The organism is Streptomyces sp. NPDC019443, from assembly GCF_044389785.1.
Taxonomy (GTDB): domain Bacteria; phylum Actinomycetota; class Actinomycetes; order Streptomycetales; family Streptomycetaceae; genus Streptomyces.
Genome location: NZ_JBIRYJ010000015.1, coordinates 1 through 112,619 on the forward strand (window position 1 = coordinate 1; position 112,619 = coordinate 112,619).

General features: G+C 68.6%; 104 protein-coding genes and 4 pseudogenes (1 of these 108 running past the window's edge). 49 read left to right on the forward strand and 59 right to left on the reverse strand.

Annotated features, from left to right (window positions below; all coding sequences use genetic code 11):
* Positions 1-464: 464 nt before the first annotated feature.
* A complete protein-coding gene (locus ACH492_RS32095) occupies positions 465-743 on the reverse strand; it encodes a hypothetical protein (RefSeq protein WP_398991678.1) in 279 nt (92 codons plus the stop codon).
* 14 nt (positions 744-757) lie between these two features.
* Between ACH492_RS32095 and ACH492_RS32100 the strand changes: the two genes are divergently transcribed.
* Positions 758-1,177 (forward strand): CBS domain-containing protein, encoded by a 420-nt coding sequence (locus tag ACH492_RS32100; RefSeq protein WP_398991680.1) that lies wholly within the window; start codon positions 758-760, stop codon positions 1,175-1,177.
* 923 nt (positions 1,178-2,100) lie between these two features.
* On the opposite strand, the pseudogene ACH492_RS32105 reads toward ACH492_RS32100, so the two are convergent.
* The 10 genes and pseudogenes from ACH492_RS32105 to ACH492_RS32150 form a co-directional block, all read right to left on the reverse strand.
* A pseudogene (locus ACH492_RS32105) lies at positions 2,101-2,289 on the reverse strand (hemerythrin domain-containing protein); the annotation flags it as partial.
* Positions 2,290-3,200: 911 nt separating this feature from the next.
* Positions 3,201-3,563 carry a hypothetical protein gene (locus ACH492_RS32110; RefSeq protein WP_398991682.1) on the reverse strand — a complete coding sequence of 121 codons (363 nt, stop codon included), beginning with the start codon at positions 3,561-3,563 and terminating at the stop codon, positions 3,201-3,203.
* A 345-nt stretch (positions 3,564-3,908) separates the two neighbouring features.
* Positions 3,909-5,432: an aldehyde dehydrogenase family protein gene (locus ACH492_RS32115; RefSeq protein WP_398991683.1), complete on the reverse strand. Its 1,524-nt coding sequence runs from the start codon at positions 5,430-5,432 to the stop codon at positions 3,909-3,911.
* Positions 5,433-5,574: 142 nt separating this feature from the next.
* On the reverse strand, positions 5,575-7,137 hold the full coding sequence (locus tag ACH492_RS32120) for a GMC family oxidoreductase (protein ID WP_398991685.1): 1,563 nt from the start codon (positions 7,135-7,137) through the stop codon (positions 5,575-5,577).
* Positions 7,138-7,160: 23 nt separating this feature from the next.
* Complete coding sequence (locus tag ACH492_RS32125) at positions 7,161-8,756, reverse strand: APC family permease (protein ID WP_398991688.1); 1,596 nt, start codon at positions 8,754-8,756, stop codon at positions 7,161-7,163.
* The gene (locus tag ACH492_RS32130; RefSeq protein ID WP_398991690.1) at positions 8,753-10,222 is read right to left on the reverse strand and encodes an aldehyde dehydrogenase family protein; all 1,470 of its coding nucleotides are present in this window, start codon (positions 10,220-10,222) and stop codon (positions 8,753-8,755) included. Before ACH492_RS32130 ends, ACH492_RS32125 begins: the two co-directional genes overlap by 4 nt.
* Positions 10,223-10,408: 186 nt before the next feature.
* Positions 10,409-11,662 (reverse strand): GAF domain-containing protein, encoded by a 1,254-nt coding sequence (locus tag ACH492_RS32135; RefSeq protein ID WP_398991692.1) that lies wholly within the window; start codon positions 11,660-11,662, stop codon positions 10,409-10,411.
* A gap of 57 nt (positions 11,663-11,719) precedes the next feature.
* Positions 11,720-12,301 carry an N-acetylmuramoyl-L-alanine amidase gene (locus tag ACH492_RS32140; RefSeq protein ID WP_398991694.1) on the reverse strand — a complete coding sequence of 194 codons (582 nt, stop codon included), beginning with the start codon at positions 12,299-12,301 and terminating at the stop codon, positions 11,720-11,722.
* 176 nt (positions 12,302-12,477) lie between these two features.
* Positions 12,478-13,818 (reverse strand): SWF or SNF family helicase, encoded by a 1,341-nt coding sequence (locus tag ACH492_RS32145; RefSeq protein WP_398991696.1) that lies wholly within the window; start codon positions 13,816-13,818, stop codon positions 12,478-12,480.
* Positions 13,815-16,751, reverse strand: coding sequence for a DEAD/DEAH box helicase (locus ACH492_RS32150; protein WP_398991698.1), 2,937 nt, complete (start codon positions 16,749-16,751; stop codon positions 13,815-13,817). The genes ACH492_RS32145 and ACH492_RS32150 overlap by 4 nt, the downstream gene beginning before the upstream one ends.
* 281 nt (positions 16,752-17,032) lie before the next feature.
* On the opposite strand from ACH492_RS32150, the gene ACH492_RS32155 reads away from it, so the two are divergent.
* Positions 17,033-18,112 (forward strand): fatty acid desaturase family protein, encoded by a 1,080-nt coding sequence (locus tag ACH492_RS32155; protein WP_398991700.1) that lies wholly within the window; start codon positions 17,033-17,035, stop codon positions 18,110-18,112.
* A gap of 69 nt (positions 18,113-18,181) precedes the next feature.
* Positions 18,182-18,364: a hypothetical protein gene (locus ACH492_RS32160; RefSeq protein ID WP_398991701.1), complete on the forward strand. Its 183-nt coding sequence runs from the start codon at positions 18,182-18,184 to the stop codon at positions 18,362-18,364.
* 192 nt (positions 18,365-18,556) lie between these two features.
* Here the strand turns inward: ACH492_RS32160 and ACH492_RS32165 are convergent, their stop codons facing one another.
* The 3 genes from ACH492_RS32165 to ACH492_RS32175 all read right to left on the reverse strand — a co-directional run bounded on the left by ACH492_RS32165 (position 18,557) and on the right by ACH492_RS32175 (position 20,908).
* Positions 18,557-19,360, reverse strand: a complete 804-nt coding sequence (locus tag ACH492_RS32165; protein WP_398991703.1) for a hypothetical protein — start codon at positions 19,358-19,360, stop codon at positions 18,557-18,559.
* Between the two features lie 464 nt (positions 19,361-19,824).
* The gene (locus tag ACH492_RS32170; protein WP_398991705.1) at positions 19,825-20,130 is read right to left on the reverse strand and encodes a hypothetical protein; all 306 of its coding nucleotides are present in this window, start codon (positions 20,128-20,130) and stop codon (positions 19,825-19,827) included.
* A gap of 178 nt (positions 20,131-20,308) precedes the next feature.
* Entirely contained in the window at positions 20,309-20,908 is a 600-nt protein-coding gene (locus tag ACH492_RS32175; RefSeq protein WP_398991707.1) for a class I SAM-dependent methyltransferase, read from the reverse strand.
* Positions 20,909-21,058: 150 nt separating this feature from the next.
* On the opposite strand from ACH492_RS32175, the gene ACH492_RS32180 reads away from it, so the two are divergent.
* From ACH492_RS32180 to ACH492_RS32195, 4 genes are read left to right on the forward strand one after another with little or no spacing between them, the layout of a single operon-like run.
* The gene (locus ACH492_RS32180; protein WP_398991709.1) at positions 21,059-21,895 is read left to right on the forward strand and encodes an MHYT domain-containing protein; all 837 of its coding nucleotides are present in this window, start codon (positions 21,059-21,061) and stop codon (positions 21,893-21,895) included.
* 47 nt (positions 21,896-21,942) lie between these two features.
* Positions 21,943-24,564 (forward strand): nitrate- and nitrite sensing domain-containing protein, encoded by a 2,622-nt coding sequence (locus ACH492_RS32185; RefSeq protein WP_398991712.1) that lies wholly within the window; start codon positions 21,943-21,945, stop codon positions 24,562-24,564.
* Positions 24,561-24,983, forward strand: coding sequence for a roadblock/LC7 domain-containing protein (locus ACH492_RS32190; protein WP_398991714.1), 423 nt, complete (start codon positions 24,561-24,563; stop codon positions 24,981-24,983). Before ACH492_RS32185 ends, ACH492_RS32190 begins: the two co-directional genes overlap by 4 nt.
* 5 nt (positions 24,984-24,988) lie before the next feature.
* The gene (locus tag ACH492_RS32195) at positions 24,989-25,399 is read left to right on the forward strand and encodes a DUF742 domain-containing protein (protein ID WP_398991956.1); all 411 of its coding nucleotides are present in this window, start codon (positions 24,989-24,991) and stop codon (positions 25,397-25,399) included.
* Here ACH492_RS32195 and ACH492_RS32200 read toward each other — a convergent pair.
* Positions 25,396-25,956 (reverse strand): GNAT family N-acetyltransferase, encoded by a 561-nt coding sequence (locus ACH492_RS32200; RefSeq protein WP_398991716.1) that lies wholly within the window; start codon positions 25,954-25,956, stop codon positions 25,396-25,398. The genes ACH492_RS32195 and ACH492_RS32200 overlap by 4 nt on opposite strands.
* Positions 25,957-26,250: 294 nt before the next feature.
* On the opposite strand from ACH492_RS32200, the gene ACH492_RS32205 reads away from it, so the two are divergent.
* The 4 genes from ACH492_RS32205 to ACH492_RS32220 all read left to right on the forward strand — a co-directional run bounded on the left by ACH492_RS32205 (position 26,251) and on the right by ACH492_RS32220 (position 29,202).
* A complete protein-coding gene (locus tag ACH492_RS32205; RefSeq protein WP_398991718.1) occupies positions 26,251-26,856 on the forward strand; it encodes a GTP-binding protein in 606 nt (201 codons plus the stop codon).
* 85 nt (positions 26,857-26,941) lie between these two features.
* Entirely contained in the window at positions 26,942-27,346 is a 405-nt protein-coding gene (locus tag ACH492_RS32210; RefSeq protein WP_398991720.1) for a roadblock/LC7 domain-containing protein, read from the forward strand.
* 121 nt (positions 27,347-27,467) lie between these two features.
* Entirely contained in the window at positions 27,468-28,424 is a 957-nt protein-coding gene (locus ACH492_RS32215) for a DUF6397 family protein (protein ID WP_398991722.1), read from the forward strand.
* A gap of 271 nt (positions 28,425-28,695) precedes the next feature.
* Positions 28,696-29,202: a two-component system response regulator gene (locus ACH492_RS32220; protein WP_398991724.1), complete on the forward strand. Its 507-nt coding sequence runs from the start codon at positions 28,696-28,698 to the stop codon at positions 29,200-29,202.
* A gap of 249 nt (positions 29,203-29,451) precedes the next feature.
* On the opposite strand, the gene ACH492_RS32225 is transcribed toward ACH492_RS32220, so the two are convergent.
* Complete coding sequence (locus ACH492_RS32225) at positions 29,452-29,805, reverse strand: VOC family protein (protein ID WP_215016539.1); 354 nt, start codon at positions 29,803-29,805, stop codon at positions 29,452-29,454.
* Between the two features lie 582 nt (positions 29,806-30,387).
* Between ACH492_RS32225 and tdh the strand changes: the two genes are divergently transcribed.
* From tdh to ACH492_RS32240, 3 genes are read left to right on the forward strand one after another with little or no spacing between them, the layout of a single operon-like run.
* On the forward strand, positions 30,388-31,416 hold the full coding sequence (gene tdh / locus ACH492_RS32230) for an L-threonine 3-dehydrogenase (RefSeq protein WP_398991726.1): 1,029 nt from the start codon (positions 30,388-30,390) through the stop codon (positions 31,414-31,416).
* A gap of 23 nt (positions 31,417-31,439) precedes the next feature.
* Entirely contained in the window at positions 31,440-32,621 is a 1,182-nt protein-coding gene (locus tag ACH492_RS32235; RefSeq protein ID WP_398991728.1) for a glycine C-acetyltransferase, read from the forward strand.
* The gene (locus tag ACH492_RS32240; protein ID WP_398991729.1) at positions 32,618-33,532 is read left to right on the forward strand and encodes a LysR family transcriptional regulator; all 915 of its coding nucleotides are present in this window, start codon (positions 32,618-32,620) and stop codon (positions 33,530-33,532) included. Before ACH492_RS32235 ends, ACH492_RS32240 begins: the two co-directional genes overlap by 4 nt.
* A gap of 14 nt (positions 33,533-33,546) precedes the next feature.
* Here ACH492_RS32240 and ACH492_RS32245 read toward each other — a convergent pair whose 3' ends face one another.
* From ACH492_RS32245 to ACH492_RS32260, 4 genes are all read right to left on the reverse strand, one after another.
* Positions 33,547-34,059, reverse strand: a complete 513-nt coding sequence (locus ACH492_RS32245) for an SRPBCC family protein (RefSeq protein WP_398991731.1) — start codon at positions 34,057-34,059, stop codon at positions 33,547-33,549.
* A gap of 46 nt (positions 34,060-34,105) precedes the next feature.
* Positions 34,106-35,722, reverse strand: a complete 1,617-nt coding sequence (locus tag ACH492_RS32250; protein ID WP_398991733.1) for a cation acetate symporter — start codon at positions 35,720-35,722, stop codon at positions 34,106-34,108.
* On the reverse strand, positions 35,719-36,111 hold the full coding sequence (locus ACH492_RS32255) for a DUF485 domain-containing protein (RefSeq protein ID WP_398991735.1): 393 nt from the start codon (positions 36,109-36,111) through the stop codon (positions 35,719-35,721). Before ACH492_RS32255 ends, ACH492_RS32250 begins: the two co-directional genes overlap by 4 nt.
* Positions 36,112-36,318: 207 nt before the next feature.
* Positions 36,319-37,230, reverse strand: a complete 912-nt coding sequence (locus ACH492_RS32260) for a DMT family transporter (RefSeq protein WP_398991737.1) — start codon at positions 37,228-37,230, stop codon at positions 36,319-36,321.
* A 129-nt stretch (positions 37,231-37,359) separates the two neighbouring features.
* Between ACH492_RS32260 and ACH492_RS32265 the strand changes: the two genes are divergently transcribed.
* Complete coding sequence (locus ACH492_RS32265; protein ID WP_398991739.1) at positions 37,360-38,253, forward strand: LysR family transcriptional regulator; 894 nt, start codon at positions 37,360-37,362, stop codon at positions 38,251-38,253.
* A gap of 99 nt (positions 38,254-38,352) precedes the next feature.
* On the opposite strand, the gene ACH492_RS32270 is transcribed toward ACH492_RS32265, so the two are convergent.
* Complete coding sequence (locus tag ACH492_RS32270; protein WP_398991741.1) at positions 38,353-40,542, reverse strand: RICIN domain-containing protein; 2,190 nt, start codon at positions 40,540-40,542, stop codon at positions 38,353-38,355.
* Between the two features lie 325 nt (positions 40,543-40,867).
* Positions 40,868-42,127, reverse strand: a complete 1,260-nt coding sequence (locus ACH492_RS32275; RefSeq protein ID WP_398991742.1) for a ricin-type beta-trefoil lectin domain protein — start codon at positions 42,125-42,127, stop codon at positions 40,868-40,870.
* Positions 42,128-42,294: 167 nt separating this feature from the next.
* Between ACH492_RS32275 and ACH492_RS32280 the strand changes: the two are divergent.
* From ACH492_RS32280 to ACH492_RS32300, 5 genes and pseudogenes are all read left to right on the forward strand, one after another.
* Positions 42,295-42,692 (forward strand): annotated as a pseudogene (locus ACH492_RS32280) (heme-binding protein).
* A 69-nt stretch (positions 42,693-42,761) separates the two neighbouring features.
* A complete protein-coding gene (locus ACH492_RS32285) occupies positions 42,762-43,061 on the forward strand; it encodes a helix-turn-helix domain-containing protein (protein WP_398991744.1) in 300 nt (99 codons plus the stop codon).
* The gene (locus ACH492_RS32290; protein WP_398991746.1) at positions 43,058-44,590 is read left to right on the forward strand and encodes a helix-turn-helix domain-containing protein; all 1,533 of its coding nucleotides are present in this window, start codon (positions 43,058-43,060) and stop codon (positions 44,588-44,590) included. Before ACH492_RS32285 ends, ACH492_RS32290 begins: the two co-directional genes overlap by 4 nt.
* The gene (locus ACH492_RS32295; protein WP_398991747.1) at positions 44,591-45,160 is read left to right on the forward strand and encodes a transcriptional regulator; all 570 of its coding nucleotides are present in this window, start codon (positions 44,591-44,593) and stop codon (positions 45,158-45,160) included.
* 55 nt (positions 45,161-45,215) lie between these two features.
* Positions 45,216-45,983: a uracil-DNA glycosylase gene (locus tag ACH492_RS32300; RefSeq protein ID WP_398991750.1), complete on the forward strand. Its 768-nt coding sequence runs from the start codon at positions 45,216-45,218 to the stop codon at positions 45,981-45,983.
* 85 nt (positions 45,984-46,068) lie between these two features.
* Here the strand turns inward: ACH492_RS32300 and ACH492_RS32305 are convergent, their stop codons facing one another.
* The 4 genes from ACH492_RS32305 to ACH492_RS32320 form a co-directional block, all read right to left on the reverse strand.
* Complete coding sequence (locus tag ACH492_RS32305; RefSeq protein WP_398991752.1) at positions 46,069-47,991, reverse strand: transglycosylase domain-containing protein; 1,923 nt, start codon at positions 47,989-47,991, stop codon at positions 46,069-46,071.
* Between the two features lie 69 nt (positions 47,992-48,060).
* Positions 48,061-49,323 carry an ATP-binding protein gene (locus tag ACH492_RS32310; RefSeq protein WP_398991754.1) on the reverse strand — a complete coding sequence of 421 codons (1,263 nt, stop codon included), beginning with the start codon at positions 49,321-49,323 and terminating at the stop codon, positions 48,061-48,063.
* Positions 49,324-49,325: 2 nt separating this feature from the next.
* Positions 49,326-50,045, reverse strand: a complete 720-nt coding sequence (gene cseB, locus ACH492_RS32315; protein ID WP_398991756.1) for a two-component system response regulator CseB — start codon at positions 50,043-50,045, stop codon at positions 49,326-49,328.
* Positions 50,042-50,752, reverse strand: a complete 711-nt coding sequence (locus ACH492_RS32320; RefSeq protein WP_398991758.1) for a hypothetical protein — start codon at positions 50,750-50,752, stop codon at positions 50,042-50,044. Before ACH492_RS32320 ends, cseB begins: the two co-directional genes overlap by 4 nt.
* Positions 50,753-51,047: 295 nt before the next feature.
* On the opposite strand from ACH492_RS32320, the gene ACH492_RS32325 reads away from it, so the two are divergent.
* Positions 51,048-52,634, forward strand: coding sequence for an adenosine deaminase (locus ACH492_RS32325; protein ID WP_398991760.1), 1,587 nt, complete (start codon positions 51,048-51,050; stop codon positions 52,632-52,634).
* Positions 52,635-52,655: 21 nt separating this feature from the next.
* On the opposite strand, the gene ACH492_RS32330 is transcribed toward ACH492_RS32325, so the two are convergent.
* From ACH492_RS32330 to ACH492_RS32340, 3 genes are all read right to left on the reverse strand, one after another.
* Complete coding sequence (locus ACH492_RS32330; RefSeq protein ID WP_398991762.1) at positions 52,656-53,285, reverse strand: class F sortase; 630 nt, start codon at positions 53,283-53,285, stop codon at positions 52,656-52,658.
* Between the two features lie 176 nt (positions 53,286-53,461).
* Positions 53,462-53,950: a sortase gene (locus ACH492_RS32335; protein WP_398991764.1), complete on the reverse strand. Its 489-nt coding sequence runs from the start codon at positions 53,948-53,950 to the stop codon at positions 53,462-53,464.
* 300 nt (positions 53,951-54,250) lie between these two features.
* Entirely contained in the window at positions 54,251-55,198 is a 948-nt protein-coding gene (locus ACH492_RS32340; protein WP_398991766.1) for an AraC family transcriptional regulator, read from the reverse strand.
* A gap of 137 nt (positions 55,199-55,335) precedes the next feature.
* Between ACH492_RS32340 and ACH492_RS32345 the strand changes: the two genes are divergently transcribed.
* Positions 55,336-55,623 carry a DUF1330 domain-containing protein gene (locus ACH492_RS32345; RefSeq protein WP_398991768.1) on the forward strand — a complete coding sequence of 96 codons (288 nt, stop codon included), beginning with the start codon at positions 55,336-55,338 and terminating at the stop codon, positions 55,621-55,623.
* A gap of 57 nt (positions 55,624-55,680) precedes the next feature.
* Here the strand turns inward: ACH492_RS32345 and ACH492_RS32350 are convergent, their stop codons facing one another.
* The 6 genes from ACH492_RS32350 to ACH492_RS32375 all read right to left on the reverse strand — a co-directional run bounded on the left by ACH492_RS32350 (position 55,681) and on the right by ACH492_RS32375 (position 61,412).
* Positions 55,681-55,980 (reverse strand): hypothetical protein, encoded by a 300-nt coding sequence (locus ACH492_RS32350; RefSeq protein WP_398991770.1) that lies wholly within the window; start codon positions 55,978-55,980, stop codon positions 55,681-55,683.
* Between the two features lie 198 nt (positions 55,981-56,178).
* Positions 56,179-57,147, reverse strand: a complete 969-nt coding sequence (locus ACH492_RS32355; RefSeq protein WP_398991772.1) for a hypothetical protein — start codon at positions 57,145-57,147, stop codon at positions 56,179-56,181.
* Positions 57,148-57,162: 15 nt separating this feature from the next.
* Positions 57,163-58,113, reverse strand: a complete 951-nt coding sequence (locus ACH492_RS32360) for an ROK family protein (protein ID WP_398991774.1) — start codon at positions 58,111-58,113, stop codon at positions 57,163-57,165.
* Between the two features lie 88 nt (positions 58,114-58,201).
* Positions 58,202-59,878 carry a phosphoenolpyruvate--protein phosphotransferase gene (gene ptsP, locus ACH492_RS32365; RefSeq protein WP_398991776.1) on the reverse strand — a complete coding sequence of 559 codons (1,677 nt, stop codon included), beginning with the start codon at positions 59,876-59,878 and terminating at the stop codon, positions 58,202-58,204.
* Entirely contained in the window at positions 59,875-60,141 is a 267-nt protein-coding gene (locus ACH492_RS32370; RefSeq protein WP_398991778.1) for an HPr family phosphocarrier protein, read from the reverse strand. The genes ptsP and ACH492_RS32370 overlap by 4 nt, the downstream gene beginning before the upstream one ends.
* A 38-nt stretch (positions 60,142-60,179) precedes the next feature.
* Positions 60,180-61,412 carry a PTS transporter subunit EIIC gene (locus ACH492_RS32375; RefSeq protein ID WP_398991779.1) on the reverse strand — a complete coding sequence of 411 codons (1,233 nt, stop codon included), beginning with the start codon at positions 61,410-61,412 and terminating at the stop codon, positions 60,180-60,182.
* Positions 61,413-61,692: 280 nt separating this feature from the next.
* On the opposite strand from ACH492_RS32375, the gene ACH492_RS32380 reads away from it, so the two are divergent.
* From ACH492_RS32380 to ACH492_RS32410, 7 genes are all read left to right on the forward strand, one after another.
* Positions 61,693-62,424, forward strand: a complete 732-nt coding sequence (locus tag ACH492_RS32380; protein WP_398991781.1) for a GntR family transcriptional regulator — start codon at positions 61,693-61,695, stop codon at positions 62,422-62,424.
* Positions 62,425-62,637: 213 nt separating this feature from the next.
* Positions 62,638-62,868: a PTS transporter subunit EIIB gene (locus ACH492_RS32385; protein WP_398991783.1), complete on the forward strand. Its 231-nt coding sequence runs from the start codon at positions 62,638-62,640 to the stop codon at positions 62,866-62,868.
* Positions 62,865-63,329, forward strand: coding sequence for a PTS glucose transporter subunit IIA (locus ACH492_RS32390; RefSeq protein ID WP_398991785.1), 465 nt, complete (start codon positions 62,865-62,867; stop codon positions 63,327-63,329). The genes ACH492_RS32385 and ACH492_RS32390 overlap by 4 nt, the downstream gene beginning before the upstream one ends.
* The gene (locus tag ACH492_RS32395; RefSeq protein ID WP_398991787.1) at positions 63,326-64,069 is read left to right on the forward strand and encodes an HAD family hydrolase; all 744 of its coding nucleotides are present in this window, start codon (positions 63,326-63,328) and stop codon (positions 64,067-64,069) included. Before ACH492_RS32390 ends, ACH492_RS32395 begins: the two co-directional genes overlap by 4 nt.
* Complete coding sequence (locus ACH492_RS32400; RefSeq protein ID WP_398991789.1) at positions 64,066-65,085, forward strand: Gfo/Idh/MocA family protein; 1,020 nt, start codon at positions 64,066-64,068, stop codon at positions 65,083-65,085. Before ACH492_RS32395 ends, ACH492_RS32400 begins: the two co-directional genes overlap by 4 nt.
* Positions 65,082-66,113, forward strand: coding sequence for a Gfo/Idh/MocA family protein (locus ACH492_RS32405; protein WP_398991790.1), 1,032 nt, complete (start codon positions 65,082-65,084; stop codon positions 66,111-66,113). Before ACH492_RS32400 ends, ACH492_RS32405 begins: the two co-directional genes overlap by 4 nt.
* Positions 66,114-66,191: 78 nt before the next feature.
* On the forward strand, positions 66,192-67,247 hold the full coding sequence (locus ACH492_RS32410; RefSeq protein WP_398991792.1) for a hypothetical protein: 1,056 nt from the start codon (positions 66,192-66,194) through the stop codon (positions 67,245-67,247).
* On the opposite strand, the gene ACH492_RS32415 is transcribed toward ACH492_RS32410, so the two are convergent.
* On the reverse strand, positions 67,244-67,744 hold the full coding sequence (locus ACH492_RS32415; RefSeq protein WP_398991794.1) for an ATP-binding protein: 501 nt from the start codon (positions 67,742-67,744) through the stop codon (positions 67,244-67,246). The genes ACH492_RS32410 and ACH492_RS32415 overlap by 4 nt on opposite strands.
* A gap of 175 nt (positions 67,745-67,919) precedes the next feature.
* On the opposite strand from ACH492_RS32415, the gene ACH492_RS32420 reads away from it, so the two are divergent.
* From ACH492_RS32420 to ACH492_RS32430, 3 genes are read left to right on the forward strand one after another with little or no spacing between them, the layout of a single operon-like run.
* A complete protein-coding gene (locus ACH492_RS32420) occupies positions 67,920-69,185 on the forward strand; it encodes a hypothetical protein (protein ID WP_398991795.1) in 1,266 nt (421 codons plus the stop codon).
* A complete protein-coding gene (locus ACH492_RS32425) occupies positions 69,182-70,774 on the forward strand; it encodes a substrate-binding domain-containing protein (protein ID WP_398991797.1) in 1,593 nt (530 codons plus the stop codon). Before ACH492_RS32420 ends, ACH492_RS32425 begins: the two co-directional genes overlap by 4 nt.
* Positions 70,758-71,531, forward strand: a complete 774-nt coding sequence (locus ACH492_RS32430) for a hypothetical protein (RefSeq protein WP_398991799.1) — start codon at positions 70,758-70,760, stop codon at positions 71,529-71,531. The genes ACH492_RS32425 and ACH492_RS32430 overlap by 17 nt, the downstream gene beginning before the upstream one ends.
* A 35-nt stretch (positions 71,532-71,566) precedes the next feature.
* On the opposite strand, the gene ACH492_RS32435 is transcribed toward ACH492_RS32430, so the two are convergent.
* From ACH492_RS32435 to ACH492_RS32450, 4 genes are read right to left on the reverse strand one after another with little or no spacing between them, the layout of a single operon-like run.
* A complete protein-coding gene (locus tag ACH492_RS32435) occupies positions 71,567-72,631 on the reverse strand; it encodes a trypsin-like serine peptidase (protein WP_398991801.1) in 1,065 nt (354 codons plus the stop codon).
* 54 nt (positions 72,632-72,685) lie between these two features.
* Positions 72,686-73,810 (reverse strand): trypsin-like peptidase domain-containing protein, encoded by a 1,125-nt coding sequence (locus ACH492_RS32440; RefSeq protein WP_398991802.1) that lies wholly within the window; start codon positions 73,808-73,810, stop codon positions 72,686-72,688.
* Complete coding sequence (locus ACH492_RS32445; RefSeq protein ID WP_398991804.1) at positions 73,807-76,836, reverse strand: AAA family ATPase; 3,030 nt, start codon at positions 76,834-76,836, stop codon at positions 73,807-73,809. Before ACH492_RS32445 ends, ACH492_RS32440 begins: the two co-directional genes overlap by 4 nt.
* Positions 76,817-77,944 carry a hypothetical protein gene (locus ACH492_RS32450; protein WP_398991806.1) on the reverse strand — a complete coding sequence of 376 codons (1,128 nt, stop codon included), beginning with the start codon at positions 77,942-77,944 and terminating at the stop codon, positions 76,817-76,819. The genes ACH492_RS32445 and ACH492_RS32450 overlap by 20 nt, the downstream gene beginning before the upstream one ends.
* Positions 77,945-78,160: 216 nt before the next feature.
* Here ACH492_RS32450 and ACH492_RS32455 point away from each other — a divergent pair, with 216 nt between their 5' ends.
* On the forward strand, positions 78,161-79,012 hold the full coding sequence (locus tag ACH492_RS32455) for a caspase family protein (RefSeq protein WP_398991808.1): 852 nt from the start codon (positions 78,161-78,163) through the stop codon (positions 79,010-79,012).
* A 24-nt stretch (positions 79,013-79,036) separates the two neighbouring features.
* Here the strand turns inward: ACH492_RS32455 and ACH492_RS32460 are convergent, their stop codons facing one another.
* The 5 genes from ACH492_RS32460 to ACH492_RS32480 form a co-directional block, all read right to left on the reverse strand.
* On the reverse strand, positions 79,037-81,244 hold the full coding sequence (locus ACH492_RS32460) for an endonuclease (protein WP_398991810.1): 2,208 nt from the start codon (positions 81,242-81,244) through the stop codon (positions 79,037-79,039).
* A 702-nt stretch (positions 81,245-81,946) separates the two neighbouring features.
* Complete coding sequence (locus tag ACH492_RS32465) at positions 81,947-82,282, reverse strand: hypothetical protein (RefSeq protein ID WP_398991812.1); 336 nt, start codon at positions 82,280-82,282, stop codon at positions 81,947-81,949.
* Positions 82,283-82,713: 431 nt separating this feature from the next.
* The gene (locus ACH492_RS32470) at positions 82,714-83,250 is read right to left on the reverse strand and encodes a hypothetical protein (protein ID WP_398991814.1); all 537 of its coding nucleotides are present in this window, start codon (positions 83,248-83,250) and stop codon (positions 82,714-82,716) included.
* 19 nt (positions 83,251-83,269) lie between these two features.
* Positions 83,270-83,830, reverse strand: coding sequence for a hypothetical protein (locus ACH492_RS32475; protein WP_398991816.1), 561 nt, complete (start codon positions 83,828-83,830; stop codon positions 83,270-83,272).
* Positions 83,831-83,892: 62 nt separating this feature from the next.
* Complete coding sequence (locus ACH492_RS32480) at positions 83,893-84,063, reverse strand: hydrophobic protein (protein ID WP_398991958.1); 171 nt, start codon at positions 84,061-84,063, stop codon at positions 83,893-83,895.
* Between the two features lie 154 nt (positions 84,064-84,217).
* Between ACH492_RS32480 and ACH492_RS32485 the strand changes: the two genes are divergently transcribed.
* A complete protein-coding gene (locus ACH492_RS32485; RefSeq protein ID WP_398991818.1) occupies positions 84,218-84,700 on the forward strand; it encodes a hypothetical protein in 483 nt (160 codons plus the stop codon).
* A 36-nt stretch (positions 84,701-84,736) separates the two neighbouring features.
* Here ACH492_RS32485 and ACH492_RS32490 read toward each other — a convergent pair whose 3' ends face one another.
* Both ACH492_RS32490 and ctaD read right to left on the reverse strand, forming a co-directional pair.
* A complete protein-coding gene (locus ACH492_RS32490) occupies positions 84,737-85,129 on the reverse strand; it encodes a cytochrome c oxidase subunit 4 (protein ID WP_398991820.1) in 393 nt (130 codons plus the stop codon).
* Positions 85,126-86,835, reverse strand: coding sequence for a cytochrome c oxidase subunit I (gene ctaD / locus ACH492_RS32495; RefSeq protein WP_398991822.1), 1,710 nt, complete (start codon positions 86,833-86,835; stop codon positions 85,126-85,128). The genes ACH492_RS32490 and ctaD overlap by 4 nt, the downstream gene beginning before the upstream one ends.
* 221 nt (positions 86,836-87,056) lie before the next feature.
* Between ctaD and ACH492_RS32500 the strand changes: the two genes are divergently transcribed.
* A complete protein-coding gene (locus ACH492_RS32500; RefSeq protein ID WP_398991824.1) occupies positions 87,057-88,703 on the forward strand; it encodes a cytochrome bc complex cytochrome b subunit in 1,647 nt (548 codons plus the stop codon).
* Between the two features lie 97 nt (positions 88,704-88,800).
* Here the strand turns inward: ACH492_RS32500 and ACH492_RS32505 are convergent, their stop codons facing one another.
* The 6 genes from ACH492_RS32505 to ACH492_RS32530 all read right to left on the reverse strand — a co-directional run bounded on the left by ACH492_RS32505 (position 88,801) and on the right by ACH492_RS32530 (position 92,022).
* On the reverse strand, positions 88,801-89,124 hold the full coding sequence (locus tag ACH492_RS32505) for a plasmid stabilization protein (protein ID WP_398991827.1): 324 nt from the start codon (positions 89,122-89,124) through the stop codon (positions 88,801-88,803).
* Between the two features lie 302 nt (positions 89,125-89,426).
* A complete protein-coding gene (locus ACH492_RS32510; RefSeq protein ID WP_398991829.1) occupies positions 89,427-90,164 on the reverse strand; it encodes a metallophosphoesterase in 738 nt (245 codons plus the stop codon).
* Positions 90,161-90,415, reverse strand: coding sequence for a hypothetical protein (locus tag ACH492_RS32515; RefSeq protein WP_398991831.1), 255 nt, complete (start codon positions 90,413-90,415; stop codon positions 90,161-90,163). Before ACH492_RS32515 ends, ACH492_RS32510 begins: the two co-directional genes overlap by 4 nt.
* Positions 90,412-91,047, reverse strand: a complete 636-nt coding sequence (locus ACH492_RS32520) for a nucleotidyltransferase family protein (protein WP_398991833.1) — start codon at positions 91,045-91,047, stop codon at positions 90,412-90,414. Before ACH492_RS32520 ends, ACH492_RS32515 begins: the two co-directional genes overlap by 4 nt.
* A gap of 62 nt (positions 91,048-91,109) precedes the next feature.
* On the reverse strand, positions 91,110-91,343 hold the full coding sequence (locus ACH492_RS32525; RefSeq protein ID WP_398991834.1) for a DUF5133 domain-containing protein: 234 nt from the start codon (positions 91,341-91,343) through the stop codon (positions 91,110-91,112).
* A 382-nt stretch (positions 91,344-91,725) separates the two neighbouring features.
* Positions 91,726-92,022 (reverse strand): antibiotic biosynthesis monooxygenase, encoded by a 297-nt coding sequence (locus ACH492_RS32530; protein WP_398991836.1) that lies wholly within the window; start codon positions 92,020-92,022, stop codon positions 91,726-91,728.
* A 229-nt stretch (positions 92,023-92,251) separates the two neighbouring features.
* On the opposite strand from ACH492_RS32530, the gene ACH492_RS32535 reads away from it, so the two are divergent.
* The 4 genes from ACH492_RS32535 to ACH492_RS32550 all read left to right on the forward strand — a co-directional run bounded on the left by ACH492_RS32535 (position 92,252) and on the right by ACH492_RS32550 (position 99,077).
* A complete protein-coding gene (locus tag ACH492_RS32535) occupies positions 92,252-94,657 on the forward strand; it encodes a SpoIIE family protein phosphatase (protein ID WP_398991838.1) in 2,406 nt (801 codons plus the stop codon).
* A 471-nt stretch (positions 94,658-95,128) separates the two neighbouring features.
* Positions 95,129-95,815 carry a FadR/GntR family transcriptional regulator gene (locus tag ACH492_RS32540; protein ID WP_398991840.1) on the forward strand — a complete coding sequence of 229 codons (687 nt, stop codon included), beginning with the start codon at positions 95,129-95,131 and terminating at the stop codon, positions 95,813-95,815.
* Positions 95,812-97,227 (forward strand): hypothetical protein, encoded by a 1,416-nt coding sequence (locus tag ACH492_RS32545; RefSeq protein ID WP_398991842.1) that lies wholly within the window; start codon positions 95,812-95,814, stop codon positions 97,225-97,227. Before ACH492_RS32540 ends, ACH492_RS32545 begins: the two co-directional genes overlap by 4 nt.
* Complete coding sequence (locus tag ACH492_RS32550; RefSeq protein WP_398991844.1) at positions 97,224-99,077, forward strand: GMC family oxidoreductase N-terminal domain-containing protein; 1,854 nt, start codon at positions 97,224-97,226, stop codon at positions 99,075-99,077. Before ACH492_RS32545 ends, ACH492_RS32550 begins: the two co-directional genes overlap by 4 nt.
* Positions 99,078-99,111: 34 nt before the next feature.
* Here ACH492_RS32550 and ACH492_RS32555 read toward each other — a convergent pair whose 3' ends face one another.
* The 4 genes from ACH492_RS32555 to ACH492_RS32570 all read right to left on the reverse strand — a co-directional run bounded on the left by ACH492_RS32555 (position 99,112) and on the right by ACH492_RS32570 (position 102,883).
* Positions 99,112-100,590, reverse strand: coding sequence for a glutamate--cysteine ligase (locus ACH492_RS32555; protein ID WP_398991846.1), 1,479 nt, complete (start codon positions 100,588-100,590; stop codon positions 99,112-99,114).
* A 36-nt stretch (positions 100,591-100,626) separates the two neighbouring features.
* Positions 100,627-100,974, reverse strand: coding sequence for a TetR family transcriptional regulator C-terminal domain-containing protein (locus ACH492_RS32560; protein WP_398991848.1), 348 nt, complete (start codon positions 100,972-100,974; stop codon positions 100,627-100,629).
* A 46-nt stretch (positions 100,975-101,020) separates the two neighbouring features.
* A complete protein-coding gene (locus tag ACH492_RS32565; RefSeq protein WP_398991850.1) occupies positions 101,021-102,274 on the reverse strand; it encodes an AI-2E family transporter in 1,254 nt (417 codons plus the stop codon).
* A gap of 75 nt (positions 102,275-102,349) precedes the next feature.
* A complete protein-coding gene (locus ACH492_RS32570) occupies positions 102,350-102,883 on the reverse strand; it encodes an ATP-binding protein (RefSeq protein WP_398991852.1) in 534 nt (177 codons plus the stop codon).
* A 201-nt stretch (positions 102,884-103,084) separates the two neighbouring features.
* On the opposite strand from ACH492_RS32570, the gene ACH492_RS32575 reads away from it, so the two are divergent.
* On the forward strand, positions 103,085-103,300 hold the full coding sequence (locus tag ACH492_RS32575) for a DUF397 domain-containing protein (RefSeq protein WP_398991960.1): 216 nt from the start codon (positions 103,085-103,087) through the stop codon (positions 103,298-103,300).
* 87 nt (positions 103,301-103,387) lie between these two features.
* Positions 103,388-104,290 (forward strand): helix-turn-helix domain-containing protein, encoded by a 903-nt coding sequence (locus tag ACH492_RS32580; protein ID WP_398991854.1) that lies wholly within the window; start codon positions 103,388-103,390, stop codon positions 104,288-104,290.
* Positions 104,291-104,371: 81 nt separating this feature from the next.
* Here the strand turns inward: ACH492_RS32580 and ACH492_RS32585 are convergent, their stop codons facing one another.
* Positions 104,372-105,184: an SAM-dependent methyltransferase gene (locus ACH492_RS32585; RefSeq protein WP_398991962.1), complete on the reverse strand. Its 813-nt coding sequence runs from the start codon at positions 105,182-105,184 to the stop codon at positions 104,372-104,374.
* A 186-nt stretch (positions 105,185-105,370) separates the two neighbouring features.
* On the opposite strand from ACH492_RS32585, the pseudogene ACH492_RS32590 reads away from it, so the two are divergent.
* The 8 genes and pseudogenes from ACH492_RS32590 to ACH492_RS32625 form a co-directional block, all read left to right on the forward strand.
* Positions 105,371-105,544 (forward strand): annotated as a pseudogene (locus ACH492_RS32590) (cupin domain-containing protein); the annotation flags it as partial.
* Positions 105,545-105,696: 152 nt separating this feature from the next.
* Complete coding sequence (locus ACH492_RS32595) at positions 105,697-107,025, forward strand: ABC transporter substrate-binding protein (RefSeq protein WP_398991856.1); 1,329 nt, start codon at positions 105,697-105,699, stop codon at positions 107,023-107,025.
* On the forward strand, positions 107,022-107,966 hold the full coding sequence (locus ACH492_RS32600) for a carbohydrate ABC transporter permease (RefSeq protein ID WP_398991858.1): 945 nt from the start codon (positions 107,022-107,024) through the stop codon (positions 107,964-107,966). Before ACH492_RS32595 ends, ACH492_RS32600 begins: the two co-directional genes overlap by 4 nt.
* On the forward strand, positions 107,966-108,799 hold the full coding sequence (locus ACH492_RS32605; RefSeq protein ID WP_398991859.1) for a carbohydrate ABC transporter permease: 834 nt from the start codon (positions 107,966-107,968) through the stop codon (positions 108,797-108,799). Before ACH492_RS32600 ends, ACH492_RS32605 begins: the two co-directional genes overlap by 1 nt.
* Positions 108,800-108,837: 38 nt before the next feature.
* On the forward strand, positions 108,838-110,028 hold the full coding sequence (locus ACH492_RS32610) for an ABC transporter ATP-binding protein (protein ID WP_398991861.1): 1,191 nt from the start codon (positions 108,838-108,840) through the stop codon (positions 110,026-110,028).
* Positions 110,029-110,371: 343 nt separating this feature from the next.
* On the forward strand, positions 110,372-110,563 hold the full coding sequence (tgmA, locus tag ACH492_RS32615; protein WP_307659487.1) for a putative ATP-grasp-modified RiPP: 192 nt from the start codon (positions 110,372-110,374) through the stop codon (positions 110,561-110,563).
* A gap of 13 nt (positions 110,564-110,576) precedes the next feature.
* Positions 110,577-111,506, forward strand: a complete 930-nt coding sequence (gene tgmB, locus ACH492_RS32620; RefSeq protein WP_398991863.1) for an ATP-grasp ribosomal peptide maturase — start codon at positions 110,577-110,579, stop codon at positions 111,504-111,506.
* Between the two features lie 22 nt (positions 111,507-111,528).
* Positions 111,529-111,728: pseudogene (locus tag ACH492_RS32625) on the forward strand (SpoIIE family protein phosphatase); the annotation flags it as partial.
* A 147-nt stretch (positions 111,729-111,875) separates the two neighbouring features.
* On the opposite strand, the gene ACH492_RS32630 reads toward ACH492_RS32625, so the two are convergent.
* Positions 111,876-112,619 carry the 3' portion of a hypothetical protein gene (locus ACH492_RS32630; protein WP_398991865.1) on the reverse strand. Its footprint extends 636 nt past the window's final position, so only the last 744 of its 1,380 coding nucleotides appear in the window; the start codon falls outside the window, past its right edge; the stop codon is at positions 111,876-111,878.

The window sequence follows — 112,619 nt, forward strand, 5'->3', positions numbered from 1 at the left end:
CGGTTTCCGCCGCCGCCCAGCAACTGCACTGGAGGCCGCTGGCGGCTGCAGACCCAGGCGCACCCCGACGGCTGATCCGACCGGCCAGCAGATGACGGCCATCCCATCAGGTCGGGGTCCGCTCAGGGCAAGCAGGTTTGTCTTCCTTTCTCGCTGGCCGGTGGATCTGACGTCGCGGTGGATGAGACCCGCGTCGTGCGCCCCGTTCAGGGCCTCCGCGACGCAGCCCGCAACGTGCAGCGCTTCGGGAAGAGCCGGCGATCCGGACTCCAAGGAGGCGCTGAGCGGCTTACCAGGCCCGGCCGGTCCGGGAAGCGTGGCGCTCGTCTGACAGCTCGCGGCGCTCCTGGGCGCGACAGATACCGGGCCATCTCTCCCGGGAAGCGATCCACTCCTGGCGGGCGTAGGCGCGGACCGCGTCTCGCTCGGCGTCGGTACAGCCGTTCTCCTGAACCGGCGGAACGTCACCGGTGGGGCTGGTCCCGTGCCGGTGGGTGGCGAGCGAGCTCGTCGGCTACGTCGTAGCCGTCGGTGCGCAGCTCCACATCCTTCGGCGCCGGGCTGCGGACGCCCTCCTGGTAGGGACGCGGCAGGTAGCTGCCGTGCCCGTGAAGGCACGGAGGGTACTCCGGGGCGTCTTCCCACAGCTTGCGCTCGCTGAGCTTCGTGGGGAAGCGCGTGGAATGCGTGGTGTGGGTACCCGAATCGTCCGGCTCGCTCGAGCGGGCCGGATTCCTTGCCATACGAAGGAGGAGTGATGGCCAAGCAGGTCCGCGAGATCATGACGGGCACGCCTGCCTCGGTGGGACCGCAGACCTCGGTGACCGAGGTCGCCCGCCGGATGCGTGACGAAGACATCGGGGCGGTTCTCGTCGTGGAGGACGAGAAGTTGCGCGGTCTGGTCACCGACCGGGACCTGGTGGTGCGGGTCCTGGCCGAAGGCCGCAACGTCGACGAGGCGACCGTGTCGCAGGCGTGCAGCGCCGACCTGGTCGCCGTATCCCCCGACGACGACATCGACCGAGCCGTGCAGTTGATGAGAGAGCAGGCAGTGCGCCGGCTACCGGTCGTGGAGAATGAGCGCCCGGTGGGCATCGTCTCCCTCGGCGACCTGGCCATCGAGCGCGACCCCAGTTCCGCGCTGGGCGACATCAGCTCGGCTGAACCCAACCAGTGAAACGCCTCGGAAGCCTGCAGGGGACCAGCATGCAGCCCTGGCAGGCCGGCCGTCATGCTGGCTGCGACATGCCGACAGCTCGCCGCGAGTAGTCCTCGCCGATTCATGATCATGTCTGCCGGGTTTCGTGCCAGCCGCCAGGGGCACCCGAGGGATGCGGTTGAGCGGCCGCGGTGAAGAGGGACAAGGGCACGGAGTGCGGGCTCCGTGCCCGGCCCCGCCAACCGCCCGCGAGGGTGGAACATTCACCGCCGGTGCGCCGCTCACGGAGGCCCGGGCAGCCGCCTTTTGGTTTCGAAGGTGTACGCCTGCTCGGCAAGAACCTTGTCGTCGGCGTCGCTCAGCTGCCCGGGCTTCGTAGAGCCCCTGCGCGCCCGGTCCACGGGGCATCCGCTCGGCAGAAAGCACAACCTCATAGGGCCCCTCCGCTCTGAAGTCCCCCAGGAACACCTCGCGCCTGGCCACCACCGCACCCTCTTGGGAAAGCAGGACTGCCCCGGCACGGCGGCAGCGGTATAGGAACTTCCTCGTACCCGACCTGCACGCGGACCGGCCGCGCCGTCTGATCTTCTGGTGGCCCGTTGATGGCGGACCCCCTCTCTTGGTCGCAGGCGGTCAACTGGAGCAGACCCCTCAGCTCGCCGGGAAGAGCGGGAACGAAGCCCGCGACCTCGATCATCACTCACACGAGCCCCTACATCAGTGCGGCATGACACGACACCCCTGCGTTAGCCGGCTGTAGGAGAAAGCGACTTATTGCAGCGAAGGCAACGACGGACACAGGGGACGGAACCGCGATCGGCGTCGGCCGCATCATCGGCTCGTGGGTTGGCCGTTGACCTCATCCTGGGCAGTACCTACGCCATCTACCGGTTCGGCCGCAGGCCGCGAACCTGACCGTGGATGCCCGGCGGCCCCGGCGGTTACTTGCCGCGGCCGGTGACGAAGTCGCGGGCGCGGTCGACCAGACCGGTCCCCGGTGCCAGGAGCTTGTTGCCGGGCGGGGTGCTCGGGGCACTCGGGTGGGGCCGTGTGGGGGCGAGCTTCTTCGCCGTGCGGATCTTGTCTCCCAGTTCTTCCAGATCGCCGGGTGTGCATGCGGCGCGCAGCTGGACGAGGTGTCTCAGCGTCGGCGGATGGCACCAGTGGAGAACCACCGCACCAACGATGAGGCGAGGTCCACGGCCATGCGAGTCTCCTCGACGGTCTGCTCTTGGGTGGCCTGCTGACCACAGTGGCGGCTGATCTGTCCTTCCTACAGCAGCAACCTCCTCGACCGGACCAGTCTCCAGTCCCTCAGCGCCGGTCTTCCCCAGCAGTACGACCTCCAGCTTGTGGCCGATCTGCGGCAGTTGACCGAGCATTCGTGCCCAGGGTGGCCTTCTGGTTCTTCGGCTCCAGCGTGGCCTGGGTGGCGGCCGCTGCCTTGATCGCGTCGTTGTACAGGCGCGCACCGGAACCGGACGAAGGCGTACGCCGGGTGGTACGCGCGCAGTTGGGCACCGGCACAACCCGCGGTCGGGCTGCTCGGCCGCGTGGGCGGCGGCTCGCAGCAGCGCGGTAACCGTGCCATCGACCCGGCGAATCAGGGCACGGCCGTCGGGCGCTGGGCTTCTGCTGCTTTTGCGGTGCAGCGTCCGCATCGTCTGCAGCGGGCTGGAACCGCCGGTCGGCATACCGGTGGGTAGCAGGTCTTAGGGCATCGACTTCGGTTGTTGAACGCCCCGGATCCTGCGTGACGAGAGGTGTGTGCCTGGGGAGCTACAAGCGTGCCTCTCGGAGGCAACAGGGGAGGAGAGATACGTGGGCTTACGGAATGTCCCGCTGAAGTGGTCGAGGAAGCACCGCGCGAGCCTGGAGAAGGCCGCTGGTGTGGCCAATTGTCGAGCTGCTGTGCATGGCCCTGACGTGGGGGCTGCTGCACACCCAGGCTGCAACCCGTTCAGCACCGTGACGTTTTGGCCGATCAGCACAGCATTGTCGTCCCAGCGGAGGGGTTACCTGCCAAGGGCGCCACCTCCGGTCAGGGCGATGTGGTGACCCCGTCGAGCCCCTTCCCCAGCCGATCCATGTCCTCTTGGAGGTCGGTCAGTTCCTCTCGCCTGTCGGCCAGTTCCTCTTCGAGGCCGATGCTGCGCTCGTCGTAGCTGTCGCTGAGAGTTTCAAGCCACTCGGTGGTGGCTTCGCCGGTGAGGCGTTCGACGGTCTTGTCGTCGAGGCCCTCGCATGCGGCCGGGCGTTTGCCTTCCTTGACGGTCTCGGTGGGTTCCTTGGGTTGCTGGAGCAGGTCGGCTTTGCAGGCGTCTGGGTCGGCGGAACTGCCGGAGCAGGCGGTGATCGTGGCGAGGAGCAGGGCCGCGGCGATGGCGGCGGTTCGGATGCGCATGAATCCCCCGATGCGGTGAGGGTGGGCCACTGGAGCGGCGGAGCTCATTCCCCTCCGGAGCACCGCCTCGTGAACGACGTTAGGGCGGGGCAAGGCATTCCACCAGCGACCGGATTGCATGGGATCTATGCGCCCGAGGAATGTGTGGGGGAAGATGGTGAACCGGAGGAGGTTCTTCGAGGCGGTAGGAACGTGTTCGAGGCCGACGGCACTGCTGCCGCTGACGCCGCCGCTCGACGCCATCCCCGCGACCCCGCTCATGCAGCGCGTGACCGAACGGTATTCGGAGGTCCACCGGTTACGGGACTGGGAGTTTTACCAGTTCAGGCGCCCTTTTCCATGCCTCTAGAAGAAGCCCAGCTTCTTCGGTGAGTACGACACCAGGAGGTTCTTCGTCTGCTGATAGTGCTCCAGCATCATCTTGTGGTTCTCCCGGCCGATCCCGGACTGCTTGTAGCCCCCGAACGCCGCATGCGCCGGATACGCGTGGTAGCAGTTCGTCCAGACCCGCCCCGCCTGGATGGCGCGCCCCGCTCGGTACGCCGTGTTGATGTCCCGCGTCCATACGCCCGCGCCGAGCCCGTACAGCGTGTCGTTCGCCGTCTTGATCGCGTCGTCGAAGTCCGCGAAGGACGTGACAGCGACGACCGGGCCGAAGATCTCCTCCTGGAAGACCCGCATCCGGTTGTCGCCCTCGAAGACCGTGGGCTGGACGTAGTAACCGCCCGCCAGTTCGCCGTCGTACTCGATTCGCTGACCGCCCGTCAGGATCTTCGCGCCCTCCTGCTGGCCGATGTCCAGATACGAAAGGATCTTCTGGAGCTGGTCGTTGGAGGCCTGTGCGCCGATCATCGTGTCGGTGTCCAGGGGGTGGCCGGGCACGATCTGTTCGGTGCGGGCGATGCCCGCCTCGAGGAACTCGCTGTAGTGGCCGCGCTGGATCAGTGCGCGTGAGGGGCAGGTGCACACCTCGCCCTGGTTGAGGGCGAACATAGTGAAGCCTTCGAGCGCCTTGTCGCGCAGGTCGTCGTCGGCGGCCGAGACGTCGTCGAAGAAGATGTTCGGGGACTTGCCGCCGAGTTCCAGGGTGACCGGTTTGATGTTCTCGGAGGCGTACTGCATGATCAGCCGCCCCGTGGTGGTCTCCCCGGTGAACGCGATCTTCGCGACGCGCGGGCTGGACGCGAGCGGCTTGCCGGCCTCCACGCCGAAGCCGTTGACGATGTTGACGACTCCCGGCGGCAGCAGATCGGCGACCAGGCTCAGCCAGAAGTGGATGGAGGCCGGGGTCTGTTCGGCCGGTTTGAGTACCACCGCGTTGCCCGCGGCCAGTGCGGGTGCCAGCTTCCAGGTGGCCATCAGGATCGGGAAGTTCCAGGGGATGATCTGGCCCACGACGCCGAGCGGCTCATGGAAGTGGTACGCGATGGTGTCGTCGTCGACCTCGCTGAGCGAGCCTTCCTGGGCGCGCAGGGCGCCCGCGAAGTAGCGGAAGTGGTCGATGGCCAGCGGGATGTCGGCGGCCAGCGTCTCGCGGACCGGCTTGCCGTTCTCCCAGCTCTCGGCGACCGCCAGCTCCTCCAGATGGGACTCCATCCGGTCGGCGATCCGCAGCAGGATCGTGGCGCGGTCGCCGGCCGAGGTGCGGCCCCAGCCGGGCGCTGCCGCGTGCGCCGCGTCCAGGGCGCGCTCGACGTCCTCGGCGGTGCCGCGGGCGATCTCGGTGAAGGGGCGGCCGTTGACCGGGCTCGGGTTCTCGAAGTACTGGCCGCGGGCCGGTGGTACGTATTCGCCGCCGATCCAGTGGTCGTAGCGGGACTGGTACGAGACGAGTGCGCCGTCGCTGCCCGGCGCTGCGTATCGGGTCATCTCCATGGCCTCCCGGTGAGGGTGCCGCCCGCCTTTGGACGGCGCTCGCCGCGAGGCTAGGAGCCCGGACGTTGCAGCCAGGTTGCACGGTGTATGGCACGACGTGTTGCACAAGTACGACGGCCGGTCAATTGATCGTCACTCAGGCCGACTTGATCAGATCCGCGCACTTCTCGCCGATCATCATCGTCGTGATGCACGGGTTGGCCGTCGTCAGGATCGGCATGATGGACGCGTCGGCCACCCGTAGCCCGCTGACGCCCTTGACCCGCAGCTGCGGATCGAGCGGCGCGTCCGCGTCGTCCGCCGCGCCCATCCGAACCGTGCCCGCCGGATGGTAGACGGTGTTGTGGGTCTCGCGGATGTACGAGAACAGCTCCTCGTCGGACTGCAGCGCCTGCCCGGGAGCGAGCTCGTTGCCGGCCCACTCCGCCATCGGGGCCTGAGCGGCGATCTTGCGCGCGAGCCGAAGGCCGTACGTCATCACCCTCATGTCGTGATCGTGCGTGAAGTAGCGCGGGTCGACCTTCGGTTTGTCCCGGAAGTCACGGGTACGCAGCCGCACCGTGCCCATCGAGCGGGCGCGGGTGACGTTCGGGGTGAGACAGAAGGCATTGTCGGACGTCGGGTAGCCGCGCCGGTAGGTGTTCATGTCGAACGGCACCGAGCCGTAGTGGAACATCAGGTCGGGCCGGTCCAGGCCCGGTTCCGTGTCGGCGAAGATGCCGATCTCCCACCACTGCGTGGACGAGGTGACCATGGGCTGCTTCGCCTCCCACATGATCACGCCCTCCGGGTGGTCCTGGAGACGGGAGCCGACCCCGGGGGAGTCGACCCGCACATCGACACCGCACTCCCGCAGATGCCCGGCAGGTCCGATGCCCGACAGCATCAGCAGCTTGGGCGAGTCGATGGCGCCGCAGGAGACGATCACCTCGCGGCGCGCCGAGACCGACCCGCTGTGAATGCTGTCGGGCTCCAGGTACTCGACACCCGTGCAGCGCCCGTCCGCGCCGAACAGCAGCCGCTTGGCCCGCAGTTCGGTGCGCACTTCCAGGTTCGGCCGCCGGCCGAGAACGGGGTGCAGACAGGACACGGAGGCGGACGAACGGGTGCCGTCCGGACGGGCGTTGATCTGGAACCAGTTCGCCCCGCGCACCACCGTGGTGCCGGTGTTGAACGGTGTGGTGGGGATGCCGACCGCCTCGCAGGCGGCGAGCAGTGCCCTGCCGCACGGGTCGTTCGGCGGTACGGTGCGGATGGTGACAGGGCCCGAGCGGCCATGGTGCTCCCCGGGCGCGTCATTGCTCTCCAGGCGCTGGTAGAGCGGGAAACAGTCCTTGGCGCTCCAGCCCGTACAGCCCATCGCGCCCCACTCGTCGAGGTCCTCGGCCGGTGCCCAGAAGGCGATGCAGGAGTTGTGCGACGAGCAGCCGCCGAGCACCTTGGCCCGGGCGTGCCGCAGAAAGCTGTTGCCGTTCTCCTGCGGTTCCACCGGATAGTCCCAGTCGTAGCCGGACTCCAGCAGGGCCATCCAGCGGTCGAGCCGGAGGATGTTGTCGTCACCGACGTCCGAGGGCCCCGCCTCCAGTACGCAGACGCTGACGTCCGCGTTCTCGGTCAGGCGCGCGGCGATGACGGCGCCGGCCGTGCCGCCGCCGACCACCACATAGTCGAACTCGTGGGCGGGGCTCTGTGCGGACATCGCATCTCCAGGATCGAGGGAGGTCAGGAGGTGGCGGGCGGCGCCGCGTCCTCGACGACGGCCCGGTGCTCGGCGAGTACGCCGGTGCGGTGCCGCTGCACGAACCAGTAGTAGGCGAAGCCGCCGAGGGCGACCGCGCCGACGAACAGGAACGCGCCCCAGCGCAGATACCAGTGCTGCGGACCGGTCGCGTTGTAGACCTCGGCGCGTGGCCAGGCAAGGTTGATCGACATTGCCGCGCCCCACAGCACGGCCATGATGTTGACGGGCAGTCCGAACCTGCCGAGCGAGAACTTTCCCTCGGCGGGCTGCCAATTGCCGCGCAGCCGCTGGATCAGCATGGGCGTGGTGACCAGGAGATACGCCACGTAGATCATGATGATCGCGATGCTGGTGATCACCGAGAAGATCTGCGGCTGGTTGATGTTGATGACGAGGATGACGACACCCACGACACCGATCACTACGGCGGGCACCACGGGCGTCTTGAAGCGCGGGCTGACCCGCGCGAGCAGCGAGCCCGCGGGCAGGTTGTTGTCCCGGGCCATGGCGAACATCAGCCGGATGCCGGCGGCGTGCACGGCAAGTACACAGACCGTGATCGCGATGACCACGCACCACAGGAAGATCTCGCCGATCGTCGAACCGAGCGTCTCCAGGACCACGTACTGCAGACCGGCCGTGGACAGTTCCTTGGCGAACAGATCCGGCACCGCCATGAGGGCGAAGAGCAGGATCAGACCGCCGATGATGAAGGACGCGATCAGGGCCCGCAGGATGGCGCGGGGCGCGTTGCGGCTCGGGTCGTGCGACTCCTCGCCGAGCGACGACGCCGTGTCGAAGCCGTACATCACATACGCCGAGGCCAGCGACGCCGTCAGGAACGCGCCGAAGTAGCCGAGGGTCTGGCCGCTGCCGAGCCCGTACGTCTCGGTCAGGACGCTGCTGGGACCGCGGGTGATGTGTGCCGCCAGGAAGACGATGAGTGCGACCGCGGCAACCAACTCGATGAACACACCCGCCGAGTTGATGCGCGCCATGAGTTGGACACCGAAGGCGTTGACCACGGTGGAGAAGAGGATGAGCACCGTGCCGAGGAGAACGGCGTTGGCGGCCGCGTCGGTCTTGCCGCTCCCGTCACCCACGAACTGGAACCAGTCGTCGATCTGCGGCAGCGTGATCTGGTAGGCGAGCGCCACGGCCGACAGTGTGACCATGGTGGCCGTCATCATCATCCAGCCGCCGAGCCAGCCGATGTGCGGGCCGCCCATGGTTTTGGACCAGTTGTAGACGGACCCGGCGACCGGGTAGCGGGCGGCGAGCTCACAGAAGCACAGCGCCACCATCAGCTGGCCGGTGAAGACCATCGGCCATGACCACCAGTACGCCGGGCCGCCGAAGCTGACGCCGAAGTAGAACAGCTGGAAGGTGCCGGTCAGGATCGAGATGTAGCTGATCCCGGCGGCGAAGGTGTGGAAGTTGCCGAGAGTCCGTTTCAGTTCCGGGCGGTAGCCGAGTACGCCGAGCGCATCGTCGTCGTCCTGGCTCTGGGTCCGGGCGGCGCCGGCGGGTCCCATGGGTCCGGTGGGGTCCTGCCCTGGGCCGGCGTCCATGCTCATGCGAACCACCTCTGGGGGCGGGGGGCGAGGTTGCGCCAGATGTGCTTGGCTTCCTGGTACTCCGCGAGACCCGCGGGGCCCAGTTCGCGGCCGAAGCCGGACTGTTTCATACCGCCCCACTCGGCCTGCGGGACGTAGGGATGGAAGTCGTTGATCCATACGGTTCCGGCGCGCAGCTGGGAGGCGACCCGGTGCGCCCGGCCGACGTCCTGCGACCAGACCGCCCCGGCCAGCCCGTAGACGGTGTCGTTGGCGAGCGCGACCGCCTCCCTCTCGTCGCGGAACCGCTCGACGGTGAGCACCGGGCCGAACGACTCGTCGGTCACCACCGACATGCCCGGTGTGCACTCGTCCAGCACGGTCGGCGGGTAGTAGAAGCCGTCCTGAAGAGCCGGGTCGTCGGGCCGCGCCCCGCCGCAGCGCAGCACCGCGCCCTCGGCGATGCCCGCCGCGACATAGGCCTCGACCTTTTCGCGATGGGCGGCGGAGATCAGGGGCCCCGTGCGGGCGTTCTGGTCGAACGGGCCGCCGAGCCGGATCTCCTGCGCCTGCGCCACCACCGCGTCGACGAACGTGTCGTGCAGCTCTTCCTGGACCAGCAGCCGCGCACCGGCCGAGCAGACCTGGCCGGAGTGCAGGAACACCGCCATCAGCGCGTAGTCGACCGCGGCGTCAAAGTCGGCGTCGGCGAAGACGATGTTGGGGTTCTTGCCGCCCAGCTCCAGGGCGACCTTCTTCACGGTGGGCGCGGCGGCGGCCATGATGCGGCGCCCGGTCAGGAGCCCGCCGGTGAACGACACCAGATCGACCCGCGGGTCCGCTGTGAGTGGCGCGCCGACCATGGGACCCGCACCCAGCACCAGATTGGCCACCCCGTCCGGCAGCCCCGCCTCGGCCAGCAGGCGCATCAGAATGATCGCGGTGTGCGGGGTCAGCTCGCTGGGCTTGAGGACGAAGGTGTTGCCCGCGCCGAGCGCCGGGGCGACCTTCCAGGCGGTCTGCAGCAGCGGATAGTTCCAAGGAGTGATCAGCGCGCATACGCCGACCGGCTCGTGCACCACTCGGCTGTCCGCCTCCGGATTGCCGGTGTCGACGATCCGGTCGCTGCCGCCAGAGGCCGTCAGATTGCCGAAGTAGCGGAAGCACTTGGCGATGTCGTCCATGTCGTACTCGCTCTCCACCAGCCGCTTCCCGGTGTCCAGGGATTCGGCGCGGGCGAGTGCGTCCTTGTCGCGTTCCAGCAGGTCGGCGACGCGCAGCAGCAGCCGGCCGCGCTCAGCGGCCGGGGTTCCGGGCCACGGTCCGCGGTCGAAGGCGTCACGGGCCGCGGCGATCGCCGCCGCGGCGTCCTTCGGCCCCGCCTCGTCTACGGTCGCGACAAGGGTGCCGTCCGCAGGGCAGCGGATCTCACGAACATGCCCGTCGACCGCGGCGGTCCACTTACCGCCGATGAACAGCTCCGGCATGAGGACTCCTCCGGCTTCGGATGAGCGGGCACCCGACACGGGCCCGGCCGGGCCATGCCCCGTGGTGCCTCACCCATTGACAGTAAGGAGATCGGGCCCCTTTCGCAGTGCGGGAGCCGTCATCAGATGGGGAAAATCTCCGCCCGTGTGTTCGAATGCGGTCCGGTGCGCGCCGGGCGGCAGCCGTCACGACCCCTGCGAGGCATCCAGTTCGTGTACGCGCGCGAGCGCGGACGGGCGCTGCTGTACGGGGAGTGCGGCGGCCAGCGCCCGCCACACCGGGAGGTCGTCCTCGCCCCACGGGCTGTACGCCCAGTCCGCCAGCAGCCCCGGATCGCCGCGCGCGATCAGCGCCGCCCGCAGCTGGTCCTCGAGACGGCGGCGCAGCCGTGCCACCGCGGGCGCCTGCGAGGCGGGCAGCAGTGGACCGGCGTACGCGCTCAGCGCCCCGGTCACCGCCCCCGACGCCAGCCGCCGAGCCACCGTGCCGAAGTCCGCGTCGACGGGTACCGCGAGCCGGTACGGGCGCGAGCGCAGCAGCTCAGGGCCCAGCAGCCCGCGCAGCCGGGACAGCTCCGCCCGCAGCGTCACCGGGGTGACCGACTCGTCCTCGTACAGCTCCATCAGCAGCTCGTCGCCGCCGACGCCCTCGGGGCGGTGAGCCAGCACCACGAGGATCTCGCTGTGCCGGCGGCTCAGGCGCACCTTGCGGCCGCCCGCCATCAGCAGTGCCTCGTCCCGCCCCAGCGCCGACAGCTGTACCCGGCCGGTGGCGGGCGGCGGGGCGAGCAGCGCCAGCTGTGACTCGGCGGCCCGTGCCACCGCCCCCACGAACGCGAGACTGTGCGGATGCGCAAGCCGGTTCCCGCCGGTGATGTCCACCGCGCCGAGCAGCCGCCCGGTGGCCGGATCGTGGATCGGGGCCGCCGCGCACGTCCAGGCCTGCACCGGCCGCCGGAAGTGCTCGGCGGCGAAGACCTGCACGGGCCGGTCCACGGTGATCGCTGTGCCCGGGGCGTTCGTACCGGCGACCGCCTCGGCCCAGCGGGCACCCGGCACGAAGTTCATCCGGTCCGCCTTCCGGCGCGTGGCGTCAGGCCCTTCGACCCACAGCAGCCGACCGTGCGCGTCGCACACCGCGACCAGATGCTCGCCGTCCATGGCGTACGCACCCATCAGCTCCCGCACCAGCGGCATCACCCGCGCCAGCGGATGACTCCCGCGGTACGCCGCCAGCGCGTCGGCGTCCAGCTCGACGCCCGCTGTGCCCTCCGGGCTGACACGGGCGCGCGCCGAACGCCGCCAGGAGTCGGCCACAACGGAACGGACCGGCCGTTCGACCCGTCCCGCGGTCAGATACGAGTCGTACGCCCTGCGCAGCACGGCGATCCGCTCCGTCGGATCCGCGCCGGACTCAAGGGCCACCCATGCGTCGCTCACCTCGGCCTCCTGAGCCCATCGTGACCCCATCGGCGAATGGCGACAAGCGTCCCCGCGTCAGGCGAAGTTGACCAGGCGGATATAGCGCGTCCAGTCCCACAGCGGGCCCGGGTCGGTGTGGGTGGCGCCGGGCACCTCATTGTGGCCGAGGATGTGCGCCCGGTCCTTGGGGATGCCGTACCGGTCGCAGACCGAGGCGGTGAGCGCCGCGGACTGCTCGTACAGTGCGTGCGTGAAGTACTTCGGCTGGTCCACCCAGCCCTCGTGCTCGATGCCGACGCTGCGCGTGTTGTAGTCCCAATTGCCCGCGTGCCAGGCGACGTTGCGTTCCTCCACGCACTGCGCGACAGCGCCGTCCGACGAGCGCACCACATAGTGCGCGGAGACCTTCTTCGCCGGGTTCTGGAAGATCCCCAGCGTGACGGCGAAGGTCACCTGCGTCACATGGATGATCACATACTGCACCGGATACTCCGAAGGACGGCTGGAGACCGTGTAGTTGGAGGCAGAGGCCGGCGCCCAGTGCGCTGACCGATAGTCGGTGTTCGCCCGGGTGGACGCATACGCACGGGCGGCGGGCAGCAGCACGCCGGCGGTGGCCGCGGCGGCGGCACCCTGAATCAGTTGTCTACGGTCCATGACGGCCTCTCCTGGTGGGGGGCGGGGGCATGTGGATCTCCCGCCGCACCAGCTCCAACTACCATGGCCGGGACGGGGTTACGTGACCGGGAGGGTGCTGCCCACGAACCGCCGTACCGGGACGAACGTGGACGTCATCCGTGCATTCATCCGCGCACCGGCCGTTGCACGGCTGTTCAGCCGGCTTCGCCCAGCGCGCGGGTACCGCCGAGCGCGCCGGTCAGGGGCGGCGTGCCGGTCTCGCCCGTCTCGCCCAGGACACCCGCCAGCACCGCCGCCGGATCGTGGTCCGCGGGCCCGGCCGGCGCCCAGCGGCCCCGTTCCTTGCGGTACGGCCACCAGCGACCGTCACGCCCCAGGCGCAGCTGCGCCTCCGCGCCCACCACCGTCCAGCGGGCCGGGCCCGTCGCCCGCAACTGCGGCCGGTCCGCCTCCTCCCATGCCTCCGCCAGCGCTGTACTCGCCCGCGCGAGGACCTCGGGCTCCGGCGTCCACTCCTCATCGAGCGCCGAGAGCGCGGCCACACCACCGAACTGCCAGGCGCGTACGGCGAGTTCCAGCTCGGCGCGCTGCCGCGCCATGCCCGCGGCCAGACGACCCGCGATCGCCGGTGAGGGCGCCGCGGACGCGAGCCGCACCGCATCCTGGTCCCGGTTCAACTCGGGCTCAGGCGGCTGAAGCCCGTGCCCGGGCGAGAGCGCCTCCGTGAGCATCCGGTGCGCCCGCGCCGCCGCGTCCGCGGCCAGGAACTCCAGTGCCGCGGGGTCGACACCGGCCGCCGGAGCGGTCTCGGTGTCCAGGGCGGGCGGCAGGCCGGGCTCGTCGGGCACCGGTGGGGGAGCGGGCAGCGGCGGCAGGATGTCCCGCGCCGCGAAAACCTCGTCGGCCCGCACACCCACAGGCCGCTCACTCTTGTGCTCCGGCGCCGCCGAGGCAGTCGCCCGAGCCACGCTCCGTATCTGCAACTCGTCCAGCAGCCTGCGCTCCCCGCGCCCGCGCATCAGCAGCAGCACGAACGGATCCTGGTCCAGGAGCCGCGCCACCTGGTAGCACAGGGCCGCCGTGTGCGGGCAGTGGTCCCACGCCTCGCACGCGCACTCGGGCTCCAAGTCGCCGATCCCCGGCAGGAGTTCGACCCCGGCAGCCGCCGCGTCCTCCACCAGGTGCGGCGGCATCTCCCGGTCCAGCAGCGCCGCGATGTGCCCCGCACGGTCGACCGCCATGTCCAGGAATCGGTCCCACTCGGCCTCGGTCAGCTCCTGCAGCAGCACATCGCTGCGCTGCGCGGTGCCGTCCCGGTCCCGGACGACGGCGGTGATCCGCCCGGGACGCACCGACACCGCACCGACCGCGCCCTCGCGCGCATGCCTGCGGCCCCGCTTCAGCTGCTCGCCGTCGAGCGCCGTGTCCTCCAGCGCCTTGAGCCAGGCCTGGCCCCACCATGTTTGCGCGAAACCACGTCCGCGCGCCGGCGGCAGTGCGGCGAACGTCCGCTCCATCTCGTCCCCGCCGCTCATCGCCCGCTCCCTCGCAGCTCCACCAGATCCGCCAGCTCGGCGTCGGTCAGTTCCGTCAGCGCGGCCTCGCCGGAGCCGAGTACCGCGTCCGCCAGCTCCCGTTTGCGCGCCAGCATGTCCGCGATCCGGTCCTCGATGGTCCCCTCGGCGATCAGCCGGTGGACCTGCACGGGGCGGTGCTGGCCGATGCGGTACGCGCGGTCGGTGGCCTGCGCCTCGACCGCCGGGTTCCACCAGCGGTCGTAGTGCACGACATGCTCGGCACGGGTGAGGTTCAGCCCGGTGCCCGCCGCCTTCAACGACAGCAGGAAGACGGGCACTTCACCGTCCTGGAAGCGGTTCACCATCGCCTCGCGCTCGGCGATGGGCGTGCCGCCGTGCAGGAACTGGGTACGCACCCCGCGCGCCGCCAGATGCTGTTCCAGCAGCCGCGCCATCTGCACGTACTGGGTGAAGACCAGCACGCTCGCGTCCTCGGCCAGGATCGTGTCGAGCAGCTCGTCCAGCAGCTCCAGTTTCCCGGAGCGGCCGGCGATCCGGGGCCGCGCCTCCTTGAGGCCGTGCTCCTTGAGGCTGTGCTCCTTCAAATACTGCGCCGGGTGGTTGCAGATCTGCTTGAGCGCGGTGAGCAGCTTCACCACCAGGCCGCGCCGCTCCATGCCACCGGCCTCCGAGATCGCGGCGAGGGTCTCGCGTACCACCGCTTCGTACAGTCCTGTCTGCTCCTTGGTCAGTGACACGGCTCGGTCGGTCTCGGTCTTGGGCGGCAGTTCGGGGGCGATGCCCGGGTCGGATTTGCGCCGACGGAGCAGGAACGGCCGTACCAGCGCGGCCAGTCGCCGGGCGGCGGCGGGATCGTTGCCGCCCTCAACCGCCTGCGCATAGCGCGTACGGAAGGTGCCGAGCCGGCCGAGCAGCCCGGGTGTGGTCCAGTCGAGGATCGCCCACAGCTCGGACAGGTTGTTCTCCACGGGCGTGCCGCTGAGCGCGACGCGCGCCTTTGCGCCGATGGTGCGCAGCTGCTTGGCGGTGGCGGAGTACGGGTTCTTGACGTGCTGCGCCTCGTCGGCGACGACCATGCCCCAGGGCACTTTGGCGAGGACCGCGGCGTCCAGGCGCATCGTGCCGTACGTCGTGAGTACGAACTCGCCGTCCGCGAGCGCGTCGAGACCGCGCGAGGCGCCATGGAAGCGCCGTACCGGTGTGCCCGGGGCGAACCTCTCGATCTCGCGGTGCCAGTTGCCCATCAGCGACGTCGGGCAGACGACGAGCGTGGGGCCCGCTGTCGACGCGTCGGTCTGCCGGTGCAGATGGAGCGCGATGAGCGTGATGGTCTTGCCCAGGCCCATGTCGTCGGCGAGACAGCCGCCGAGGCCGAACGAGGTCATCCGGTTCAGCCAGTTGAGGCCGCGCAGCTGGTAGTCGCGCAGCGTCGCGGCGAGCGCGGCCGGCTGGTCGATCTCCTGCTGTCCGCCCTCGGGGTCGGCGAGCCGGTCGCGCAGCCGCGCCAGCCACCCGGATGCATGTACGTCGACGCGGCGGCCGTCGACCTCGGTGGAGCCGGTCAGCGCGGCGCCGAGCGCGTCGACCGGAGTCAGCTTGCGGTCCTGGCTCTCGCGGGCGCGCCTGGCCTCCTCGGGGTCGATGAGTACCCACTGGTCGCGCAGGCGCACGATGGGCCTGCCGGCTTCGGCGAGGCGGTCCAGCTCGGCGCGGGTGAGCTGCTGATCGCCCAGCGCGAACCTCCAGTTGAAGGCCAGCAGAGCGTCTGCGGAGAGGAAGGAGGGCAGACCGGAATCGTCCTTCCGCGGGCCCTTGGTCTCCGCTTCGGGCTCCGCTCCCGTCTCCGCCTCCTCGGGTGGGCCGATCACGGCACGCGCGGTGAGTTTGCGCGCCATCTCCTTGGGCCAGTGCACCTGCACGCCGGTCGTGGCCAGTGCCCTGGCCGCCTCGCCGAGGAGCTCGGTGACCTCCTCGTCGGCGAGCTCGATGGCGTCCGGCACGGCGGCGTGGAGCAGCGGGGTGAGCGGCGTCCATGCGCGGGCGGCGCGGCGCAGCGCCAGTAGGGCGTCCATCCGGGCGCGCGGCCCGAAGGCCGTCCCCGAACGGGCTGCCCAGACGTCGGCGGCGTCCATGACGACGGTCGGGTCGCTGACACTGTGCATCTGCAGGACTGCACGGAAGACCGGGTCTTCGCCGGTGCCTTCGCCGTCCGTCTCGACCTCCGCCAGCCCCGGCAGTTCGACGCGCAAGGAGAGCCGTACGCCCGCGTCGTGCCCGGCGGCGACGTCCGCAGCCCAGGCGCGCTGGTCGGGGAGGTGCTGAGGCTCGGGCGCGGCGAAGGCGGGGCTTCCGGTGGCGAGCGGCGCGGCGGGGGTGCGCGGCAGACCGTCCGCGACCGCGTCCAGAAACGCCCGCAGCAGCCGCTCCGGTTCGGGCAGCAGTACGGGATCGGCCGCTTCGTCCAGCGGAACGGCGTGCGCGGCCGGCGGCATCGATGCCGCGAGCGTACGCACCCGCTCCAGATCCTGCGCGGTGAGCGGGCCGACCCGCCAGGCGTCGTGATCGGCGTCGGTCAGCCCTGGCAACAGCAGCCCACGTGCGGCGAGTTGAAGGGCGAGGACGGCCGCCGCGCCCCAGAAGGCGGCCGCGGGGGAGGCGTCCGCGCCGGCCCGCGCCCTGGTGAGGACGGGCAGCGCGTCCCGTACCGGCAGCAGCAGCGCGCGTACGGACTGCGGGCGGGCGTCGTCGCCGACCACGGTGAGTGGCTCGACGGGGTGCGGGCGTGGTCCGGGCGCGGCCGGGGGCTCGTCGCCATCGGGACACCAGAAGGCGACGCGTCCGGTGCGGGACGGGTCGGCGGGCACGAAGACCGCGGAGCAGCGGGTGAGTTCGGCGACCGGGGAGGGCGTTGCCGCGGGGGCCATGTGCACAGCTATGACGCATTCCTCAAATTTGACTACTGCGGACCGAGCCGCCGAGAGTACTCCACGCCGGACACCGGTCGGATGCGGCAGGGCCGTGACGTATCTCACTACGAGCCGGCGGGGGTGTGCAGGACGGGGGTGTAGTCAGCACCACCCTTGGCCCATGGGCTTTCCTCCGCCGAAGACCGGGTGCTGGCGTCATGGCCGCGAAGGGGCACGGGAACGTACGTTTGCTGAGGTCAACGCAGAAGCAAATCTTCGCACGGCCTACAGACCGGAGTCCCCTCATGCCCCAGGCCACCGCCACCCTCGCACCCCCTGCCCCTGTCGAGGGAGCGCGGCGGAGCACCGGGAGCGACTTCGCGCCTCTCCTGCGGCAGGTCAAGGAGCAGGGTCTCCTGGAGCGCCGCACCGGCTGGTACACACGCGGCATCACCGTCAACCTGCTCGGCCTCGCCGCCGTGATCACGGGCATGACGCTGATCGGCGGCTCCTGGTGGGTGCTCCTGCTCGCGCCGCTGCTCGCAGTGGTGTCCGCCCGTACCGCCTTCTTCGGCCACGACGCCGGACACGCCCAGATCACCGGCGCCCGCCGGGGAAGCCGGGTCATCCAGCTCATCCACGCCAACGTGCTCCTCGGCATGAGCCAGGAATGGTGGAACGACAAGCACAACCGGCACCACGCCAACCCCAACCACACGGACAAGGACCCGGACGTCGCCGCCGAGGTCCTGGTCTTCACGCAGAAGCAGGCCGAGGGCCGCGCCGGGATCCGCGGCTGGCTCACCCGCCACCAGGCCTGGCTGTTCTTCCCGCTGACCACCCTCGAAGGCATCGCGCTCAAGGTCTACGGATTCCAGGCCGTCTTCTCCAAGGAGGCGGGCGCCCGCCAGCCCAGGCGCGAGCGCGCCCTCGAGGGCCTGCTGCTGCTCGCGCATGTCGGCGCCTACGTCACCCTGCTGCTGACCACCATGCCGCTCGGCCACGCCATCGTCTTCGCGCTCGTTCACCAGATGCTGCTCGGCCTCCACCTGGGCATGGCCTTCGCGCCGAACCACAAGGGCATGGAGGTGCCCGACGAGCAGAGCGGCGAGCGCTGGGGCCATCTGCGTCGGCAGGTGCTCACCTCCCGCAACATCCGGGGCGGCCTGGTCACGGACTGGTTCCTGGGCGGCCTCAACTATCAGATCGAGCACCACCTCTTCCCGAGCATGCCGCGTCCCCACCTGAGGCTCGCCCAGCCGCTGGTACGCGCCCACTGCCGCTCGCTCGCCGTCGTGTACACCGAGACGGGGCTGGTCGACTCCTACCGGCAGGCGCTGACGCACCTGCACAAGGTCGGCGAACCGCTGCGCGCGGACGCATAGTGGAACCGTGAGACGTGCGTGCACGTTCTCATGCCAGGAGCGGCCAAGGCCGCGAAGGAGGCGTCGAAGATGTCGACACGAACAAAGCTCGTCATAGGGGGAGTGGCCGTCGGCCTGCTCCTGATGCCGCTGATCGGATTCTGGTGGGCGCTGCTGGTGGTGCTCGGAGTGCCCGCGGCGGCGTATCTGATGCTGGACCCCAGCCAGCGCCGCAGGCTGCGCCGTGCCTCCCGCAAGGAGATCGGCCGCTGATCCGGAGCCCTCGGTCCACGCCTGCGCCAGGGCGGTAGCCGGGGGACTGACATGCGCGCGCCTGACCCCGCCGCTGGAAGCGGTGGGGTCACCCGCGTTTATCGCTTCGCAGCTTCCCCACACCGCCTACCAAGGCAGCCCCGGCGATCAGCACCGGATCGCAGTCGCCAAGGGGTACAGCCGGCCGGGGGCTCAGGCCGGGCGCACGGCCATCTTGTCCAGCGCCTCCAGCAGGGCCGGCAGTTCCGGTCCGCGGCCCACCGGCAGTACCTCGCACGGCTCCTCGTCCAGCAGCACGAAAGCGATGTCGTCGGTCCTGGCCACCAGGGACCAGCCAGGACCGTCGGCGCGCAGCGTCCGGGCCCCGCCGGGTGCGAAGGTGGAGCGGACCCGTCCGGTCGGCGGAGGCGACGCCACATAGCCGTGGGCCTCCTTCAGCACCCGCCGTACACCTTCGTGCGACTGCTCCCGATCGTCGTCGGGCGTGTCCGACGACGCCAGCACCTCGTCGTCGTCGAGCTGCTGGCGCCACTCCGCCCACTGGAGCGCGATCTCGTCGGCCCCCAGCCGGCGCTGCGCGGGCCCCCACACGTCAGTGTCGGGCGGCGCCAACGGTGGCCGGTCGCCCTCCTCGGGCGCGGGATCGTGGGGCGCGGGCACGCCGGGCGCCGCGACCGCGACGGCCAGCGGCCAGCCCGGGAGTGCGGCGACCACCGTGCGCTCGCTGGGGGACAGGTCGTACTCCATCCCGCAGTCCCAGGACGCGATCGCGACGGCGACGAGCGACACATCGTCGACCACGACCGTCCACCGCGCGCCCTCGGCGTCCTGGCCGAGCACGAGTCCGTACCCCTCGGCGTACGGCTCGAGGCCCAGCGCCGCGCAGGCGGCCGGGAAGTCGTCGCCGAGCACGCTCGGGAACTGCGCCGGCGTCAGCAGGACCGCGGTCAGCACATACAGCGCGTCGTCGTCGACGGCGTCGTCCGTCCCGGCCACGTCACCCTCCCCCATCCGAACGTTCGTCGGCGCACCTTAACCAGTGGGTAACCCGGTAGTCGAGAGCCTGCGTGGCGAAAATGACTCGGCCTGTTCCGCGCCGGGGTCCTAGCATCTCCCCATGCCCGCAGCCCGTCACCACTTCGTCTGCCTGCCCTGCCGGACCTCTTTCAAGAAGGCGCCGGACTACGCGAGGGTCCGTACGGACCTTTGCCCGCGATGCGGCGGCTTGTTGCTGAACGCGGGCTCGGCCCTCGCGGTGCCGCGTCGCCGTGACACCGCCGGCTGGCGCGCGCTCTCCGCCGTGCTGAGCGCGGGCCTGCGCTTCCGGCAGGGCTGCTGCGGCGGCCCCGGCTATCGGCCGCGTACCGTCCGCGAGGTCAAGGAACGCCTTGCCTACGCCGAGCGCACCGGACTGACCCCGGCCCAGGCGCTCGCCCGCTACGACCTGTCCCTGACCGACGTCACGCGGCGGGCAGGCCGAGGAGACTACGCGCCACCGTCTGCGGGGACTCGTCCCGCTCGCGGGCGAGGGCGATGACCGCGCGGCAGGCCAGCTCGTTGATCCCGAAGGAGAGCGCCTCGGGGGACACCCAGGTCACCGCCTCGTCTATCTGCTCCTGATCGTCCTCCGCGCACCCCGACACATAGACGGCCGCGGCCTCGAAGATGTTGTGCTGCCGCGGCGGGACCCGGCCTGCCGCCGTCCCGTCGGGGTCCTCGGGGCGGTACGCGAGGAACTTGCGGAGCCTGCGGAGTCTGTTGAACACCCGGACCACCTCTCCCCAGGGCGGCGCGTCCGCCGCCGATCTTCCAAGTCTGTCATTGCTGCGCGGACTTGGGCCTGTTGCGTCAGTGCCGGCGTCCCGGGGCGATGGACTCGATCGTGGTACGCGGCCACTTCAGCTCCGCCGATCCGGAGGAGTGCGTAGAGGCCGTGGCGGCGGCTCAGTCCTGACGGACGGCCAGTGCGAGGAAACGGGCGTCCTCGTCGACGTACGAGATCATCCGCCAGCCCGAACCGGCCAGCAGCGGACGGAGGACGGGCTCGGCGCGCAGATCGTCGTCGGTGATCTGCCGGCCCTGGCGGGCAGCGAGGGCCGCGCGGCCGATGGGGTGGAAGAGCGCCAGCCTTCCGCCCGGCCGCACCACCCGGGCCAACTCTCGTAGATTCACGTCCGGTTGGGGCAGGTGCGCGATCAGGCCGGCGGCGAACACGGCGTCGAGTGACCCGGTGCGCAACGGCAGCCTGGCCACATCTGTGAGCAGCAGCTGCCCGCTGCTGCCTCGCCCGGCGCGCAGTGCCTCATCCAGCATCGCGGGTGTCAGATCCGCCCCGATGACCATGCCCTGCGGTCCCACGGCGGAGCGCAGGGGCGGCAGCGCGCGGCCCGTGCCGCAGCCCGCGTCGAGCACCGCGTCTCCGGGGCGCAGCCCGAGCTCGGCGACGGCGGCGGCGTACGCCGGGCCGTCGTCGGGGAAGCGCCTGTCCCAGTCCGCGGCGCGGGCGCCGAAGAACTCCTGCACATGTGTGTGATCGTCGGCCATGAGGACATGATCCCCCAGCGGCTCACCGAACCTACGGTGCACATGTTCGAGCGCTGCACGATCGTTCTGAAACATCTCTCTGTCATATTCCATCAGCTTTCGAAATGCGCCCCTTGCGCGCGCCCCCTGCGGGTCTAGCGTCCCTGAGCCATGGGACACCTGGACCACGCGGCCCTCGGCTTGCTGACTCCCGTGCTGTCGTACGCGATGGCCGTCATCGGCGCCGCCCTCGGGCTGCGCTGTACCGTACGCGCGCTCGACGCGAGCGGTCATTCCCGCCGCAACTGGCTGATCACCGCCGCATCGGCGATCGGCACCGGCATCTGGACGATGCACTTCGTCGCGATGCTCGGATTCGCAGTGCGCGGCACCGACATCCGTTACAACGTGCCGCTGACCATCCTCAGCCTGCTCGTCGCCATGCTGGTCGTCGGCGCCGGAGTGTTCTGCGTCGGCTTCGGCCGCGACCGTGCCAGGTCGCTCCTGGTCGGCGGGCTCACCACCGGGGTCGGCGTGGCCAGCATGCACTACCTGGGCATGGCCGCCCTCCGGCTGCACGGCACAGTGCACTACGACCCCCTGCTCATCGTGCTCTCGGTCGTCATCGCCGTGGTCGCCGCGACAGCGGCCCTATGGGCGGCGCTCAACATCAAGTCGCCGATGGCGGTCGCGGTCGCCTCGCTGGTCATGGGCGCGGCGGTCAGCAGCATGCACTACACCGGAATGCTCGCGGTCAGCGTGCGGGTCGAGCCTTCCGGCACCCAACTGCCCGGGGCCACGGCGATGCAATTCATCTTCCCCCTCGCCGTCGGCCTCGGGTCGTACCTCTTTGTCACGTCCGCGTTCGTCGCGCTCTCCCCGACGGCAGGCGAACGCGCCGCCTACACCTCGGCCGAGCGGCCGGCCGAAGCCGCTCCCGCCGGGTCTGGGGCGAGCACCGAACCCGCCGCGAGCACCACAGGCACCACGACCTCTGCCACCGCCTAGCCGGCCGGCTGCGGCACCCCCAGCCCGGTAACCGGAACGAGGAGGCCATGCGCACACCCCGCAGGATCCCGGGCGCCGACCCGACGGCGCCGTCGCCCCCACTGCCGCCCGCGCCCGCGTCGGCAGCCCGCGGACGACGCGCGCACGCAGGGCCGCCCGCAGTCGAACACACCGGACAGGAGCCACCGGACATACCCCCGGCCCCCGCTGTCACCCCCGGACGATGGCTGCCGCGCCCCAGAACCGTACGAGCGAAGATCATCTCCCTGCTGATGGTGCCGGTCGTCTCGCTGCTTGCCCTGTGGGGGTTCGCCACGGTCAGCGCCGCCCAAGAGGTGTCGCGGCTGACCCAGTTGCAGCGCGTCGACGTCCAGATCCGCGAACCCGTCGCCGCCGCCGTCGCCGCCCTGCAGGACGAACGGCGCGCGGCAGTACGTCAGGTGGCGGCTCCCTCGGACGAACGTGCCGCCGCAGTGCAGCAGGAGGCACGGCGGACCGACGCCGCCGTGAGCAAACTGCGCCTCGACGACCGGACGACGGTCGCCGCGGGCGGCGGCATCCCGGCCGGCGTGGCGGGACGGCTCGACCAGTTCGTCGCCCGCGCGGAGAAACTCCGCACCCTCCGTACCGCCGTCGTCAGCGGCAAGGCCCGCTGGAACACCACGTACGAGCAGTACACCGCCACCGTCACCGCCGCGTTCGGCGTCTGTGGCGCACTCGCCGGCATCCAGGACGCCGGACCGGGATCCGATGCCCGCGTGCTGCTGGAGTTCGCCCGGGCCGGCGAGATGCTCGCCCAGGAGGACGCGCTCCTCACCTCGGCACAGCTCAGCAACTCCATGGCCACGGAACGCCTGCGGCGGTTCACCGGAGCCGTCTCGACCCGCAGAAGCCTCACCGAATCGACCGTCACCGACCTGCGCGGACCCGACCGCGCCGCCTGGCTTGAACTCGCCAGGCAGAGCGCCTACCGGCAGCTGCAGAGGGCCGAGGACAAGGTGGTCACCGCCCCCGCAGGCCGCAAGGCGGCACAGATCGTCCCGGCCACGGCGTGGGACAACGCCCGTACCACCGTCGCGGACGGCATACGCGCCATCGAGACGGACGCCCGCGGCAGCGCCGCAGACAGGGCGGACCCGGTCACGGGAGGCATCCTCACTCCGGCAGGAGGGGCCGTGCTGCTCGGACTCGCCGCTGTCACCGCCTCGTTGATCATCTCCGTACGCACCGGCCGCGTCCTCGTCGTCGAACTGATCAGCCTGCGCAACGGCGCACTCAAGATCGCCCGGCACAGGCTGCCGCATGCCATGCGCCGGCTGCGTACCGGCCAGGAGATCGACATCCGGGCCGAAGCCCCGCCGGGTCCACCCGCCGAGGACGAGATCGGCCAGGTCGGCGAGGCGCTCGGCATCGTCCACCGGGCCGCGCTGAGCGCCGCGATCGAACGCGCCGAGCTCGCCGGCAGCATCTCCGGAGTCTTCGTCAACCTCGCCCGCCGCAGCCAGATTCTGGTCCACCGCCAGCTCACCCTGCTCGACACGATGGAGCGCCGCGCCGATGACCCGAACGAACTCGGCGATCTGTTCCGGCTCGACCACCTCACCACGCGTATGCGGCGGCACGCCGAGAGCCTGATCATCCTTTCCGGCGCCGCGCCCGGTCGCGCCTGGCGCATGCCCGTCCCGCTGACCAGCGTCGTACGGGCCGCCGTCTCGGAAATCGAGGACTACGCGCGCGTGGAGGTACGGCAACTCCCCGAGACCGCCGTGGTCGGCGCCGCTGTCGCCGACGTCACCCACCTGCTGGCCGAACTGGTCGAGAACGCCGCGCAGTTCTCCCCGCCCCACACCAAGGTGCGGGTCAGCGGCGAACCCGTCGGCAACGGCTACGTCCTGGAGATCGAGGACCGCGGCCTCGGCATGGGCAAGGACACCCTCGCCGAAGCCAACCGCCGCCTGGAGGAGTCCGAAGCCCTCGACCTGTTCGACAGCGACCGGCTCGGCCTGTTTGTCGTCAGCCGCCTCGCCCTCCGCCGCGACATCAAGGTCCATCTGCGCACCTCGCCGTACGGCGGCACAACCGCGGTCGTGCTGCTGCCGACCTCACTCCTGCAAAGCGCCCTGACCGCCCCGGCGGGCTCCCGCGGCGCTCCGGACCCCGGCCACGAGGCACCGCCCGCGCCGCCGGAACAAGGACCGCGCAGGACCGGCCCATCCGTCCCGGCCCCGGCCCACCGCCCGGCGCTCATAGCGCAGGCCGAGATTCCCACACCGCCCGGAGTCACCGCCCTGCGCCTGCGCGGCGCCCCGCCGCAGACCGAGAACGGCGAACTCCCGCGCCGGGTCAGGCAGGCGCACCTCGTCCCGCAGCTGCGCGAAGTGCCCCCGGCCCAGAAGCCGGAGGACCAGGCAACGGACGCGGAGGAATCCCCGGAACGCACCCCTGAACAGGTACGGGACCGAATGACGGCATACCGCAACGGCTGGACCAGGGGCGGCGGCGAGGCTCCAGGCCCGGCCGCGCGTGGCATGGCGGCACCTCGCCCGTCCGCACCTCGCCCGTCCGCGCCTCGCACGTCCGCGCCTCGCACGTCCGCGCCGCGCCCGCCCGCGCCTCGAACCGCCGCCCCCGGCACCGCCGCACCCGGCAGCGAAGGAGACAGACCATGACCGAGCACGAGACAGTCGAAGCCCGCCACACCTTGGGCGACCTCGACTGGCTGCTTGACAACCTCGTCCTGCGCGTGGGTGAGGTCCGCCACGCGGTCGTGCTGTCCAACGACGGCCTGCCGGTGGGCGCTTCGACGGCGCTGACCCGCGAGGACGCCGAGCATCTGGCAGCCGTCGCCTCCGGATTCCACAGCCTCGCAAAGGGAGTGGGACGCCACTTCCACGCCGGGGGCGTACGCCAGACGATGGTGGAGATGGATGACGGCTTCCTCTTCGTGGCGGCCGCGGGCGACGGGTCCTGCCTCGCCGTACTCACCTCCGTCGTCGCCGACATCGGCCTGATCGCCTATGAAATGGCGCGACTTGTCAAACGTGTCGGCGAGCATTTGCGCACCCCGCCGCGCATCATCGCGACGTGACCAACATGACCGACACATCAGACATGGCCGACATTGTCGGCAGCCAGTGGTACGACGCCGAAGCCGGCCCGCTGGTCCGCCCGTACGCGATGACCGGCGGGCGGACCAAGCCGGGCCCCAGCAACGTACGGCTGGACCTGATCGCACTCGTCGACATTGCGGCCGACGCGCCCGGCGCCGCCGAGGAGTCCCTCCTCGGCCCCGAACACCGTGCACTGCTCACGCTGTGCCGCCTCGAGACCCAGTCGGTCGCGGAACTCGCCGCCGACGCCGATCTGCCGGTCGGTGTCGTACGGGTCCTTCTCGGCGATCTCCTCGAAGCGGGCTATGTCCGGGTCAGCCGTCCCGTACCGCCCGCTCAGCTGCCCGACGAGAAGATCCTCAGGGAGGTGATCGAGGGCTTGAGGGCTCTCTAGCGTGCACGCGCCCAGTCGGCCCTGGTCAGGGCGTACTCGACATCGCCTCCCTCGGAGCCTTCGATGGTCTCCGGCCACTCCTCGAAGAAGGTCCGGACATAGCTCAGCCCCGCCTTCTCCATCACACGCCGCGAACGGGCGTTGACCGTCATCGTGTTCGCGGTCACCCGCTCCACGCCGAGCTCCGTGAACCCCTTGTGGATCAAGGCGATTGAACCCTCCGTCGCATACCCGCGTCCCCAGGCGCCCCTGCCCAGCCGGTAACCGAGTTCCACCACGGCGGCGCTGTGGTCGTCCCGGGGCCGGAATTCGAACCAGCCCAGAAACTCGCCGGTGGTCCGCTCCTCGGCCGCCCAGCAGCCGGGGTTGCCGATGCACGGATAGTGACGGAGGAACCGCGGCAGGGACTCGGCCTCGACCGCCTCGCGGGTGGTCGGCCGGCCTCCGTTGATGAAACGCATGACCTCGGGATCGTTGTCGAGGTCGAACAGATGGTCCACGTCGGCCTCGCTGAAAGGGCGAAGCGTCAGACGGTCGGTCGCAAGGAAGAAGGGCATGACCCGATCCTCGGCACACCCGGCGGCAGCCGCCAGCGAATATCCATCCGGCCTCGCCGGTCGAGCCCCTCCGGAGCATGGAATGGCAGCAGGAATGTCTGTGGAAGGACCGCGGAAAGGGCTGCAGAAATGGGCATCGAATGGGCCCGGAACAGTCACAACGCTCTAAAAGCGATCCCTTCCCTCCGGGGAGGGCCGTTCTTGCCATGCTGTCTGCGTACTCGAGTACTGGCACTCATGGCAGTAGTGGCATGCGCCAACCCTGAGAAATTGCTGATCCGAGAGAAGTGACCGATGGCCTCCGAGAGCTCTCACAGCACCGGTGGGGAGTCCACCGCCCTCGCGCTGAAAATACTGGTCGCCGGCGGTTTCGGCGTCGGCAAGACCACCCTGGTCGGCGCGGTAAGTGAAATACGGCCCCTGCGCACCGAGGAACACCTCAGCCAGGTGGGCCGTACAGTCGACGACACCGGGGGAGTCGACCAGAAGACCACGACGACCGTCGCCATGGACTTCGGACGCATCACCATCCGCTCCGGCCTGTCCCTCTACCTCTTCGGCACCCCGGGACAGGACCGCTTCTGGTTCCTGTGGGACGAACTGTCGCAGGGCGCCCTGGGGGCCGTCGTCCTCGCCGACACGCGGCGCCTCGTGGACTGCTTTCCCGCCGTCGATTACTTCGAGCACCGCCGCATCCCGTTCGTCGTCGCGGTCAACTGCTTCGCCGGAGCCCGTACTTACGGCGCGCACGAAGTCTCAAGCGCCCTCGATCTCGATCGTGGGACACCTGTGGTGCTGTGCGACGCGCGTGACCGCGACTCCGGGAAAGAAGTGCTCGTACGACTGGTCGAATATGCCAGCCGTATGCACACGGCCCGGCTGCTCGATTCGGTCGGCTAGCTGCATCTTGCCGTGTCGTCCCCCGTACGAAAGGCTTACTGACGACGCGCGGCCACGGGGAACGTATGAGCGGGGAGGACCAACCATGGCGTTGGACAAGGGCCTTGACTGGCTTCTGGACGACCTGACGAAGAGGATCGAGCACATACGTCACGCATTGGTGCTGTCGAACGACGGTCTGGTGACCGGAGCGAGCACGGGGCTGGCGCGGGAGGACGCGGAACATCTCGCCGCGGTCTCGTCCGGTCTGCACTCCCTGGCGCGCGGGTCCGGACGTCATTTCCGCGCGGGCAAGGCGCGGCAGACCATGGTCGAGTTCGACGAAGCGCTGCTCTTCGTCACGGCGGCCGGCGAGGGAAGCTGCCTCTGTGTACTCAGCGCGGCCGAGGCGGACGTCGGTCTGGTCGCGTACGAGATGACGCTGATGGTGAACCGGGTCGGCGAGCATCTGGGCGTCGAGGCCAGGCAGCCGGGCGGAACTGCCCGCTGAGTCACGGGAATTCGGCTGGTCATGGCCCGGTTCGTGGAGTTGTCCACAGGTCGGGCGGGATGTGCCTCAGTCGGGCTACGGTCGTCACCGAGAGTATTCACACCTCACGGGGGGGACCGTCATGACGGTGAAGGAAGCATCGACGCACAGTCTGGGACCGCACGCACCAGGCAGTTCGGTGGCGGGCGGCACGGCGGTGGGCAGTCTGGCACTGGGCCGGGCCGCTCATGAACTGGACCTGAAGCGGGGCGAGCTGGATCTCGCGGTCCAGCTGGGGCACATCCGCACCACTCCCGGTGCGAGCGGCGGCCCGCCGCGGATCGACCGGCAGGAGGTCGACCGGCTGCGCAGGTCGGAAGGATTCCCGGACGCCCTTCGGGAACGGGTGAGGACCGTGGGCACGGTCGAGGGCGCGCGGCTCATCTCGATCAGCCCGGCGCGGTTCACCCGTCTCGCCCGCACGGGCCATCTCGTCCCGATCCGGTTCTATCTCAACCGCTACCGCGCGGTCGTCTGGCTCTATCTGGCCGAAGAACTCAGCGAATTCGCCCTCGCCCATCCCGCCCTCCTCAGCGGCAGGACCCCACCGGCGCTGCGGAGGATGCTGGACATGGGCGAGGACCGGCGCTCACGGAACTGGCGGGGCCGACGGCTCGGACTGCTGCTGCGCAGGACCGAGGATCCCTGGGAGCGGGCCGCGGCGATCGCCTCGGTACTCGACCCGCTCGCTGTGGCGGAAGTGGTGCCCGATCCCTACGAACGCTCGCATCTGCGGGTTCTCCGGCCCGAACTCGTCCCCGGCCGCCCGGAATCGCAGGCCGGGAGGGAGATGGTGGAGCGGCTGCTCCTGGCGGACCACCCGGACGAGATCCTCTGGCACCGAGTGAGCCTGGCCCAGGCACTCCGGGAGGCGCGCGAGCTGCGCCCGGCGCCCCGGCCCGCCGCGAAGACCGCCCCCGAGTTCATGGGGGAGGCAGTTCCCAGGCGCCCCCGGCTGATGCCGGCGCGCCGAAGTCCGTACGGACGCGGCCTGCTCAGGCGACTGCGCATCAGAAAGGCGGCGGGGTCTGTGGGCTGACGACTGCCGGATCACTGGGGCGCGGCCGGGCCCCGGTGGTCCGTACGGGACGCTGCTGACTTGCCGTTTCGGAAAACTGGACAAAGGGGCGCGTTCACAACTGGTGCTTCACGCCGTCCGAAGCTTCATACTGCCTCTACGCCCGAAGCCCGCGCGGGAGGCGAAGGGCACGGATGCGGCGCCTCGCCTGAGCGCGCGGCGTACGCTGATGTGGCCGACTGTCGAGGGAGGCACAAATGGGGACGTGGGCTGTGCCTTGAAGATCCTTGTGGTGGACGATCGCGAGGACAACCTCTTCGCGATAGAGAGCTTGTTACGCCCCGTGGGGCGTCCGGTGGTACGGGCACACAGCGGGGCCGAAGCGCTGAAGACCGTCCTGCGCGGCGGCATAGGAGTGGTGATCCTCGACGTCGTGATGCCGCAGATGGACGGCCTGGAAGTGCTCGCCTACCTCAAACGCCTCGACCACACCCGCAATTTGCCTGTTGTGCTGATGACCGGCCTCGGCAGGGACGACGACCTGGCCGCCCGAGCCTACGATCTCGGGGTTTCCGACTTCCTGGTCAAGCCCGTCGACCCCTGGGTGGTGCGTACGAAAGTCAGGGCGCTCGCCGATCTGTACACCGAGAACCAGGGCCTGCGCGCCCAGGTCAGCGCGCTGACCGACCGACGGGCTGACGCCTCGGCCGCCGACCTCCCCAACCTGATGGACGCGCGGGTATCGCGCCAGAGCGGCGGCACCACGGGCCGCGCCCGCCGCATCCGCGGCGTCGACTGACCGATGCGACGGCCGCCGGAGCCGAGCAGGCGGTACGCCCAGGGCGGCGCCAACGCGTCATCTGAAACCGGTCGCCCGCCGCCCGTTGAACGACCTGGTCCCGGCGCCCGCGGCGCCACCGTGCCCCGCCCCGCCGATCAGGAAGGCCAGAGTGTGCCTCTCGCCCTGCAGGCCCTGGAGATCGTCGGCGAGCTCGACCAGCTCGCACGGGCCCAGTCGTGGACCGATGCGACCCTCCAGGCGTGAGCCTTACTGACGCCGCTGGCCAAGGACACAGAACTCGTTGCCTTCGGGGTCTGCCAATACAACCCACGATTGATCACCCTGGCCAATATCAACACGCTGTGCGCCATGAGCCACCAGACGAGCCACTTCGGCGTCCTGGTCATCAGGCCTGAAGTCGAGATGCAGTCGGCTCTTAACCTTCTTGCTCTCATCAAGCCGGACGAAGTCCAACCCCGGCAGGCGATCCGGCTCCGGGCGGATCTCGAACTCCTCATCAGAGGAGTGGACCACAACCCAACCAAGAGCCGTAGCCCACCACTGCCCCAAGGCCACCGGATCTACCGAGTGAACAATTACCTGTTCCCATTCCAAGGTCATCCGCCGAGCTTAGACCTGCCAGGGCGTCGAAGAACAGGCACTCAGGCCTCCCTCATCGGGCTCAACCCGAGCCCCTCGTGGAGCCACCGCCACCCGCAGGTTCGGCACACACCAGCGTTCAGATTCCACGAACCCGCTGGTTTCCCGTTACGACTTCGAGTGGGCGCTGCCCGGCCTCGTAGGCCCCCGCGGCCTGCCCCTGGTCACCGAGACGCTCCACCGGCGCGGACTGCCCGAGGACACCATCAGCAAGATCCTCGGCGGCAATGTCCTGGACCTCTTCCGCAAGGAACTGGGCCGCCCCGCCTGAGGACCCGAGTGGCTCCCGGGACGCTGCGCGACTGAGACCCGCGGCTGATCGAGTGGTCCGCGCCGGAGTTCGGTGAAGCCTTGCCTTGTGCGGCACCGGTTCCCGTGCAACGTGTTGCTCGTGCCGTTTCCCCCGCCCCCACCGGACCGGCATGAAGCTGCGCTGTTGGCCCGCTTAAGAAATCCTCGATGGACTCTGAAGTCACCGATGGGCAGATTGGTGCAGGTCCACCCGCCCTCGGTCATCCCCACCACGATGCTGGAGCCGCCCCGATGAAGGCACTTGTCAAGCAGCACGCCGAGCCAGGCCTCTGGCTCATGGACGTGCCGGAGCCGGAGGCCGGCCCCGCTGACGTGCTGATCAAGGTGCTGCGCACCGGGATCTGCGGCACCGACCTGCACATCAGGTCGTGGGACGGCTGGGCCCAGCAGGCCGTCAGCACGCCCCGCGTCCTCGGCCACGAGTTCGTCGGCGAAGTCGCCGCGGTCGGCGCTGACGTCCAGGACATCGCGGTCGGCGACGTGGTGAGCGGTGAAGGCCATCTGGTCTGCGGCAAGTGCCGCAACTGTCTCGCCGGCCGCCGCCATCTGTGCCGCAGCACCATCGGCCTCGGGGTCGGCCGCGACGGCGCGTTCGCCGAGTACGTCGCGTTGCCCGCGTCCAATGTCTGGGTGCACCGTACGAAGGTCGACCTGGACATCGCCGCGATCTTCGACCCGTTCGGGAACGCCGTGCACACCGCGCTCTCGTTCCCGCTGGTCGGCGAGGACGTACTGATCACCGGCGCGGGCCCGATCGGCATCATGGCCGCGGCCGTCGCCCGGCACGCCGGCGCGCGCAATGTCGTCATCACCGATGTCAGCGAGCCCCGCCTGGAGCTGGCCCGCAAGGCGGGCGCCACCCTGGCGCTGAACGTTGCCCAGAGCGACATCGCCGAGGCGCAGCGGCAGCTCGGGCTCAAGGAAGGCTTCGACATCGGTCTTGAGATGTCCGGCCGCCCCGAGGCCATGCGCGACATGGTCGCCAATATGACGCACGGCGGCCGCATCGCCATGCTGGGCCTGCCCGCGGACGAGTTCGCCGTCGACTGGTCGAAGATCGTCACCTCGATGATCACCATCAAGGGCATCTACGGCCGCGAGATGTTCGAGACCTGGTACGCGATGACGGTCCTCCTCGAAGGCGGCCTCGACCTCACCCCGGTGATCACCGGCAGCTACGGCTACCAGGACTTCGACGCCGCTTTCGACGAGGCCGCCACCGCCCGCAGCGGCAAGATCATCCTCGACTGGACCGTCTGAGCTTTTCGTTAAGGAGCCCCACCATGTACGCGTCCGTCCGCGACGACCTCCGTACCACCCTCGACGAGATCCGCGCCGCCGGTCTCTACAAGCCGGAGCGGGTCATCGGCACCCCGCAGAGCGCCTCCGTGTCCGTCGCCTCGGGTGATGTGCTCAACTTCTGCGCCAACAACTACCTCGGTCTCGCCGACCACCCCGAGGTCGTCGCCGCCGCCAAGGAAGCGCTGGACCGCTGGGGCTACGGCATGGCCTCCGTTCGCTTCATCTGCGGCACCCAGGACGTGCACAAGGAGCTCGAGGCACGCCTGTCGGCATTCCTCGGCCAGGAGGACACGATCCTCTACTCCTCCTGTTTCGACGCCAACGGCGGCGTCTTCGAGACTCTCCTCGGCCCCGAGGACGCGGTCATCTCCGACGCCCTGAACCACGCCAGCATCATCGACGGCATCCGCCTGTCCAAGGCCCGCCGCCACCGCTACGCCAACCGCGACCTCGCCGACCTCGAGCAGCAGCTCAAGGAGACCCAGGACGCCCGCCGCCGCATGATCGTCACCGACGGCGTGTTCTCCATGGACGGCTATGTCGCCCCCCTCGCCGAGATCTGCGACCTCGCCGACCGCTACGACGCGATGGTCATGGTCGACGACTCGCACGCGGTCGGCTTCGTCGGACCCGGCGGCCGGGGCACCCCCGAGCTGCACGGCGTGATGGACCGCGTCGACATCATCACCGGCACCCTCGGCAAGGCGCTGGGCGGCGCTTCCGGCGGCTATGTCGCGGCCCGCGCCGAGATCGTCGCGCTGCTGCGCCAGCGCTCCCGCCCGTACCTCTTCTCCAACTCCCTCGCCCCGGTGATCGCCGCCGCCTCCCTCAAGGTCCTCGACCTGCTGGAGTCTGCCGGTGACCTGCGTGAGCGGCTGAACGCGAACACCGCGCTCTTCCGTACGAAGATGACCGAGGCGGGCTTCAAGATCCTGCCCGGCGACCACGCCATCGCCCCCGTCATGATCGGCGACGCCGCCGAGGCCGGCCGGATGGCCGAACTCCTGCTGGAGCGCGGCGTCTACGTCATCGGCTTCTCGTACCCCGTCGTCCCGATGGGCCGGGCCCGGATCCGCGTCCAGCTCTCCGCGGCGCACTCCACCGAGGACGTCGAGCGGGCGGTGGCGGCCTTCGTCGACGCGCGGGCGACAATGGCTGGGTGATCGACCCCCGCCGACTGCGTATCCTGCGTGCCGCGGCGGACCACCGAACGGTGACCGCCGCGGCCGCAGCGCTGTATCTGACCCCCTCCGCCGTCTCCCAGCAGCTCGCCGCGCTGGAACAGGAGACCGGCCACACCCTGCTGACCCGTAGCGGCAAAGGCGTACGGCTCACGGCGGCCGGAGAAATCCTGCTGGAGCACGCCAACGCGGTTCTGACCCAGCTGGAGCGGGCCGAGGCCGAGCTCGCGGCCTACGCGGGCGGCGCGGCCGGCGAGGTCACGGTCGCCGCGTTCGCCACCGGCATCGCCGAGGTCGTCGCCCCGGCCATAGGGCGTCTCGCCGCGGAGCACCCGGGCATCCGGGTACGCGTACGGGACGCCGAGGGTGACGAGAGCCTGCCGCTGGTGCTCGACGGCGAGGCGGATCTGGCCGTCGCGGTCGAGTACCGGGGAGCGCCCCGCGAGGACGACCGGCGCCTGGCCCGTGTGCCGCTGTACGCGGAGCCCTTCGACGCCGTGCTGCATGCCGGCCACCCTCTCGGCGCGGCCGAACGCGTCGCGCTCGCCGAGCTCGCGGACAGCGACTGGATCGGTCCGTATCCCGGCAACCCCTGCCACGACATGGTGCTGCTCGCCTGCGAACTCGCCGGTTTCCAGCCCCGCCTCATGCACTCCTCGGACGACTTCCGCGCCGTCGTGGCACTCGCCGGAGCGGGCGCCGGGGTGGCGCTGGTGCCCCGCTCGGCACTGCGCGGGATGGAGTTGAAGGACGCCGTCGTACGGCCGGTGGCGGGCCCGGCCGCGACCCGCCGGGTCTTCGCCGCCGTACGCCGAGGCGCGGAAGCGCACCCGCTGTTCCGGCCGGTCCTCGACGCACTCGCCGCTTCCGCGGCCGGACTCTCCACCGACTGAGCGCAGCCGACCGGTCAGTCCTTGGCCGGCGTCGCCTCCATCGCCTGCTTCAGGTTGTCCAGCGTGGTGCGGATGTTGCGGCGCTGGAGGTCGGCGAACGTGTGCCCCCGGGTCGCCATCCTGTCGAAGGCATGGGCCAGTGCATCGGGCCAGGCACGCCGGTCGTCGGTCCAGATCTCGGTCACCCGGGTGCCGCCATCGACGGCCTCGAAGCGGTACTCCCAGGTGGCGATGCGACCGGGCAGCAGAGGCCGGTGCCGCCCTATGGCACGCACCCGGAAGGCGAACCGCTCACCGGGATCCGCCGCGGTCACCGTGCACCGCGTGGTCCAGCGCATCGGCCCGCGCTTGTTGTAGCCGTCGAAGACCATGCCCACATACGCCCCCTCAGCGCCGTCGAGTACCGTCGCGCCCCGGTTCTCCGGGCTCCAGCGGCCCATCAGCGCGGGGTTGCTGACCTGTGCGTAGATCGTCGAGGGTGCGGCGTCGATGACGATGCTGTCCGAGACCGAGAAGGTACGTGCCATGGGTATGACTCCGATCGTGGCTACGGGCGGACGAGTCAGTCGGTGATCAGCCCTTCGGTCGTGCGGCGTCGGCCAGGATGGAAGCCTCGACCGCGTCGTAGTCGTACTCCTCCTGGCGGCGCGCCCCCGGGCTGCGGCGGGCGAAGACAGTGCCGAGCCAGCCTGCGAGGAATCCCACGGGGACGGAGACGAGGCCCGTTGTGGTGTACGGGAACCAGGTGAAGTCGCTGTCGGGGAAGATCGCTTGGGCGGAACCCGAGACGAGTGTGGTCCCCGTGATGAGGATCAGAACGCTCGCCGTTCCGCCGATGAGTGTGCTCAGCAGCCCGGTGCGGTTGTACCGCCGCCAGAAGAGGCTGTAGATGAGCGCGGGCGCGACGGCCGAGGCGCCCAGGCAGAAGGACAGAGTGACCATCGCCTGCAGGTTCACATGCCGGGATGCCGCCGCGAGGAAGATCGCTGCCAGGCCGACCGCAGCGGCTGTCACCCGGGCGATGGTCATCTCGGTGCTGCCACGCAGAGCCTGCTTGCGGCGCAGACCGTGCGTGATCAGGTCGTGGGCAAGGGTGTTGGCGCAGGCGAGCGTGATGCCGGCGACGGACGCCAGCAGCGTCAGGAAGATCGCCGTGGCCATGGCGGTGAACAGCAGCGTTTCAAAGGTGGAGACGTCGGCGCCCATGATCGCCTGGCTGACCAGCAGGATCGAGGTCTTGCCCTGTGGGTCGCCGGCGGTGATCTGCTCGTGGCCGACGATCGCGGCGGCGCCGAAGCCGATCACGGCGCAGAGCAGACACACGACGACGACGGTCGAGACGGCCCAGGACATGGAGCGCCGCACGGCGGGTGCGCTGCGGGAGCTGAACATACGCATCGTGATGTGCGGGAGGCACGCCGCGCCGAGCACGACGGTCAGCTGAGCGCTGATCATGTCGAGCCCGTCGCCGCCGAACTGGAGCCCGGGCGCGAGATACGCATCGCCCGCACCGCTCCCGCGTGCCGCCGCGTCCAGCAGCGAGGGAATGCTGAAGTCGAAGCGGTTCAGGATGAGCAAGGCGATGGCGGTGGCCGCGGCGAGCAGCACCACAGTCTTCACGATCTGGATGAAGGCGGTGCCCTTCATGCCGCCGATGGCCGCGTAGATGATCATCAGGAGGCCGAGCAGCACGATGGAGCCGGTCTTGAAGCCCGCGGCGTTGATACCGAGGACGAAGGCGAGCAGATCACCGGCGCCCGCCAGCTGGAAGATCAGCAGGGGGAAGAGGGCGATAAGGGTGACCAGGCACGCGGTGATGCGGACGGCGGAACTGGGGGCACGCCGGGTGAGCACGTCGCCCATGGTGAACCGGCCGGCGTTGCGCAGGGGTTCGGCCAACAGGAACATCAGCAGCACCAGGGAGAGAACGGTGCTGAGGGCGAGTACAAGACCGTCCTGGCCGAGCAGCGAGATGACTCCGATGGTGCCCAGCACACTCGCGGCGGAGATGTAGTCGCCGGCGATGGCGAGGCCGCTCTGCACGGGGGACAGGGAGCGGAAGCCGGTGTAGAACTCGTCCAGGTCGTCGCGGTCGGGCCCGGTCATCACACACAGCAGCAGGGTCACTGTGGTCACCGCGATGAAGGCGACGAACGACATGGTCTGGGCCTCGGAGCTGAATCCGGTCATCGGCGTGCTCCCTGGGTGGTCGGGGCGGCATCGACGCGGACGGCTTCGGCGAGCGGGTCGACCCGGCGGCGGGCGGACTTCTCGTACGCGGCAACGGCGATCAGGGTCACGGGGAGCTGGATGAGGCCGAGCAGCAGAGCGACGTTGAGGCCGCCGGTGATCTTGCCCGTCATCAGCCCAGGCGCATAGGCGGAGAGTATGAGGAACAGTACGAAGTACCCGAGGGCCGTCAGAGTCGCGACCCGGCGCAGTCGGCGGTAGGCGGCACTCAACGCCCGTATGCCGTGGCGCGGATCGGCCGGTGGCTCGGCCTGCGGCGGCGCCTGCCAGGCATGGTGGGGGTAGCCCGGCTGCTCGGGATATGAGGGCTGTGGGGGGTAGTACGACATCGCGATGGGTTCCTCGTATGCCTGTGCGGACGGCAGGGGCAGGGCATGCTGACGGAGCGGCTACGTTACCCGCGGGTAGCGGCAGCCGGTGCATTGTTGCATGAGCCGTCCGGTCGGTCAGTTGACTGTTCATGGACCGACCAGAGCCCTGCCTCCGGCCTCAGAAATGGGCGGCCCTGGCCGCGACAGGGCGTTCGGCGACTGTGATCACGGCGCCGCGGTCCGCGAGGCGACGGACTGCTCCGCTCCCACCAGCGGCGATGCCGACGGCGTCCGCCGCTGCCACCGCGTCAGACCGACACCGGTGAGTACGACGACCATGCCCGCCACGACCCGGATGGTGAGCGCTTCGTCGAGAACGATCGCCCCGAGTGCGATGGAGACCACAGGCAGCAGATAGCCGACGGTGGCCGCGCTGGTCGCGCCCTCGTCCGCGATCAACCGGTAGTTGAGGGCGAAGGTGAAGCCCGTGCCGAAGATGCCGAGGACGATGACCGCGACCAGGCCGACCGCGTTGATGTGCACCGAGTCCACACCGCCGACCGGCAGGGCCAGCGTGCTCAGCCCCGTCGCCGTGAGCAGCTGGGCCGCGGACAGAGCCATGGGGGCGGTGCCCCTCCCGGTGAGCTTGCGTCCCATGTACGCGAACGCGATGGCGTAACTCGCCGCCGCCGCGAGGATGGCGAGCGCGCCCCAGCCGACGAGTCCGCTCTGCTGCCACGGCGCGAAGATCAGCAGCGTGCCCGCGAACCCGAGAAGGAGTCCGCCCAGACGGACCGGGTGCGTGCCGCGTTCCGTACCGATGGCGATTCCGATCAGCAGGGACCACAGGGGTGTTGTCGCGTTCAGTACGCCGGCCACCCCGGAGTCGACGGTCTGCTGGCCGATGCTGAACAGGGCGAACGGCAAGGCGTTGCAGAAGAAGGCCGCCACGATGAGATGCCCCCAGGTCGCATGGTCGCGCGGCAGTCGCTTGCGCGCGCCGAAGGCCAGGGCGAGCAGCACCAGCGCGCCCAGCGCGCACCGGGTGAAGGTGATTTGGGCCGGTGACAGGCCGTTGTTCAGGGCTACCTTGATCCACAGGAAGGCCGATCCCCACAACAGGGCAAGAAGGCCCATACGCACCAACGTTCCACGCCCGCCGATGAACATCCGTTGTCCCCTTTTCGCTCGTCCGGTCTCCACCGTGCATCAGGGGACTCTGTACGACTAGTGAAAAGTTCTGCATGATCTGTTAAGCTCTACTACATGCTTGATGTGCGGAGAATGCAGGTGCTCAGGGCGGTGGTGACCAGCGGCTCGGTGACCGCGGCGGCGGCCAACCTCGGCTACACGCCGTCCGCTGTCAGCCAACAGGTGGCGGCTCTGGAGAAGCAGGCCGGGACGGCGCTGCTCGAACGGGTCGGCCGCGGCGTGCAGCCGACGGCGGCCGGGCGACTGCTCAACGAGCACGCGGCCATCATCAGCAAGAACATCGCCGAAGCGGAGACCGCGCTGGCCGATCTGCGCGCCGGGCGCACCGGCCGGCTGTCCGTCCGCTACTTCGCCACCGCGGGCGCCACTCTCGTCGCGCCCGCCTTGGCCGGGCTCCGCCGTACGTATCCGGGCGTGCAGGTCGAGCTCAAGCTGATCGACCCCGACGACCCGCTGCCCGAGGTGACACAGGGCCGCGCCGACCTCGCCGTTGTCGTCCAGCCCCGGGACCGGCCGCGCGACGACGTCCGCCTTGTCCATCTGCTCGACGACCCGTACCGCGCCGTGCTGCCCAAGGGGCACCGGCTGGCCGAAAAGCGCGTACTCGACCTGGCCGACCTCGCCGACGAGCCATGGGTCGGCAACGAATGGCCGGCCGGCCCCTGTCTCGACGTCGTGCTCGACGCCTGCGGCGCGGCGGGCTTCAGTCCCAACTTCGTGGTGGACAGCGAGGATTACGCCACGGCCCAGGGCTTTGTCGCCGCCGGTCTCGGAATCAGCCTCATGCCGAGAATAGGCCTCGGAAGCCGCCATCCCGGAGTCGTCGTACGCAAGGTCCGCAAACCCGAGCCGATCCGCGGAATCTACGCGGCGGTGCGGGAAACCTCGCTGCCTCAGCCCGCGTTGCGCGGGCTGCTCGACGCACTCAGGGACGCAGCGGCACAGTAGAGCGGCCGCCCGGGGCCGGCCCTTGGATCCTCCCGCGCGGCCGGGCCGGCCCCGAGGTTGTCGGGTCCGGCCCGGCCGGCGTACTGCGAGAAGAGCGCGTCAGGGATAGCTGACGAGATTGGCCACGTTCGTGGAGGAGTTGGACGGGCCGCCTCTGTCGTTGATGACATGGCGGATGGTTCCGGTGCCGCCGAGCGAGACGGTCACCATGTTCCGGAATCGCACATTCGGATTGTTGGGGACCTCGAAGGCGTGCTCGGCGGTCACGGACGGATTCGCATTGAAGAAGCAGTAGCTGCCGAGCCCGAACGCCTGATGGCTGGTGACGGAGTTGGCCACCTTGTACGCCGCGTAGCCCTGGGTTGAGCCGTTCATCCAGGCGGCCTGGTTGGGCGGGTCGTACGGCATCTCGTTCTGGTAGAAGTACGTGCGCCCGCCGTTGCCGTTCCAGATCGTCTGATGCTTCTGGTAGTGCTCCACGAACAGCCCGTACATGGTCACGTCGTCGCCGTTGACGACGAGTCCTGTGTCCGCCGTATTGCTGTTCCAGCCGATGCCGCTGCCGTGGTCGCCGCGCCAGATCCACATGTGATCGCCGATGACGTTGTCGCTGTTGACCACCAGGCTCGTGGTCGCCTTGCCCACCGCGGCGCCGCCGACCCGGAAGTACACGTCGTGCAGGGACGTCGGGTTGGTGCTGTGACCGGCGGAGGAGCCTGCCGGGCCGACCTCCATCAGGGTCTGCGAGTTGGTTATACCGGCGTCGAAGAGGATGCCCGCCACCTTGACGCCGTCGACATCGGCGAGCGTCATGGCGGTGATGCCGCCGTCCGGGATGAACGTGGCGAGGCCGAGCCCCAGGATCACGGTGTCGGGACGGGTCACCCGCAGGGTCTGATTCAGGTGGTAGACACCCGGAGTGACCAGCAGGTTCTTCCCCTCGGCCAGTGCGGCGTTGATTTGCGCGGCGGTCGTCCCGGCCTTCACGACGAAGAACTGGTCCATGCCGAGCGAGGTGCCGGCGGCGTTGCCGCCCGCCCACGTGGTACCCGACGAGTTGGCCCGCAGGGACGGTACGAACACCTTGTAGGCGCCGGTGCCGTCCACGTACAGGAACGGCTTCTCCCGGACCGTGGGGCTCTCGTTCACAGTCGTGTAGGGCGGGTTGGGGAAAGTGTTGCCCGGAACGCCCTGGCTTCCGACGAAGACCATGTTCCAGTTGGATCCTGTCCAGCTGCCGAGCTGGGAGTTGCGGGTCAGCCACTGCTGCTGCGAACCGGACCGCACCTGACCGTCGATCTTGCTGTCGGCCATGAATCCGCCGCTTGCCCAGCCGCCGTCGTCCAGAGCCAGGTTGCCGCGGACATGCATGCGCCGGTACGGAGCCGCCTGGGACACCGCCCACCGGTCTGTGCCGCCGGCCGGGTTGACCGAGAGGTTCTCGGCGCCGCGCCAGAAGTTCTGAGTGGCGTTCTGCGGCGGGAACCAGTCGGCCTCTACGTGCACCGCGCCGTTGATCGTCACCGAGTCGGGCGACTGGCCGAGGCCCAGAACCTGGGTGTAGAAGCCGACGTTGACGTCGTTGCTGTAGGTGCCCGGCTTGAACATGACCGCGTAGCGCTGGGCGCCGAACTGGTTGGTCTCCTGCTGCTGGAAGATCGAGTTGAGCCGGCTCTGGATGGTCGAGGACGGCATGGAGGGGTCGAAGACGACCACGTTCGGTCCGAGGTCCACGTCACCGGGCGCGGTGTTCACGGGTGCGACCTGGAACCGCTGGGCCGCCGTGCCGTTGCAGGTGTACTGCACAAGCTGGACGCTGTCGGCCGTCGAGGCGGAGGGGACGTCCAGGCACTTGCCGCTGTTGCGGTTGACGAAGTGGTACGCGTCGCCGCCCTCGTCCACGGCCTGCCACTGCTGGTTGTTGCCGCCGCCGTACGTCCACAGGTGCACCGCGGCGTTGTCGGCGGTGGACACGTCGCTCACGTCCACGACCTGGCTCGTGTCATTGCGGTTGTTGATCCGCACGAAGCCGTCGCTGGTGGCCGTGAAGCTCCACTGCTGGGCGGTGGAGTTGTTGCACGTGTACTGCTGGACGGCGGTGCCGTTCACGGTCGCGGCCGAGCGCGCGTCCAGGCACTTGCCGCTGCCACTGTTCACCACGGTGGCCCAGCCGGTCGGCAGAGCGGCGGCCCCGGCGGCCCCGGCGGTTCCTTGAGGGGTGGCCGCCTGGGTGGACGGGATGGCGGCGAGGACCGAAAAGGCCGAGGCCACCACGACGAAGGCAGCCACAAGGGGCCTTGCACGGCGGGCGGTTGTGAAGGTGTGACGGCCCACTCTGGGCGTTCGCAGGGATCGGAGCACGGTTTCTCCTGTGCCGGCGGGCCGGCTCGGTGGGGGGTTGACGGATGGGGGAGAAGGACGGGGAAAGGGGTTCAGCCGGTCTTCCGGGCGAAGACGCCGGTGAAGTCCCACGGCTGCTGGGAGACGCCCGAGCAGGTGTCGGCGCCGCCGCCGGTGCGGGGGGCGGTCGCGGTTGACCGACCAGAAGTTCAGCCGCGCGAGGTGCCGCTGCCCAGCACGCCGCGCACGGCGGGTCTGCGAAGGAGTTGCCCGCTCATCGGCCGGTCACCGTCCATTTCTGGTTGGCGGCTCCGGTACAGGTCCAGATCTGCAGGCGGGTGCCGTTGGCTGAGCTGTTGCCGGTGGCGTCCAGGCATTTGTCGGCCTGGGGGTTGACGATGTCGTGGGCGGCGGTGACGACCCACTGCTGGGCGCCGGTGCCGTTGCAGTCCCAGAGCTGGACGGCGGTGCCATTGGCCGTCCCGGCGGAGGTGACGTCCAGACACTTGCCCAGCGCCCGGATCGTGCCGTCCGTGCCGACGTTCCACTGCTGGGCGCCGGTGCCGTTGCAGTCGTAGAGCTGTACGGGTGTGCCGTTGGCGCTGTTGGCACCCGCCACGTCCACGCACTTGCCGCCAAGACCCGTGATGGTGCCGCCGACGCCAGGGCTGTCGCTGGTGCTGACCCGCACATGGTCGACGACGAGTTGCTGGGGGAAGACGGTGCTGCCGTCGGGGTCGCCGGGCCAGTAACCGCCGACCGCGAGGTTGAGGATCAGGAAGAACGGCTTGTTGAACACCCAGGTACGGCCACCGAGATCGGCAGGCGTACGCCGCTGGTAGACGTTGCCGTCGACCGACCAGGTCACCGAATCGGGAGCCCAGTCGACGGCGAAGGTGTGGAAGGCGTCGGCGAAGGCCTGACCGCCGGGGAGGGTGTACGCGGCGCCGATGCCGCCCGAGCCGGAATAGCCAGGGCCGTGGAGCGTGCCGTGGACGGTGGAGGGTTCGAAGCCGACGTTCTCCATCACGTCGATCTCGCCCGAGCCCGGCCAGCCGACCTGGCCGATGTCGTTGCCGAGCATCCAGAAGGCAGGCCACATGCCCTGGCCGCGCGGCACTTTGAGCCTGGCCTCGACATGTCCGTACGTCTGGGTGAACTTGCCCGCGGTGTTCAGCCGGGCGGAGGTGTACTCACATCTGCCGTACCAGCACTGGTAGTTGGCAGGGTTCTCGCGGCGGGCGGTGATGACCAGATGACCCTGGCCGTCGAGAGCGGCGTTGCGGTTGCCCGCCGTGTAGTACTGCCGCTCGTGGTTGTTGACGTTGTCGCCCGTCTCGATCTGCCATTTGCCGGCGTCGACGGCGGAGCCCGCGGGGCCGTCGAAGTCGTCGGAGAACGTCACGGCGGCCGGTGCCGCCGCGGCGACAGGCGGTGCGGGTTCGCCCTGTGCGACACCGCTGGTGAGAGTCGCAAGGGTCAGGACTGACAGAACGGACAGCAGCAAGCGCCGCGTCAAACGGGGGGAGTCCATGACTCTCCCTTCCGGGACATGAAGGAGGAAGGGGATGTGTCGTGCATATGACATGAGGCTTAGTTCACTACGTGATTTAAGAAGTGAACTAAGCCACTGTCAAGGGTTTGGTATGGACCACACCCGTCGAGACTCGCCAGATAGGGAGCGCTTGCAAGTAATGGCGTCTGCAATTATTGTGCAAGCTTGCGGAGGCCCTCGTGGACACCGCCCGCCGCGCCGCCGAGGTCAGCGCCGCCGTCACCGTCCTGGACGCGGGCGGTCACCTGCTGGCCTTCCGCTGCGACGACCGGGCTGTGCTCATCGCGGGCGAGACCAGCACCCGCAAGGCGTACACCGCGCTCCAGTTGAACGCCCCGACCGCCGACCTCGTCGACGCGGTCCAGCCCGGCGGCCTCTTCCACACCCTGCCGACCGCCCTCGACAAGCCGCTGCTCTTCATCGCCGGCGGCATCCCCGTCCACCGCGACGGCCGTCTCATCGGCGCGATCGGCGTCGGCGGCGGGCCGCTGACCAGGATCACGGCTTCGCCACCGCGGCCGTGGCCGTGGGAGCCCTCGTGTAGCTCGACGGTCTCTCATGCGGGCTGTGCATAATCCGGCTGTTCAGTGCCTGAGATTGATAGAGTCCGCATATGCCGATGACGCTGAGGGAGACACTGCGGCTCACCGTCGCGGCCCTGATGCAGGCCACCGGGGACTCCCAGAACGACCTGGCAGGCCCCCTCGGCCTGACGCAGACGCAGATCTCCCGCCGCCAGTCCGGCCGTACGGCATGGACGCTGGACGACTGCGACCTGCTGGCCGCGCACTTCGGCCTTCCCACCCTGGAACTGCTGGCCGGACCCACCCGCGCCTGCGAGTTGCTGCCCGCAGCCCGCCTGCGCAGCGCGCGTACGGAAACGGCACGGGCTCCGAGGGCGGTGGGACGGTGACGGATTTCGAGTCGGTCGATGCGCTGCTCGCATCCGTGCGCGTGGACGCCGAACTGCCGTCCGCGGACGAACGCCGCGCGTTGCGCCTGGCCCTGAAGCTTTCCCAGGCGGACGTGGCGCGAGCTCTCGGGGTCAACCCGAAGACGGTCGGCGGCTGGGAGTCCGGCCGTGAGCCGACCGGGGAGGTGCGGGCCAAGTACGCGTACCTCCTCGAAGGGCTACGGGCGAAACTCGAGCCGAAGCCGGAGCCGGAGCCGGAGCCGGAGCCGGAGCCGGAGCCGGAGGCACCTGAGGCCACCGTGGCGGAGCGTGAGTCGGCGGCAACGACTCCCGCCGCGGAACCCGTAGGCGATGACGTCGAGCTTCTGGCCCGGCCGGCGGCGTGTGTGCTGTGCGGCGGGCCCGCGACGCATCAGGTCGCGGGCTTCCCGCAGCATCTCGATCCGGCCGAGTGCGCGAGCGCGATCCCACAGGCTGCGATCCCACAAGCCGCGCCTTCGCCGGCGCCGGTCCCTGTCGCCGCCCGACCCGAAAAACCTTCCACACGGCGGGCGTTCCAGAGCACCTCCGACATGCCCGACGTGATCGGCGACGCGGTCCGCGCGGCGCTGGAGAAGCACGGTGGCGATCTGGAGGCGGCCACGGCAGCCCTGGTGCGCCGTGCGATCCCGGACGCGATGAGCCTGCTGGACGCATGCCGGAAGGGCGCGCGTTACGACATCATCGGGCACCCCTGGATCCCCGACATCCTCCGCAAGAAGACCGCGAAGGGTGCCGACGAGATCTGGGAGGCCCGCCCCAAGTGGACGCGGCCCGAACTACCGCCCGGACGGCACGAGATCACCGCTCTGGACATCAACGGCGCCTATCTGTCCGCTTTGAAGACACATTTGCCGCTCGGCGAGCTCGAGCATTCCTCCGGAAATCACCACGACCGGCGCCGCGCCGGAGTGCACCTGATCACCCCGCCCGACTGGGAGTACGAGGACGTGCTCCCGAATCCCATCGGCGCACGCGACGAGCCGGGCCCGCTGTGGGTGAGCGAGCCGACACTCCGCCTTCTGCTGCGCCTTTCGACGGCGAGGTACGGATTGTGCGAACCGCCCGTCATCCACGAGTCGTTCACGTCCGGGGCCACGGAGAACCTACTCGAGAAATTCCGCGGTGTGCTGCGTGACGCCCGTGAAAAGGCAATCGAGGAGAACGACGACGTAACGCTGGAATACGTAAAGGCGATGTACTCCAAGTTCGTCTCCACGATGGGGGAGTCGAACTACAACCGGGAGTTGTACCGGCCGGACTGGATGCACATCATCCGCTCCCAGGCGTTCGCCAACCTCTGGATGAAGGCGTACAAGGCGCACGACGAAGGTCTCGCGGTGGTCCGGGCCATGGGCACCGACGAATTGCATGTGCTCGGGGACTGGCGGAGTGTCTTCCCGGAGGGCCGCGGCGTTGCAGAGGTGAAGGTCAAGGACGTCTATGAGGCCAGTGCCGCCGTGGACGAGGATGCAGGGGAGGCGCGGTAAATGCCTGAGCGCACGCACGATTTCGGGCACTACGGCGCCCGCGGCATCAAGGGCTCGGAAGCCGCCGCGCGTCAGCTCGACCGCCTGGTCGAGGGCATCGCCTCGCCCGTGACGTCGAAGCGAGGCCTGCTGGCGCGCCTGCACTATCTGACGAAGACCGCCCATGCGCTCAACGCGGCGCGCGAGGCGGGCCTGACCGCCACCGACCGCACCGTCAGGGCCTGGCTGTCCGGCAAGCGCAGTCCGTCCAGGGCGAACCTCGAACGTATCGACACGGCGTACTGGGCAGTCCGGCGCAGGAACGTGGCCCGCCACCTCCTGGGGCGCCTCAACTCGCGCGGTGGCACAAGGGTGGAGCTCCACCCGCTCAACCAGTCCCAGGTGGCTCGCCCGCACCAGCGGGTGCTGGGCTTCCGCACCCTCAACATCCGCCACTGGGACGCCATCGTCCGAGCATGGTCGGCGGGCGACTTCGAGGCCCTGGACGACGCGTGGATCGACCAGATCGCCGACCTCGGCTCCGACTGGGGGAAGTACGAGTACGTGACAAACCTCGGCTTCGCCGCCTGACGACCCCGGATGCTGGGGAAGCCGAAGAACACCTCGACACAGCGAGGGAGGCGAAGTGGCACAGCCACCACCGAGTCCTGACGACGGTGACTTTCCCGCGCGCAGCGCACCGCGCTGCCGGGAACTCGGCGAGCTGGACGCCCAGGTGGCCCAGTGCCGGGCCTGCCCCCGGCTGGTGGCCTGGCGGGAGGAGGTCGCCGAAACGAAACGCGCCGCCTTCCGGGACTGGGAGTACTGGGGAAGGCCAGTCCCCGGATTCGGGCCGCCGGACGCGGCGCTGGCCGTGGTCGGACTCGCGCCCGCGGCGCACGGCGGCAACCGGACCGGCCGGATGTTCACCGGGGACGCGTCGGGCGACATCCTCTTCGCCGCGCTGCACGCCGCCGGCCTCGCTTCCCGGCCGGACTCCACACACCGCGGCGACGGGCTGAAGCTGCGCGGAGTACGGGTCACGGCACCCGTCCACTGCGCTCCACCGCAGAACAAGCCGACCCCGGCCGAGCGGGACGCCTGCCGGCCGTGGCTGGCGAGGGAGCTGGAGCTGCTCAGCCCAACCCTGCGCGCGGTGGTCGTCCTGGGCGCCTTCGGCTGGCAGGCGCTGCTGCCCGTCCTCAGCGAGGCGGGGTGGCAACTGCCGCGACCCCGGCCCGTGTTCGCGCACGGCGCCCAGGTGACACTTCCCGGCCGCGGGGAGCGCCGGGAGCTGTATCTTCTCGGCTGCTACCACCCGAGCCAGCGCAACACATTCACCGGGCTGCTCACCTTCCCCATGCTCGTCGACGTGTTCCGCCACGCCGCCGAAATCACCGGCTTGGATCAATGATGCTGTTCATCGCGGTTTTCCGGCGTCGGCCCGTCCAACGGCGTCATCGTCGGCGCGGCTCGTCGCCGTCCGTCGTGCCGCCGCCTCAGCCCGTGGCATCGGGCGTGGGCACGGGCTGCCCATCGTGCAGGCCCCGCTTGGTGTATCCGGACCAGATCTGAGCGGGGTAGCCGTCGCCGATGTTCTTGAGGGTGACCTGCTTGTGCGTGGTGGCGTCCTCGCCGAAGAGGCCGATCGCGGTGACGAGGTCGTTCGTGGAGCCGATGAACCACTCGGCCTTCCTGTCGTCGGTGCGACCCGATGTCGTGGTGACGGCCTGCTCGCTGACGCCGGGCGTCAAAGGGCCGTCGATCCCGCGTCGGCCGACGCCGCCGCTCAGATACGATTTGACCAGGTCGGCGGTCCTGGGGTCGATCGCCTGACCGCCGATCGCTCCCCGCAGATGTGTGCTTTCTCCGTCGCGCTGCGCGGACTTCAGGATCGAGGGGGTGACCTTCCTGCCCTCGTGGTGGAAGGAGGAGTAGACACCGGCCAGTTCCAGCGGGCTGGCTCCCATCAACCCCAGCGACGTCGCCTCTGGTGAGGCGAAGTCGCCCTTGTCCACATCCAGTCCGAGCGCGGTGGAGATCTCTTCGATGTGCTCGGTGCCGTACTGATCCTTGTCCTGGGTCTTGACCTCCATGGATGCGGCCACGGCGACGGGTTCGAAGGTGGGACCTGCCTGGTAGTCGGAGCGGGTGGCGTTGCTGAGATAGTGGCGGGTGTAGTCGCGGCCTCCGTAGAGCGCGACGATACGACCGGACCTGGGGTCCACCGAAACGGCTCCGGCCTGCCGATTGCCGTCGGCGGCCGCTTCCCCGGAGGCTTTGTCCGCGTCCCCGTCCGAGTCCGCACCTGTACCTGCGTCCGCGCCTTCGCCGAGTCCCGCCGTGGCAGCCTGCTCCAGGGCCCGCTGTTTGTCCGGATCGATGTTAAGAGTGATACGCCAGCCGCCGCCCGCCAGCTCCTGCTCGCTGACCCCGGAGGCCATCAGCTCGCGCCTGGCGGCGTCCACGAGATAGCCCGACTGGCCGGACAGCCCGGCGCCCGGCTTGGGCGCCACCGGCTCGGGGAACTTCATCCGCTGCCGAGCGTCCCTGTCGAGCCAGCCCTCATCGACCATGTTGTCGAGTACGTAATTCCAGCGCTCCGTGACCAGCCGTTTGCCCTCGGGGCCGGCGATGGCCCAGTCGTACTGGCTGGGCGCCTGCAGCAACGCGGCAAGATACGCGCCCTGTTCGACGCTCAGCTCCTCGACTTCCCGGTGGTAGTACGCGCGGGCCGCGGCCTGGACCCCGTAGGCGAGTCGCCCGTAGTAACTGCTGTTCAGGTACCCGGCGAGGATGTCGTCCTTGGAGTTCTGCCGGTCGACCTTGAGGGAGATGACCAGTTCTTTGACCTTGCGGGTGACGGTCTGCTCCTGGCTGAGGTAGTAGTTCTTGACGTACTGCTGGGTGATGGTCGAACCACCCTGTTTGCCCTTGCCGGTGAGTGTGCTCAGGATGCCGCGGGCGGTGCCGGACAGCGAGACGCCGGAGTCGCTGTAGAAGTCCTTGTTCTCCGCGGCGACGAAGGCGTGCTGGACGTCCTTGGGCACCCTGCCCAGCGGGACGGTCTCCCGGTTGATCTCCCCGGTGCGGGCGAGGCGGGTGCCGTCGCTGTACAGATAGACATTGCTCTGCGCCTTGGCCAGTTCATTGGCCTGGGGGATGTCGATGGAGACGTAGAGGACGGTGAAGCCTCCGGCGAGCAGGACGATCAGGGTGACGACGCAGGCGAGTGCTTTCTTCCAGGTGAGGAAACGGCGGAAGCGGCCTGTCCCAGTCCGCTTGCCGACCTTGCGCCGTGGCCGCCAGGCACGGGTCTGGCGGTGTGCCCCTCTCGCCCCTCTGGACGCACCTGCCTCGCTGCTGACCTCGCTCGCCTTCTGCCGCCCCGAGGTCCGGTCCGGACTCCACCTGGTACGCATGGCGCCATCCTCAGCGCCGGAGATCTTTGTAAACGCAAAGGGAGACATCGGCTGTGCCTCGGAGATGTATCAGCCGTGTATCGGCGGCTCCGCGTCGGGGAGGCGGAGGGTTGCCTGCGCGCCGCCATCGGGCGCATTGGCGAACTCCAGTGCCGCACCGATGACTTGGGCCTGGCCGATGGCGATGGTCAGTCCGAGCCCATGGCCTGTGCCGCGTTCCCGGGCGCCGGTGCGGAAGCGCTGCGGACCGTCGCGCAGCACGCTGTCCGGGTAGCCGGTGCCGTGGTCACGGACGGTCACGGTCCTGTCGTCGCCCGCCACCGTGACCGTGACGGGCGCGCGGCCGTGCCGGTGCGCGTTGACGATCAGGTTGGCGAGGATGCGTTCCAGCCGACGGGAATCGGTCCACACCTCACCTCTTTTCCCTTCCTCCCGGTCCGCCCAGTCCTGCGCGTTCTTGACGACGAGTTGTATGGAAAGGCCGGTGCGGGCGGTGATGTCTTCGACCAGGTGACCGAGGTGGCTGGGGGAGAGTTCAGCCTCCTCTGCCCCGGCGTCGAGCCGGGAGATTTCGAGGAGGTCTTCGACGAGGGCGGCCAGGACGCGTACCCGGTTGCGCACATATCCGGCCGCCTCCCCCTCGGGGAGCAGTTCGGCGGCGGTGACCAGGCCCATCAGGGGGGTACGCAGTTCATGCGCAACGTCGGCGGTGAACCGCTGCTCGCTGCGCAGGCGTTGCTGCAGTGCGGCGGCCATGGTGTCGACAGCCGCGGAGATTTCGGCGATCTCGTCACGGGGACGCGGCGCGGCCTCGATCCGGGCATCGAGGTCCCCGCCGGCGATGCGCCGTGCGGTTCCCGCCGCACTGCGCAGTCGGCGGCTCATCCGCCCGGCGCTGAGCACGCCGAGCGGCAGCACGGCCGCAGTAGTGAGCGCTCCGGCCCAGGCGATGCTCGTGTCGAGAGCGCTGATGTCGCGCAGCGTGGTGGTCATGTCGATGCGTACGGACAGCACTTGCCCGCCCGCGGGCCGGGCGGCCCACATCGCAGGCCCGTCGGGATCGGTGGCGTACTCCGTTCCTTGATGGCCGCGGGCCGCGAGGTCGCGCAGCCCCGCGGGTACCCCGGGGGCGTCGAGACTGGCGCCGGTGCCCTGGACAGTGCCGGAGCGGGCATAGGTGACGGCAGCCCGGTCGAGCGTCGTACGGGCCGCCTCACGGGCCTGCGTCAGTTCCCGGTCGCGCGAGGCATGGTGGACGAGTAGGCCCACGGCGGCGACAACCGCGCAGATGGCCACGGCGACGAGGGCGGCGATGCGCCATCTCAGCGGCATGGTCAGCGCCGCAGCTTGTAGCCGAAACCGCGGACCGTTTCGATCCGTTCGGCGCCGATCTTCGCCCGCAGACGCTGCACATGCAGATCGACGACGCGGGTGTCGCCGTGCCAGGCGTGGTCCCACACCCGGCTGAGCAGGGTCCGGCGCTCCAGTACGACGCCGGGCGATGCGGCGAATTCGAGCAGCATCCGCAGTTCGGTCGGGGTGAGGGCGACCGGCTGTCCGGCGCGGTGTACTTCCATGCCACGGGTGTCGACGGTGAGGTCCCCGAAGGTGATGCGGGTGGCCGCATCGGCAGCGCCGCCCGCGGGCGAGGGGGTGAAGGAAGCGCGACGCAGCAGGGAGCGGATGCGGGCGACGAGTACCGCGCTCTCGCAGGGTTTGATGACGTAGTCGTCGGCGCCGGCCTCCAGCCCTGATACGACGTCGAGGGAGTCGCCGCGTGCGGACATCATCAGGATGGGTGCCAGGCTCAGCTCGCGGATACGGCGGCACAGTCCGATGCCGTCGAGCTCGGGGAGCATGACGTCGAGGAGCAGCAGATCCGGGCGCCGCTCGCGGAAGAGCTCCAGACCGGACAGCCCGTCGGCCGCGGTGGAGACGGTGAAGCCGTAACGCTCGAGGAGCATACGGACGGTGTTACGGATGACCTCGTCGTCCTCGACGAGCAACAGATGAGCCTCGGTGACACTGCCGGGCATGGCTGGGGCACTGGTCATTGGTCCGTCCTGGTCCGGGGGCTCGGCAGCGGACTCGACCCGGCGGCGGACGGAGCCCGGTCACCGGTCTGGTCCTGTGGGACGGCTGCGGTGAGTACGTTGCCGTCCCACCGGTAACGCGTCGTGAAGCGGCCGTCGTTGCCGGTCGACGCAAGGACCAGATCGTGTCCGAAGGTCTCACCGGTGAGCCCGAAGGGGCCCCAACTGATCAACACCGGCCGCACGGCGGTACCGAAGGCCCGGTACACCTGAATCAGCGTCAGCCCGGCCTTCGGCTCATCCAGCGCGACGATCAGCTCGTCCCGCCCGTCCCCGGTCAGATCCCGGTATACGGGCGCACGCAGACCGCACACCGGGCCGGGACAGTTCTGCATGGCTTCCCTTACGAGCTGGGGCACGTTCGGGTCCTTCTCCAGCAGCTCCTTCACGGGTATCTGCTTCAGCCCGCCCGCGCCCACCTGGACACCCTTGATGCTCAGATACTGGCGGTCGGGGGCGGTGGGCTCGTTCGCGGGCGGGGTGGGCGGGGCGTACTGCGGCCACAGCGGCGAAGAACGGACGGGCGGCGACACCCGCGGCGCGACGCCCCCGTCCCGCGCCCCGGTATCGGCGGCACACCCGACGAGGCTCACGGCGGCCGTGCCGACGGCGAGGGCGATTTGGCGGGGCCGCCTGCGATGGGGGTGGGTGTGGGGGAGGTGGGGCATAGGCGTATCAGCGTACCGGCGGAGACGGGAGTGGTGCCCGGGGACGCCGGGTCCGGGGCGACTGCGCGTGGCCGGACCGCAGCGGCTCCATGAGCACGCAATGCCAGGTGTGCTGTCACGAGCGAGGCGGACCGGGTGGCGGGTGTCGACGTACGGGACATGTACACGATCACGGCACCGCGGCAGACCTGGCGGAGCTTGCCACCTTGCTGGTGGGCGCGTAGCCACTCGCCCCTTCAGGTGATCACGGCCTGTCACTTCGTCAGTCGTCGACGGGGATGGCCACGATGCCAGCATGATCAACAAGAATCGCGGCACCGCACGGAACCGTCCGACGATGCTGTTCGCCCTGGCGCTGACGCTGCTCGCCGCGCAGTCGGCCGCCGCCGACGCCGGCGCCGATGCGGAGGTGGCCCCGCCACCCGCCGTCGAGCGCCGCGTATCGGCGTACCTGGACAGCATCCGCGACCAACCCGAAGCGCTGGCCTCCTTCTTCCACGAGTTGCCCAAGGGCGGTGACCTGCACAGCCACCTCGCCGGTGCGGCATCGACCGAGCTGCTGATGAACCTGGCGACGGCGGATGGACTGTGCATCGAGAACGGCACTCAGCGGGCCCTCCCGCCGCCGTGCCCGGCGGACAGCCGGCCCGCCGTCGAGATGCGTACCGACGCCGCGTTCCGACAGCAGGTACTGCGGGCCTGGTCGATGCAGGACTTCACGCCGGGCGAGGAGTCCGGACACGACCACTTCTTCGCCACCTTCGGCAAGTTCTCGGAGGTGGCCCAGCGCCATCCCGGGGAGATGATGGCCGAGGTGTCGAACACGGCTGCCCGTCAGAAGCAGTTCTACCAAGAACTGATGGTCACCCCCAACGACCACGGGGCCAACGCGCTCGCCGACCGGGTCGGCTACGACGCGAGCCTGCCCCGGATGCACCAGAAGCTGCTCGCCGACGGTGCCGTGGACCAAGTCGTGCGCCGGGCACGGACCGAAGCCGACCAGGGCCTCGCGGCATTCCGCGCCACCGCCCACTGCGACAGCCCAACGCCGGACCCGGGCTGCGCGGTGCCCTTCCGGTTCATCTCGCACGTCTTGCGGAACAGCACCCCCGAACGGGTCTTCACCCAGATGGTGCTGGCCATGGAACTGGCCGAACGCGACCCGCGGTTCGCTGCGGTGAACCTGGTCCAGCCCGAGGACGGAGCCGTCTCCCTGCGGGACTACAGCCTTCACATGCGGATGCTCGCCCATCTGCACCGTGTCTACCCGCGGGCACACATCACCCTGCACGCCGGCGAACTGGCCCCCGGCCTGGTCAAGCCCGAGGACCTGCGCTTCCATATCCGCGAGGCGGTGAACGTCGCACACGCCGAGCGCATCGGCCACGGCGTCGACATCCGGCACGAGGACGCGGCGGACGAACTGCTGAGGACCATGGCCGAGCGCCGTATCGCCGTAGAGGTCCCGCTCAGCAGCAATGACCAGATCCTCGGCATCTCCGGCCCCGAGCACCCCTTCCCGCTGTACCGGGAGCGCGGTGTGCCCGTCGTACTCGCCACCGATGACGCGGGGGTCTCCCGGATCACCATCAGCGACGAGTACCGACGCGCGGCCCAGACGTACGACCTGTCCTACCGGGACCTGAAGGACCTGGCCCGCGCCTCCCTCGAGTACGCCTTCCTGCCGGGCCGCAGCCTGTGGCGCACTGTGGACGGCTACCGGCCGGTGCGCGAGTGCCTTGCCGGACGTCCCGGGCAGCGCGAACCGGGGCCCAGCTGCGCGGCGTTCCTCGCGGCCAGCCCGAAGGCGGCGGTGGAATGGCGGCAGGAGGCCGCGTTCACGGCCTTCGAGCGACGGGTGCTCGCGCCGGCCCGCAATTAGGACCTGTCCGGCCGGCTCAGGTCACCGGCGGATTCCGCCGGGTGGCGCGATGGGCTGTTTCACCGCGGTCAGCGTCGCGTAGACCACGACGTTGCCCTTGTAGCCGGTGCGCTTGGAGTAGCCGCCGCCGCAGGTGATCACCCGCAGTTCGGGCCGGTCGGAGCTGCCGTAGACCTTCTCGTCCGGGAATTTCTTCTTGTCGTAGACCTCCACGGCGTCAACGGCGAACACGGCCGTGCGCTTGTCTGCCCGGCTGATCTCGATGGTGTCGCCCTTGGTCAGGGCTCCGAGGTCGTGGAAGACGCCGGGGCCGGTGGGCGTGTCCACGTGCCCGGCGGTGACGGCTGTCCCGACCGAGCCGGGAGCCGTGCCATCGCCGTACCAGCCGGCAAGCATGGGCTTGTCGGCGGGCGGCGGCCGCAGCGCCCCCGTCGCGTCGAGGCCCAGTCTTGTCACGGGGGCGTTCACGCCGATGGCGGGGACCCGCAGCCTGACCGGATCCGACGGGGGCAGCGGCCGGACGGCGGAGGGCGTGGCTGAGGCGGTGCCGCTCGGAGCGGGGCGTACGGAAGTGGAGAAGGCCTGGGCCGCCGAAGGCTGCGGTGGCTGCTCGTCGCGTGCCCCGCTGATCACCAGCACGGTACCGGCCATCAGTGCGCAGGCCAGAAACCTGACTGAAAGGCTGGACGACTGTGGGGAAGAAGCCCTGGTCTTGTGCCCTGTTTCCATCGCGGTTGAGCCTCTGCTTTCGCAGCGGGTGGAGTGGGGCCCTCGCGGCCCCCGGATCGATGCGGTGTCCGGGGGCCGGTGTGGCGGGAGGCGGGCGGTCAGGTTCGCGTGCCGCTCAGGCGGCGGCGCCTCCTGACCACACCTCCGGCGGCGGCTCCGGCGAGCAGCACACCGCCCAGGGCGAACTGCGTACCTCTGTCCGTGGCCGGGCCGAAGCCGGCGTCTACCGCGCCCCTCGGCTCGTGGTCGCTGACCTTGTACGTATCGGTGATCTTGATCCGAGGCGGGCACTTCACGGTGACTTTGTCGCTGCCCGGCTCGGTCCCTTCGGGGACCTCGAACTCCCCGGTGAGCACACCTTTACTGTCACCCTCGAAGAGGTGGAACGCCCCTCCCGCCTCCGACTCGCCCTTGCCGTAGGTCACGTCCGGGCCGCAGGCCTTGGTACTGACGGTGACCTTGGAGCCCGGTGAGACGTTCCCCGGGCGGATGTGGATGCCTGCGTCATCGGCGAGGGCGGCCGGGGCCGACAGACAGAGGGCACCGAGAACCAGGCCGATACCTACACCAGCACGTGTGTTACGCATGATGATCCTCCAACGGAGCAGTGTCCGGCCTGTCTGCGCGGCGCCTCTGCTGTGCTCCGTTCATGAGGCAACCGACAGTCCGTCACCACCGCAACATGACATTCGACTTATGTGTCACCCGGGCAGGCGAAGCGGCTGGTCTCGCTTGATCATTTACGCAGGTCACCGGAGCGGAGACCGTCTCGGTGAAGGAAACACGGGAAGGACGGCGAATGGGCGAGGGGCGTTCATTCGGATCACCGCGCGGACCAGAGGCAACTGCTTCAGGCGGTTGATGCACCGTTAGATGCTGTTGCACCGTCAGGGAACGGATACGAGGGCCGCACGGTGCTCTCGTCGGAAGCGGCCGGGGGCGACTCCGAACGTGCGCTTGAAGGCATTGGCGAAGGCGAATTCCGAGGTGTAGCCGACCTGTTGGGCCACGGTGGCGAGGGGTGCGTCGCCGTCCCGCAGGATGCGTGCAGCGGTACTCAGCCGCCACCAGGCCAGGTAGGCCATCGGCGACTGCCCGACGAATGAGGTGAACCGTCTGGCGAAGGCCGTTCTGGACATCCCGACTTCGTTGCCCAGTTCCTGCACCGTCCAAGGCCGTGCGGGCTGCCGGTGGATGTGATTGAGCGCGGCTGCGACGGCCGGATCGGTGAGCGCCGCGCACCAGCCGGAGCCGGACCGGCGAGAGGCCTCTTCGTCCAGCCATGCGCGCAGCAGGTAGACCAGGAGCAGGTCCAGCAGAGCGGGCAGGGCAGCGTCTGCTCCCGGTCGGGCGTCCGTGAGGTCGGCGCCCAGCAGGTCGACGGCTGCGCGAAGGGCGGGGTGGTGGCCCGGCCGGGCGGGGATGTGGATGACCTCGGGGAGCGCGCGCAGGAACGGGTGCACCTGCCCTCGGTCGAGCCGGTAGGCACCGCACAGCAGGAGCGCTTCACCGGGTGCGGACTCGTGCTCCCCGTCGCCGACGAAGCTGTCCTGCCTGCGGGCTTCCGGCTCGGGCGGCAGTTCTGCGGGTACACGGTCCGGGCTGCTGCTCATGCCGTGCATCGCCCCATGCGGCAGGAACACCACATCACCTGCGGTGAGCAGCCTTGGCGAGCCGTCCGGCGAAAGCATCCAGCAGCTGCCCCTCAGCACGATGTGGAATCCCGCGCCGGGGTACGGGCCGAATCGATTGCCCCACTGCCCGCCACGTCGCGAGTGGGTGAACTTCGCCCGGCCGATCCGCATGGTGGCGATGACGTCGCTGAATACGTCCATGGCGCAGAACCTATCGTGAAGCCGTGCATCGGGACGATGGCGTATTTTCTCGCGCCTCCCACGCATAGGAAAGCCCGCTGCACCCTCCGTACGGTCGATGACAACACACCGGCACGCACACATGGAGGAAACCGGCCATGACCGCTTACGTCGTCATCGACCTCAATATCGCCGACCCGGAGGGCTTCCAGGAGTACATCGACGGGGTGACACCTCTCATCGACAAGGCCGGCGGCCGAAACCTGCTGATCGACGGCAACGCCCTGGTTCTCGAGGGGGACTGGCACCCGGCCACGTTGGTCATCCATCAGTTCGAGTCCAAGGCGGTGCTCCAGAGATTCTGGGACTCCGCGGAGTACCAGCCGCTGAAGGAGCTGCGGCGCAAGTATTCGACAGTCAAGGTGGTCGCGGGGGAAAACGCCTGACACCTTGGGCCGCGTGGCGGACGGTGACGGTTCGGGATGCGGCGCCGTCCTCGCGGCTCAGGCCGGCGGAGCCATGCCCTGGTCGACGGAGACCGGGGAGGCTCCCGCTCCGGCACGCACCGCCTCCACGACGGACTGGTGGAGGGTGCGGCTGGCCTCTTCGGAGGGGCACGGGACGGGGCTGCCGGCCATGGTGTACCAGTCCGAGGCGCCGCTGAACTGAACGGCGATCTGGGCCTGGTTCTCGGACCAGGTGGTGTGGACGGTCAGGTCACCGCTGATCACACCGACCTCTTCGGTGAGGACGCCACCGGCTCCTGCGTAGATTCCGGTGGTCGTCCACGATGCCCAGGTCATGACGCAGGCCCTCACTGACGGTGGCAGAAGCTGAGTGTCGGCTTGCCCCCCGATTGCCGTTCTTCGAGTCTGACACCTGCAGGACCGGTTCGCGCGGTGATGGCGCCGGAGTGGCGACGATGAGACCGTGCGGTTCATCGCCGGTGCGGACGCCGCCCTCGGGCAACCGGACGCGGCGGGCACCCCGGACGAGGGGTATCAGCGGCAAGCACGACTGCGACATTCGATGAATGCCTCAAGTGGCACACCGTCAACTTCCCAGGGCCAAGCCGTGACCGTGGTTCCTATTGAACGGAAGACCTCCTTCGCGTCCGTCAGCCGGTTGGCTTTCGTCAGCACGAACGCGAGCAGATTCAAATCCGCGAGAGCTGCTGCATGACGCAGGAATCCGGGACTCAGCCAGCTCGTCAGCGCGTGGTCGAGGAGGGAGCGCTCACGGTGCTCATCCCAGTGTCGCCGTGCGGTGAGCGCTATCACTCCGCCCATGTCCACGGTTCGTTGGTAGCGGGCCAGACTCGCAGCGAGCTCCAGAGAGGCTATGGGGGATCCGGGTGGCGCAGAGGCTACGACGGCGTCGACGAACTGGACGGTGAGGACGTTCGACCCGCACTCCTCGGGAGAGCAGTAGCGGAGCATCTGCAGGTGTGCTTCGCGGTTCCAGGGGTGCCGTGCCATGACCTCACGCCAGGCTGGTTGTGTTTGGTGCATGGATGTTCGCAGGATCCGGCAGCAGCCAAGGATGGCCACCCAGGGCGCTGGGTCCGTGGGGAGGAGGTCGGCGGCACGATGACTGATGCCGATGACGGCTTCCGCGTCCGGGAGTGATCCGTTTGCGCGTGCCGTGGCGAGCTGGGCCCAGGCGTGGAAGAGGATGGCGTCCCCGTTGCCGGGCTGGCGGGATCGCCATTGGTCGGCGAGGACGACGGCGTCCGGCATGTTGGCGAGAACGCCGAGTCTGTGGGTACGTCTGTCCCAGTCTTCTCCAGCTTCCCGTAGCACCTGCTCTATGGGGTAGGTGAGAGCGCCTCGGTCGTTGGACTCGGCCAGGTTGTCACCCTGGGCCGCTATCTGGGCTTCCACGTGCGCGATGGCTCGTGCGAGCTCGGTGTCGTCGAGTTCCGGCTGGAGCCTGGGACGGGACTGTCGTGCCCTGGTGCGGAACCGCATCGAAGAATCACGTCCTCATGAGATCCGTGGCAGCGCCGCAAGCCTGTGCCAGTGCTCTGTGCTTCCGGCCGGTTCGAAGGTGTCGAGGGCGTGGAGGGCGGCTCCGAAGAGTCCGGCACTCGCCCCTAGGGCGGATATGTGTACGGGGGGTGCTGAGCGCCAGGCAAGCCCGCCCTGCAGCGTGCGCCGCACTGGTTCCAGAAGGTGGTTGCCCGCTCCTGTCATTCCTCCGGCCAGCACGATGAGTTGGTGATCAAGCAGAACAGTCGAGGTGACCAGAGCGCGCCCCAGAGCGTTCATGCCTTCCGTCCAGATGCGGTCTGCCGCTTCGTGGCTGCCCAGTTGGGCGACCACATCGGCCGCGCCGTCCGCGGTTCCCCCGGCTTCTCGGTAGCGGCGCACCAGTGCGCCGGCAGCGGCATAGGCTTCGACGCAGCCCCGCTGCCCGCATGCGCATGGCTCGCCGTCGGCGAACACCGGGATGTGCCCGAATTCTCCCGCGATTCCTTGGGCGCCGTGCACGATCTTTCCGGCGGTGACGATGCCGGCGGCGACGCCGGTGCCCAGTACGACAACGAGCACTTCGTCGATCCCGGCCGCGTGGCCGAGACGGAGTTCCGCGAGACATGCGGCCCGTACGTCGTGCTGCAGGGTGACCGGGACGGCGAGTTGTTCCTGGACAGCGCGGGCGAGAGCAACATCACGAAGACCCAGATTCGGTGCGAAGTGCACAATGCCGGTAGTGCTGTTGACAAGGCCCGGGGCGCAGATTCCGACTGCTTTCGTGTCGACTCGTGTGAGTGCGCCGGCGGCGGCCGTGACGGCGTCAATAATTGCCGGGGGGCCTTGTTGAACGGGGGTGGGGAGCCTCAGGGTCTCCTCGACTCCCCCCTGTCGGTCGAGTCGGGCCGCCTTGATGGTGGTGCCGCCGAGATCGACGGCGACCACGCTCGCGTGCTGATCCATCAGTACCTCTGTGATGCCGGCTCGTGCCGTGCGAAGGGGGACAGCGAGCAGCGGCTGGTGGGTGCAGTCCGGGACGGCGGAGAAGTAGTCATGAGCCGTTCTTGATCATTTCGTGGACGGCGTCCTGGACGGTGTTCCGGGCGGCTTCGGGGCTGTGGGCCCTGAGTGCGGCGGCGGCCACCTGTCGGCACTGCTCACGCGTGAGGCCGGCGATCCGGTCCCGTACGGGAGGGATGGAGCGGGCCGCCATGGAAAGGCCGGTCACGCCGAAGCCGGTCAGGACGGCTGCCAGTAGCGGATCGCTCGCGGCTTCTCCGCACACTCCGACGGGGCGATCGAGTTCGGCCGACGCGGCGCACACCTGCGCGATCAGGTCGAGCAGGGCGGGCTGCCACGGATCGAGAAGCGTGGCGAGAGCGTGAGCGGTTCGGTCGGCGGCCAGTGTGTACTGAGCCAGATCGTTGGTGCCGATGCTGACGAAGTCGACGTGGCGCAGGAGGTCTCGTGCCCGCAGAGCTGCTGCGGGCACTTCGATCATCACGCCGACGCCGGTGACTCCGTGGCTGCGGGCCAGGCCGGCGAAGTGTTCGGCTTCCTGGGCGGTGGAGACCATCGGGGCCATGACCCGCATCTGTGCACCGACCTGCCGCTGGGCCAGTACCAGTGCCTTGAGCTGGGTTTCCAGTGTTGCGGGAAGGCAGGCGGCGACACGCAGTCCGCGTATGCCCAGAGCCGGGTTTTCCTCCCGGGGCAGTCCGAGGAACGGCAGCGGTTTGTCCGAGCCGGCGTCGAGAGTGCGCACGGTGATGGTGCGCCCTGCGAAGGGAGTGAAGGCCCGGGTGTAGGCCTCGACCTGTTCGTCGAGGGTCGGTGCCTCGCGCCGGCCGAGGAACATGAACTCGGTGCGGAAGAGGCCCACGCCCTCACTGTCTTCGGCCGCTGCCTGCGTTGCGTCGGCGAGTGTGCCGATGTTGCTGAGGAGCGCGACGGGGTGGCCGTCTGCGGTCTTGCCCGGTCCGTTGGTACGCCATCGGCGCGCTGCCTGGGCCCGCATCCGGCCTTGCGCCTCGCGCCGTCGGGCGGGTGCAGGATGTACTTCAACGGTGCCCGCGGAGCCGTCGAGTATGACGGGTGCGCCGTCGGGCAGCGTGGATGCTTCGGCGCAGCCCACCACGGCGGGCAGGCCCAGGCTCCTTGCCAGGATGGCGGTGTGACTGGTGGGTCCTCCCTTCTCGGTGAGCAGTCCTACGACCTCACTGGTGGCGAGGTTTGCCGTGTCCGCCGGCGAGAGATCCTCGGCGGTCAGGATGAAGGGGTGGCCCGGCTGCGGAATTCCGGGCATGGGGACCTCCAGCAGGACTGCCACCGCCCGGTTGCGGATGTCGCGCAGGTCGGCCACGCGCTCGGCCATGTAACCGCCGAGCGCTTCCAGTTGGCGGCAGTAGCCGTCGATGGCGAGAGTCACACTGTGCGCGGTGGGCACGCCCTGGGCGATGTGTCTGGCCGCGGCCTTGACGAGTTCGGGGTCCTGGGCAATGGCCGCGCCGGCTTCCATGATGGTGCCCGCGGTCCCGCTGGTGCCCGCGCGGGTCAGCTGGTCGGCGACTTCGGCCATGGCCTGCCGTACGCGCTGGACTTCGTGATCGTGGTCAATGCCGGGCAGCTGGTCGGGATCCGTGGTCACTGGAAGTGTCATGCGCATCAGCGGGGCGCATGCCAGACCAGGGCTCACGCCGTAGCCCGTCGTGGTGGTGGTCGCGGTCACGCGTCCAGCTCCGAGCTCAGCATCTCGGCCAGGTGGTCCAGTACGGACTCAGCGCCGTCGCCTTCCGCGGTGAGAGTGACCTGCTCCCCGAACTGCACTCCGAGCGTCAGGATGCCCAGGAGACTGCTAGCGGCGACCGGTCCCTTGCCGTGAGTCGCGAGAGTCACGGGCACAGCCGCTTGAGCCGCAGCCTTGGAGAAGGTCGCGGCAGGCCGGGCGTGCAGGCCGCTGCGGGAACCGAGGAAGACGACGCGCTGCGCCATGAAGAGAGTCCTTTCAAGGAGAGAGAACGGTGAGGGGGCTAGGCCGCGGCCTGGATCTGGCGCTCTTCCTGTGGCTCGGCGGGCTCGTCCTCCCGGCCGGGGGTGCGCAGGTTCCATCGGCGGATGACGAACCGGAACAGCAGGTAGTAGATGACGGCGTAGGCGAGGCCGATGGGAATGAGCAGCACGGGGTTGGTGGCCTTGCCCCAGTTGAGGACGTAGTCGATGAGGCCTGCGGAGAAGGTGAAGCCGTCATGGATGCCCAGGGCGTTGACCAGGGCCAGTGAAGTGCCGGTCAGGACCGCGTGGATGAGGAAGAGCGGCCAGGCGACGAAGAGGAAGGAGAATTCCAGCGGCTCGGTGATACCGGTCAGGAAGCTGGTGAGTGCGCCGGACAGCATGATGCCGCCCACGATCTTGCGCTTCTCCGGCCGGGCTTCGCGCCAGATGGCCAGGGCCGCTGCCGGGAGGGCGAACATCATGATGGGGAAGAACCCGGTCATGAAGATGCCGGCGTCGGGGTCGCCTGCGAAGAAGCGGTTGAGGTCGCCGTGGGCGTTGCCGTAGTCGCCGAGGATGAACCACACCAGCGAGTTCAGAATGTGGTGCAGGCCGAGAGGGATCAGCAGCCTGTTGGCGGCACCGTAGATGCCACCGCCGATGACGCTGTTCTCCGTGACGCCATTTCCGACCGAGGTGAGGCCGCTGTTGAACACCGGGTAGATCAGGCTCATCAGGACGCCGACAACGAGCGCGGCCACAGCGGTGAGAATCGGCACCAGCCTGCGGCCACTGAAGAAGCCGAGGTATGGCGGCAATGCGGTCCGGTAGAAGCGCTGCCACAGGAACGCCGAGAGCAACCCCATCACGATGCCGCCGAGCACCCCGTAGTTGACCAGGGCCTGCGCTCCTGCCGCGTCTTTCTGCCCTTCCAGTACGAAGGGCGAAATGGCGGTGAACACGCCGTCCAGAACCAGGTAGCCCACGAGCGCGGCCACAGCTGTCGAGCCGTCCGCCTTCTTGGCGAAGCCGATGGCGATGCCCACAGCAAAGATCAGGGGCAGATGTGTGAAGAGAGCGCCGCCCGCGGCGGATATCACTTTCGCTGCTTCCTCCATGCCGGAGAAGCGGCCCAGCACGTCGTCCTGACCTAGCCGGAGGAGAAGCCCGGCGGCCGGGAGCGTGGCGATGGGCAGCATCAGACTGCGGCCCAGTCTTTGCAGTCCCGCCAGGCCAGTACGGCGGGCGGGAGCGGTGGAACTCGTACTCATGACGACCTCGATGTGCAGGAGGGACTGAGAGAGCGGGATGAGCGGCCGAAAGCGGCCGGAGCGGGAGATCCCCGAAGACCACTGGACAGTACCGGTACTATCTGGTCATGACCAGTTGCGTTTCAGCATGGCCCGGCATCAGGAGTTGTGTCAACTGTCACGGCAAAGTCACGGAGCGGACGCACTTGCGGCGCGGTGGGGCAGTGGACGGTGCATACTGGTTACTACCAGTTGCAGAAGCGATGGCCGAGTGCCATCGGAGATCAAGGGTGGGAATGGCATGGCCAAGCCGCAGCAGATCGCCTCGAATGCCATGTTGCCCAAGCATGCGCAGTTGCGCGCCATTTTGGTCGACATGTGCACGAATCAGCTGTCGCCCGGGGATGCCCTTCCCAGTGAGCGTCAGCTCTGCATCGATCACGGAGTGAGCCGCGTAACGGTGCGCGAAGCTCTCAGCCAGTTGGTGGCCGAAGGCCTCGCGGTGCGCGTGCACGGCCGGGGTACCTTCGTGGCGGAGCGGGCCTATCGATCCGAGCTGCGCCTGGCGTCCTTCCATGAGGACATGCGCAGGCTGGGGCTCGAGCCGAGCACCGTGATCCTCTCCGTTGGACGGGACGCACCCGCGCCCGCCACGGTCACAGCCCTGGAGCTTGGTCCGGACAAGGATGCCTGGCATGTGCGACGACTCCGGCTGGCCAATGGCACGCCGATCTCGGTCGATGACGCCTGGTACGACGCCGAACTTCTGCCCGACTTGGACAGCGTCGACTTCACGTCTTCGATCTACGAGACGCTCGCCGTCCAGTACGGCTACCCGGTGGACCGCGCCGAACAGATCGTGGGGGCCGGCCGCGCGCCCGCCGAGATCTCCACACTGCTGGGCATGAGCAAGGGCGGTTCGGTCATGACCTTCGACCGCACCTCCTACAGCGGCAAGCAGCCGATCGAGCACACGTACTCCTGGTTCCGTGCCGACCGGTACCAGCTCCACATGACGCTCGCCGACCGCTAGAAAGTCCGTTGCGGTCGGTGTGCGACCGGGCTGACCAGTAGGTGTTGGCGTTCCGCGGGCGGGCGGCTCCGCATTTTTGTTTGGTGCATTGATTGTCATGTACGCGACATGAATGCCTTGCTATCTGGGTCCTCGCGTATTGCGCGGCTCCTCCCGCGGGAGGTACCTTCTGGTTATAACTGGTTATGACCAGCAAGCTTGAGGAGAACTCCCTTGTCGAAAGCACAGCAGATCGTCGATGGACTCGGCGGGGCCGAGAATCTGCTCGACGTAGAGGCCTGCATTACACGGCTTCGCACTGAGGTCAGGGACGGCGAGGCCGTGGATGTCGCAGCGCTGAAGGGGTGTGGCGCGCACGGTGTCCTCGTGTCGGGAAATGTGGTCCAGGTCGTAGTGGGGCCTGAGGCTGACACGCTCGCCGAGGACATCAAGGAACTCCTGTGACACGCACTGTCTACTCGCCCCTGGGCGGAGAGATCACTCCGCTCCTCCGGGTACCGGACGAAGTCTTCGCCTCCGAGCTCGTCGGGTCCGGCCTGGCCGTGGACCCGGTGCGCACGGGCGGGCCGTGCGTTGCGCAGGCTCCCATCAGCGGAAAGATCGTGAAGCTGCATCCTCACGCGTTCGTGGTGCAGGCCGAGGACGGGACCGCGGTCCTTGTGCACCTGGGCATCGACACGGTGCGCCTGGACGGTGAGGACTTTCATGCACACGTCTGCGAAGGCGACAGCGTCGAAGCAGGTCAGCAGGTGATCACCTTTCACCCTGACGCTGTTCGCGAGAGGGGCCTGTCCGCGATGTGCCCAGTGGTCGTCCTGGGCTCTGAGCCAGGCTCGGCGAAGCCATGGGCCGAATCGGGGGTCGCAACAGCCGGCTCGATCCTGTTCACCTGGCCCACCTCATGACCGGCATCGACGCGAAGGCCGGCAATGACGTCCTCGCCATGGCCCGCGCCGTCCTGCTGGACATGGACGGAACCCTCGTACAGAGCGAAGCCGTGCACCGCCAGTGCTGGCAGCTCTTCTTCGACTCCTGGGGCGTTGACGTCGCGGACACGGAGTACGAGGAACTGTTCATGGGGCGCAGGCCCAGCGACGTGATCGTTGAGGTTGCCGGCCCGTGGTCCGGCTCGGATGTGGCCAGCGCTGTTGGGATCATGACCGAGCACGCGGTCCGGCTCGTCGGTAGCGTGCCCGTCGTGCCGGGCGCCCGGGACCTGCTTCGCCGGCTGCACGGCTTGGGCATCCCGATCGCTGTGGTGACCAGCGCGGGCGCTGTCTGGGCGGAGCGGATCCTGACGGACGTCCTGGGGGTGCGGCACCTGGTGGATGTCGTGATCTCCGCGGAGGCGGTCGCGGACGGAAAGCCGTCGCCCGAGGGGTATCTCAAGGCGTGCAGCAGTCTGCGCGTCCCTCCGGAAAAGTGCGTGGCATTCGAGGACTCTCCCTCTGGCGTCCGCGCACTCATTGCCGCAGGCGTGCGGGACGTCGTCGGTGTGACGACCACTACCGCCGGAGCCGAGCTCATGCGGGTCGGAGCTCGCTGGGCCTTGCCGGATCTCCTTCCCGACCGAGTCCTGTCCGCCCTCGGCCAGGAACAGCACCAGCTGCACCCCAGCCACGACCAGGAGGTCGAAGCGCCATGACACAGCTCGACGTTGCAGTAATCGGTGCCGGTTACATCGCACGCACCCACCTGCCCGCCTGGACCGGCCTGGGCGCCCGCGTCCGGATCTTCGCCATGGACGGTCAAGCGGCCTCTCTGGCCGATGAATTCGGCGCCACCCCGGCTCCTTCGCTGCAAGACGCCATCGCCGGCGCCGCAGTGGTCGACATCTGTACGCCTACCAACACACACAGGGGCATCGCGCTGGAGGCTGCCGGGGCGGGGGCTCACATCCTGTGCGAAAAGCCCCTGGCCCTGTGCGCCAGCGACGCCCAGGACATCGCCGAGGCGGCCGCGCGAGCCGGTGTTCGGCTGTACCCCGGTCACGTCGTGCGGTTCTTCCCCGCCTATGTGCGGCTCCGTGAGGCAATCAGCGCAGGACAGTTGGGACAGGTAGCCGTTGCCCGGTTCACCCGCACCGGCCGGTATCCCACCTGGAGCCCATGGTTCGCCGACACGTCCCAGTCCGGCGGAATCCTGACGGACCAAATGCTTCACGACATGGACATCGCGCGCTGGCTTTTCGGCGACGTGGTCCGTATCCATGCCACGCAGCGAGGCCATCTCACCGCGCCGGCCCCGGAAGGAGCCGTAGCCACAGGCAGCGCCACCCTCACTCACGCGTCCGGCGTGATCTCACAGGTCTCCGGCGTTTGGGGGCCTCCGGCCACACCGTTCCGCTACACCTTCCACGTCGCGGGATCGAACGGAACGATCTTCCACGACTCCCAGGCGCATCTCGGGTTGCGCGTAACCGGTGGGGGCGGCGGAGAAACAGCAGGTATCCCCACCGGTGACTTCGGCGAGGATCCCTTCGCCGTTGAGATCCGCGAGTTCGCTGCGGCATTCCAGGGCGGCCCGCCTCCGCGAGTGAACGCCCTGGACGGCGTCGCGGCCGTCCGCATTGCCGAAGCCGCCCGCCTTTCCGCGGTGACAGGCAACGCCGTCCACATCGACGCTCCGGCCCTCCTGCTCACCGAAGGAGTCAAGTCATGAAGGTCGCCGTACTGTCCTTCGCCCATGTGCATGCCACCGCGTACATTCAACTGCTGCGAGACCGGCACGGCATCCTGCTGATCACCAGCGACCCCGACGGCCCGCCGGACGATCCCACCCGCGGCAGACCCTTCGCCAGTGAACTCGGCGTGGCATACGCGGACAGTTACGACGACGTCTTCGCGCTCCGCCCCGACGCCGTCGTGATCACCAGTGAGAATGCCAAGCACCGGCACCTGGTCGAACGCGCTGCAGCCGCCGGCGCTCACATCCTGTGCGAGAAGCCGCTGGCCACAACCGAAGAAGACGCCCGGGCCATGATCGACGCCTGTACGCGCGCCGGCGTCAGCCTCATGACGGCCCACCCCGTAAGGTTCAGCCCCGCCTTCGCCGCGCTTCGCCAGTCACTGGCCGACGGCTCCGTCGGCAACCTGCTCAGCGTGAGCGGGGTCAACAACTCCTCCGACCCTTCCCTGGAGCGCGCCTGGTTCGCTCGCCCCGGCCTCTCCGGCGGCGGAGCGGTGGCGGACCACACCGTGCATATCGCCGACCTCCTGGATGTGCTCCTCGAGGGTGAGCAGCCGACCCGGGTGTACGCCCAGGCCAACAGACTGCTCCAGTCGGACGGCGACACCGCGGGCGTCGAAAGTGCGGGGATCGTCACCCTCGAATACCCCAGCGGAGTGGTCGCCACCGTGGACTGCAGCTGGAGCCATCCGCCCGAGCACCCCACATGGGGCGGCCTGACCATGACGTGCGTCGGCGACCGTGCCGTCGTCGAGTTCGACGCCTTCCCCCGGCTCCTCGACGGATTCGACTCCGCACAGGCCCGCCCCCGCTGGGAGCCCGGAGGAGAAGACCTCAACCAAGCGATGCTCGAAGCCTTCCTCGAGGCCGCCCGCACCGGCCGACAGGCTCAACCTGACGGGCAGTCCGGCCTGCGCACGCTCCAGATCGTTCTGGCCGCCTACCACTCGCTCGCGACCGGCCAACCTGTCGCCCTGCAATCGAACGAGTTGTGTACGTAGTCCGCTTACGCATATTCACGGATGCTGATGTGAACTCACAGGCGCGAGGATCAGCATCCGATCTGAAGGGGGAGGGCGATGATTGCTTACTCGGGCCTGGGGTGTCTGCCCATCGCACTGCTGTCCGCCGTGTTGGCTGTCTGGTTCTGGATCATCGACGGGAGCGGCGGCGACTGGGCGACCGCCTGCCTTGCCGCGGTTCCGATCGTCCTGGTGCTCGGTCTGATCAATCTGCTGACGGCCTTGTCCGTCAACCGCGCGGAGATCCCGGGACGCGATTTCGCCGTGTGGACCTCCCGGCATCGGTCCGGGGGTACGCCTCTGCAGAGTTACTCGCCCTACTTCCTGGGGATGGCCGGTCTCTTCTTCGTCGGCTGGACGGCCCAATGGGTGCATGTGCTGGTCGCGGTTGCCGAGTACGCCGCTCTGACCGCGGCCTACTACATCGTGCCGGAGCTCCTGCGGCGCCCCGCCAAGGCCGTCACCGTCGCGCAGCGCCGGGAGTTCGCGCAGGCTCGCGGCTGGGCGTTCAGAGACCGTCTGCCGGCTCTCGCCGGGCGGTGGACGTCCGGCCCCATGCAACGCCTGTCCACCAACGCGGCCGAGCTCTTGAACAACCCGCCCCAGGCGAAACTCCGTGGCCACTTCGCCGTGATGTCCGGCACCCATCAACGCGTAATCTTCACGATCGCCGACGCCTTCGAGCCCGTGCCCTTCGCACCATTCCGGGCCTGGCAGCAGCTTCATGTGACCGTCTGCGCCGTGCACTTGGACATCGTCTTCCCGTCCATTCGGATCGCGCTGCGCGGCACGGGCACCCGACGCAATCGGCACACGGTCGAGGTCGACACCCTGCGGCCGGACTTCGCCGAGGCGCTGGTCACGGAGGAGACCACGGCGGCGATGCTGGCCGCAGGGGTGATGGAGTGGTCGATCCAGGGCAGGGACGTACTCGTCGTGCTGAGGGATCAGCCGGACGGCACAAAGGACGGCGATACGCAGGACGAGCCGGCCGACCACGATCTCGATGCGGTCCGTGCGGTCGAACGCCTCACCATGGTCATCTCCCGGCTGCCCACCGACTTCGGCCCGTGGGCCGATGATGCCGTACCCGACCTGCCTCTGCCCGGCTAGGTCCTGTCCGCGGGAGGACGAGTTGCCCACAGAGGGTGCAGTTCCGCCCAGTGGGTGACCCCGCCGGCGTGGGCCACGGTGCCATGTTGAGTTGCGACGGCGGTGACGATGCAAATGCCGCGGCCGTGCTCATCGTGCAGCCCTTCGGTTCGCTGCTTACGCATCGGCCCGCCGTCGGTGACTTCGATTCGAAGGATGCCGCGTCTGCAGGTCACTCTCAGCACGGCCGGTGGCAGTGCATGGGTGACAGCATTGGTGACCAGTTCGGAGATGACCAGGAGAGCATCTTCGACTACGTCCGGTGACACCTTCCAACCGGCAAGGAGAGCGTCGGCACGTCGGCGTGTACGCCCGACGTCCCGGGCGGCGTGGATATCGGGGCACATGAACTCGCGGTCATCGGTATCGACAGCCGGTGCGTTGATTGCCATGACGACCTCTGTTTCCCAGTAGCTGTGCGTGTCGCCGAGCCTTTTCTCCGTGGCGGGCACTGCCACTACCAAACCTTCTGGTCATAACCAGTTATTACCAGACTGAGCTCGCTGTGGAGTGTTGTCAACAGCTGAATGGCAGGGGATTCGCCGAAGCCTGCCCGGGAGTCGAAGGACTGCGAAATGCTGGTCCCTGAGCTGAGCTGAGCCGGGAATCCGTGGGGAAACGGGGGAGACGTCCGTGGTCATCGGGGAGCGACCTGCCATCGAGGAGCCGCGCCTGGCCGTCCGGCGCCAGTCGTCGTCCTTATGGTCACGCCGCGGTCTTCTGGTCGTCTTCCTGCCCGTACTCGCCGCCGTTCTGACGGGTGTGGCCGTGCTGGCGGCTTCGGGAAACGTCCTGCTGCCCTTCGAGCGGGTCGTCACGCTCGAGGGCAAGATGGCGTCCAAGCGGGACTTCTTCGAGGACGAAGAGGTTCAGCGTCTCCTGTTGAAGCATCACATACGGATCCACATCACCAGCACAGGGTCGCGCGATTTGGCCATCCGGGACATCTCCTCGTACGACTTCGTCTTTCCCTCCGGGCAGCCGGCCGGGGATCTGATCACCAGCCAGCGTGCGGCGAAGAACCAATACGTCAAGGTGCACCGGCCGTTCGTCAGCCCCATCGTGCTCGCCACATATCGCGAGTACGCCGAGACCTTGCGGGCTGCCGGAATCGCCACCGCGCAACGCACCTCCGGGAAGGACCAACCGCTCTATTACGTCCTGGACATGCATGAGTTCCTGGAGAGCATCGACAACAAAAAGCGGTGGAACGACATCGGGATCCGCGGGATCACCAACGCGAACAGGATCCGCGCTCAGAGCCCGGACGTCTGTGTGGCCAACTCGGCCGGAACCTACCTGGCGTTGGTCGCCTTCACCTGGCGCGGCAAGGGCGACGAGGTGCCGGACACCGACGAGGAAGCGGACCGCCGTGCCGTAGCGATCAAACACCTCCTGGAGCAGGGCCTGCCGGCCTCGGACGTGTTCCGCACGTATCTCTCCCCGGAGGGAAAGGGAATTGCCCCTGTCGTGGTGGCGTACGAGCACCAGTATCTGACCTACCAGGTGCAATACCAGGCCGAGTCGAAGCAGCTGGACTCCGAGCGGGTGCTGCTCTATCCGGACAGTCAGTTCGTGACCCAGCCCGAGTTCATCGCGCTCAACAAGGAGGGCGACCGGCTCGGTGAACTCATTACCCACGACCCTGAATTACGGCAAAGGGCAATGGAGCTGGGCTTCCGGATTCTCGACCCGTCGGGGGAGGTCGCGGGCGACCAGCTTTCCCAATTCCTGCGTCAGCGCCACATCCCGGTCCCCTCGATGGAGGGCGACAACACCAGGTCGTGGATGCCGCGACTGCGGTTTCTGGAAAGGATGATCTCCATCGTGGGCGACTGCCCGGCGGCCGGGTCCTCGGCCGGACCCTCGGCCGGACCCTCGGCCGGGCTGCCCGAATGAGGGCGCGCGGCCGTCTGACCGGCTTCATCGCCGTGTGCATGGCATGGCTGTGGCTCGGCGCCGCCTCGGGCTGTTCCTCGGGTGACCCCGCCCCGGTCACGCTGCGCGTGCTGGCCAGTTCGGAGCTCGCCGACATGCGGCCCCTGCTCGACGACCTCCGCCGCGACACCGGGATAAGGCTGGAGATGGACTACCGGGGCACCGTTGACGCCAGCAACGCACTCGTCCCGGGTCACTACCGCCACGATCTCGCCTGGCTCTCCTCCGACCGCTATTTCCAGCTCAAGGCGAAGGCCGCCGGGCGCAACACCGAGAAGCCCCTGGCGACCAGCATCATGCGCTCTCCGGTCGTCATCGGTATGAAGCCCGCCACGGCCGACCGGCTCCGCCGCGCGACGCCCGGCGGGCAGATCTCCTGGGCCGATGTGGCAGACGCCGCGGCGGACGGGTCCCTGAAGTTCGCCATGGCCGACCCGCGGCACACCAACAGCGGCCTCGCCGCGCTCGTCGGAGTGGCGACCGCCGCCGCGGGTACGGGCGGAGCACTGCGTCCCGAGGATGTCTCCTGCGACCGGCTGCGCGGCTTCTTCGCCGGTCACGCACTGACCGAGGACTCCTCCGACCGCTTGGCTGACGGATTCGTACGCCGTCAGGACGACCTGGACGCTCTCATCACCTACGAGTCCGAACTGCTCTCTCTCAACAGCGGCGGGAAGCTGCCCAAGCCGCTGGAGATCGTCTATCCGAAGGACGGCATGGTGCTGTCCGACTACCCCCTGCTGCTGCTCGACCCCGCCAAGCGTGCCGCGTACGACAGGATGGTGGACTGGCTGAAGAGCGGACGGGTCCAGAAGAAGATCATGGAACGTACGCTGCGCCGGCCGATCGATCCCGCAGTGCCCAGGGTTCCCGTGCTCCGCGAGCCCGTCGGCAACGCCCTGTACTTCCCGGACCAGCAGGAGGTCGTCGACCGGCTCCTCACCGACTACGGCGATCCGCGACGGGACAAGCCGGCCCAGGTGATCTTTCTGCTCGACTTCTCCGGGTCCATGCGGGGCGAGCGCATCGCGAAAGTGCGCGCCACCTTCGACGGCCTCAGCGGCGCCGACGATTCGCGCTCCGGAAAGTTCGTCAGATTCTACCGGGGCGAGTCGCTCACCGTGATGCGATTCGGCGGCCGCGTACTCGACGAACGGAGCCTGACCTACGACGGGCAGCGGGATCTCGACCGCCTCCGCGGATTCGTGGCGGCCGACGACTTCGACACGAGCACAGCCATCTGGTCCACTCTCGACCGCGCTTACACGAAGGTGGCCGAGATCGTAGGGGGCCACCCCGGCCGGCCCGTCTCCATCGTCCTCATGACGGACGGTGAGAACAACACCGGGATGAACCTCGACGCCTTCATCAGCCGTTACCAGGCACGCCCGTCGGCAGCCCGCGCGGTGCGCACCTACACCATTCGCTACGGCGAGGCCGACACCAAGGAACTCGATCGAGCGGCACGGGCGACCGGCGGACGGATGGTCGACGCCACAGCCCAGTCCCTCCTCAGTGCTTTCAAGGAGACACGTGGATGTGTTCAGTGAGGCGTGGTGGGGCGTCTGGTGGCACTGGATGCTTCTGTGGCTGATGACCGCGATCGGCGCCGTGGCGCTGCTCGCCGTGACGCTCCACTGGCTCACCCGTGGCAGACGTACCGGCGGCCAGAACCTCACCTACAGCATCTGCTTCTATCTTCATGACAGATCCGTCATGGACCACTACCAGATGCGCGGTTATGCGGCGGCCCTGCGCAAAGAGGTCGAGCAGAGGACCAGTGACAGCAGGGACGGGAACATCCGCGCCACGGTCTTCGGGATGAGCGCGGGCGGTGGCAGGCGCGACAACAGCGAGATCGTCAGCAAGTATCTCGAAGTGGCCGAGCCCATATCGGTGATCGGCATCATCATGGACGTTCTCGAGAGGAAGGACGTCATCGTCCACGTCGACCTCGCCAATCAGACCGTCAGACGCAACGAGGCACTGACCAGAGGGCTGGCAGCACTCCATGGTTCCGGAGGCTCGCAGCACACCGTCCGCCTCCGCGACATCGAGGACTTTGTGCTGATCAGGGGCCGGTTCCGGAAGATCAGCGAATCGGCGGAGTCCACGGTCTTTCTGGCGCCTTACGGGGACCCGGACGATCCCGCACGAGGTCCTCGCGTCCGTGTCACCTGTGCGACGGAGGGACTGCGCAACGAGGTCCCGGAAGGCACGTTCTCGGCACGGTGTCTGGGCAAGGTCCAGGGCTGGAACGCCGACGACGCGGTCCTGGAAATGCAGGCCATGGCGATCTTCCGGTAGCCGGAGCGAGCGCTCTTCCGCGTCCCGGACGGCGATCAGACGAAGTTGACCTCGGCGCGGCGCAGCAGGGGATCGTCCACCAACTGCCACAGAGGCACGGCGTAGTTGCCGAAGCCGTAGCGGCCGCCGAAGTGCAGGCCGAGGACGCGGTGGTCGGTGAGGTCGAAGACGGGGGAACCGCTGTTGCCGCCCAGGGTGGAGCAGTCGTGCTTCATGACGTTCCGTTCCGGCACGAGCTCCGTGGTGGTCCCGGGCTGCAGGCGTTTGACGTTGTAGATGTCCATGAAAATCCTGCGCATCGACTCGGGTTCGTTGCGACGCCCGTCGTACGCCGGATAGCCGACGCAGTACACCGGACGCCCTGGCAGGTCGCCGGGGGCGTCCGCGGCCACCGCGAGAGGGGCAGGCAGCGCGGTGGCGCCCGCGGCCGGCGACACCCGTAGCAGGGCCATGTCGACGTCCTGATGGATGCCGAGCACCTCGGAGATCTCGTATGCCGGTCCGCCGCCCGCCGGGAGCGCGCCGTACTCCTCGGCCATGTCGATCCGGGCGCTCATGCTCTGCTGGAAGGTCCAGCCGATGCCGTCGGCGCGGGCGAACTCCAGGGCGACATGACGGTTCGTCATGATGGCGTCGGGACCGACGAGGAAGGCGGTGCCGACCCAGTCCAGGCTGGCGTGCCCGGAGACCTCGACCCGGCCGACGTGCGCGATCGACTCGCGGATCGCGGCCCGGTGGCCGTCGAGGACCGCCCAGTCGCCTTCCTGGGAGGGGAAGTCCTGGTGCTGGACGAGGATGGCGGGTCTGCCCTCGAGCAGGACGATGGCCTCCATGCCGAAGGACTCGTCGTCGCTGATCTCGTCCGCACGTCCCTCGGCGAGCTTCTCCAGACCGTTCGCGCCCGCGGCCAGAACACGGTCCCGCTCCTGCTGGGCGAACTGGGATATCTGCCCGGCGGGCAGCTCTTCCGCGGAGAGTTCCTCCGTCGATTCGGGGACCTCCCGAATCAGTTGGTCCCGTACCCGCTGCGCGACCTCCCGCAGATCGGTGAAGACCTGCTCGGGATCGGTAGCAACGGGTGACCTGCTCCGGCTGCCCATATCGCCCTCCTCGTCTCTTCGGTCGCTTGAGTTGCTTGAGTTGCTTGAGCCGATTCAGTCGCGTTGTGCCGTCTCGATCTCGGCATGGATGTCGGGGCTGTTCGCCTTCAAGTGGCGCATCACGATGCCCATCTGGGTGCCGACGTTGACGAAGGCCGTGGTCCTGCCCTGGAACATCACGTCCTCCACGCGCCGCGTCCCGCGGTGCAGCGCGACCACCTTCCAGTCGTCCGTGAAGACGGGGGATCCGGATGAGCCGCCGCGGGTGTCCGTGAAGTAGCGGACATCGCTCTCGTCCGCTTCGTAGACGAGGTTGTTGCGCAGGGCCACGCGCTTGGGCTGTCCGCCGGGGTGCTGGATGATGTTGACGGCCACGAAGTCCCCCTTGGCGACAGCCAGCGACTCCTTCGCCAGCTTCAGTACGGGCCGCAAGGGCGCGGCGGTCAGGCGGAGGACCGCATAGTCGAGTTCCGGGTCCGCGGCGACGAGTTCGCTGATCGTGGCCTCCTCGGTCTCGACGTCGTCGGTGTCGTAGTCGAACCGGGCGCGTGCATGCAGCGCCTGGAGGCGCAGGTCGTCGGCCTCGGCCTGGGGCCGCCCCGCACCTGTGCCGGTGCGGGCGTTGACCACATGGTGGTTCGTGATGAGGAGGTTCGGGGCGATGAGCCATCCCGTGCCGGAGTGCGGGAATCCGTTCGGCTGGAGCGGGGCGCCCCCCTGGTAGGGGAGAACTTTGATACGGGCGACCGCCGTTCCGGCCAGCTCGCCGCCCCGAAGGAAGTCGAACGGGACGGTGTCGTCGCGGTGGACGATCTCTTCCTTGATCTCCGGGGCGGGCATCCCCGCCATGATGTCCGGCTCGCCTCCGGCGCTCCGGGCCACGTCGTCCAGGGCGCGCTGCAAGACGGCGAGCGCTGCGGCTTCGGTGCTCTGGGCGACGGCATTGCGCAGCCAGATCTCCAGCGGCACGGAGCCGTCCACGAGTCGCTCGACCCGGTTCATCGCGTTCAGGTCAGAGTGCACCTGCTGTCCTGGCGCCGGAAGCAGCGGCAGCGTGCCGCGGTACTTGGGCATGATGCCGTCGAACAGCAGCGGCCGTACCGACGGGTCGGCGAGCCCGGTCTCCAGAGCGGTGTCCCGGACCTGGAGAATCTCGTCCGGCGAGAGGTACGCGTTCATGGCCGACCAGGCCGCACGGGGCCGTTCTCTCCGCTTGAGCCGTTTCCCTCGGCCGGGCGGGCGGCGGATGCCCGTCTCTTCGTACGGCCATTGGCCCCCGCGCCCATGGCGGCGGCCACGCCGGCGACGATCTCACCGCTCTTGTCGCGCACGGCCAGCAGTCGCCGGGCGAGCGCGTTGAGGGTGCCGCGGTCGCGGGCCAGGCGCAGGATCTCGGTGGTGTTGCTTGGGCCGGCTCCCTGGCTCCTTCCCGGCCGGGATCCGGGACCGTCTCCCTCCTGCGGCTGTGACGGGCCGGCGGCGTCGCCCAGGATGTCCATCAGGGTCCCGAGCAGCCCTGGTTGGCGGGACGCCGCACGGCCTATCGCCGTTCCGAGGGTCTCCAGTGCCTCGTCGTCCGTGGGCAGTCCTACGACCTTCAGCGTGTGGTCGAGCGCCCCGGGATCCTGTGCGTAGACCTGCGACGCGACGGCGCGTACCAGCGCGGGCTGGTCGGCGAGGACGGCGTCGGGCAACAGCCGTAGCTGTTGGGCGAGTTGGGTGTCGGCCTCGGGATCCGGGGATTCGGCGCCCGCGGTGAGGCGGGCCCGGGCCAGCAGTGCGCCCATCGCTTCGAGGTCCTGCCCGAGGCCGACCGCGATGTCCTCGGCCACGCGCAGTTCGCGGTCGGCGTTCGCCAGGTCGCCCGCGTCCTCCGCGAGGCGGGCGGAGAGCAGCAGCAGCTCCAGTTGCTGCTCGGCGCATCCCGCGCTCTGTGCGGAGGCGATGGCGTCCGAGGCCGCCTTCCGGGCCTCGTCCCGCCGTCCGAGCCTGTTCAGCGTCTCGGCCAGCAGTGAGTGCAGTGGGCTGCAAGGCGTCCAGGGCCGGCGTTCCCCCAGCCGGACGAACGCCGCTTCGGCGAAGCCCTGCGCCAGCAGATCCTCGACTTCTCGGGCGGCGATCCGTTCCCAGTCCTCCTGGTCGGCGCCCGCCATCACGTTGTCGGGGGCTCCGCCCCCGAGCTTCGCGGTGAGCAGGCCCGCGGCCCTTGGGCTCATGTCCTGCTGCGCCCCGGCCAGGAACCGCTCGATGCCGGGCAGCCACCGCTCCTCCACCGATCGCGGGTTCTCGTTGAGCCGCAGCCGGTGGTAGATCTCCTCGGCGCGTGCCTCAATGCCTTCCCGGGCGGCGTAGTAGTCGACGGCGCGCTGCTCGACGGCGCGCATCACATCGGTGCGGTCACCGCCCGGCAGGCGCAGCATGATGGCGCGGACGTCCGCGCGGTGCCGCACGGCCTCGGGTCCGGCCGGTTCCACCAGGTCGAGTCGGGAGAGCTCGTCGAAGAGGAGGCGTGCGTCATCGAGGGTTTCCACTCGCAGCCCGCAGGGCTCGGCGAGGACGTTCTTGATGATCTCGGGGGTGATGATCCTGAGAACCAGGCCCGGATGGGCGAGACGGCGTACGTCCCGGTTCGCGATGTGGTTGAGGATACGGTCGTACAGAATGCCCTGGACGAGCATCTGGTCGACGCGGCGGAAGAACTGGCGGCGCCGCGCGGGCAGGCTGCGGATCAGTTCACCCATCGAGTCGGCTCCGCTTCCGGCGAGGGTGGCGGCGCGGGCGGCCAGTTTCAGGCTGAGCGGGTGACCGCCGACCCGGTCGGCCAACACCCGTGCCACGTCCGGGTCCTTGACGCCGCAGGACGCCAGGAGAGCGACGGCGGCCTGCGGATCGAGCTCGTCGAGTTCGATGTGCCGCGGCATCACGGCCCGCGCCGGATGGTCGACGTAAGCGCGCCCGGAGACAACGAAGCGCATCCCCGGGTAGACGTTCTGGAACGCCTGGCAGATCGCCCACATCCTGCCCAGCACGGGTGAACCGCGGTACTGGGCCTCCTCGAACGAGTCGACGACCAGGACGAACGGCGGGTTCTCCTGGTCTGCGGCCGCCACCGCCCGGACCAGGACGTCGGCGACCCGCCGGACGATGTCGGTCTCGCGCTCGGTGGCCAGCAGCTGGAACTCCTGCGAGGAGCTGCGTCCCAGTACTGACCGGGTGGTGGCGAGCTGGTGCAGCTGTGTCACCCGGTCTTGGCCCTCCCGCTGACTGTGGGCCGCCTGCTGGCACTCGTCCGCCAAGGCGTCCAGCTCCGCACGGTGAGCGGGGTACTGGATACCGAGCTGCCGCGCGATCTCGGCGATGAGGGTGACCGGCTCGTGGATCGACAGCGTGGGCCGCTCGAAGTCGATGTACGCGAAGGGGAAATCGGGGCTGTGGTCGGGGACGCTGTCGAGGAGGAACTTGGCGAGAAGAGTGCTCTTCCCCATGCCGCCGGGCCCATGGATGACCAGCGGGGGCACGGGTGCAGAGCGGGAGCCTGTCCCGGAGGCAGTCGCGGCCTCATTGCGGGGGCCGGCCGCGGACTCGGCGGGCGTGCCGGCGTAGTCGCGCAGTTCATCGAGTTCGCGGGCGCGCCCCTGGAACGGTTCCCGTACGAGTCGCTCGAGGGGCTGCAGAAGTCTGGCCCGTTCCAGAGTGTGCTGGAGTTCGTCCACGTCCGGCAGCCCGCTCATGCCCGGCACGCGCGAGAGCCACAGCACCGCCTGGAGGGTGTCGGTCAGTTCGCCGGGACTCTGGTCCGCCGGCCGTGGCCGGCTGCCGGACAGATACGCCAGACAGATGCGCTCCGGCCCGGGTTCGTCCTGGAACTGGTCGAGGTTGCCCTCCAGCGCGAGCCGGGCGGCCTCCGGTCCTGCGAGGCCTCGCAGCGCTTCGTCCCGGACATCGGCCTTGAGGTTCCACACAGCTCGGTCCTTCACGCCCATGGCCGTGCAGTCGTCGAGTAGTTCGAGGACCGCGCCGCCGGTGGCGCGGCCCTCGCCGGGCAGTCGGAGCAGCATTGGATCGAAGCGGGTGAGCAGACAGGCCGCTTCCCGGTAGGCTCCGCGGGCGTCCGACACGGCGTGGGAGCGGTCCCCGTCGGCGCGGAGCTCCTGGCGCAGCCGCTCGGTGAAGATCTTCCGCGTCTCAGAGGGTTTGGTAGACACGGATGGCCCCCTCCGCTGCCGTGCAGACCTTCCGCATATAGCTCTCGCCGTTGCTGTTTTCCGCTTCGGCGGCTCGGAGCACTTCTTGAACGGCGACGTCGACGAGTTCGGCGATCGTGGATTCGTCGGGCTGCCCGGTACCGAGGAATCCGGGAGGGGATTCGTGGAAGTACTGGTCGAAGAAGCTGCGCAGATCGGCGGGTTCGGCGACCCGGGCCGTGTCCCGGCAGAGGCTTCCCCGTAGGTCGTACGGCAGTTGGCGCATGGTCGGTCCGTAGCCGAGAAGCACCAGCCGGGGTGCCTGGTCGCCTCTGACTGCGGTGTGCTCGTAGATTGCGAGAGCCAGTTGACCGATGAAGTCCCACACGTCGGAGCTGGGGTCGAGGCTGTCGCACTCGTCGAGGACCAGCCAGAATCGGTCTTCGACGGCTGTCGCCCTGCCGACCACCCAGTGCACGGCGTCGTCGATCGACGGCAGCAGGTCGTTCAGTTCGGTGGGATCCAGGGGGGAGATTCCCGCACGGGGGTCGGCGACGAACTCCGCCAGCCGACGGATTACTTTGTCCGCGGTGGAGGTGTGCGACAGGGTGACTCTCGCCGGACGGAATCCATGGTGCTGCCCGATGTGGCGAATGAGGTTGTACGTGTAGGACCTGCCGCTGTCCGGATCGCCGTCGACCAGAAGCACGGTCTTCTCGGGGTCCTCGACGAATTGGCGCAGCGTTTCGCGCAGGTTCTGACGGTCGATGAAGACCTCGGTCCCGTTCTTGAGGACGCAGGTACGGAAATTGTCCTGAGAGGCATGGGCGCGGTAGTCCTCGCGCAGCCGGTCCTGGAATTCAAGGGCCTTGGAGACTTCTGGAAGCACGGACAGTCTGTCTGTCGCGGCGACGACCTCGACGAGTTTGAGCTGCCGCTGGATGTCTCTGCGTGAAGCTTCCACCAGTGAGCGGGCGTTCTCCGCGCTGACCGCGGTCAGCCGCAGGGCGGAGACGAATTCCACCGGGAATCCGTGCTGGGTGAGCTGAGCGTGCGGGTCGGTGGTGTCGAGGAGGTACTCCCGTACCCACATGGTGACGAGGTCCCATTCCGTTTCGGCCAACGGCATGCCGCACCTGCCCAGCCGCCCCTGAAGAGCAAAAGACCGATCAACTCCTACTTGTCATGTTTACACCCGGTATGCCCTCTCGCAAGGCGGCTGAACAGCCGCTGGAACGGCCCGACAGGCCCGTTCAGGCGGTTGGGGCCACCGACGGGTTCAGAAGACGAAGAGTCGCGGAACGCATCCAAGTGATGCACGTAGCCCAGGCGCAAGGAGCCCCCCATGGCCACTGGCCTCTCCCTTCATGTCGGACTCAACAAGGTCGACCCAGCGAGGTACGGCGGCTGGGACGGCGAGCTCGTCGCATGCGAGAACGACGCCAATGACATGGCCCGTCTGGCCCGCGAAGCCGGCTTCGACGACACAACCCTGCTCACCCCCGACGGCACAGTCGAGAACGTCACCGCCGAGCTGCGCAAGGCGGGCAAGAAGCTGAAGAGCGGGGACATCCTGCTGTTCACCTACTCGGGCCACGGCGGTCAGGTGCCGAACACCGTCGGCTCCGACGACGAGCCGGACGACTTCGACGAAACCCTCGTGCTCTACGACCGCGAGTTCCTCGACGACGAGCTGTACAGAGAGTTCGGACGCTTCGCCGAGGGCGTCCGGATCCTGGCGTTCCTCGACTCCTGCCACAGCGGGAGCGGCATCGAGGTACGCGAGGTCCTCACCCAGGAGGCCATGCAGGAGCAGTTCCAGACGCGCGACCCGAACCAGATCGAGAACACCTCACGGCTCATGCCGGTCGCCAAGCAGTACGAGATCTACCAGCGGGACAAGGAGTTCTTCCAGGACATCCAGCGCGGACTCGGCGCCGGTAACGGCAGTGAGGCGGAAGTCGGCGCGCTGCTCATCTCCGGCTGCCAGGACAACCAGCTCTCCTCCGACGGCCCGGTCAACGGCAAGTTCACCGGCACTCTGCTGGAGGTCTGGGACGACGGGGCATTCCGCGGCGGGTACCGCGCGTTCCACCGCGACATCCTGCGGAACATGCCGGCGACGCAGAGCCCGAACTTCTATGTGACCGGAAACCCCGGGGACGAGTTCCTTCAGCAGCGGCCCTTCACGGTGTGAGCAGTACGCCGGCCTACGGTGTTGTCAGGACCAGGCACCCGCGAAGTCAATTTCCTCGGCCCACTCCGGGTGGTCGATGAGCGGATTGCGATTGCCCTGTATCTCGGCTATCGCCGCATTGCGGTGTCGCTCGTACTCGCTCACGGCCTGGTCCGCGTGCCAGGACAACAGCACGCCCAGGCGCTCCCGCTGGAGCTCCCGTGCCTCGTCGCCGATGAACCCGGGGTAGCGCAACAGGAAGTACAGCGTCGCCCTGGCGACAGGCCCCTTGCCGGCCGACGGCTCGAACTTCAGCGGCTCGCGGCGCCCGCAGGAGTGCCGGACGACTTCCTCGCTGTCCAGGAAGTCGAAGTACGGGATGTTCCCGCGGAAGCTGTTGCACGCCGACTCGCAGGCGAAGAGATGATGCAGATCCCCACGCATGGGCTCCTTCTTGGCGAACCAGGACTGGGGTACAACGTGCTCGCAGTTGAACGGCAGCGCCGCCTCCAGGGCCTCGAACTCGGCCTGGAGCGCCTCGGGTCCTGGCGCGCTCTCGTGGAGCAGGAACTCCTGCCAGCGCCCGATCCGGGCGGCCTCCACCGCGGCGTCGGCCCGTATGAGCTCCTCGGGAGTGAAGTCCTTGCCCGAGTAGATGCTGCGCAACTGCTCGTCCGGGTGCAGGTCGACCCATGGGTAGACCAAGCGCATCGGCTTGTACGCGGGCCGGCGCTCATGGGTGGACTCCAGCAGTTCGCTGAGCGCGTGGCGCAGACCGGCGGGGCTGTCGGAGCGGATGTCCGCGTAGTAGGAGTCGCGCGCCGTCCGGTCCGCCTCCGCGTGGTAGTACGGACGGGCTCTGGCGGCCGCGAGGTTGACCAGTGCGGCGGCCAGGTCGTTCTCGGCGGGCGACTGGCCGTCGATGTGTCCGACCCCGGAAACTGCGGGACCGGGGAGGGCAGTGGTGGGAAGGGACGTCGGCGACTCAGCCGTGGCCGGAGCTTGGGCCTGGGCCTGGGCCTGGAGGGTGGCCGGGTCGAGGGTGACGCTGATGTGCAGCGGTACGGTCCAGCGTACGGCCCCTGCGGTGGCCGCCTGCTGCGCGGCCCCGTCCTGCGCGAGACTCTGAAGTCCGACGTGGTTCGCTCCGGTCGACGGCGGCGCTGACGCCTCAACCGGGCGCAGGGCGGCTCCCGCTGCGAAGAGCTCCTCGCGGAGAGCGGCGGCGGCACCGGACAGGGGGAACTGCCGAAGTGCGCCCAGGACGCGGCTGATCCGCACCCCCTCATTGGCCTTCCAGTCCAGCCGGTGCTCACCCATGTCCGGATGCCAGAGGGACCCGTCGAGGGCAAGGGGCTTGCCGTTCTCGTCGGTGCGCGGAACACCCGCGTGATGCAGCGCCACGACCTCCCACTGGTCGTTGAAGACCGGAGACCCCGATGAGCCGGGCGCCGTGTCGGTCTCGTAGTGCACAAACTTCTCCAGCAGGTCCACGACCCTGTTCTCACGCAGGGCGAGCTGCTTGGGCTCGCCGTTGGGGTGCTGGATGATGTTGACGATCTCGCCGAGGATGACCTTGCCCTCGGTTTCCCTCAGGGGCAGCCGGCCGAAGGGCGAGAGCGGTCGGCCGTCCTGGGAGCTCTGGGCCACGGCGACCACGCTGAAGTCGAGGGCGCGGTCGGTGACGAAGAGCGTCTGCGGCTCCAGCTTGAACACCACCGGAACGAGCATCTGTCCGTCCAGGCCTGCCTGGAAGTTGAATTCGACAACGCCGCGGCCCGCTTCGTCCGCGGTGCGCAGCACATGGTTGTTGGTCATCAGGAGCGAGGGGGACACGAGGAATCCGGTGCCGTGGTGGATCCCGGCTCCTCCTCGGACGGTCAACCGCCCGATCGAGCGGGCCGCCAGAAAGCCGGCTTCGAGGAAACCGACTCCGATGAGGTCATTGCGCCCCATGAGGCGTTCCAGCCCCAGTACGTCGGCACCGACGGTGTCCGGATCCAGATCCAGACTGCTGCCCGTGGTGGCTACCGCCGGTGTCTGTTCGATGGCCGTGGCCATCGCCCAGTCTGCGCCCAGGCGTGCCAGTCTCTTGCTCACCCGTTCCGGTGCATCGGCGTACAGGATGCCGCTCCGGTCGAGCACCCGCTGGTTGCGTGCCCGCTCCGCGGCGCGTATCGCATAGCGGTCGCGCGCTCCCTCCACTTGCGAAAGGTAATCCGCGTCAGCCTGGGACAACTGCTCCACCGTCATGTCGGCACGCCTCCTCATGGCCTCGTCCGCGCCAGGATCTCGCCGTCTCTTCGCCCCTCTTCCAGTATGGACACGGAATGGCCGGAGCCGCTCACCTGAATGGATCAGTGGTTTTCCCTTCAATACTCGACTACTGCACAATTGCGAATTGAATTTGGCTCGCACTGACCCGCCGCACGGCTCCGCCCGCAAGCCGTACTCGGAAGCTGCCGAGCACCTGAACAGCCCGTCTCCTATGCTCGAAAGAGAAATGACCGAGCGGAATCCAGCCGAGGAGAGGCCATGGGCACGTACCGGACGTACCGCGCGGTTGCCGATCTCGCACGGGCGGAGAACTCGCCACCACCACCTCGCCGTTCACGATCGAGGTGCAGTTCCTCGGGGGGCTGACGGGTGCTCAGGAGCGGGCCTTCGAACAGGCCGCCGACCGCTGGGCGCGCGTCATCGTCGGTGATCTGCCCACGGTCGTCCTCGGCGGCGATGTGATCGACGACATTCTGATACTTGCTCAGGGAGTGCCGATCGACGGAACCGGCAGAATTCTGGGACAGGCGGGCCCGACCCATGTGCGCTCCGCCTCGGCCAACTCCGGTGCCCTGTTGCAGACCTCCGTGCGGTGCAGTCCTAGACAGCTCCACCACACCGGAGGTCTTCGCCACGATCAAGACCCACGACAGTCAACAACGCTCGTGATCAATACACCTAGCGGGGCGCACTGCCCACCCATCGCAGGACGGCTGAGACCGTTGTGTCGTCCAGTGCGGAGAGGACGTTGATGGCGTCCATGTCACCGGGAAGCGGTGCGATGCCCGCGGTGGTCAGCACAGCGTGCAGGTCCAGGCGGTGGCTGTCCTCGGCCGCCAGCGTGAACGGCAGTCGCTGCCGTGGATCCGGCGCGGGCAGGAAGTAGTCGCCGAGCTCATCGACAGCTCCCACGATCTCTGGCTGGTCGAAGTCCCGCACACCGGGGAAGCGGTACGAATCGATCGCCGTCTGCGGCGTCGTCAGCGGAGGTTCAGAAAACTGCCAGGCGTTCATCAAGGCCTCCTGGGTCGTCGTCACTGACCAACAAGAGCCCCGCTCGGCCGCGTTCAGTTGCAGGTGATGCCGAACACCACCCGAACGTCCCCAATAGCATCTCTTCACAAGAACACGGCGCCACCCTTGGGCCCAGGATGACGCTTCGGCCGAGCCGATCGTGGTCGAACGGGCCATGGCCGTCGGCGCGGTGGCCGGTGCCCTGGCCGCACCTTTCGCCGGGCCCCGCCGGGGCCTTGCTGTCGTTCCGGCCGCCGTGCCGAAAGACCCGGCGGCCGGAAGGGAAGGCTTCGCCACGCGCCTGGGCCGGTCCCTGTCGCTGCGCGGCGTCGTGGTCATGGACCGCGGCGGGCCAGATGCCCGGCATCAGCCAGTTCTTCGGCTGCACCCCGCTCGGTTCCGTGGCCTGAGGCATCACGCTCGGCGCGGACCTATGTACTGAGCAGACGGTTGAAGAACGAGCGGTAATGCTGGAGCGCGACCCGCAGCTCCTCCGTCGCAACCTCCTCGCCGCGGTCCCACTGGACCTCCAGTCCCTGCTTGTGGGCGGAGAACGACCTGGCCAACGTCTGCATCACGTCAGCGACCAGCGCATCGGCCGAGCGCACCGCGTCCCGTGGATCGTCGACGAAGGTGCTCTGGATGTCCCGCCACTTGCCGCGGTACTCATCCGTCTCCTCGGGGCCGAGCAGTGCCCGGTCCTCTTCTTCGGCCTCCTGCACGACCTCGGGTTCCTGCGGTGCCTCCTCAGGTCCGCCGGCACGGTCCTCGTCGATGGCATCCGGACCGTTCACCGGCTCCTGCTGCTGTCCCGTGGCACCGGTGGACTCTCCTGGGTAGACGGGGGCCTGCCGGTCCTGGGACTCCGCCCGGGGATCCTGGGGATTGGCGATGCTCTCGGTCGTGAGGCCTTCCTGGCCGGGCGGGCGACTCGTATCGCCCGGATCCCGTATGCCTTCGCGTTGCATGTCTCTCACCTCATCCGGCTCAGAAGCGGTCGTTCCGCGGGGCATTGCCCCGGTCGCTGAGCAGTTCCTCGAACAGTGCGCGGTAGTGCACCATCGCTCCTCTCAGCTCTTCGGTGGTGGCCTGTCCGTCACCGCTGCGCACGTTGATCTCGTGGGCGGTGCGGTAGTGCTCCAGGGTGCGGCCGTGCTCTACCGAGAGATCTGCCAGCTGCTGCTGGTATCCGCCGGTCGGATATCCGCGCTCGGTCATGAGCCGGGCCACGAGCCGGTCCGCCTCGGCGACCGCCTCGTTGGGGCGATCCACGAACCGTTCCTGAACGCTGCTCCAGTCGTCCGCGTACTGGCGTTGGACCTCGGCCGGCAGTTCCTTGATTTCCAGCTTGTCGTGGCGTTGTTCGCGGGCACGCAGCTCGCGCTCCGCAGCCGGTCGGCTGTCCTGCTCCTCGACCGTGCGGTCGTACTCCGGGCCGAAGCGCTCCCGCAGGTGCCGTCGGCGCGACAGAGTCCACAGCGTCACGGCGATGATGATCAACACCACTGCGACGGGGACGATTATGGCGATAAGTGTGCTGGCAGACATCTGTTCCTCCAAGGGCGTGGTCAGAGTTGGTCAGAACCTGACCTTGCCGGGTTGCGGCCCGGCTACCACCGGTACCAGCGGGACCTTCCGCCCCCGGCGGCCGTGCCGCGCATGAAGAAGCCCAGCACCCAGAGGACGAGAACCGCCAGTGCGATGTACCAAAGGACTTCCACGGCGAATCCGAACCCGAAAAGAATCAGGATCAGAAGGAGCACCAACAGGATCGGGACCATGTCGATCATCTCCGCGTCTTGACGTTGCGCACCGTTGCGCACGTTCCGTTTTCAGGCTCGCGGGTTCCCAGGATGCGGAGAATTAGACATCGCAGTTTGTCCCACTTCATTGCGGGCAGTCGAGAATCAAATGGGCGGGGGGTGTGGTGTCAGCATGCTGACACCCTGGCTGCGAAGGCTGGGTTGTCCAATGAGAGCGCCCCTCGAAGAGCCGATCCGCGGTTTCAGTCAGCTCGAGTTGCTGAGCGTCACTCTGCAAGCTGAGGGACGCGAAGGGCTCGACGTCCCGCTGCCCGCACCCGGGAAGGCAGAAACCACGCTGCTGGAGTCTCCATTCGCGCTCAAGGAAGGCGCGGAAATCCGCATCACACTGGGCTTCCGCCTCCGGCAGGCCGTCGAAGGCCTCAAGTTCACAGTTGTCCGGAAACGGCAGGGAGCGGTGATCGGGACGACCGAGGTGATGCTCGGCAGTTACCGGCCGGGCGGCCCGTACGAGCTGGTGCTTCCGCCGGAGCGGCTGCCGACCGGTCGCTTGGCCCGCGACACCTACCAAGTGACCGGAACGTTCACCGACGCCGACGGAAACGAGCTGGGTCATGAGGCCCATTGCTTCGAGATCACGAAGGAATGGGAATGAGGACGGATCCGTGGCGAACGTGGTGACGTAAGCCGCTCAGTCCTCGCTGCCCCCGGCGTACTGGAAGACAAGTCCGAACACTCCCGCCGCCAGGACACCGAGCCCGATCAACACCAGCCATAGGCCGTACACGACGCCGACGGCCAGTGCCGCGCTGCCTGCGGCGGCCAGCACGGGATAAGCGCTTTGCGGCGGGAAGAACCCGAGAGGGCCCGCTCTGTCGAGGATCTCGGCCTCCTTGCGGTCCTCCGGGCGGAGGCCCTTCCTGCGGTATGTCGTGCCGAAGAAGAACGCGACCAGGGACGCCATGGCGAACGCCACGGTGAGCGCCGCGATGCCGGCAGGCTCCTTGGACCACACGGCATACAGCACGTCGGTCGCGAGGAAGAACAGTGCGACCCCGGCGAACAGGTAGGCCTCGGTCTTCATGCGCTTCCCTCCCCATGCGGATCCGGCGTCGGCCGGGCTCGTCCAAGTTCGGCGGGGGGCCTCTCCATCGCCTCCGGATGGTTCATGTCGAAGGCCGGTGAGTCGGAACGTACGCGGGGCAGCGCATGGAAATTGTGCCGGGGCGCTGGGCAAGGTGTCGCCCATTCCAGGGACCGGCCGAAGCCCCATGGATCGTCGACCGCGATTTTGGGCGCGTACAGAGTTGTGCGCCACACGTTGTAAAGAAATGGCAGAGTGGAAAGGCCCAGCAGGAACGAGCCAATGGTGGAAATTGTGTTCAGGAGTGTGAAGCCGTCCGCGGCGAGGTAGTCCGCGTAACGGCGGGGCATCCCCATTTCTCCGAGCCAGTGGTGGACCAGAAAAGTGGTCTGAAATCCAATGAATAGGGTCCAGAAGTGGATCCTGCCCAGTCGCTCACTGAGCAGGCGCCCCGTCCATTTCGGCCACCAGAAGTAAAAGCCGCCGAACATGGCGAAGACGACAGTGCCGAAGAGTACGTAATGCAGATGGGCCACGATGAAGTAGCTGTCCGTGACGTGGAAGTCCAGTGGTGGAGAAGCGATCATCACCCCGCTGAGGCCGCCGAGCAGGAACGTGACCAGGAAGCCCAACGCCCAAAGCATCGGTGTCTCGAACGAGATGCTCCCGTGCCACATCGTGCCGATCCAGTTGAAGAATTTGACCCCGGTCGGCACCGCGATGATGAACGACATCATTGCGAAGAAGGGTAGTAGTACAGCACCCGTCGTAAACATGTGATGTGCCCAGACCACCGCGGAGAGCATCGTGATGGCGATGGTGGCCCCGACCATTCCGACGTATCCGAAGATCGGCTTACGGCTGAAGACCGGAATGATTTCGGTCACTACACCGAAGAAGGGCAATGCGACGATGTAGACCTCGGGATGGCCGAAGAACCAGAACAGATGCTGCCACAGAAGCGCGCCGCCATTGGTCGGGTCGAAGACATGGGCCCCGAACTTGCGATCCGCCTCGAGCGCCAGCAATGCCGCCGTCAGCACCGGAAAAGACACCAGCACGAGAATAGAAGTGAACAACACATTCCATGTGAAAATCGGCATGCGGAACATAGTCATTCCCGGAGCGCGCAGGCACACGATGGTGGCGATGAAATTGACCGATCCGAGGGTGGTGCTGACTCCGGCCAGCACCAGACCCATCGCCCACAGGTCACCTCCCTCGCCGGGGGAGTGCACCGGCCCGTTCAGCGGGGCGTAGGCGAACCATCCGAAATCCGCCGCCCCGCCCGGGGTGAGGAAACCGGAGACGACGATCAGCGCACCGAAGAGGTACAGCCAGTAGGACAGGGCATTGAGCCGCGGAAAGGCGACGTCGGGTGCCCCGATCTGCAAGGGCATGACGGCGTTGGCGAATCCGGCGAACATCGGAGTCGCGAAGAGCAGCATCATGATCGTGCCGTGGATGGTGAACATCTGGTTGTACTGCTCACTGCTGACGATCTGCAGCCCGGGGCGGGCCAGTTCGGCCCGAATCACCATGGCCATCAAACCGGCCAGCAGGAAGAACCCGAACGCTGTGACCATGTAGAGATTGCCGATGACCTTGTGGTCAGTGGTCGTCAACCAGCCTCTGATCCGATTCCCGACGACGGTCCTTTCCTTTACGGCCACAGCCGTTGGCGTCACAAGGGGGCCGTGGACCATCCGTGGGTCCTCCGTTCGCCGGCGGTGAGAGGGGGGACAGGCCCGTTCCAGGGGTTCGCGACGGGCGCTGCATGCTATGACCGTTTCTCCCGCATTGCGGAGCGCCGCCACCCACTGTTCCAACCTGTGTCGGAGACTGCCCTCGTATGGGTGAGGGGGCGGCCCGATCCACCGAATCGCGGCCGAATCCGCTGGAGCACGTCAGGGGGCAGGAGCAGCTCATGATCTTCTTCCGGCGGGCACGACTGACCGCACGCGCCGTGAAACGCCGCACCGAGCTCGCCGCGGGACGGACTACTGAAGGGCTGGACGCGCGGCTGCCGCTCGGCGAGGGCGGCGGTCTGCTGCGCAAGGCGTTCCCCAATCATTGGTCCTTTCTGCTGGGCGAATTGGCGCTGTACAGCCTGATCGTGCTGCTGCTGACCGGTGTCTACCTCACGCTGTTCTTCAAGCCCGAGATGAGCGAGGTGGTGTACGACGGGTCGTACGCACCGCTCGACGGTGTCCGGATGTCGCAGGCGTTCGATTCCACGCTGAGCATCAGCTTCGATGTCCGCGGGGGGCTGCTGATCCGGCAGATGCACCACTGGGCGTCGGTCCTCTTCGTCGCCGCCATCGGTGTGCATCTGCTGCGGGTGTTCTTCACCGGCGCGTTCCGCAAGCCCCGAGAAGCGAACTGGATGATCGGTGTCACGCTCTTCGTGCTGGCGCTGGCGGAAGGGTTCGCCGGTTACTCGCTTCCGGACGACCTCCTCTCCGGCACCGGGATGCGGATCGCTCAGGGCATCATGCTGTCGATTCCGGTGGCCGGGACCTACATCAGCATGTTCGCGTTCGGTGCGGAGTTTCCGGGGGAGGACATGATCACCCGGCTGTACGGGTTGCACATCCTGCTCCTGCCGGGGCTGCTCCTCGCCCTGGTCACGGTCCATCTGATGCTGGTTTTCTACCTGAAGCACACCCAGTGGGCGGGCAGGGGCCGCATCAATCGCAACGCGGTCGGCAAGCCGTTCTTCCCCCACTTCATGGCCGCTTCCGGCGGACTGTTCTTCACCGTCCTCGGAGTGGTCGCGGCCCTTGGTGGGCTGGCACAGATCAATCCGGTCTGGGCGTACGGGCCTTACCGAACCGACCTGGTGTCGACGGGGTCGCAGCCGGACTGGTACGTCGGCTTCCTGGAAGGTGCGCTGCGACTGGTGCCGCCATGGGAGACGGTGGTGGCCGGGCACACGGTGATGTGGAACGTCCTGCTGCCCGCGCTGGTCCTGCCCGGCGTCCTGTTCGCCGTTCTGTACGCGTATCCATTCGCTGAGGCGTGGGTGACGCGCGACGGGCGCGAGCATCACTTGTGCGACCGGCCGCGCGACCGGCCGGTGCGCACCGGGCTCGGTGTCGCGGGTATCTCTTTCTACGGCGTGCTGCTGCTGGCCGGCGGCAACGACGTGGTGGCCTTTACGTTCCGTATCTCACTCGACGAACTGACGTGGGCATTGCGTGCCGCTCTGGTCGTGCTGCCGATCGTCGCGTTCCTCGTGACCAAGCGGCTGTGTCTCGCGTTCCAGGAGGCCGAGTTCGAGCGAGGGGCCTCCGGCGTGGAGACCGGTAACGTGCGCCAGACGGTCGAGGGCGGCTTCGAGCAGGAGCACCGGCCCCTCGATGTCGACAAGCGGTATCTGCTGGCGCACAGGAACCTGCCCGCGCTCAAGGAGCCGCCATCGGGTTCCGGTGGGGAGGACCTGCGGGTCGAGCGGTTGCGGGAGACACTCGGCAACTGGTTCAACACCAGGTCAGTGGAGGAGATTCACGACAGCGGCGAGGAAGGCGAGAGGGGAGGCGAAGCGCGGGACCAGCAGTCCGGGCACCCGTGATGCCGGGACCAGCAGTCCGGGCACCCGTGATGAGCCCCTCGTCTCGGGCGCGCCGCGAACGGTCGCTCTCAGCCGCACCGGACCGCCGCACCGGAAGTCAGCGGCCAAGGGACCGTTTGAGTTCGGACTTGTTCATGGACGAGCGCCCCTGGATGTTGCGGCGCTGAGCCTCCGCGTACAGCTGGTCGTAGGTCGGACCCTCGGACCCGCTGTGGGAACGCTGCCCGCCACGCTTCGAGGACGACATGTCCTGCGTGGAACTCTTGCTGGCCGTACGGGACTCACCAGAGCGTGCACGTTCCTTGTTAACCGTGCGCGCGGCGATTTCCTTGGCCCGCTTCGTGCTCTCGCCGCGTTCCTCGGCGCTCTCCTTGATGTGTTCGTACTGTCGTTCTCGTTTGGAACTCGAGCCCCTCGGCATCGCTGTCGCTCCTCTCACAGAGCTGCATCGGATCGGATGTGCCCCGTCCCTGACGGCTGAGGGCCGCGCCATCCACAGTGCGTCTCCGATCCGCCCGCCGCAAATGGGGCACCGGTCCGGTCCCGCCACCGCGCTGGAGCGCGAGACCGCGACACCGACCGCTTTGCCGATCCGGCCCGAGCTCGCGGCCCTGAAGGGCACGGTCGACACCGACGTGGTGACTGGCCGTGTGGGAGGCGGCCCTGGCGGACCGCGACGTCTACCGCGAAGTGCCGCGGCCGGAGTCGCTCGGCCGGCGACTACTAGTTGCCTCGGGCGTCCACCGGCAGCTGGTAGATGGCGAACGCGCGGCCGATGACCGGCTGGGCGACATTGCGCACCCGCACCCCGCCGCTGGTCATGCCGTGTTCCGTGCCCATGTGCGCGTGGCCGTGGACAGCCAGGTCGGCCCCGGCCTCATCCATCGCCTCGGCCAGCAGGTAGCTGCCCAGGAAGGGAAAGATCTCCAGTGGCTCGCCCGCCAGGGTGTCCGGGACGGGTGCGAAGTGCGTCAACGCGATCCGAACGGCACAGCCGCCCTCCCTCAGCCCGTCCAGGGCATCGCGCAGGCCGTCCGCGCAGCGCCGGGTGTAGCGGATGAATGCCTTCATCTCCGGTTCGCCGAATTCGTCGCCGCTGCGTCCCGCGAATCCGCCGCCGAAGCCCTTGGTTCCGGCGACGCCGACCAGTACCCCGCCGATGTCCAGGATCGTTCCCTCGCCCTCGAGGACGGTCACCCCGGCCCCGGCCAGTACGTCCGTCACCTCGGCCTGCTGGTCACTGTGGTAGTCGTGGTTACCCAGGACCGCCACGACCGGCACGTCCAGTGCGGCCACCTCCACGGCGACTACCCCGGCCTCGTCCGCCGTGCCGTGCCGCGTCAGATCACCGGCGAGCAGCAGCAAGTCCGCGCACTCGCTCAGGGTCTCGAAGGCGGGCCGAAGCACCCCCGCGCTGTCCGGCCCCAGGTGGATGTCGCCGACCGCTGCTACACGGATCACGCCAGCTCCTCGGGATGGTCGGGGGCATCGGAGCAGACCACGAACAGGTCCTCACGGAGCGGGATTCCAGCCAGCTCCTCCTTGGCGATACGCAGGATCTCGTCCCGGGAGGCGGCGCTGGCGACGGCGCCGGAAAGCAGGACGCTGTCTCCCCGTACCTCGATCCGCACTCCCAGCTCGGCGATCGCCCCGCCTGCCAGGCGGTCCCGCAGGTGGGCAATGCGGTACTCGACGGTGTCCGAGCCTGTCATGGCATTGCCTCCCGTCGTTCGATGACGTCCAGACGCTCGAGGAGGTAGAGGAAGGCGTCGGGCATGGGCGAAGCCTGGTGCTCGCGGCGCAGGCGGTCCCAGTCGATCTTCTCCCGGAGTGTCCTGGCGATGGGCAGTACAGACCCGAAGTCGCAGTGGTGCTCCGAGAATGCGTGGAGCAGGCTGCCCATCAGGTCGGTCGGGGACAGCACCGGCATGTGTACGGAGTCCACGGGCAGGGTCTCCGCCCGGTCGAGCAGCTCTCTGGTCACGGGCTGCTGCGCCAGTTCGAGGATGAGGTCGATCTCCTCACCGTGGCTTCTGGCCTTGATCAGCCAGTCCTCGGGGGCTATGCGCACCTCGATCCCGTCGGCCTCCAGCGCCTCGGTCACGGCTTGGGCGTCCTCGCGCAGAATGCAGAAGTCGGTGTCGTGCTGGAGGCTGGCCGGCACGCCGTGCGCGTAGGCGGCAACACTGCCGGCCAGGGCGAATGGATACCCGCCGCTCTTGAGTCTTCCGGCCACCTGCTTGGTGGCTTCCAGGATGCTCTGGGTGCGGTCCGGTGGCAGTCCCGGCGCCCCGCCACCAGGGGTGTCCTGTGCGTACGTCTTCACGGGTACCGTCCTCGTCATGGGCCGGGTGGGGATGATTCGGGTACCCGGCCCGAGGCGAAATGACCCGCCCCGAGGTCCGGCTATTTCCGCAGCGAGAAACGGGCAAGCTGTGCTGTTGGAGCCCTGAGATACCGCTCTGCCTGGAGGACGGCATCGCGTGCCGTTCGTTGCCCCATGAGGATGCACAGGGTGTACGCCACGTCTTCGAAACGAGCGCGGGTGTCGTTGTGCATAGGGTTGGCAAGCATTCGGCGCTCCAGTTCCCTGAACCGGATGAGGAGACTGCGAACACGGCCTTTGTCCGGCAGCAGCATCTCGAATCCTCCATCTGTGAAGGGCCCGCGCGCGGACTGATCTCGAAATCCGCGCGTGGGTGCTCCCGTGAGGTGGCGGTAGAGGGTAGAGGTACGGGCAGCTCGGCCACGTCGACGCCGTAAATCCCGACGTCTCCATAGGTGGCAGCCCCCGTTGTCCGGGGTCGGTCGGGCCCCGTGGAGGCCAGGTCCTTGCCCGATCAATTGATCGGGAGCGCTCGGCCTCAGCTGCTCATTCTCCGCCTCCGGAGTGAGGTTCTCCAGTCAGCCCGTCCCTGCCAAGGGGGCAGTGGGCATCGGGTGCCGTCGGCGGTCGTTTCGCATGCGCAGTGGACGCGCATGGGGTGTACGGGCCGGGGTCGGCCTCAGTCCGCCGGTCTGATCACTGACCGGGGACGGTGAGTTCGCCGCCGCGGTAAAAGCCTTCATGCTCGTCGACGACGTACGGGGCCATGGCATCACGCCGTTGCTGCTCCCCGTCGGAGGTCCGCCAGGAGTCGCACGCTTCCCGGGAGTCCCAGAACGACACCCCTGTGATTTCCTGCCCGTCCTCGGACCAGTAGGCGTAGGCGCGGCGCAGGCCGTTCGGAGTCGAGCCCGGTCGCCATGCCCTCTCGAACTCCTCCAGAGTGCCCGGCTTGATGCGGCGCGTCGTGACCCAGACGAAGTAGTCCTCCATTGCGGCCTCCTGCGGAACGTCGGTTCGGAGATGGCGCTCCCCGGACCACGGTAGGTCGCCTCCGCGGCTTCCGCCTCCGCGGCGAAGCCCCAGGCCGCCGGGGCGGACGGCGGAGAGGAGGTTGTCAGGGTCATGGCGCTCATGGGAGGCCCGGAGGACCGTCATCGCGGTTGTGCCGGGCCCGGTCAGGGCCGATTCTGGAGGTAATGAACCGGGCTGGTGTGGCGCCATGAGCGCGTGGAAGGCGGCCAAGAGCGCTGATTTCCGTGGTCCGCTCGACGTCACCAGGGCTGCCACGGTGGTTCTCGATGCCCAGGACACGGTCATCGGCTGGGGGCCCGCGGCCGAGGATCTCCTCGGCTATCCGCCGCACGAGATCATCGGGAAGCACCTGGATACGTTCCTGCCTCCCCGGCAGGACTCCGGATTCACAGCTGCTCAGGCAGCCGAGCCGGCCTTGGGACCCCGGTTGAGCGGAAGCGACATCCGCGTCGCCCGGCACCGGGACGGCCACGAGCTGCTGCTCGCAACAGCGGTGTCCCCTCTGACCGGTAGCGGCACGGCGGCTCACGTTCTCGTCGCTGCCGAGCTGGAGCATCTGCGGCTGTGGGAATCCGGGCTGGCTCTACTGGAGGGGCTCGCCACCCAGTCACCCCTCGGTCTGGCCATCTACGACACCGACCTGCGCCTGACGTGGTGCAACGCCGCGTACGAACGGGAGATCGGACAGCCGTTCGCCGAGTTCCGCGGTATGCGGGCCGATGAGCTGTACTCCTCGGGCAGGTTTTTGACCGAGGGGTACCCGGACACTCTCGATGCCGTAATGCACTACGTACTCGACACCGGCGAACCGATCCTCGACCTGCACTTCCGTGGCGAGCCACCCAGCGAACCCGGAACGGACCACCTCTGGTCATGCTCCTACTACCGGCTCCAGGACGCCGACGGGCACGTGTTCGGAGTGTGCGAGGACGCATTCGACATCACTGATCGCTACGAGGCCCAGAAGCGGCTGGCTCTGCTCGTCGAGGCCGGCCGCGGAATCGGCAACTCCCTGAACATGATCGTCACTGCCGAGGAGGTCACGGAAGTGGCGGTGCCGGGATTCGCGAGCACTGTCACAGTCGACCTTGCGAAGGAGGTCCTGGAAGGCGAGGTCCTGGGCACCGGAGCCCCGGGAGGGACGGACCTCGTACGGGTCGCCTCCCGATCGGCCACGGCGAACGGCGAGGCGGGCGGTCCGGGGGAGTCGCGTCAGCCTTCTCCTGTCGATTACCCGCCAGGTTCACCCCAGTACCGCAGTCTCTCCTCGGGCGGACTCGTGCTCGTGGACGACACCCTGGTCGTGCCGTTGCGGGCCGGGGGCAACATGCTGGGACTCGTCACCTTCCATCGCGACGCCCCGTCAGCCACTTTCGACAGCGGCGAGGTCGCACTCGCCGACGAGCTGACCACTCGTACGGCGGTGTGCGTCGACAACGCCCGACGCTTCACCCGTGAACGCACCTCCTCACTCGCCCTGCAGCGCCAACTGCTGCCGCAGCACCTGCCGCAGCCATCGGCGGTCGACCTGGCCCATCGCTACCTCCCCACGGACAATGTGACAGGAGTCGGCGGCGACTGGTTCGACGTCATCGCGCTCTCCGGTACCAGGGTCGGACTCGTCGTCGGTGACGTGGTCGGGCACGGCCTGCAGGCGGCGGCCACCATGGGACGGCTGCGCACGACCGTACGCGCGCTCGCCCAGCTGGACTTGGCCCCCGACGAGTTGCTCAAGCGACTCGACGATCTGGTGGGCCAGTCGGTGGAGGATCAGTCGGACGCCGTCGGCGCGGCCGCCGACCCGCACATGGACAACGCCACCGGGGCCACCTGTCTCTACGCGGTCTACGATCCGGTCTCGCGACGATGCACCATGGCCCGGGCAGGGCACCTGCCGCCGGCGATCGTGGACCCCGACGGCCGCCTGTTCTTCCCGGACCTGCCGGCCGGCCCGCCGCTGGGGCTCGGCGGCCTGCCGTTCGAGTCCAGGGAACTCGAGCTGCCGGTGGGCAGCCTGGTAGCCCTCTTCACCGATGGCCTGGTCGAAGCCCGCGACCGCGACATCGATCAGGGGCTGGACGTCCTGGGCCGAGTGCTCAGCGACCGCCGCGGGTCCCTGGAAGACGTCTGCGACCGGGCTGTGTCGGAACTCCTGCCGGACGGCACGACAGCCGACGACACGGCACTGCTGCTCGTGCGTACCCGCGAACTCGATGCCGCACAGGTCGCGGCCTGGGAGCTGCCCGCCGAACCGGTCGCGGTGGGCCATGCCCGGGAGCTGGCTATCGGCAAGCTTCACGAATGGGGCCTGGAAGAGATGTCGTTCTCGACCGAGCTCGTCGTCAGCGAGCTCGTCACCAACGCGGTCAGGCACGCCGACGGGCCGCTGCTCCTGCGCCTCATCCGTGATCGTACGCTCGTGTGCGAAGTCGCGGACACGGGTCACACCTCACCGCACCTCCGTCACAGTGCGGAGGACGACGAAGGCGGGCGCGGACTGTTCATCGTCGCTCAACTCGTTCACAGATGGGGAACGCGCTACACACAGTCCGGGAAGACCATCTGGACGGAACTGGCGTTCCCATCGGCGTGATGATCTTACGAGTGGCCCGGCCGGCCGCCGTAGCGGCTCCCGGGTGACGGTTCGGTTGCATGGCCGCGGGACTCCGTTCCCCTCTGCCGTTTGCAGCGTTGGACCGGGTATGAACGTCTCCGGCAACGACCCGATCCCGCTTCCCGACACCCGGCTGGTGGGCGCGTACTGGCTCGCCTCTGCGAAGCATGAAGACGACAGCTGCATGTGGTGTGCGCAGCTGCGCTCGGCTGATGCCCCGGCCCGTCGGGCACCGCCGGAGGGAAAACGTTCCCCCGCGGTCTGGGTTGTGCCTCCGGGGCTGCCTCCCCGTCCACAGCCCGGCCGCTGATGGCGATGCGGGGCGGCGTCAACGGCAGTCGCTGGGCGCGGTGTTGTCACCCGGATCGAGGGCTGACTCATTGACTTCATCCATCGACCCTGATTCAGTGGCTCATCCACTGAGCCACTGAATCGCGAAGGAAGGACGGCATGGAGGCGCTGCCCCGCGAGACCATCGTCGATGTCCTGGAAACCCGGCTGCGCGAGGACATCCTCGCCGGGCGGCATCCGGCAGGCAGTTATCTGCCGCCGGAGCGCCGACTCGCCGACGGATACGGCGTCACCCGCACCACCCTCAAGCACGCTTTCGGCCGCCTCGTTCAGGCCGGACTGCTGGAGACGCGGCACGGAGTGGGCACCCGGGTGCGCGACTATGCGCGGCTCGGCGGGGCCGATCTGCTGCCCATGCTGGTAAGACACAGCCCGGACTGGATGCGCGAGATCTTCGAAGTGCGGCGCAGCATCGGCGCGTTGATTGCCGAGCGGGCAGCGGCTCGCGCCACCGAGGAGCAGCGTGCCGAGCTGCGTGCCCTGCTGGCGGCGGTACGGATGGCCGAGGGCGGGGACGCAGTGCAGCTGGCCGACATCGAGGTGCACCGGGCGCTGGCCCGTGCCACCGGGAATCGTGTCTACGTGCTGCTGACCAACACCCTCTTCAACGCCTACCTGCCGGTGCGGGCCGCCCTCGTGGGCCCGTTCAACAGCCCCGATGCCGCGCACGCCAGGCTGGAACCGGTGGTCGAAGCCGTGGCGGCCGGCGACCAGGCAGGTGCGAGGCGGGCAGCCGAGGCGTATCTGACGGCAACGGAGCGGATCATGCTGGAGGGCCTCGGATGAGCAGGCGTACACCTGAGGGATTCACGGGCACGCGGGGCACCGCTTTCCGCGAGACCATGCTCGGCACGATCCGGCTCGACGGCGAGGACCGGACCCGCCCGATCCGCCTCGACCTGGGCGTCGCGGCCGATCGCGTGCTGCGCCTGGGTGGGACGACCGACGCGCGGATCACCGGGCGGATACGCATCGCCGGTTGGGCCGACGACCCTTGTGCCGAGGGCGAGTTGGAGATATCACCGCTGGCCAGGCGGCGTATCCGCTACCGGATCTCGTTCACGGCCGGCGATCGCCGTCTCACCCTCGACGGCTGGAAGTCCGTGACGCCGCGCCGGCCGCTGACGTCGATGACGGTGCTGCCGTTCACGCTGTACGAAGAGGGAGTGCCGGCCGGCGAAGGCACGCTGCGTTTCCCAGTGGCGACGGGGCTCGTGCCCTTCCTCGCGAGCTTCCGTTTTCCGCGGCAGGAAGCGGCGGCTTCGCACATGGCGCCGCGCTGGAACGGCGAGCCGGGCCGCACCGAAGTCTGGTACACGACGGTGACCGACCCGGCGACCGGCACCGGACTGTGGCTGCACCACGAACTCACCGCGCCGGCCGATGGGTCCGATCCGTTCGCTCACGGCTGGGCCGCGGTGTTCCCCAAGGACGGTCCGGTACGGCACGCCCGCTTCGGCCCCGCCAAGTGGACCGGGGGCGGGGACGGCTTCACCGCTGACGGCGTCCTTGCCGGACCCGGCCGGCTGTCCGGCTCGGCGGGCGCACTGCGCTGGGACCTGGCCGAACAGGCCGACGGGGCACCGCTGTTCACCTTCCCTCGCTGGTCCTGGCGTCGCCCCCTGCTGCCCGCGGCGCAGATGTTGCCGGCCGCGCGGGCCATGTACGCCGGGACATTCGGGTACGAGAACACGACCCTGACGCCGTCCGGCGCGCCCGGAGCCTCCGCCCGGATCTACGGCCACGGCAACGCGCACCGCTGGGCCTGGCTGCACGCCGACCTGGGCGCGGGCGATGTGCTGGAACTCGTCGCCGCGGTCTCCACCCGGCCCGGGCTGCGCCGGCTGCCCCCACTGGTCTTCCTGCGGCTTCGCCGGGGTGGCCGCACCTGGCCGCGAAGGGCGGAGCGCACGGCGGTCGGCTGGGCCGGATTCGGCCGGTTCCGCGCCGCTATCGGCCTGCCCAGGTGGACGGTGACCGGGCGCGCGGGCCTGCGCCGTATCCGCGTCGAGGTCACCCAGCCCGAGGAGCGCACGCTCGCGCTCGACTACACCGACCCGGACGGCAGCCACGCGACCTGCCGCAACAGCGAACGGTCCGATGCGCATGTGCTGCTGGAACGGTGGTGGGGCGGCTGGCGCACCGAGGCCGAGTGGACCTTGGCCGGTACGGCGCACGCGGAGGTGGGCACGCGATGAGTATCACCGGTCTGGTGGCCGCGCTCATCGCCGACGACGGCACCGCTGACTGGCCCGCCCGGGTCCCCGGCAGGCTGGAGACCGTCATCGGCTCGATGCCGTCCCCGGCGCGTGCCGGGGTGCGGGCGGCGGCGGGCGCCATCGACGCGTATGCCGTGGCCCGGACCGGGCGCAGGCTCGCCGCCCTCACCGCTGCGAAGCGGGAGGCCGTGCTCGGCTCCCTCGGCGCGCGCCCCGCGCTCCTGCCGCTCCTGGACGTACTCAAAGTGCCCGTCCTGCTTGCCGCCGGAACCGAGCGCATGCTCGAACACGGCGTACCTACACACGAGTTGACGCGCCAGGATCCCCCACTCGACTGCACGCCGTCCCGCGAGTGGCCGGCGCGCACCACCGCGGACGCCGTGGTCATCGGCTCCGGCGCGGGGGGTGCCATGGCCGCGCGGACCCTGGCCCGGGGCGGTCTCCGCGTTGTCGTACTGGAGGAAGGGCAGCACCACTCCACGGCGTCGTTCGGGCGGCGCACCCCGCTCGACCGGTTCGCCGAGCTCTACCGGGACGGCGGGGCCACCGTCGCCGTGGGCAGTCCGCCGCTGCTGCTTCCGGTGGGCCGGGCTGTCGGCGGCACCACGGTCGTCAACTCCGGGACCTGCTACCGCACTCCGGACCATGTGCTGACCAGGTGGATCGGCGACTTCGGCTTCTCGCTCGCCGAGTGCTTCGGCCCGTACCTCGACGAGGTGGAACGCACGCTGCGGGTGGCCACTCAGCCGCTGGACGTCCTCGGGAACAACGGCCGTCTCACGCTCGCCGGGGCCGAACGTCTCGGCTGGCGGGCCGCGCCCCTGCGCCGCAACGCGACCGGCTGCAAGGGGTCCTGCCAGTGCGTGGTGGGCTGTCCGACCGGCGCCAAGCAGAGCGTGCAGCTGTCGGTGCTGCCAGATGCCTGCGCCGCGGGAGCCCGCATCGTCACCGGCGCCAAGGCCCGGCGTGTTCTGGTGGACGCCGACCGCCCGGGCGGTCCGCGCGCGGCGGGAGTCCTCGTACGAAGGCAGGACGGCAGTGAACTCGAGATCCTCGCACCGCTGGTCGTCATCGCAGCGGGCGCACTTCAGTCGCCGCCCCTGCTGCGCCGCTCCGGCCTCGGCGGGCACCCGCGGCTCGGCCGCAATCTCAGCGTCCATCCGGCGACCAGCGTCGCCGGCCGCTTCGCCGAGCCGGTCACCGCCTGGGAGGGAGTGCTGCAGAGTGTCGGCGTCGAGGAACTGCACCACGACGGTGTACTCATCGAGGCCACCGCGACCCCGCCGGGAATGGGCTCCTTCGTACTGCCGGGCCTGGGCAGTGAATTGCGGCGCGAACTGGAGAGCGCCGACCGGCTTGCCACCCTCGGCGCGATGATCGCCGACCGTCCGTCCGGCCGTGTACTGGGCAGGGAGCGGACCCTGCTCCGCTACGACCTGGACCGGCGCGACGGGGGCCGATTGATGCGCGCCGTACGCGCCATGGGCCAAGTCCTCTTCGCGGCAGGTGCGGAGGAGGTCCTCACCGGCATCCCCACCGCGCCCCGCGCCCGCTCGCTGACCGAACTGGACGAGACCCTCGCGCACGTGGGCCCGAGCCGGCTGCACCTGTCCGCGTACCACCCCACGGGCACGGTGTCCGCCGGCGCCGACGCGCAGCGCTTCCCGGCCGACCCCTTCGGGCGGCTGCGCGGCGTGCACGGAGTGCTGATCGCGGACGCATCGGTGCTGCCGGGCTGCCCCGAGGTCAATCCCCAGCTGAGCATCATGGCTGCGGCCCTGGCGGTCACCGAGGGCCACTTGGAGGCGGGTCGTAGGGTGCCGGCATGACGTCGTCGCTTCGCCTGCTTGGCCACTCGCGGGCTCAGTCGACGGGCCAGGTGTGTGCCGGGGCGTTGAGGTGCATGTATTCGATGTACTGCTGTGTCGTCCGGCGCAGTGCTTCATGGGTGTCGACGTGGCTGGTGTCATCGATGTGGTGGAACATCTCCGACTGCCATACCGCGCCGTTGCGGCCGGTGACGCACCGCTGCTCGATGATGCCCAGCAGCGGCTCCCGCCATGCCGCGTCCATGCCCGAGAGCTCCAGCCCCCGGTGTGCCAGAGGCAGCAGGCGTCGCAGTACGAGTTCGGCGACCGGCACCTCGCCCATCCCGGGCCAGTACAGTCGCGCGTCGATTCCGTGCCGTGCCCCGGTGTGCAGATTGTCCTCGGCGGCCGAGAACGACATCCGTGACCAGACCGTCCGTTCCTCCTCGACCAGGGCGCGCGTCAGCCCGTAGTAGAAGGCGCCGTTGGCGAGGATGTCGGCCACTGTGGGACCGGCAGGCAGCACCCGGTTCTCCACCCGCAGATGTGGTTTGCCGTGGGCGACGTCGTAGATCGGGCGGTTCCACCGGTAGATCGTGCCGTTGTGCAGGGTGAGTTCGGCCAGTGCGGGGACGTCGTCGTCGTCGAGCCTCTCCTGCGGATCCTCCTCGTCGCACAGCGGCAGCAGCGCGGGGTAGTAGCGGAGGTTCTCTTCGAAGAGGTCGAAGACGCTCGTGATCCACCGCTCGCCGAACCACACCCGAGGCCGCACGCCCTGCACCTTGATCTCCTCCGGGCGGGTGTCGGTGGCCTGCTCGAAGAGGGGGATACGGGTCTCGCGCCAGAGCTCCTTGCCGAACAGGAAGGGCGAGTTCGCCGCCAGGGCCACTTGCACGCCTGCGATCGCCTGCGCCGCGTTCCAGTAGTTCGCGAACTCGTCCGGCGAGACCTGAAGATGGAACTGGGTGCTGGTGCACGCCGCCTCGGGGGTGATGGTGTCGGCGTAGGTCCGCAGCCTGTCCACCCCGTCCACCGAGATCCGCAGATCCTCACCCCGGGCCGCGAATATCTGCTCGTTCAGCAGCCGGTACCGCGGGTTCTCCGACAGTGCCGCCTCACTGACATCCGTCTGCTGCAGCGTCGGCAGGATCCCAATCATGATCAGATGCGCCCCCGCTGCCGCGGCCCGCTCCTCGGCATGGTTGAGCGCGTTCCTGATCTCCTTCTCCCACGCATCGGGACCACCAGCCGTCAGCCGCCGGGGCGGGATGTTGATCTCCAGATTGAACCGGCCCAGCTCACTCGACCAGGCGGAATCCGCGATCGCCTCGAGTATGTCGGTGCTCCGCATCGTCGGCTCTCCGGCCGCGTCAACCAGGTTGAGCTCGATCTCCAGACCCACCTGGGGCCGCTCCACTTCGAAACGTTCCTCTCGCAGCATCTGCGCGAACGCATCGAGGCAATCCTGCATCTTGTTCCGGTACTGGCGACGGTCATCACGGGTGAACACCAGTGCCGGGACATCTCGTCCCATCGACCCTCCCGAGTCTCCTCGGCGGACACCCCTCCATCAGAGTCCCACTCCACGGCCGCCCCGACCACCGCGGGCAGCGGCTTCACGGCGGTCACAGCGTGGGAAACTCCGGCGGCACCCCGAGTGTGGGAGCGATTGCCCCCAGATTGCGGCCTGAGCCCTGTCCAGACCGACCTTCGGGCCACCCAGCATCAGGCGGATGCCGAACCCGTCGCACAGGGCGAGCAGCAGCGTGCTCGTGGCGTCGACGTCGCAGTCGGCGAATTCCCCGGAGTCGATGCCACGCCTGATCGCCTGGCCGATCCAGGTGGCAGAGTCAAGCACTCCGGCTACGGCAGCGACCTGTCCATGGCCGGTTTGCTGGACTACACCCAGGTCAAGCACGTAATGCTGTGACCCCGCCCGTCGGCGGAGTCGATTCGTCAGGGCCTTACGAGTCCGTCCCTCTGCCGACGGCCGGGGGCCGCAGCGGATCCGGCTCGCGCGCCCGGCGCAGCGCCTGATGTGCCGACCAGAGGACCGACACCAGCGGTACGGCCACCACCGCGCCCACTACTCCGGCCGCGATCGCCCCGCCGATGACCGAGAGCGCGACCACCACCGGGTGCAGCCGGACGGCCCAGCTCATCACGATCGGGTGCAGCAGATGGCCCTCGATCTGTCCGATGATCACGATGAGGACGACGACCATGGCCGCGATCAGCGGGCCTTTGGCCGCCAGGGCCACCACTGCGGCGATCGCGAGGGCGATGGGTGAGCCGATCAACGGAATGAAGGCGGCAAAGAACTCCAGCATGGCCAGCGGGATGGCGAGCGGCACGCCGAGAGCGAAGAGAGCGACGCCGACCAGGATCGCGTTGGTCGCGGCCACAAGGACGATGCCGTGGGTGTAGCCGGTGAAGGTCCGCCAGGCCGCACGGCCCGCGGTCGACACCCGATCCCGGGCAGTCGGCGGAAGCTGGTCGCAGAACCAGCCCCACTGTCGGTCGCCGGAGTGGATGAAGAAGACCGAGCAGAACAGGGCCAGGGCGAACACGGTCAGGACTTCGACCAGTCGGCCGGCGCCGCTGAGCGCCGTACTGATGAGGGTGGACCGGTGGCTGGACAGGAACTGCCCGATCCGGGACTGGATGTCGGTGAGCGCGTCGGGGTTGAGCCGGAACGGCGGCTCCTCGAGCCAGCGCTCGATCCTGCCGACGCCTGCCCCGAACTCCCGTTGCAGCCCGGCCCACTCTCCCGCCACCGTCTCGCCGATCAGGCTCAGGATCCCGAGGACGAGGAAGATGCTGCCGAGCAGGGACACGGCGACGGCGAGCGGGCGGGGCAGGACGCGCCCCAGGAAGTCGGTCACCGGCCGGAGCATCGCGGTGATGACCATGCCGAGGAAGACCGCCACGGCGATCTCGTGGAACCGCCCCAGCACCGAGAAGACGGCGTATACGAGGGCGCCGACGACGAGGATCCGCCAGGCGTAGGCGGCAGCCGTCTGAAGGGTGGGGAACACCCGCGGTTCGCCGCCGGGGCGAGAGGGAGGCTGCGGGCGCAGAGTGCCCGGGTTCCCCGCCGGACGCCGGGTGATGCTGCGCAGCGCCTGACGCGACGCGGCGCGGATCCGGTGCCGGCGCCCGGAGGACGGCGCGCCGGGGTCCGGGTTCCTGGGCTGCGGATCCGAGGGCCTGGACATCCACAAGCTCGTACCACCGGGAGCCCTTCGTGCCACGCCACCGGTGCGATATTCACCCGAAGGGGTAACGCTGTGTCAGCTGGCCTGTGGGTGAAGGGGCAGCGTCGCCCATACGGTCTTGCCCCGGGGCGGTGTCAGTGACCACGACCAGGTGTCGCTCAGTGCGCTGATGAGTTTGAGGCCCCGGCCGCCGACTGCGCAGGCGTCGGCGTCGCGCGGACGCGGCGGATCGGAGCTCGGGTCGGTGACCGCGCAGACAAGGCCGCTGGGGTGCAGGAAGATGCCGAGCCAGACGGGGTAGTCCCCGTCGTCGGGCGAGGTGGGGTCCAGCGCGTGCTGGACGGCGTTGGTGACAAGTTCGCTGACGACCACCGCGGCGTCAGAAACGAGAGGGTGCAGCGCCCACCCATTGAGGGTCGAGGCGACGAAGTGCCGTGCCTGGGGAGCGTTTCGAAGCTGTCCGTCCAGGCCGCATGCGGCGAATCCGACCGGGCCGTTGCCCTGGACCAGTCCCCATTCCGGCTCGCCTGAACCGGCTGATCCGGGCGGCAGTTCCGCGCCAGGCTCGGCACCGCAGAGCCGGTCTCCGTGCCGGGTGCTCGTGCTCATTGAGGCTGGCAGGTGGGTGGTCACTGGTCATGTCCCCCTGGGGGTTCGGGGCTTCGACGCTGTGGCAGCCGCCGTGGAACGAGTATGGTCGAGCACCACCCGAGAATGCAATTGCATCTGGGATTGCATTCAATGGGGGGTTGGGGCGAACGAACGTGCGAACGGTGAGGGGCTGTCGCAGTGGAGTCTTTCTTCAACGGCATGCAGGCGAGTGCGCTGAGCTCGGCGACGTGGACCAAGAGCAGTCACAGCAACGCGACAGGGAACTGTGTGGAGATAGCGGAGTTGCCTGGTGGGTACGTGGCGATTCGTAACTCCCGTGATCCGCAGGGGCCGGCGCTGATCTATACGCGGGATGAGATTGCGGCGTTCGTGGCAGGTGCTCGAGGTGGAGACTTCGACTCTGTCATTGGCTGAAAGGGGCCCATAGGAATGTCAAGTTCCGCATTCGGAGAGTGACTTTGGTGGATACTGGTATATCCCTAGCGTCCGCAGGAGCGCCCGATGGCTGCAGCCGACCCGAATGCGTCGTTGTTCGTACGACCGCTGGGGGCGGTAGAGGACAACCCGACTGCGCTGAGGCTGATCCTCGGCGGCAAATTGCGCGAGCTGCGCGTAGCCGCCGGGCTCGACCCTGTGGACGTCGACGGTCGGCTCGGGTTCTCGCGGTCGAAAACCAGTCGAATGGAGTTGGGGCGGCACAGCTGCAAGCCTGCCGACGCCCTGGCCCTTCTGAGTCTCTACGGGGTGGACCGCGAAGAGCGCGTCGCCGAGTTCCTCCACCTGGTGGACCAGTCCCGCCGGACCGACTGGTGGCGCTCGTTCAGCGACGTCCTGTCCGACTTCTTCACCCCGCTGGTGGCTCTGGAAGGAGCGGCCGAACGCATCCGTACGTACGAGCCGTTCTACGTGCCCGGGCTGCTGCAGACCCCCGCGTACACCCGCGCTGTGATCCAAGCCGGACCCGGCCATCTCCTCTCACACGAGGTGATGCGCCGTGTCGATCTGCGGCAGGAACGGCAGCGGCAGCTTGACCAACCGGATGCGCCGCGACTGTGGGCGGTGATCGACGAGTCCGTCCTGCTGCGGGCGGTCGGCGGCCCGGACGTCATGCGCGCGCAGCTCGAGCACCTCGTCACGATGATGGAGCGCCCCCGGGTCACCCTGCAGATCGCCCCGCTGGATGTGACAGCCGCGGTCGGAGTCGGCACCGGCGTGACCTGTCTGCGCTTCGCCTTGAGTGATCTCAAGGATGCCGTGTACGTCGAGCACCTGACAGATTCGACGTTCACTCAGAAGCCGCTGGTCGTAGAGGAGTACCGGAACATGCTGGACCGGCTGGGGGCATGTGCGCTGACGCCAGCGGAGTCACTCGCGGTGCTGCGCGAGCGTATTCTCACCCTCTGATGTGAAACGGCGGCGGCCAGGTACGGCGCGCCGAGGGCGCTGTACCCGGGCCGCACACGGCCGAAAGGCGTGCGTTCGGGATCACCCGACCCGAGCGAGGCCGCCCCACTCGATCCATTCGTCGGTCAGCTGGACTGGGGCCAGATCGCTGTCCGGTCGCCAGGTCGAAACCTCCACCAGGCCTGGCTCAAGAATCTCCAGGCCGGTGAAGTACTCGGTGACTTCGCGTTCCTCGCGCACTCTGCCCCAATTGCTGCCGGTGGCCTCGGCCATGAAATCGGTGACGAACTTCCTGATCTCCGGCCGGTCGCTGACGAGCTGGCACACGACGAGGAAACTGCCCGGCACCAGACGCTCCGCGACGCGCCGGACGAGGCCGGCCGGGTCGTCCTCGTCCGGGATGCAGTGCAGTACCGATACGAAGAGAGCCCCGACAGGTTGACTGAAATCAATCAGTCCCCTCGTCTCCTCATGGCCGAAGATGCCGTCGGTGTCCCGCATGTCGGCCTGTATGACCGCAGTGCGGTCGTTCTCGTCCAGCAGCGCTCGACCGTGGGCCAGCACGATGGGATCGCTGTCGACGTAGACCACCTTCGAGGCGGGATCGACGGCCTGGGCGACCTGGTGGACGTTGTCCTGGGTGGGAAGACCGGAGCCGTGGTCGATGAACTGCCGCACGCCGTACTCGCTGGCCAGCAGTCGCACCACGCGCTGCAGGAACCGGCGGTTGTTGACCGCCAGCACCTTGGTGCTGGGCACCTGCTTCAGCAACTGCTCGCATGCGTCGCGGTCCGACTGGTAGTTGTCGTCGCCCCCGAGAAAGTAGTCGTACATGCGTGCCACGCTCGGCACCGTCGTGTCGATGGCGCTTGGGCGCAACGGCTCCCCTTGCATCCAGTTCTCACCCGCGTCTGTCGAGATCAGGTTTTGTAGGACGACCATGCTAGGGAGAGGGCGTGACGTGGCATAGGCCACGCAAGGGGGGAACAAGAGCGCGCCATGCTTTTCAGCCATGCCGCCACCGGGTGCGGCGGATCCTCAGGACGTTGTCCATACGCGTACCGGGTCGGCCATCGGGTCCGGTCAGCCCTCGGTGAGCACGACCTCATCCTCACCGTCGGCGAGGCCGCCGAATTCGACACCCGCACACCCCACGGCTTCGCCAACGCAGGAGACCGGCCAGTCGAGTTCCTCTCCCTGTTCGGAGCCCAGGGCGAGCGGATGCACGTACGGGCACACCCCACCACCACGTGACCCGCGCCGGCCGGTGGCAAGCCATCCGGGGGATCTCCTGTCTACGCCAGGACGCGTTGCGCCGACAGCGGCGGGGCAACGATTACGTTCGCCGGGACGACGGCGCTGCGCGGGGTGATTAGCCACCCGGTGACCGCTGGTCCGGGAGGTGAATGGTGGGGCGCACGAAGGGACAGGCCCACCCGGCACGGGCGCGCGGCGAGGCATCGCCGCGCCCCGCCGGTCGTGGCACCGCGCGGCGGCTGCGGTGCCTCACCGTGCTGCCCCTGCTGGCCGGGCTGCTCTCCTGCGGCTCCAGCAAACCCGACGGCCCGGTCAGCCTGAACTGGTACAACTTTCCGGACGACTCAGGTGCCCTGGCCGAAGCGGCGATCAACTGCACCCGCGCCTCGGGCGGGCGGTACCGCATCGCGTACAACAAGCTTCCGCGCGGCGCGGACGGCCAGCGTCAGCAACTCGTCCGCCGGCTCGCCGCGCACGACGCCCTCGACATCCTGGGCCTCGATGTCACCTGGGCCGCGGAGTTCGCCGAAGCCGAATGGATCCTGCCGTGGACGGGCAGCAACCGCCGCAGCGCCACCGAGGGCACCCTCGAAGTGCCGCTGCAAACGGCCACATGGAAGGGCAAGTTGTACGCCGTCCCGTACAACACCAACACCCAGTTGCTGTGGTACCGAAGCGACCTCGTGCCCAAGCCCCCCAAGACCTGGGCCGAGATGCTGGACATGGCACGCGACCTCGCCAAGGAGGGCAAGCCCCACTACGTCGAGATCCAGGGGGCCCAGTACGAGGGGCTGACGGTCTGGTTCAACACGCTCGTGGAGAGCGCGGGCGGCTCCATCCTCAACGCCGCAGCCACAGCACCCTCGCTCGGCCCGCCCGCGGTCCAAGCGGCCACGATCATGCACGACTTGGCCACCTCACCCGCCGCAGACCCCTCCTTGTCCAACCAGATGGAGGACCAGAACCGGCTCGCCATGGAGTCGGGCACTGCCGCCTTCGAGCTGAACTACCCGTTCGTGTATCCGTCGATGAAGGCGAACAAGCCCGAGCTGTTCAAGAGTTTCCGCTGGGCGCCATACCCCGGCGTGGACCCGGGCCGGCCGTCGAAACCCACGATCGGCGGCATCGACCTCGCCATCGGCGCCTACTCGCGCCATCCCGGCCTCGCGTTCGAGGCCGCGCTGTGCCTGCGCAATCGCCAGAACCAGATGACCGCGGCGCTCAAGGGCGGACTGCCGCCCACGCTGCGCGCGCTCTACACCGACAAGGCACTCACCAAGAGCTACCCGTTCGCCTCCGAAGTGCTCTCGGCCCTGGAGAACGCCAGCGTCCGCCCCCAGACGCCCGCCTACCAGAATGTGTCCATCGCGATCTCGCACACGCTCTCCCCGCCCTCGGGGATCCAGCCCCGCAGCGACGTCGAGAACATCGGCAGCCAGATCGAGGACGCCCTCCAGTCCAAGGGGCTGATCCCGTGAACACCCCGACCCCCGCTACGTCGACGGCTCCGGCCCCGGCGCCCGGCAGGACCGAGGCGCTGTCGGAGGGCGCGCGACAGGAGCGACGGCTGGGCCTGCTGCTGTGCGCGCCCGCGGTGGTCGTCATGCTCGCCGTCACGGCCTACCCCATCGGCTACGCGATCTATCTGTCCCTGCAGCGCTACGACCTGCGCTTCCCGAACCAGGCGCGTTTCGTGGGCCTGAGCAACTACGGGGCCGTCCTCTCCTCCGAATTCTGGTGGGAGGCGTTCTGGGTCACCCTGTTCATCACCGCCGTCTCCGTGGCCGTGGAACTCGTCCTCGGCTTCGCGCTGGCCCTGGTCATGCACCGTGCCATCTTCGGCCGGGGGACCGTGCGTACCGCGATCCTGATCCCCTACGGCATCGTCACCGTGGTCGCCGCCTACTCCTGGCAGTACGCCTGGACCCCGGACACCGGCTACCTCGCCGCACTCCTGCCGTCCGGTGATGCCCCGCTGACCGAGCAGTGGCCGGCCATCGGGCTGATCATCCTCGCCGAGGTCTGGAAGACCACCCCCTTCATGGCACTTCTCCTGCTGGCCGGACTCGCCCTGGTGCCCGAGGAGACGCTGCGCGCCGCCATGGTCGACGGCGCGTCCGCCTGGCAGCGCTTCGCCCTGGTGACGGTGCCGCTGATGAAACCGGCCATCCTCGTGGCCCTGCTGTTCCGCACCCTGGACGCCTTCCGGATCTTCGACAACATCTACATCCTGACCTCGGGCGCTCATGGCACAGGCTCGGTGTCGATCCTCGGCTACGACAACCTGTTCACCGCGCTCAACCTCGGCATCGGATCGGCAATCTCCGTGCTCATCTTCCTTTGCGTGGGCCTGATCGCCTTCGCCTTCATCAAACTCTTCGGGGCTGCCGCCCCCGGCTCACAGGAGGAGGGACGCTGATGGCCAGCGCAGGCAAGCGGCACCTCACCGGCTGGGCCATCGCCAACACCGTAGTGATCGCCTATGCCCTGTTCCCGGTCTGGTGGATCGCGGCGCTGTCGTTCAAGGACCCCAGCACCCTCACCGACGGCAACTTCGTCCCGGAGAAGTGGACGCTGGAGAACTACCGCGGCATCTTCGAGACCTCGGAGTTCACCCGTGCCCTCATCAACTCGATCGGCATCGCTCTGATTGCCACCGTGATCGCCGTTGTGCTGGGCACCATGGCAGCCTACGCCGTGGCAAGGCTGCGCTTCCCCGGCAAGAAGCTGTTGATCGGCATGTCCCTGTTGATCGCGATGTTCCCGCCGATCTCCCTGGTGTCCCCGCTGTTCAACATCGAGCGCGTCCTGGGCATCTTCGACACCTGGCCGGGGCTGATCATCCCGTACATGACCTTCTCCCTCCCACTCGCGATCTACACCCTCTCGGCCTTCTTCCGGGAAATCCCGTGGGATCTGGAGAAGGCCGCCAAGGTCGACGGGGCCACGCCCGCCCAGGCCTTCCGGCTGGTGATCGCGCCTCTGGCCGCGCCGGGCGTGTTCACCACCGCGATCCTCGTCTTCATCTTCTGCTGGAACGACTTCCTGTTCGCGATCTCCCTGACCTCGACAACGAGGGCCCGCACAGTGCCGGCGGCGATCGCCTTCTTCACCGGGAGCAGCCAGTTCCAGCAGCCCACCGGTTCGATCGCCGCCGCCGCGGTAGTGATCACTATTCCGATCATCGTCTTCGTGCTGCTGTTCCAGCGGCGCATCGTCGCCGGACTGACGTCCGGGGCCGTCAAGGGCTGACCTGCAGCAGCCGATCGTCAGGACAAGGAGCACCGACCGTGGCCGAGATCGTTCTCGAGGGCATCACCAAAAGGTTTCCCGACGGCGCCCTGGCCGTGCGGGACGTCAACCTCACAGTCGGCGACGGGGAGTTCGTCATCCTGGTCGGGCCCTCCGGTTGCGGCAAGTCCACCACGCTCAACATGATCGCCGGACTTGAGGACATCACCGACGGCACCCTCCGCATCGACGACCAGGTCGTGAACGACAAGGCGCCCAAGGACCGCGACATCGCCATGGTCTTCCAGAGTTACGCCCTCTATCCGCACATGACCGTGCGCGAAAACATGGGCTTCGCGCTGCGCCTGGCCAAGGTGGACAAGAACACCGTCAGAACCAAGGTGGAGGAAGCCGCACGCATCCTCGATCTGACGGTTCATCTGGACCGTAAACCCGCGAACCTCTCCGGTGGCCAGCGCCAGCGCGTCGCCATGGGCCGCGCCATCGTCCGCAATCCCAAGGCATTCCTGATGGACGAGCCGCTGTCCAACCTCGACGCCAAGCTCCGGGTACAGATGCGCACCCAGATCTCCCGCCTCCAGCAGCGGCTGGGCACGACCACCGTCTACGTCACCCATGACCAGACCGAGGCGATGACGCTCGGGGACCGCGTGGTCGTCATGCGCAGCGGCATCGTTCAACAGGTCGGCACCCCGCAATACCTCTACGACGAGCCACGCAACCTCTTCGTCGCCGGGTTCATCGGCTCACCCGCCATGAACTTCCTCTACGCCACCCTGGAGGAGAACGTGCTGCGCACCATCGTCGGAGACATCCCCCTGTCCGACGAGGTACGCCGTAGCCTGGAGCGCCAGAACGCACCCCGGGACCTCATCGTGGGCTTGCGGCCCGAAGCCTTCGAGGACGCCGCACTGATCGATCCGGGCCGGCCGGGGACCACCTTCACCACCACCGTGGACGTGGTGGAGTCCCTGGGTTCGGACGTCTACGCGTACTTCACCGAGGAGGACTGGCAGCCGACCGCCACCTCGGAACTGGAGGAGCTGGCCGCCGATTCAGGCCTCACGGAGACGGGAGGCAGCGGCCACCAGATCGTCGTCCGGCTCAACACCGCAACGCGGGTCCGCGAGGGAAGCCAGGCCGAGCTGTGGGTGGACACATCGAGGATGCACGTCTTCGACCCACGCACCGGTGCGAACCTCACCCACCGTGAGAACAGCGGTGGATGAGTGGCAGGTTCAGAACGCGGCGGCCGCTGTGCTGGTCTGACAGCCCTCAGGCCGACTGAACGCAGTGGTGACACAGGTCACTCGGCCTTCCGGTGCACCCGATGGCTCGTTCTGACGTCTATCTCGGTGTCAGGCAGGCGTCAGCGAGCCGCGCGAGCGGGTGCGTTCGCGAGGTTGGCCGCGTAGTTGGCGGAGTAGTTGTCCGGATCTGCCCTCTGTCTGGCGCCCACAGTCTTCCGAATTATGACGGTATGTAATGAAACCATTACGTGGTTGATACGTACTGTTACTTACGTGGTATGAGTGGGGCTGTGGGCGGGCCCTGTAGGGGAGGGAGAGAAGCATGAGACCGTTTGTGTGGAACTATGCGCGTCCGGCTGAGCTGTCACCGGTGATCGACCAGTATGCGTACGACCCCATCCTTCAGCTGAACGTTCTGTCCGACGGGCGTCCGGCCATCATGGACAAGGCGTTGCTGGCGGCAGTTGGCACCACCACCTCGAAGGCCGGTTCCGCGACCCACTTCGACGACTGAGTGACCGTACGCGATGACGGTGCTGATCCTGACTTCCGAGCAGGATGTGACCGCGGACATGGTGGTGGCTCAGCTGCACGACCGAGGCGTTCCTCTGGTGCGGTTCGATCCCGGTGACCTTCCCGGTGAGGGGGCTCTGTCGGCGGAATATGTGCGGGGCGAGTTCCGTGGCTATCTGTCGGCGGGCGGGCGTGTGGTGAGTATGAGTGGCCTGCGTTCGATATGGATACGCAGGCCCAACGAGCCGGCGGCGCACGCCGCGGAACCATCCGCGTGGCTGTCCGCGGAAAGCGGGCAGGCGCTGTACGGGATGCTGGACTGCACCACGGCACGCTGGATGAACGATCCCGGCGCTGCGGCGAAGGCGCGTAACAAGCCGTGGCAGCTTCGCCTTGCCCACCGGAGCGGGTTCCCGGTGCCGGCCACGATCATCACCACCTACCCGCAGATCGCGCGTCAGTTCGCGGAGCAGTACCGGCACGTAGTGGTGAAGTCCGTGTCGGGCAAGCCGCCCAACGATCCGCCGATGGCGCTGCCCACCACATTGGTGCCGCCGGACGCGGACTTCGCCGGTGTTGCCGCCGGTCCCACGCTGCTGCAGCGATATATCCCCAAGCGCGCCGACATCCGGCTGACCAGCGTCGGTGACGAGCAGTTCGCCGCGCGGAAGGTCTCGGAGCCTGGGCAGGTGGATGGACGGTACGGGGACACCGGACACAGCTGGGAACCCGTCGAGGTGCCCGTTCGCATCACGCGCGCCGTTGCCGCCTACAAGGATCTCGCCAAACTCGCCTACGGCGCCTTCGACTTCGCGGAGGACTCGGAGGGAACTTGGTGGTTCCTGGAGTGCAACCAGGGAGGTCAGTTCGGCTTCGTGGAGTTGCAGACCGGGCAGCCGATCGCCGAAGCGGTGGCCGGCTGGCTGAGTTCCACAGTCGCGTGATTCGAGCTTCTGGGGGGAGCAGATCGGGCGCCACCGGGCGGCCGTACGCCACCGGCCCGCCATCGACGCGCTGAACGTGTGCGGCGACTGGTGGGACCTTGTCGACCTGACCGGCGACCGCATCGAGGTCACCATCGGCGACGTTGTCGGCCACGGCCTGTCCGCGGCCGGCTCATAGGACAACTGCGCAGCGGGCTCAGCGCCGCCTCCCGCCTCGCCGACGCCCTCCCGCCTCGCCGACGCCCTGCCGGCCGACCTGCTCGCGCCCGGCGGCGCCACCGACGACACCGCCCTGGTCATCGTGCGCCTGTGACTGAAGAGCCCCTGCCGGACTCCCAGGCAGGGGCTCCTCGTTCCCGTCGAGGGGCGTCAGGCGACGACGCCCTTGCCCTGTGCCAGCAGCCATTCGCGGTGCAGGGCGCCCAGCGGGATGCGGTGCTCGAAGACTGGCGTGCCGAAGATGGACAACTGGAGCTGCAGCCACCCCGTCAGATCCACGCCGCCGTATATCTTCCAGGCCCCCACAACCGACTCGGGCGTGGCCTCGGCGCCGGCTTCGCCTCGTACGTACGGGGCGAGATCCGCGGTGAGGCCGACCGCGCCGTACAGCCCGACTGTGGCCTCGGCGCCGAGGGAAGCCTTGACCGTGCCCGCCGCCGTAACCTCCGCCTGTACCGGGGTGCTGGTCATGTCGGACGTGCTGACCGGCTTCCAGCCATCCGATTTCGAGTAGCTGCCGCCGATCCGGAAGCCGCCCTTGAGGTCTTGCTTGACGTCGACGCTGACGGTGCCGTTCGCGGCCACCTGGATGTACGCCGTGAGGTCGAGGTTCACTACGACCGGCACCGGCCCGACCTGGATCACGGGATCGGCGTGAAGCTTGGCGAAAGGAATCCGCACCGGCTTGCCGTCCGCCGCCGCCCTGCCCTTCAGCTCCCACTGTGACGTCCAGTCACCGGTGAGACCCAGGAACGCCGAGTCCGGCGTGAGAGCGGAGGACCCGTCGTACGAGAACTCGACCTCGGGGGCCAGCTGCACATAGCCCGCGACCGACGCCGACCCCGACACGGGAGCGCCCTCGGTGACCGGGAACGGAACCGACCCCCCGACGTC

What these genes read in the sequence shown, in the direction of transcription:
- ACH492_RS32095 (WP_398991678.1), bottom strand. Translation starts at nt 743, where the DNA reads ATGGCAAGGAATCCGGCCCGCTCGAGCGAGCCGGACGATTCGGGTACC.
- ACH492_RS32100 (WP_398991680.1), top strand. Translation starts at nt 758, where the DNA reads ATGGCCAAGCAGGTCCGCGAGATCATGACGGGCACGCCTGCCTCGGTG.
- ACH492_RS32110 (WP_398991682.1), bottom strand. Translation starts at nt 3,563, where the DNA reads ATGCGCATCCGAACCGCCGCCATCGCCGCGGCCCTGCTCCTCGCCACG.
- ACH492_RS32115 (WP_398991683.1), bottom strand. Translation starts at nt 5,432, where the DNA reads ATGACCCGATACGCAGCGCCGGGCAGCGACGGCGCACTCGTCTCGTAC.
- ACH492_RS32120 (WP_398991685.1), bottom strand. Translation starts at nt 7,137, where the DNA reads ATGTCCGCACAGAGCCCCGCCCACGAGTTCGACTATGTGGTGGTCGGC.
- ACH492_RS32125 (WP_398991688.1), bottom strand. Translation starts at nt 8,756, where the DNA reads ATGAGCATGGACGCCGGCCCAGGGCAGGACCCCACCGGACCCATGGGA.
- ACH492_RS32130 (WP_398991690.1), bottom strand. Translation starts at nt 10,222, where the DNA reads ATGCCGGAGCTGTTCATCGGCGGTAAGTGGACCGCCGCGGTCGACGGG.
- ACH492_RS32140 (WP_398991694.1), bottom strand. Translation starts at nt 12,301, where the DNA reads ATGGACCGTAGACAACTGATTCAGGGTGCCGCCGCCGCGGCCACCGCC.
- ACH492_RS32145 (WP_398991696.1), bottom strand. Translation starts at nt 13,818, where the DNA reads ATGAGCGGCGGGGACGAGATGGAGCGGACGTTCGCCGCACTGCCGCCG.
- ACH492_RS32155 (WP_398991700.1), top strand. Translation starts at nt 17,033, where the DNA reads ATGCCCCAGGCCACCGCCACCCTCGCACCCCCTGCCCCTGTCGAGGGA.
- ACH492_RS32160 (WP_398991701.1), top strand. Translation starts at nt 18,182, where the DNA reads ATGTCGACACGAACAAAGCTCGTCATAGGGGGAGTGGCCGTCGGCCTG.
- ACH492_RS32175 (WP_398991707.1), bottom strand. Translation starts at nt 20,908, where the DNA reads ATGGCCGACGATCACACACATGTGCAGGAGTTCTTCGGCGCCCGCGCC.
- ACH492_RS32180 (WP_398991709.1), top strand. Translation starts at nt 21,059, where the DNA reads ATGGGACACCTGGACCACGCGGCCCTCGGCTTGCTGACTCCCGTGCTG.
- ACH492_RS32185 (WP_398991712.1), top strand. Translation starts at nt 21,943, where the DNA reads ATGCGCACACCCCGCAGGATCCCGGGCGCCGACCCGACGGCGCCGTCG.
- ACH492_RS32190 (WP_398991714.1), top strand. Translation starts at nt 24,561, where the DNA reads ATGACCGAGCACGAGACAGTCGAAGCCCGCCACACCTTGGGCGACCTC.
- ACH492_RS32195 (WP_398991956.1), top strand. Translation starts at nt 24,989, where the DNA reads ATGACCGACACATCAGACATGGCCGACATTGTCGGCAGCCAGTGGTAC.
- ACH492_RS32200 (WP_398991716.1), bottom strand. Translation starts at nt 25,956, where the DNA reads ATGCCCTTCTTCCTTGCGACCGACCGTCTGACGCTTCGCCCTTTCAGC.
- ACH492_RS32205 (WP_398991718.1), top strand. Translation starts at nt 26,251, where the DNA reads ATGGCCTCCGAGAGCTCTCACAGCACCGGTGGGGAGTCCACCGCCCTC.
- ACH492_RS32210 (WP_398991720.1), top strand. Translation starts at nt 26,942, where the DNA reads ATGGCGTTGGACAAGGGCCTTGACTGGCTTCTGGACGACCTGACGAAG.
- ACH492_RS32215 (WP_398991722.1), top strand. Translation starts at nt 27,468, where the DNA reads ATGACGGTGAAGGAAGCATCGACGCACAGTCTGGGACCGCACGCACCA.
- ACH492_RS32225 (WP_215016539.1), bottom strand. Translation starts at nt 29,805, where the DNA reads ATGACCTTGGAATGGGAACAGGTAATTGTTCACTCGGTAGATCCGGTG.
- tdh (WP_398991726.1), top strand. Translation starts at nt 30,388, where the DNA reads ATGAAGGCACTTGTCAAGCAGCACGCCGAGCCAGGCCTCTGGCTCATG.
- ACH492_RS32235 (WP_398991728.1), top strand. Translation starts at nt 31,440, where the DNA reads ATGTACGCGTCCGTCCGCGACGACCTCCGTACCACCCTCGACGAGATC.
- ACH492_RS32245 (WP_398991731.1), bottom strand. Translation starts at nt 34,059, where the DNA reads ATGGCACGTACCTTCTCGGTCTCGGACAGCATCGTCATCGACGCCGCA.
- ACH492_RS32250 (WP_398991733.1), bottom strand. Translation starts at nt 35,722, where the DNA reads ATGACCGGATTCAGCTCCGAGGCCCAGACCATGTCGTTCGTCGCCTTC.
- ACH492_RS32255 (WP_398991735.1), bottom strand. Translation starts at nt 36,111, where the DNA reads ATGTCGTACTACCCCCCACAGCCCTCATATCCCGAGCAGCCGGGCTAC.
- ACH492_RS32260 (WP_398991737.1), bottom strand. Translation starts at nt 37,230, where the DNA reads ATGGGCCTTCTTGCCCTGTTGTGGGGATCGGCCTTCCTGTGGATCAAG.
- ACH492_RS32265 (WP_398991739.1), top strand. Translation starts at nt 37,360, where the DNA reads ATGCTTGATGTGCGGAGAATGCAGGTGCTCAGGGCGGTGGTGACCAGC.
- ACH492_RS32275 (WP_398991742.1), bottom strand. Translation starts at nt 42,127, where the DNA reads ATGGACTCCCCCCGTTTGACGCGGCGCTTGCTGCTGTCCGTTCTGTCA.
- ACH492_RS32285 (WP_398991744.1), top strand. Translation starts at nt 42,762, where the DNA reads ATGCCGATGACGCTGAGGGAGACACTGCGGCTCACCGTCGCGGCCCTG.
- ACH492_RS32295 (WP_398991747.1), top strand. Translation starts at nt 44,591, where the DNA reads ATGCCTGAGCGCACGCACGATTTCGGGCACTACGGCGCCCGCGGCATC.
- ACH492_RS32305 (WP_398991752.1), bottom strand. Translation starts at nt 47,991, where the DNA reads ATGCGTACCAGGTGGAGTCCGGACCGGACCTCGGGGCGGCAGAAGGCG.
- ACH492_RS32310 (WP_398991754.1), bottom strand. Translation starts at nt 49,323, where the DNA reads ATGCCGCTGAGATGGCGCATCGCCGCCCTCGTCGCCGTGGCCATCTGC.
- cseB (WP_398991756.1), bottom strand. Translation starts at nt 50,045, where the DNA reads ATGACCAGTGCCCCAGCCATGCCCGGCAGTGTCACCGAGGCTCATCTG.
- ACH492_RS32320 (WP_398991758.1), bottom strand. Translation starts at nt 50,752, where the DNA reads ATGCCCCACCTCCCCCACACCCACCCCCATCGCAGGCGGCCCCGCCAA.
- ACH492_RS32325 (WP_398991760.1), top strand. Translation starts at nt 51,048, where the DNA reads ATGATCAACAAGAATCGCGGCACCGCACGGAACCGTCCGACGATGCTG.
- ACH492_RS32330 (WP_398991762.1), bottom strand. Translation starts at nt 53,285, where the DNA reads ATGGCCGGTACCGTGCTGGTGATCAGCGGGGCACGCGACGAGCAGCCA.
- ACH492_RS32335 (WP_398991764.1), bottom strand. Translation starts at nt 53,950, where the DNA reads ATGCGTAACACACGTGCTGGTGTAGGTATCGGCCTGGTTCTCGGTGCC.
- ACH492_RS32340 (WP_398991766.1), bottom strand. Translation starts at nt 55,198, where the DNA reads ATGGACGTATTCAGCGACGTCATCGCCACCATGCGGATCGGCCGGGCG.
- ACH492_RS32345 (WP_398991768.1), top strand. Translation starts at nt 55,336, where the DNA reads ATGACCGCTTACGTCGTCATCGACCTCAATATCGCCGACCCGGAGGGC.
- ACH492_RS32350 (WP_398991770.1), bottom strand. Translation starts at nt 55,980, where the DNA reads ATGACCTGGGCATCGTGGACGACCACCGGAATCTACGCAGGAGCCGGT.
- ACH492_RS32355 (WP_398991772.1), bottom strand. Translation starts at nt 57,147, where the DNA reads ATGCGGTTCCGCACCAGGGCACGACAGTCCCGTCCCAGGCTCCAGCCG.
- ACH492_RS32360 (WP_398991774.1), bottom strand. Translation starts at nt 58,113, where the DNA reads ATGGATCAGCACGCGAGCGTGGTCGCCGTCGATCTCGGCGGCACCACC.
- ACH492_RS32370 (WP_398991778.1), bottom strand. Translation starts at nt 60,141, where the DNA reads ATGGCGCAGCGCGTCGTCTTCCTCGGTTCCCGCAGCGGCCTGCACGCC.
- ACH492_RS32375 (WP_398991779.1), bottom strand. Translation starts at nt 61,412, where the DNA reads ATGAGTACGAGTTCCACCGCTCCCGCCCGCCGTACTGGCCTGGCGGGA.
- ACH492_RS32380 (WP_398991781.1), top strand. Translation starts at nt 61,693, where the DNA reads ATGGCCAAGCCGCAGCAGATCGCCTCGAATGCCATGTTGCCCAAGCAT.
- ACH492_RS32395 (WP_398991787.1), top strand. Translation starts at nt 63,326, where the DNA reads ATGACCGGCATCGACGCGAAGGCCGGCAATGACGTCCTCGCCATGGCC.
- ACH492_RS32400 (WP_398991789.1), top strand. Translation starts at nt 64,066, where the DNA reads ATGACACAGCTCGACGTTGCAGTAATCGGTGCCGGTTACATCGCACGC.
- ACH492_RS32405 (WP_398991790.1), top strand. Translation starts at nt 65,082, where the DNA reads ATGAAGGTCGCCGTACTGTCCTTCGCCCATGTGCATGCCACCGCGTAC.
- ACH492_RS32410 (WP_398991792.1), top strand. Translation starts at nt 66,192, where the DNA reads ATGATTGCTTACTCGGGCCTGGGGTGTCTGCCCATCGCACTGCTGTCC.
- ACH492_RS32425 (WP_398991797.1), top strand. Translation starts at nt 69,182, where the DNA reads ATGAGGGCGCGCGGCCGTCTGACCGGCTTCATCGCCGTGTGCATGGCA.
- ACH492_RS32435 (WP_398991801.1), bottom strand. Translation starts at nt 72,631, where the DNA reads ATGGGCAGCCGGAGCAGGTCACCCGTTGCTACCGATCCCGAGCAGGTC.
- ACH492_RS32440 (WP_398991802.1), bottom strand. Translation starts at nt 73,810, where the DNA reads ATGAACGCGTACCTCTCGCCGGACGAGATTCTCCAGGTCCGGGACACC.
- ACH492_RS32450 (WP_398991806.1), bottom strand. Translation starts at nt 77,944, where the DNA reads ATGCCGTTGGCCGAAACGGAATGGGACCTCGTCACCATGTGGGTACGG.
- ACH492_RS32455 (WP_398991808.1), top strand. Translation starts at nt 78,161, where the DNA reads ATGGCCACTGGCCTCTCCCTTCATGTCGGACTCAACAAGGTCGACCCA.
- ACH492_RS32460 (WP_398991810.1), bottom strand. Translation starts at nt 81,244, where the DNA reads ATGACGGTGGAGCAGTTGTCCCAGGCTGACGCGGATTACCTTTCGCAA.
- ACH492_RS32465 (WP_398991812.1), bottom strand. Translation starts at nt 82,282, where the DNA reads ATGAACGCCTGGCAGTTTTCTGAACCTCCGCTGACGACGCCGCAGACG.
- ACH492_RS32470 (WP_398991814.1), bottom strand. Translation starts at nt 83,250, where the DNA reads ATGCAACGCGAAGGCATACGGGATCCGGGCGATACGAGTCGCCCGCCC.
- ACH492_RS32475 (WP_398991816.1), bottom strand. Translation starts at nt 83,830, where the DNA reads ATGTCTGCCAGCACACTTATCGCCATAATCGTCCCCGTCGCAGTGGTG.
- ACH492_RS32480 (WP_398991958.1), bottom strand. Translation starts at nt 84,063, where the DNA reads ATGGTCCCGATCCTGTTGGTGCTCCTTCTGATCCTGATTCTTTTCGGG.
- ACH492_RS32485 (WP_398991818.1), top strand. Translation starts at nt 84,218, where the DNA reads ATGCTGACACCCTGGCTGCGAAGGCTGGGTTGTCCAATGAGAGCGCCC.
- ACH492_RS32490 (WP_398991820.1), bottom strand. Translation starts at nt 85,129, where the DNA reads ATGAAGACCGAGGCCTACCTGTTCGCCGGGGTCGCACTGTTCTTCCTC.
- ctaD (WP_398991822.1), bottom strand. Translation starts at nt 86,835, where the DNA reads ATGGTCCACGGCCCCCTTGTGACGCCAACGGCTGTGGCCGTAAAGGAA.
- ACH492_RS32500 (WP_398991824.1), top strand. Translation starts at nt 87,057, where the DNA reads ATGATCTTCTTCCGGCGGGCACGACTGACCGCACGCGCCGTGAAACGC.
- ACH492_RS32505 (WP_398991827.1), bottom strand. Translation starts at nt 89,124, where the DNA reads ATGCCGAGGGGCTCGAGTTCCAAACGAGAACGACAGTACGAACACATC.
- ACH492_RS32515 (WP_398991831.1), bottom strand. Translation starts at nt 90,415, where the DNA reads ATGACAGGCTCGGACACCGTCGAGTACCGCATTGCCCACCTGCGGGAC.
- ACH492_RS32520 (WP_398991833.1), bottom strand. Translation starts at nt 91,047, where the DNA reads ATGACGAGGACGGTACCCGTGAAGACGTACGCACAGGACACCCCTGGT.
- ACH492_RS32525 (WP_398991834.1), bottom strand. Translation starts at nt 91,343, where the DNA reads ATGCTGCTGCCGGACAAAGGCCGTGTTCGCAGTCTCCTCATCCGGTTC.
- ACH492_RS32530 (WP_398991836.1), bottom strand. Translation starts at nt 92,022, where the DNA reads ATGGAGGACTACTTCGTCTGGGTCACGACGCGCCGCATCAAGCCGGGC.
- ACH492_RS32535 (WP_398991838.1), top strand. Translation starts at nt 92,252, where the DNA reads ATGAGCGCGTGGAAGGCGGCCAAGAGCGCTGATTTCCGTGGTCCGCTC.
- ACH492_RS32540 (WP_398991840.1), top strand. Translation starts at nt 95,129, where the DNA reads ATGGAGGCGCTGCCCCGCGAGACCATCGTCGATGTCCTGGAAACCCGG.
- ACH492_RS32545 (WP_398991842.1), top strand. Translation starts at nt 95,812, where the DNA reads ATGAGCAGGCGTACACCTGAGGGATTCACGGGCACGCGGGGCACCGCT.
- ACH492_RS32550 (WP_398991844.1), top strand. Translation starts at nt 97,224, where the DNA reads ATGAGTATCACCGGTCTGGTGGCCGCGCTCATCGCCGACGACGGCACC.
- ACH492_RS32555 (WP_398991846.1), bottom strand. Translation starts at nt 100,590, where the DNA reads ATGGGACGAGATGTCCCGGCACTGGTGTTCACCCGTGATGACCGTCGC.
- ACH492_RS32565 (WP_398991850.1), bottom strand. Translation starts at nt 102,274, where the DNA reads ATGTCCAGGCCCTCGGATCCGCAGCCCAGGAACCCGGACCCCGGCGCG.
- ACH492_RS32570 (WP_398991852.1), bottom strand. Translation starts at nt 102,883, where the DNA reads ATGAGCACGAGCACCCGGCACGGAGACCGGCTCTGCGGTGCCGAGCCT.
- ACH492_RS32575 (WP_398991960.1), top strand. Translation starts at nt 103,085, where the DNA reads ATGCAGGCGAGTGCGCTGAGCTCGGCGACGTGGACCAAGAGCAGTCAC.
- ACH492_RS32580 (WP_398991854.1), top strand. Translation starts at nt 103,388, where the DNA reads ATGGCTGCAGCCGACCCGAATGCGTCGTTGTTCGTACGACCGCTGGGG.
- ACH492_RS32585 (WP_398991962.1), bottom strand. Translation starts at nt 105,184, where the DNA reads ATGCAAGGGGAGCCGTTGCGCCCAAGCGCCATCGACACGACGGTGCCG.
- ACH492_RS32595 (WP_398991856.1), top strand. Translation starts at nt 105,697, where the DNA reads ATGGTGGGGCGCACGAAGGGACAGGCCCACCCGGCACGGGCGCGCGGC.
- ACH492_RS32605 (WP_398991859.1), top strand. Translation starts at nt 107,966, where the DNA reads ATGGCCAGCGCAGGCAAGCGGCACCTCACCGGCTGGGCCATCGCCAAC.
- tgmA (WP_307659487.1), top strand. Translation starts at nt 110,372, where the DNA reads ATGAGACCGTTTGTGTGGAACTATGCGCGTCCGGCTGAGCTGTCACCG.
- tgmB (WP_398991863.1), top strand. Translation starts at nt 110,577, where the DNA reads ATGACGGTGCTGATCCTGACTTCCGAGCAGGATGTGACCGCGGACATG.